Origin of the sequence: Vallitalea longa, from assembly GCF_027923465.1 — a bacterium.
GTDB lineage: Bacteria > Bacillota > Clostridia > Lachnospirales > Vallitaleaceae > Vallitalea > Vallitalea longa.
Map to the genome: position 1 here is coordinate 57672 of NZ_BRLB01000014.1, position 81067 is coordinate 138738.

At 30.1% G+C, this 81067-nt stretch carries 66 protein-coding genes and 1 pseudogene (1 of these 67 running past the window's edge); 62 read left to right on the forward strand and 5 right to left on the reverse strand.

Annotated elements, in window-relative coordinates; translation table 11 throughout:
- On the forward strand, window positions 1-11 hold the end of the coding sequence (locus QMG30_RS18255; RefSeq protein ID WP_309298655.1) for a DMT family transporter. 418 nt of this gene lie to the left of the window's left edge; the window shows 11 of its 429 coding nt (coding positions 419-429); its start codon lies beyond the left edge, outside the window; the stop codon is at window positions 9-11.
- Window positions 12-154: 143 nt separating this feature from the next.
- Window positions 155-580, forward strand: coding sequence for a hypothetical protein (locus QMG30_RS18260; protein WP_281817871.1), 426 nt, complete (start codon window positions 155-157; stop codon window positions 578-580).
- A 137-nt stretch (window positions 581-717) separates the two neighbouring features.
- Here the strand turns inward: QMG30_RS18260 and QMG30_RS18265 are convergent, their stop codons facing one another.
- Entirely contained in the window at window positions 718-2655 is a 1938-nt protein-coding gene (locus tag QMG30_RS18265; RefSeq protein ID WP_281818001.1) for an NAD(+) synthase, read from the reverse strand.
- A gap of 291 nt (window positions 2656-2946) precedes the next feature.
- On the opposite strand from QMG30_RS18265, the gene QMG30_RS18270 reads away from it, so the two are divergent.
- The 7 genes from QMG30_RS18270 (at window position 2947) to holA (ending at window position 10685) form a co-directional block, all read left to right on the forward strand.
- Entirely contained in the window at window positions 2947-3396 is a 450-nt protein-coding gene (locus QMG30_RS18270; protein ID WP_281817872.1) for a methylglyoxal synthase, read from the forward strand.
- 105 nt (window positions 3397-3501) lie between these two features.
- Window positions 3502-4113 (forward strand): helix-hairpin-helix domain-containing protein, encoded by a 612-nt coding sequence (locus QMG30_RS18275; RefSeq protein WP_281817873.1) that lies wholly within the window; start codon window positions 3502-3504, stop codon window positions 4111-4113.
- Window positions 4114-4123: 10 nt separating this feature from the next.
- Window positions 4124-4822, forward strand: coding sequence for a response regulator transcription factor (locus tag QMG30_RS18280; RefSeq protein ID WP_281817874.1), 699 nt, complete (start codon window positions 4124-4126; stop codon window positions 4820-4822).
- Window positions 4788-6224 (forward strand): sensor histidine kinase, encoded by a 1437-nt coding sequence (locus QMG30_RS18285; RefSeq protein ID WP_281817877.1) that lies wholly within the window; start codon window positions 4788-4790, stop codon window positions 6222-6224. The genes QMG30_RS18280 and QMG30_RS18285 overlap by 35 nt, the downstream gene beginning before the upstream one ends.
- 34 nt (window positions 6225-6258) lie before the next feature.
- Entirely contained in the window at window positions 6259-7209 is a 951-nt protein-coding gene (locus QMG30_RS18290) for a GerMN domain-containing protein (RefSeq protein WP_281817878.1), read from the forward strand.
- An 89-nt stretch (window positions 7210-7298) separates the two neighbouring features.
- Complete coding sequence (locus QMG30_RS18295; protein ID WP_281817880.1) at window positions 7299-9677, forward strand: DNA internalization-related competence protein ComEC/Rec2; 2379 nt, start codon at window positions 7299-7301, stop codon at window positions 9675-9677.
- Window positions 9678-9698: 21 nt separating this feature from the next.
- The gene (holA, locus tag QMG30_RS18300; RefSeq protein ID WP_281817882.1) at window positions 9699-10685 is read left to right on the forward strand and encodes a DNA polymerase III subunit delta; all 987 of its coding nucleotides are present in this window, start codon (window positions 9699-9701) and stop codon (window positions 10683-10685) included.
- An 88-nt stretch (window positions 10686-10773) separates the two neighbouring features.
- On the opposite strand, the gene rpsT is transcribed toward holA, so the two are convergent.
- On the reverse strand, window positions 10774-11034 hold the full coding sequence (rpsT, locus tag QMG30_RS18305) for a 30S ribosomal protein S20 (RefSeq protein ID WP_281817884.1): 261 nt from the start codon (window positions 11032-11034) through the stop codon (window positions 10774-10776).
- Between the two features lie 243 nt (window positions 11035-11277).
- On the opposite strand from rpsT, the gene gpr reads away from it, so the two are divergent.
- The 14 genes from gpr (at window position 11278) to thiI (ending at window position 28283) form a co-directional block, all read left to right on the forward strand.
- Window positions 11278-12300 (forward strand): GPR endopeptidase, encoded by a 1023-nt coding sequence (gene gpr / locus QMG30_RS18310; protein WP_281817885.1) that lies wholly within the window; start codon window positions 11278-11280, stop codon window positions 12298-12300.
- Between the two features lie 220 nt (window positions 12301-12520).
- The gene (locus QMG30_RS18315; RefSeq protein WP_281817888.1) at window positions 12521-13444 is read left to right on the forward strand and encodes an aminoglycoside phosphotransferase family protein; all 924 of its coding nucleotides are present in this window, start codon (window positions 12521-12523) and stop codon (window positions 13442-13444) included.
- 492 nt (window positions 13445-13936) lie between these two features.
- Complete coding sequence (spoIIP, locus tag QMG30_RS18320) at window positions 13937-15151, forward strand: stage II sporulation protein P (RefSeq protein WP_281817890.1); 1215 nt, start codon at window positions 13937-13939, stop codon at window positions 15149-15151.
- 85 nt (window positions 15152-15236) lie between these two features.
- Entirely contained in the window at window positions 15237-17048 is a 1812-nt protein-coding gene (lepA, locus tag QMG30_RS18325) for a translation elongation factor 4 (protein ID WP_281817892.1), read from the forward strand.
- A gap of 8 nt (window positions 17049-17056) precedes the next feature.
- Entirely contained in the window at window positions 17057-18199 is a 1143-nt protein-coding gene (gene hemW / locus QMG30_RS18330; protein ID WP_281817895.1) for a radical SAM family heme chaperone HemW, read from the forward strand.
- A 372-nt stretch (window positions 18200-18571) separates the two neighbouring features.
- Window positions 18572-19606 carry a heat-inducible transcriptional repressor HrcA gene (hrcA, locus tag QMG30_RS18335; RefSeq protein ID WP_281817897.1) on the forward strand — a complete coding sequence of 345 codons (1035 nt, stop codon included), beginning with the start codon at window positions 18572-18574 and terminating at the stop codon, window positions 19604-19606.
- A gap of 15 nt (window positions 19607-19621) precedes the next feature.
- Complete coding sequence (gene grpE / locus QMG30_RS18340; RefSeq protein WP_281817899.1) at window positions 19622-20257, forward strand: nucleotide exchange factor GrpE; 636 nt, start codon at window positions 19622-19624, stop codon at window positions 20255-20257.
- Window positions 20258-20396: 139 nt separating this feature from the next.
- Entirely contained in the window at window positions 20397-22262 is a 1866-nt protein-coding gene (gene dnaK / locus QMG30_RS18345; protein ID WP_281817901.1) for a molecular chaperone DnaK, read from the forward strand.
- 213 nt (window positions 22263-22475) lie between these two features.
- A complete protein-coding gene (gene dnaJ / locus QMG30_RS18350) occupies window positions 22476-23627 on the forward strand; it encodes a molecular chaperone DnaJ (protein ID WP_281817903.1) in 1152 nt (383 codons plus the stop codon).
- A gap of 41 nt (window positions 23628-23668) precedes the next feature.
- Window positions 23669-24598, forward strand: coding sequence for a 50S ribosomal protein L11 methyltransferase (gene prmA, locus QMG30_RS18355; protein WP_281817905.1), 930 nt, complete (start codon window positions 23669-23671; stop codon window positions 24596-24598).
- Window positions 24599-24633: 35 nt separating this feature from the next.
- Complete coding sequence (locus tag QMG30_RS18360; RefSeq protein WP_281817907.1) at window positions 24634-25371, forward strand: 16S rRNA (uracil(1498)-N(3))-methyltransferase; 738 nt, start codon at window positions 24634-24636, stop codon at window positions 25369-25371.
- A gap of 1 nt (window position 25372) precedes the next feature.
- Window positions 25373-25738 (forward strand): response regulator, encoded by a 366-nt coding sequence (locus QMG30_RS18365; protein WP_281817911.1) that lies wholly within the window; start codon window positions 25373-25375, stop codon window positions 25736-25738.
- 144 nt (window positions 25739-25882) lie between these two features.
- On the forward strand, window positions 25883-27040 hold the full coding sequence (locus QMG30_RS18370; protein WP_330680783.1) for a cysteine desulfurase family protein: 1158 nt from the start codon (window positions 25883-25885) through the stop codon (window positions 27038-27040).
- Between the two features lie 46 nt (window positions 27041-27086).
- Window positions 27087-28283 carry a tRNA uracil 4-sulfurtransferase ThiI gene (gene thiI / locus QMG30_RS18375; RefSeq protein ID WP_281817917.1) on the forward strand — a complete coding sequence of 399 codons (1197 nt, stop codon included), beginning with the start codon at window positions 27087-27089 and terminating at the stop codon, window positions 28281-28283.
- 91 nt (window positions 28284-28374) lie between these two features.
- Here thiI and QMG30_RS18380 read toward each other — a convergent pair whose 3' ends face one another.
- Entirely contained in the window at window positions 28375-28608 is a 234-nt protein-coding gene (locus QMG30_RS18380; RefSeq protein ID WP_281817919.1) for an HPr family phosphocarrier protein, read from the reverse strand.
- Between the two features lie 432 nt (window positions 28609-29040).
- On the opposite strand from QMG30_RS18380, the gene mtaB reads away from it, so the two are divergent.
- The 11 genes and pseudogenes from mtaB to QMG30_RS25170 form a co-directional block, all read left to right on the forward strand.
- Window positions 29041-30414, forward strand: a complete 1374-nt coding sequence (gene mtaB, locus QMG30_RS18385) for a tRNA (N(6)-L-threonylcarbamoyladenosine(37)-C(2))-methylthiotransferase MtaB (RefSeq protein WP_281817920.1) — start codon at window positions 29041-29043, stop codon at window positions 30412-30414.
- 220 nt (window positions 30415-30634) lie between these two features.
- Entirely contained in the window at window positions 30635-30895 is a 261-nt protein-coding gene (locus QMG30_RS18390) for an IreB family regulatory phosphoprotein (protein ID WP_281817921.1), read from the forward strand.
- Window positions 30896-31008: 113 nt separating this feature from the next.
- Window positions 31009-31434, forward strand: a complete 426-nt coding sequence (ruvX, locus tag QMG30_RS18395) for a Holliday junction resolvase RuvX (RefSeq protein ID WP_281817923.1) — start codon at window positions 31009-31011, stop codon at window positions 31432-31434.
- 110 nt (window positions 31435-31544) lie between these two features.
- A complete protein-coding gene (locus QMG30_RS18400) occupies window positions 31545-31811 on the forward strand; it encodes a DUF1292 domain-containing protein (protein ID WP_281817925.1) in 267 nt (88 codons plus the stop codon).
- Window positions 31812-31981: 170 nt separating this feature from the next.
- Complete coding sequence (locus tag QMG30_RS18405; protein WP_281817927.1) at window positions 31982-32425, forward strand: Fur family transcriptional regulator; 444 nt, start codon at window positions 31982-31984, stop codon at window positions 32423-32425.
- Window positions 32426-32689: 264 nt separating this feature from the next.
- Window positions 32690-34351: a ribonuclease J gene (locus QMG30_RS18410; RefSeq protein WP_281817930.1), complete on the forward strand. Its 1662-nt coding sequence runs from the start codon at window positions 32690-32692 to the stop codon at window positions 34349-34351.
- Window positions 34352-34413: 62 nt separating this feature from the next.
- Complete coding sequence (locus QMG30_RS18415) at window positions 34414-34758, forward strand: YlbF/YmcA family competence regulator (protein WP_281817933.1); 345 nt, start codon at window positions 34414-34416, stop codon at window positions 34756-34758.
- A gap of 73 nt (window positions 34759-34831) precedes the next feature.
- On the forward strand, window positions 34832-35902 hold the full coding sequence (gene mltG / locus QMG30_RS18420; RefSeq protein WP_281817935.1) for an endolytic transglycosylase MltG: 1071 nt from the start codon (window positions 34832-34834) through the stop codon (window positions 35900-35902).
- 134 nt (window positions 35903-36036) lie between these two features.
- A complete protein-coding gene (locus QMG30_RS18425; RefSeq protein WP_281817936.1) occupies window positions 36037-36684 on the forward strand; it encodes an O-methyltransferase in 648 nt (215 codons plus the stop codon).
- 42 nt (window positions 36685-36726) lie between these two features.
- Window positions 36727-37962 carry a peptidase U32 family protein gene (locus tag QMG30_RS18430; protein WP_281817938.1) on the forward strand — a complete coding sequence of 412 codons (1236 nt, stop codon included), beginning with the start codon at window positions 36727-36729 and terminating at the stop codon, window positions 37960-37962.
- A 93-nt stretch (window positions 37963-38055) separates the two neighbouring features.
- Window positions 38056-38355 (forward strand): annotated as a pseudogene (locus QMG30_RS25170) (sigma-70 family RNA polymerase sigma factor); the annotation flags it as partial.
- Here QMG30_RS25170 and QMG30_RS18440 read toward each other — a convergent pair.
- On the reverse strand, window positions 38317-40170 hold the full coding sequence (locus tag QMG30_RS18440) for a recombinase family protein (protein ID WP_334305041.1): 1854 nt from the start codon (window positions 40168-40170) through the stop codon (window positions 38317-38319). The pseudogene QMG30_RS25170 and the gene QMG30_RS18440 overlap by 39 nt on opposite strands.
- Before the next feature lie 173 nt (window positions 40171-40343).
- On the opposite strand from QMG30_RS18440, the gene QMG30_RS18445 reads away from it, so the two are divergent.
- The 10 genes from QMG30_RS18445 (at window position 40344) to QMG30_RS18490 (ending at window position 49020) form a co-directional block, all read left to right on the forward strand.
- Window positions 40344-41171: a hypothetical protein gene (locus QMG30_RS18445; RefSeq protein WP_281817941.1), complete on the forward strand. Its 828-nt coding sequence runs from the start codon at window positions 40344-40346 to the stop codon at window positions 41169-41171.
- 766 nt (window positions 41172-41937) lie between these two features.
- A complete protein-coding gene (locus tag QMG30_RS18450; RefSeq protein ID WP_281817943.1) occupies window positions 41938-42156 on the forward strand; it encodes a hypothetical protein in 219 nt (72 codons plus the stop codon).
- A gap of 510 nt (window positions 42157-42666) precedes the next feature.
- Window positions 42667-42816, forward strand: a complete 150-nt coding sequence (locus tag QMG30_RS18455) for an S-layer homology domain-containing protein (protein ID WP_281818002.1) — start codon at window positions 42667-42669, stop codon at window positions 42814-42816.
- Entirely contained in the window at window positions 42817-42999 is a 183-nt protein-coding gene (locus tag QMG30_RS18460) for a hypothetical protein (RefSeq protein WP_281817945.1), read from the forward strand.
- Window positions 43000-43203: 204 nt separating this feature from the next.
- A complete protein-coding gene (locus QMG30_RS18465; protein WP_281817948.1) occupies window positions 43204-43719 on the forward strand; it encodes a DNA adenine methylase in 516 nt (171 codons plus the stop codon).
- A gap of 371 nt (window positions 43720-44090) precedes the next feature.
- Window positions 44091-46085 carry an S-layer homology domain-containing protein gene (locus QMG30_RS18470; RefSeq protein ID WP_281817950.1) on the forward strand — a complete coding sequence of 665 codons (1995 nt, stop codon included), beginning with the start codon at window positions 44091-44093 and terminating at the stop codon, window positions 46083-46085.
- Window positions 46075-46650: a hypothetical protein gene (locus QMG30_RS18475; protein WP_281817953.1), complete on the forward strand. Its 576-nt coding sequence runs from the start codon at window positions 46075-46077 to the stop codon at window positions 46648-46650. Before QMG30_RS18470 ends, QMG30_RS18475 begins: the two co-directional genes overlap by 11 nt.
- A 290-nt stretch (window positions 46651-46940) precedes the next feature.
- Window positions 46941-47189, forward strand: coding sequence for a site-specific integrase (locus QMG30_RS18480; protein ID WP_281817955.1), 249 nt, complete (start codon window positions 46941-46943; stop codon window positions 47187-47189).
- Window positions 47190-47447: 258 nt separating this feature from the next.
- The gene (locus QMG30_RS18485) at window positions 47448-47666 is read left to right on the forward strand and encodes a hypothetical protein (protein WP_281817958.1); all 219 of its coding nucleotides are present in this window, start codon (window positions 47448-47450) and stop codon (window positions 47664-47666) included.
- A 238-nt stretch (window positions 47667-47904) separates the two neighbouring features.
- Window positions 47905-49020, forward strand: coding sequence for a hypothetical protein (locus QMG30_RS18490; RefSeq protein ID WP_281817961.1), 1116 nt, complete (start codon window positions 47905-47907; stop codon window positions 49018-49020).
- A gap of 123 nt (window positions 49021-49143) precedes the next feature.
- On the opposite strand, the gene QMG30_RS18495 is transcribed toward QMG30_RS18490, so the two are convergent.
- Window positions 49144-49560, reverse strand: a complete 417-nt coding sequence (locus QMG30_RS18495) for a helix-turn-helix domain-containing protein (protein WP_281817963.1) — start codon at window positions 49558-49560, stop codon at window positions 49144-49146.
- A gap of 30 nt (window positions 49561-49590) precedes the next feature.
- Here QMG30_RS18495 and QMG30_RS18500 point away from each other — a divergent pair, with 30 nt between their 5' ends.
- From QMG30_RS18500 to QMG30_RS18585, 18 genes are all read left to right on the forward strand, one after another.
- Entirely contained in the window at window positions 49591-49974 is a 384-nt protein-coding gene (locus QMG30_RS18500) for a sigma-70 family RNA polymerase sigma factor (protein ID WP_281817966.1), read from the forward strand.
- Window positions 49975-50144: 170 nt separating this feature from the next.
- The gene (locus tag QMG30_RS18505) at window positions 50145-50357 is read left to right on the forward strand and encodes a hypothetical protein (RefSeq protein WP_281817968.1); all 213 of its coding nucleotides are present in this window, start codon (window positions 50145-50147) and stop codon (window positions 50355-50357) included.
- Between the two features lie 177 nt (window positions 50358-50534).
- Entirely contained in the window at window positions 50535-50711 is a 177-nt protein-coding gene (locus QMG30_RS18510) for a hypothetical protein (protein ID WP_281817969.1), read from the forward strand.
- A gap of 580 nt (window positions 50712-51291) precedes the next feature.
- Window positions 51292-52074: a GNAT family N-acetyltransferase gene (locus QMG30_RS18515; protein ID WP_281817970.1), complete on the forward strand. Its 783-nt coding sequence runs from the start codon at window positions 51292-51294 to the stop codon at window positions 52072-52074.
- A gap of 1151 nt (window positions 52075-53225) precedes the next feature.
- Complete coding sequence (locus QMG30_RS18520; protein ID WP_281817972.1) at window positions 53226-54278, forward strand: copper amine oxidase N-terminal domain-containing protein; 1053 nt, start codon at window positions 53226-53228, stop codon at window positions 54276-54278.
- Between the two features lie 124 nt (window positions 54279-54402).
- Complete coding sequence (locus tag QMG30_RS18525) at window positions 54403-55416, forward strand: copper amine oxidase N-terminal domain-containing protein (RefSeq protein WP_281817974.1); 1014 nt, start codon at window positions 54403-54405, stop codon at window positions 55414-55416.
- Window positions 55417-55499: 83 nt separating this feature from the next.
- A complete protein-coding gene (locus tag QMG30_RS18530) occupies window positions 55500-56549 on the forward strand; it encodes a copper amine oxidase N-terminal domain-containing protein (RefSeq protein WP_281817976.1) in 1050 nt (349 codons plus the stop codon).
- Between the two features lie 89 nt (window positions 56550-56638).
- Window positions 56639-57691, forward strand: coding sequence for a copper amine oxidase N-terminal domain-containing protein (locus QMG30_RS18535; RefSeq protein ID WP_281817978.1), 1053 nt, complete (start codon window positions 56639-56641; stop codon window positions 57689-57691).
- 81 nt (window positions 57692-57772) lie between these two features.
- Complete coding sequence (locus QMG30_RS18540) at window positions 57773-58822, forward strand: copper amine oxidase N-terminal domain-containing protein (RefSeq protein WP_281817980.1); 1050 nt, start codon at window positions 57773-57775, stop codon at window positions 58820-58822.
- Window positions 58823-59194: 372 nt separating this feature from the next.
- On the forward strand, window positions 59195-60403 hold the full coding sequence (locus tag QMG30_RS18545) for an alpha/beta hydrolase (RefSeq protein ID WP_281817983.1): 1209 nt from the start codon (window positions 59195-59197) through the stop codon (window positions 60401-60403).
- Between the two features lie 651 nt (window positions 60404-61054).
- Window positions 61055-65533, forward strand: coding sequence for an amino acid adenylation domain-containing protein (locus QMG30_RS18550; RefSeq protein ID WP_281817985.1), 4479 nt, complete (start codon window positions 61055-61057; stop codon window positions 65531-65533).
- 35 nt (window positions 65534-65568) lie between these two features.
- A complete protein-coding gene (locus QMG30_RS18555) occupies window positions 65569-67092 on the forward strand; it encodes a serine hydrolase domain-containing protein (RefSeq protein ID WP_281817987.1) in 1524 nt (507 codons plus the stop codon).
- Between the two features lie 41 nt (window positions 67093-67133).
- Entirely contained in the window at window positions 67134-68393 is a 1260-nt protein-coding gene (locus tag QMG30_RS18560) for an ACP S-malonyltransferase (protein WP_281817989.1), read from the forward strand.
- Window positions 68394-68399: 6 nt separating this feature from the next.
- Entirely contained in the window at window positions 68400-69827 is a 1428-nt protein-coding gene (locus QMG30_RS18565) for a condensation domain-containing protein (RefSeq protein ID WP_281817991.1), read from the forward strand.
- Window positions 69814-70962, forward strand: a complete 1149-nt coding sequence (locus QMG30_RS18570; protein ID WP_281817993.1) for a U32 family peptidase — start codon at window positions 69814-69816, stop codon at window positions 70960-70962. Before QMG30_RS18565 ends, QMG30_RS18570 begins: the two co-directional genes overlap by 14 nt.
- A gap of 17 nt (window positions 70963-70979) precedes the next feature.
- Window positions 70980-72152 carry a U32 family peptidase gene (locus QMG30_RS18575; RefSeq protein WP_281817995.1) on the forward strand — a complete coding sequence of 391 codons (1173 nt, stop codon included), beginning with the start codon at window positions 70980-70982 and terminating at the stop codon, window positions 72150-72152.
- Window positions 72153-72186: 34 nt separating this feature from the next.
- On the forward strand, window positions 72187-75312 hold the full coding sequence (locus tag QMG30_RS18580) for a non-ribosomal peptide synthetase (RefSeq protein ID WP_281817996.1): 3126 nt from the start codon (window positions 72187-72189) through the stop codon (window positions 75310-75312).
- A 71-nt stretch (window positions 75313-75383) separates the two neighbouring features.
- Window positions 75384-81067, forward strand: a 5684-nt coding sequence (locus QMG30_RS18585) for a condensation domain-containing protein (protein ID WP_281817998.1), incomplete at its 3' end; no start/stop codon positions are given.

Sequence of the window (81067 nt, forward strand, 5' to 3'; positions counted from 1 at the left end):
AATGGGATTAACATTTAAAGGATATATTTTATTAATATACCTGAAGTGTTATATAACAACAAAATATAATATGTATAAAAATGTAATTATGTTTGACATTCATGATAGAAAGATTCATAATTAAATAAGGCCAAAAAATAAAAGGGGGATACATATGAAGAAGAGAAAAGGTTTTGGGAGATTTTTATTGATTATCGGGGTTTTAATTACTGGAGGAGCAATTTTTGTATTAAAGAAATTGAAGAACATAAGTAAATCATACGATAAGCTTACTCTATTTAATAACGAAGAAATCAAATTTGATACAGAAGATGATATTAAAGATACAGCAATTGCATTTAGTGATGCTAGTATAGATTTTACTGATTTGGATATTACTGAAGCATCAATCAAATTACTGATCCTATTCAGCAATGTAAAGATAAAAGTTCCTGAAGGTTGGAAAGTGATATTGAATGGAGATAAAAAATCTAGTAATTTGGATGAAAGTATCTCTGAAGATAGCATACCAGAAGATAATCCTATAATTCTTAACATTGATTATGATATAAGCTATTCTAATGTAAAAATAACCAATTAAATGAATAAGAGATATAAAAAGAAGCTAGGAGCATAATGCTAATAACTTCTTTTTATATTGGGGTAGATTATACTTCTATATAAAAATTAATCTTATATTTTAGATATGAATAAATAACTTCTTGTATATTCTAATGACTATAATTGTTCTATTTCTTCTAACCAAATCTTAGATACCGCGTCACTAGGCATTCTTAGATCTCCTCTTGGAGATAAGCAAATTGAACCTACTTTTGGTCCATCTGGTATACAAGAACGTTTGAATTGTTGCATGAAAAACCTTTTATAAAAAGTATTTATCCATTTTTTGATAGTATCACAAGAATATTTACCGTCAAAAGCTTGTAGAGCTAATCTGTATACTTTTGTAGGAGAAAAACCAAATCTTAACATATTATATAAGAAGAAATCATGTAATTCATATGGACCGACTACTTCTTCTGTTTTTTGCTTAATCTTTCCTGTGTTTTTATCGGGAGGTAGAAGTTCTGGACTGACAGGTGTGTCCAATATATCCATTAAAACTGCTTTAGCATTTTCACCAACCTTATAATCACTTATCCATTTGACAAGATATCTTACTAGCGTTTTAGGGATAGTAGTGTTAACAGAATACATAGACATATGATCTCCGTTATAGGTTGCCCAACCTAGAGCCATTTCTGATAGATCTCCTGTACCGATTACGATACCATTCAATTTATTAGATAGATCCATCAATATTTGTGTTCTTTCTCTAGCTTGTACATTCTCATAAGTAGTACTATGGTTAGTAGGGTCATGTCCTATATCTTTAAAGTGAACAAGGCAAGATTGCTTAATTGATATTTCCTTAATTGTTACACCAAGGTGATTCATTAAGGATATGGCATTATTATAAGTTCTATCGGTTGTTCCGAAACCTGGCATTGTGACACCTATTATATTTTTCCTGTCTTTACCCAATAAGTCATATGTCATAGTACATACCAGCAAAGCAAGAGTTGAATCCAAACCACCCGAAATACCTACAACTACTTTTTCACATCCAATATGTTTGATTCTTTTAGCTAGTCCCAATGTTTGGATAGAAAAAATTTCCTCGCATCTTTTACTTCTTTTTTTCTGGTTATTTGGAACAAAAGGCTGAGGGTCTATATATCTATCAATTTTATCTTGCATGATATTCAAGTCAAATGGTACAATTTGATATTGTAAATCAAAACGAGAGGTTAAGTGATTAGAATAGCTAGTCATTTTAATCCTATCAGCCATTAATTTTTCTATATCAATATCAGAATATATTAGATTTGATTCCAATTGGAATCTTTTGTTTTCTTTTAATTTCGTACCATTTTCATATATTAGGCAATGTCCACTGAAAACAACATCCGTAGTAGATTCACCAAAACCTGCAGAAGAATATACATAAGATGTGATAGTTTTTGCTGATTGAGATGATACTAAAGCTTTTCTATACGAACTTTTACCTACTAAGTCATTACTAGCAGATGGATTAAGTATAATAGTTGCTCCATTGATTGCATGTACTGTACTAGGTGGTAATGGAGACCAGAGATCTTCACATATGTCTATACCTATACATAGATCTTCATATCTAGTATGTTTAAATAGAATAGAAGACCCAAAAGGAACGTCTTCACCGTCAATAATTATTTTATCATTAGTTATGGTTTCTGAGGATGAAAACCATCTTTGCTCATAGAACTCATTATAATTGGGTATATAAGTCTTGGGTACGACACCTAAGATTTTACCATTGGAGATTGTTGCAGCACAGTTATATAATGCGTTTTTATATTTAATTGGGATACCAACCACAAAAAGAATTTCTTTACCAGTAGAATATTTTTTCAGTAAAATCAATTTTTCTATGCTCTTTCTTATTAAAGGTTCTTGGAAAAAAAGGTCGGCGCATGTATAACCTGTAATACACAATTCAGGTAAAACAAGAATTGATACATTTTTGTTAACTGCATCATCTATTAGTTTGATTATTTCATTAGTATTAAAATCCACGTCTGCAACTTTTATTGTAGGAGAAGCAGAAGCGACTCTAACAAATCCATTATTTATCATGTCTTTCACTCCATTTACTATTTAGATATTTATCTTTAGAATTATTAAAATTTATTTGATGTATTTATTATACCACACTAGATTGATGATATTACATAATTAATTGTTATATTTATATTAAATGCATTGTAAATTTATTGGATTTTATGTACAATGAATAGTAAGGTATATATTAATACTTAAGATTATATGTTGAATTATGTTAAGTTATAAATTATAATATTAATGTTAAATTCAGTGTATATAGGTAAAACTTTAAAAAATAAATCTTATTTAGGAGGAAAACATATGTTCCAAGTTAAAATGGGGAAACAAAAACATATAGCATTAGTAGCTCACGATAATAGAAAAAAAGATTTGATAGAATGGGTTACAAAAAACAAATCAGTATTATCAAAACATTTTTTGTATGCAACTGGAACAACAGGTGGTATAATAGCAAAAGAAACCAACTTACCCGTAAGAAGATATAAAAGTGGACCTTTGGGTGGTGACATGCAGATAGGGGCTAGAATTATTGAAAATGATATTGATTTTCTTGTTTTCTTCTGGGATCCATTAGAAGCACAGCCACATGATCCTGATGTAAAAGCATTACTTAGGATTGCTGTTCTATATGATATACCAGTAGCATCAAATGTAGCTACAGCAGATTTTTTATTTAGTTCATCTCTTATGGATAAGGAATATAATAGATATATTATCGATTATGGGACAAGAATAAAGAGAAAATACTAAATAAATTAGAGGGGATTCATAATTATATTTAGCTCTATACTTATTTACTTTAATTATTGAAATTTAACTAGAGTATAATATGATTTTGGATGGAGAGATATAATTATGAAGAACAAATGGTTTTACGGTTTATTTATATTGCTGGTAATGGTAGTTGGTATATATTATGTTCAATCTAATGATGTCACTATAGATGCAAGTGAAGATGTAGGTGATAATAGTAATATTGAGGCTGAAGATACTAGCGCTGAAGAAAATACTGGAAACAATACCGATGGCAGTGAGGAATTAGCAAATACCATTATTGTACATATTTGTGGTGAAGTAGTAAACGAAGGAGTCTATGAAACTGATGAGGACTCAAGGGTTTATGAAGTAGTTGAATTGGCAGGTGGTTTGACTGATGATGCTGCTACAGATTATGTTAATCTAGCTAGAATAGTAAAAGATGGTGAACAGATAATTTTTCCTAGCAAAGAAGAAATAGAAACTGGAGAATTTAGCACTGATGATGTAGAGGGAACATTAGTAAATATTAATACTGCATCAGTAGAAAGATTGACGACTCTTTCAGGTATTGGTGAATCACGTGCAAAACTTATTATTAAGTATAGAGAAGAACACGGTGATTTTGAAATAATTGAAGATATTATGAAAGTAAGTGGTATAAAAGAAGGGTCTTTTAATAAAATAAAGGATTCGATTATTGTAAAGTGAGGTGTCTGCTATGTCTAAAAGGATATTAGTGGTGGATGATGAAAAATTAATAGTAAAGGGTATAAAATTTAGTCTTGAACAGGAAGACATGATAGTGGATGTTGCTTATGACGGGCAGGAAGCTTTTGATTTAGCTAAAACAAATGTTTATGATCTTATTATATTAGATGTCATGTTACCTAAAATTGATGGGCTATCTGTATGTAGGCAGATTAGAGAGTTTTCCAATATGCCTATAATCATGTTAACGGCAAAAGGTGAAGATATGGACAAAATTCTTGGACTAGAATATGGTGCAGATGATTACATGACTAAGCCATTCAACATACTTGAGCTGAAAGCTAGAATGAAAGCAGTTCTTAGAAGAATTAAAACTGAATATAATGGTGACTCTGAAACTGTTATTAATTCTGGAGAACTAAAAATTGACTGTGAGAGCAGAAGAGTCTTTATTAACAATGAAGAAATTAATTTGACAGCGAAGGAATTTGATTTACTTGAACTTTTTAGTAAGCACCCGAATAAAGTATATAGTAGAGAGAATCTACTAAATATAGTTTGGGGATATGATTACCCTGGTGATGTAAGAACGGTGGACGTACACGTAAGAAGACTTAGAGAAAAAGTAGAGCCAAATCCAAGCGAGCCTAAGTTCATTCATACTAAGTGGGGTGTTGGTTATTATTATCAGAACAAGAAAAATATTTAATAGCATAAGGGCTAAGATATTTATATCATATGTAATCGTAAGTATCATACCACTGATCCTATTAACTAACATATTAATTAACTCTTTAGAAAAATATTATGTAAGTGAAAATTCAAGGTCTATGTTTAGACAAGCCAATATAATATCTACTAATTTGATGGTTAGAGGATTTATTAGTGATAGTTCAGGGATCAAAGACTATGTGAGTGTAATTGGGAGTCAAGATTATGAAAGAATAATAATACTTGACTCTAGAAGCACAGTGAAGTATGATTCTAATGGAATTGATACTGGTAAGGCATATGCAACGCAAGAAGTAATTGATGCATTAAAAGGTAAAAGCAGTTCGTCATTCAAAAAGAATATGAATATAGCGAAAGTAATAACACCTATAAAAGATGAAAAAAAGGATGAAGTATACGGAGCTATAATATTAACAAATTCATACGATGGTATCAATAATTCTATTAATAGCTTGAAAAGCATTTCGTACCTGATTATATTAGCAATGTTGATTCTAATACTAACATTGAGTTATAATTTCTCAGGACTCATAACGAAGCCCTTTAAGAAATTGTTAATAAGCATTAATAAAATTACTGATGGAAATGTGGATGAAAAAATTGACATTAAAGGGAATAACGAAATTGAGGAAATTGGAACTGCATTTAATCATATGACTGATAAGTTGGAACAGGTTGACGAAGGCAGGCAGCAATTTGTAGCTAACGTGTCACATGAATTGAAGACACCCCTAAGTTCAGTAAAAGTATTAGCGGAATCGTTATTAATGCAACCTGATGCTCCAAAAGAATTATATAAAGAATTCTTTGAGGATATTAGTAATGAGATTGAGCGAGAGACTACAATAATAAACGATTTACTTACTATGGTGACATTGGATAAAAATGATAATGAGTTAACTATCAGTGAAACTAATCTTAACTTGCTCATTGAATCAATATTGAAAAGATTGAAGCCTTTAGCTGATATTAAAGGTGTAGAGATGGTTTTTGAAAGTTATAGAGAAGTTATAGCTGAAGTTGATAAGACTAAAATCTCATTGGCATTGACTAATCTTATAGAAAATGGTATAAAGTATAATAAAGAATATGGGACTATAAAAGTTACACTTAATTCCGATTACAAAAACGCACAGGTATTAGTTAAAGATACTGGAATAGGTATACCAGAAGAAAGCATCAATAAAATTTTTCAAAGATTTTATAGAGTTGATAAAACACGTTCGAGGGAAACAGGGGGTACAGGGCTTGGATTGTCTATTACACACCAAGCTATACTTATGCATCAAGGATTTATAAGGTGTAGTAGTGAACTAGGAAGTGGAACAACTTTTGAAGTTAGTATACCACTAAAAAGACCAATACATGAAAATATATAAATCTAAGAGCTTATTTCGTTGGAGGTGTTACAAATTGGGGAAAATATTGAAATTCAGTATTTTGTATGTTTTTCTTATTATCGTTTTAACAGGTTGTGGAACTAAATCTGACAATGTTAATGTTGAATCTAGTGAGAAAAACACCAAAATAGTTTTAACAAACAAAAAGAATAATTCATGGATATCCAAAGAAGTTAGCATATCTAGTGTTAGTGTTGAGGATATGGTGAAAGAAATATTTGAACTTTTACAAAATGGTATTGAAGATGATGTAGAAACAGTAAGTACTGTACCTTCTAATATAAAGTTATTAGAAGTGATATTGGACGAACCTAATTTAATAATAAATCTATCAAAAGAATATTCGTTACTTGACACGGTTGAAGAAAACATTTGTCGTGTATCGTTGATTTCTTCACTTACAGAATTAGATTCTATCGATAAGGTAGAGATTTATGTTGAAGGAGTACCATTAAAAGGACCAGATGGTAAAGCTATCGGACCTATTGGAAAGGATCAATTAGTGTTTGATGATCCGGAAAATGAAAATATTACAACAAGAAAAGTGTTATTATATTTTTCTGATGCAGAAGGTACTGGATTAGTTCCTAAAGAAGTTGAAGTACAAGTTGATCCTAATGAACCTTTAGAGAAAATGGTTTTGAATTTATTAATAAATTTACCATTAACTGAGGAAGAAGTTAGAACTATACCTACCGAAACTAAAGTTATCAATACATCTGTAAGTGAAGGTGTATGCTATGTAGATTTCAGTAAAGAATTTAAATCCAAGCATGAAGGTGGGTCTACTGGTGAATTACTCACTATTTATTCAATAGTGAATACATTAACAGAACTTCCAGATATCAATAAAGTACAATTTTTGATTGAAGGGGAAAAAGAAGAACTCTTCAAAGGACATTTACAATTCAATATATTGTTTGAAAGAAATCTAGATCTAGTTATAGATAATAAAGAAAAATAGTGTTTTCCACTTCTCTACAATAAGGGAGGTGGAAAATTTTTATTATACTAAGGTTAGTAGTTGAGAGGGGCTTTTTGGGGAGAACTTTTATGAAAAGACCTGCATTATTTATTTGCTTCTTTTATTTAGTTGGATTGATTGTAGGATATTATGTCAGTAATTGGTTGCTTATTATAGCATTCTTTGTTCTTTCAATTGTAGTATCAGTACTCTTATATAAGACGTATTTATGGAGAACTATTCTATTTTTTCCATTCATATGCTTATTTGCATACACAAATATATGTAATCACATGGATTTTAGGAATAATGATATAGATGACCTTTTTGATGATAGCATTTCATGTAAAGCAGAAGGATATGTTGATTCATTATCTTGTATGGAGGATAAAATTGAGTTTGTTTTATCTGCTGATGAAATTACAATAAACAATGTGGTATATAATGAAAACACTATTCTGAAAGTATATGATAATAAGACAACAGATATAAATATCGGGGATCATATTGTTGTTATTGGTGATTTGAACAAATTGGCAGAACCAACTAACCAAGGGCAATTTAATGAAGAAAAATATTATAGAGTGAGAGAGATTAAATATAAATTATTTCTCTCTGATTATGAAATAATAACTAGTAAGAAAATGTTACCTGGTTTAAAATATTCTATTAAGAGAATGTTATTTGATTTCAAGAACGAAGCTATTGAAATATTTGATAGGATATTGCCTAATGAACAAGCCAATTTAATGAAAGCTATGATATTAGGAGATAAATCTTATTTATCAGTAGATACTAAAAAGATATATGCTGAGTCAGGTATATCTCATGTTCTTGCTATATCTGGTCTACATATAGCAATCTTAGGCTATGGATTCTATAGATTCATATGTTTGTTGTTATCAAGGAAAAAAGGGGTAATAATTACAATTATTTTTTTAGTATCGTATTGTATTTTAACTGGAGCAAGTGTTTCGACTGTTAGAGCTGTAATTATGCTTTCTATCATTCTCTTAGCTTATTATTTTGGAAGAACATATGATATATACTCATCAATTTCTACAGCTGCAATTATTTTATTAACGATTAATCCATATAATTTGTGGGATACAGGTTTCTTGTTGTCTTTTTCAGCTGTTATAGGTATAATTACAATCGCACCAGTACTTAATCAAATATATAATAAAACCAATAATGGTATTATATCGACTTTTAATGTGAGCCTAGCGGCAACACTGGGTACTATGCCTGTGATGCTTCTGAATTATTACGAGATACATATTTATTCTGTATTGGTCAATATATTAGTAGTACCACTTATGTCGATTGTTGTATTATTTGGCTTCATAGGACTTGTCGGTGGATTTTTTTCTGTTTTCATAGGCAAAATATGTTCTGGGATAGTTTTTTATATACTTAATTTCTATGACTTCTGCTGTAATTTAGTTAAGTATCTTCCGTTCAATACAATTACTATAGGTAAACCGAAGTCCATAAGCCTTATACTGTATATTGTAATATTGATTCTAATGGCATTACTTGCTAATGAAAGATTTAATAAGCAAGTAATCAAAAAGTATATTATTATAACAGTGTGTGGATTGCTTATCATAAATTTTGCTGATTACATTATCAAAAAACCTCTTAAAATAGTTCATTTAGATATAGGTCAAGGTGATAGTGCTGTGGTGATTTCACCTGATAGGAAAGTATATGTTATTGATGGTGGAGGTAATCAAAGAAAGAAGACCACGGATAGAGATACAGGATATTATATATTAAAGCCATATCTGAAATATAATGGTATCAGTAAAATAGATTGTCTCATAATGACACATAGTGATAGAGACCACGTTGGTGGACTGATAGAACTTATAGACTATTTTAAAATAAAAAATATTATTGTACCTTATGCTTATAAACATAAGAAGGAAGAAGATATATTATTAGAGGAACTCATAAATAAGGCATCCAAGAAAAAAATAAATGTTGTTTACCTAAAAGAAAATGATATCATAAGAGATAGATATATTAATTTTGAAGCTTTATATCCGATTGATGAAATAAAAGAATTTCCTAATAACAATGCTTATTCTTTGGTACTAAATCTAAAGTATAAGTCTTTTAATGAATTATTCACAGGTGATATAGAAAAGCAAGAAGAACAAAAAATTAACTATAAATATACAGATTATTTAAACAGTGATATAATGAAAGTGCCACATCATGGCTCTAATACTTCTTCAACGGAAGAGTTTATTAAAAATGTTATACCTAAGGTTGCTGTAATTAGTTCTGGAAGAAACAATAAATTTGGACATCCACATAAAGAGATACTAGATAGGTATGAAAAATATGATATACCCATTTTCAATACAGCTTGGGATGGTGCCATTACTATAAAAACTGATGGAAATAATATAGGTCTCAGTACATATTACAGTAATAGACATATGTTTATAAAGTAAAATGAATTTTAGGAGTAGAATATGAAAGGTTTAAAAAAACAACTACAAAACAATGAATATCATAATATATATCTGTTTTACGGTGAAGAAAAGTATCTGTTGGATATGTATCTGAACAAGTTAATAGATGGATTGTTGGCTGATACTGATAAAACCATGAATTATGATTATTTTGATAAAAGCAGTATGAACATAGATAAATTTTTCAATACAATCGAAACACTACCTTTTTTTGCAAGCAGGAGAGTAATTGTGGTAAGTTATGCAAAACTATGTAAAGGTAAGAGTAGTAATTCCACAACTATAGCAGAAAGAATTACTGATATTCCAGAATCAACTACGGTGATTTTTTTAGAAGAAGATATTGATAAGAGAAGTAAGTTGTATAAAGTAATCAATAAAAACGGATATGCGGTTAATTTCAGTAAATTATCAGAGAATGATTTGGTGAAATGGATAGCTCAGAAATTTCATACCTTTGGGAAAAAAATTGAAAGAAGTACAGCAATACATTTCCTAAAAGTAGTAGGAACAGATATGACAAATATAGATAATGAAATAGAAAAGCTCGCCATGTTCTGTATGGATGAAGATATTATAACTAAGGATTCAATTGATGAAATATGTACAAGAAGTATTGAGAACAAAATTTTCGAATTAGTTAGTGCTATGGGACAGAATAGAAGAGAAAGAGCAGTTCTATTGTATCATGATATGATTACAGCTAAAGAGCCGCCAGGAAGAATATTATTTATGTTAATACGTCAATTCAGATTGATATTACAGAGTAAATTACTGCAAAAAAAAGGTTTGAGTGAGCGAGAGATAGGAAGTAGAATAAAATTAGCACCATTTATCGTAAGGGAATGTCTACGTCAAGGTAAAAATATGTCAATAGATCATCTGAAACAAGCACTAAATGATTGTCTAGAAACAGATAGCGGTATTAAAATTGGGAAAATAGATGCTAAGATAGGTGTAGAAGTCATTATTATGAAATATAGTTGATATACTTGAACAAAAGAGGCTATGCATAGTAGATCTGTCCGTTAGTCTATAAAAAATAAAAGAGCCGTACAATTGTACGGCTTTTGATTTATGCGTTATTTACGGCTTTAGTTAAGCGAGAAACTTTTCTTGAAGCAGTTTTCTTGTGATAAACACCTTTTAATTTAGCTTTATCAATATAAGAAATTGCTACTAGTAATTGTTTTTCAGCAGCTGATTTATCTCCGGATTCAACAGCAGCTAAAACTTTTTTAGTTTCTGTCTTAACTCTTGATTTTATTGCTTTATTTCTATTAGTTTTTGTTTCTGTAACTTTAATTCTTTTTTTTGCTGATTTAATATTTGCCAATGAAATAACCTCCAAAATTTTTATAAATATTTTTGTTTCGCAGTGGGAATTAGGAAACTAAACATTTATTTGTAGATCAAATTTAATGATCTTAAGTCTTTTTGGACTTTAAAATAAATATCGCACATAAACATACCCTTGTATTTTAATATATAATAGGATATAAGTCAATGAATATATATAAAATAATTGGAAAAAATATTTTTTAAATAGTATTTAATAATTTAGAAGGGAAATATTTAGATGAATAATAGCAGTGAAGATAAATTGAATAAAGTAGAAGAGAAATATAATGTTAGAACAGACTTAGCTATTGAAGCAAGGGAAATGGTTAGTGAGGAAGAAACAGAGATAAAAGGTATTGAAGTTGTTGTGGATGAACTTGAAGATATTGATTTGTCCGTTACAAGAGTAAATATTCTTGATGATCATGGTGCTAAATCATTGAATAAACCAATAGGTAGTTATATTACGATGGAATGTGAATTGATGAAACAGAATGCACCAGAAGCTCATGAGGAAATAGTTAGAGAATTAGCTAAGCAATTAGGTGATTTAGCTAAAGTCGATAAAGATACCACAGTACTGATTGTAGGGCTTGGAAATAGAGACGTTACACCTGACTCCCTTGGTCCAAGAGCAGTATCTAATGTTTTGGTCACTAGACATTTATTTAAGGAATTCGGAGAGCCAGATGAAGATGATGGACTTAATAAAGTTAGTGCAATAATTCCAGGAGTTATGGGTCAGACAGGTATGGAAACATTTGAAATAATTCAGGGTATTGTCAATAAAATAAAACCCAATTTGATTATAGCTATAGATGCTCTAGCTTCAAGAAGAACAACGAGAGTCAATTCAACAATACAGATAGCGGATACAGGTGTTCATCCCGGATCAGGAGTAGGTAATAGAAGAAAAGGACTTACTGAAGAGTCTCTTGGTGTGCCAGTAATAGCTATTGGTGTTCCTACGGTGGTAGATGCAGCTACTATAGTTAATGATACTATGGAAGAACTGTTGATTGAAATGAAAAAACAGGCGAAGGAAAATACGGATATAGTTGATATGATCAATAGCTTTAATGAACAGGAGAAGTATCAGTTGATTAAAGAGGTTCTCTATCCTTATGTTGGGAATTTGTTTGTTACCCCTAAGGAAATTGACGCAGTTATTAAAAGGTTAAGTAATATTATAGCTTCAGCGTTGAATATAATGCTTCAGCCTAATTTGGAGTTTGATGAGATTACTAAGTTTTTATCATAGGTTGTAGGAACTAAAAAGTTAGTATAAAGTGTTACAATTACTTGTCTTACCCTATGAAGCGGTCGGTCAGCGTGAGAGTAACACTTTATAAGCTTTCCCTATATAGATGGATTATAGATATTAGATAATATCTATTAAGGACAGTCTGTTTTTTCTTGTATAATAATAAATAGTCTGATAACATTAAATCTATCAATACAATAAACAAGGGGGCTTAAGGATGAATATAGCATTTAGTGAAATACCTAATTCTTGTTCTTGGAATAAAATTGAATTAGTTAACAAAGGCTGGTCAAATGATAAAAAATATTACATAGAAACACAGAATGGTACACGTTTATTGTTACGAGTTTCAGATATTACACAATATGAACGTAGAAAAAAAGAATATGATATAATGAATCAGCTTGATGAACTAGATATTTTAATATCTAGACCAATAGATTTTGGTACATGCAATAAAGACCAAGATGTTTATACTCTTCTTACATGGATTAATGGGAAAGACGCTGAAACAGTTCTTCCTTCATTAACAGACATGGAAAAATACAATCTTGGTTTTGAAACAGGTAAAATATTAAGGAAGATACATCAAATTCCTGCACCTGAAGGTCAATTATCATGGTCAGAACGATTCAATAAGAAAATTGACCGAAATATTAGAAATTATGAATCCTGTGAAATTAAATTTCAAGGTTCAGATAATATAATAAAGTATATCAATCAAAACAGATACCTCTTAGAAGAACGAAAACAATCTTTACAACATGGCGATTATCATGTTGGGAATATGATAGTTACAGAACATTCAAAAATAGGAATAATTGACTTTAATAGAGTTGATTTCGGCGATCCTTGGGAAGAATTTAACCGTATTACTTGGTGTGCAGATATTAGTAACCTATTTGCTTCTGGACGTATAAATGGTTACTTTGATAATGATGTACCAGATACTTTTTTTAGGCTCATGGCATTATACATTGGAAGTAATCAACTTTCATCTATTCCTTGGGCTATTCCATTTGGACAAACTGAAATTAATGTGATGATTAATCAGGCTCAAAATGTTTTGAAATGGTATGATAACTTTCAAACGTATATACCAAAATGGTATGTTAAGAACTATGCTAAAAATCATAGTTAAATAGTAATATTTCTTGTTAAATAGGAAAGTCCTACTCTCTATTTTCCTTGAAATCTTTTATGAGGCGTAGCCTCTTTTGTTCTAAAGCTTATCCTTATAAGTAAAATTTAAATAATAATTTATTAGTAATTAATTTGTACATAGAGGTTCGGCAGTTGGGTGGGATAAATAGTTAGTTTTACGAAGACCGGTCCTTTAGGAGTAAGGCGAAGTAAAACTAACTATTTATCACTACGCATATTTCCGTTAGCCCAAAATAAAATTTCTCATCCTATCTTTTCTAAAAATTACTATGAGATATCACTATTACCCTATAGACTGCTAATTTTAATCGCTATTTTCTAATTATCCATTAATACAGTTTATAATATTCCTCACAGTTTTTAGTAATAAATTGCCCTGTCCAAAAATATATTTTTATAAGATATAAAATAATAAGGACATGTTTATGATCTTTTTATATAACTGTCCATCATAGATAAGGGTGATATAATGAACAAAGCATATTCAATTAGAAAAAATAAGAAGGCTTCACTTGTTTATATGGCAGTATTAATAGTGCTATCCATCATAATCATAATAAAATTGTTTGGCATGTATTTCACAAATGAAATCATAAGCTTTAAAAATCTGGTTTTTTCAGACATAGATTCTTCATTTTTCACTAGTTTAATTCATTCTGTTAACCCTTCAGTAGAATATTATTTGGATAGCGATACTAAAACGAACCTTGAGATAGAGAATTATAATAAAGTTGAAGCACTATATGGTTACAATATTCCTCTTATCTCTTTTGTAATGAAGAATGATGATTCCTCTTATGCAACAGCTTCAGAAAACTATCCTAAGCTTGACCAGAAAAAGGAAACATTTCAAAATGAGTTAGAACAATATGATAAAGATGAAAGCTTTTTTTCTTCACATACGTTAGAGCAACAAACTCCAGTGGTTAATCCTACTAACTATTCAATGGAACAACTTAATAATTTTTCATTTCTAAAAACTAACTTATATACTTTTGATCCAAGTATCAATCCTACAAAAGCTAATTTCCCGGTTGAGGAATTTTTAAGTAAAGATATGTCCATTAATATGAATGAGGATGGACCAAAGATATTAATATATCATACTCACTCTCAAGAGAGCTTTGTGGATAGTGTAAAAGGTAAAAAAGAGGATACTGTTGTAGGAGTAGGAGATGAATTGGTACGTATCCTAGAAGAAAAATATAATATAGAGGTTTTACATCATAGGAAAGAATATGATATCGTCAATGGAAAATTGGATAGAGATGAAGCATATCAGAGAATAGAAGCACCACTTAAAGAGTTAATTAAAGAAAATCCATCTATAGAAGTATTGATAGATATACATAGAGATGGAGTTAATGGAAATGTGAGATTAGTAAACAATATTGATGGCAAACAAACAGCCAAAATAATGTTTTTTAATGGGTTGGCATTGTATTCGGTAATGCCCAATAAGTATGTTACAGATAATATGGCATTTAGTTTTCAGATGCAACTAAAAGCTGGGGAGTTATATCCCAATTTTACTAGGAAAATATATCTTAGGGGTTATAGATATAATTTACATCTAAAACCAAAATCTTTGTTTGTTGAAGTAGGAGCACAGACTAATACAGTTTCTGAGGCAATGAATGCCATGGAACCTTTGGCAAAAATTTTATATGAAGTCATAAAATAGCGCGAGATATATTCTATTGTTGCTAAAGTGTGTATAGATATGCTATAATAACCAACAGAAAATGGACTAAGGAGGATGTTGGTCTATGGCAGAATTTAAACAGGATAATATAAGAAATTTTTGTATAATAGCGCATATTGATCATGGTAAATCTACACTAGCAGATAGAATTATTCAATTAACAGGATTACTTACTGCAAGAGAGATGCAGGCACAAGTTCTAGATAACATGGAACTGGAACGTGAAAGAGGTATTACGATAAAAGCCCAATCTGTTAGGTTAATATATAAAGCCCAAAATGGTGAAGAATATATTTTTAATCTTATAGATACACCAGGACATGTAGATTTCAATTATGAGGTATCTAGAAGTTTAGCAGCATGTGAAGGTGCGGTATTAGTTGTTGATGCAGCTCAAGGAATTGAAGCTCAGACATTGGCTAATGTTTATTTAGCATTAGAACATGATCTTGAAATTGTAACGGTTATTAATAAAATTGACCTTCCAAGTGCAGAGCCTGATAGGGTAAAAGCAGAAGTAGAAGATGTAATAGGGCTAGAGGCTGAAGATGCACCTCTTATTTCTGCAAAAGAAGGTATTAACATTGAAGATGTTCTAGAAAAGATTGTATCAGATGTACCTGCGCCTGTAGGAGATGTGAATGCACCCCTAAAAGCATTGATATTTGACTCTCTATACGATTCTTATAGAGGAGTTATAGTATTTTGTAGGGTGAAAGAAGGAACTGTTAAAAAAGGCATGAAAATACGTATGATGGCTACTGAAAAAGAGTTTGAAGTAGTTGAAGTAGGTTATTTCGGTCCAGGACAATTCATCCCTGCTGAATGTTTACAGGCAGGTACTGTAGGTTATATTACTGCAAGTATTAAAAATGTTCAAGATACCAAAGTTGGTGATACCATCACGGATGCTGATAATCCAATAGATGAACCGTTACCAGGGTATAAGAATGTTAATCCAATGGTATTTTGCGGATTATATCCAGCCGATGGTTCTAAATATCAAGATTTACGTGATGCTCTAGATAAATTAAAATTAAATGATGCAGCGCTTAATTTTGAACCAGAAACATCAGTGGCACTTGGATTCGGATTTAGATGTGGTTTCTTAGGACTCTTACATCTTGAAATAATTCAAGAGCGTTTAGAAAGAGAGTATAACCTTGATTTAGTTACGACTGCGCCAAGTGTTATATATAAAGTATACAGAACTAATGGTGAAGTGATGGAACTTGCTAATCCGACTGACTTACCAGATGTTTCTGAAATAAGAGCTATGGAAGAACCTATAGTAAAGGCAGAAATAATGGTTCCAACTGATTATATTGGAACCGTAATGGAATTGTGTCAAGAGAGACGTGGCGAATATTTTGGTATGGATTATATTGAAGAAACAAGAGCTATGCTGACTTATGAATTGCCTCTTAATGAAATAATATATGATTTCTTTGATGCTCTCAAATCTAGAACGAGAGGTTATGCATCATTTGATTACGAATTGGTGGGTTATAAAGAATCTGATTTAGTAAAACTTGATATATTAATCAACAAAGAAGTGGTAGATGCATTATCATTTATTGTTCATACAGATAAAGCATATGACAGAGGAAGAAAAATAGCTGAGAAATTAAAAACAGAAATACCAAGACATCTATTTGAGATACCGATTCAAGCTGCTGTAGGTAATAAAATTATTGCTAGAGAAACAATTAAAGCGATGAGAAAAGACGTTCTTGCAAAATGTTATGGTGGTGATATTTCAAGAAAAAGAAAACTTCTTGAAAAGCAGAAAAAAGGTAAGAAGAGAATGCGACAAGTGGGTAATGTAGAAGTACCACAACAAGCTTTTATGAGTGTTTTGAAATTAGATGAATAGGTGTTGTTATGAAAAAAAATATTAGTCTATATATTCATATTCCTTTTTGCAAAAGCAAGTGTAACTATTGTGATTTTTTATCATTTGATAATAAAGCAAGTGTCATGAAGGAATATGTACAAGCATTAATTAGTGAGATAAAAAGCTATAGCGAAGTGACAAAAGAATATATGGTTAAAAGCATATTTATAGGCGGTGGAACACCGTCTATTCTGTCTTGCGCTGATATTGAAAGTATATTTGAGGCATTAAAATTATACTATAATATTGATAATAATGCAGAGATTACAATTGAAGCTAATCCAGGTACTCTTAATGAAGATAAAATAGGAAGGGTTTTAGATTCGGGAGTTAACCGTATTAGCTTGGGTTTGCAATCATGTAATGATAATTTGCTGAAAAGATTAGGAAGAATTCATACATTTGATGAATTCTTATTAAATTATGATTTACTAAGAAAATATAAATTCAGTAATATAAATGTAGATATGATGTTTGCATTACCAAACCAGAAGATGACTGATTTAGAATATGATTTAAAATCTATAATTGACCTTAGACCTGAGCATATATCATATTATTCTTTGATAATCGAGGAAGGTACCAATTTCTCGAAAATGTATAAGGATAATAAGTTGAATCTACCAGACGAAGATGATGAACGCGCTATGTACTGGTTGATTGATAATCTATTGCAAAAAAGTGGGTACAAACATTATGAGATCTCTAATTTTGCTTTAGGGGGGAAAGAATGTTATCATAATAAGGTGTATTGGATAGAAAAAGAATATATAGGAATGGGATTAGGGGCTTCCTCATTCTTCGAAGGATTTCGGTATAAAAATATTTCTAATATGAATGAATATATTAAATCAAACGGAGAAAGAGAAAAAATAAAAGAAAGCATTCAAAAAATTGATAAGAAGACAGCTATTGAAGAATATATGTTTCTAGGATTAAGATTATTGGATGGTATTGATGAGTTGGATTTTTATAATAGATGGGGACATGAGATTGATTATTACTACAAAAGTGTTATAAAAGAACTCGTAAAAGACAATCTTATTACCAATAATGGATATAGGTTGAAATTAACTAGAAAAGGAATTGACGTTAGTAATTATGCATTAGCTATGTTTTTGTTTGATTGATACAAACTTAATCTATATTCCTTTGTTTGTTTGCATTATATTAAAAGCGGGAAATTTGAGTTAATGATAATTATAATTGAATAATTTAGAGTTGAAAGCCCTTAGATAAGCTTAAAATTATATGTTACAATTATATTACAATCAAAAAAAATAATTAAAATTTGATAAAATTACTTGACAAATCTATCTGCAAGTGATATTTTTATTTCAAGCATTAGCACTCATTGAAGTAGAGTGCTAACAGAAAAATAAATTAATTTGTTTATTCAAAGTATAATTTTTCTCTTGTATATTAACAATACTAAAAAGGTTAAGCCTATTTATAAGTGATTGTTGTTTTTGCTATGAAGCAAGTTGAAAGGTGGTGCAAATATGGAACTAAATGATAGAAAAGTAAAAATTCTTAGAGCGATAATTTTAAATTACCTTGATACAGCAGAACCCGTAGGTTCAAGAACAATATCCAAGAATTATAATCTAGGAATCAGTCCAGCGACTATTAGAAACGAGATGTCTGATCTAGAAGAATTAGGCCTTATTTTGCAACCTCATACATCTGCAGGAAGAATTCCATCTGATAAAGGGTATAGACTATATGTTGATAGACTTATGAATCTTCATCAAGATGAAGTCAACAATGGTTTGTATATAGAGCAGTTGTTTCAACGAGTAGATAGGATAGAATCTTTATTGAAGAGTATCGCTAGACTATTAGCTAATGAAACCAATTATGCTACTATTGTTTCATCACCTCAGATTAACAAGGCTAAGATAAAGAACATACAATTGATAGGTGTGCAAGATAAAAGAATATTAGCGGTTATAGTTACCGATGGAAATATTATAAAAAATTATATGATCAATATAAATGAACCAGTACATCAGACTATGCTGAATAGATTGACTTTTGTACTTAATGAGCAGTTATACGGACTTACACTAGAACAAATTAATTTACCATTAATTCAAGAACTTAAAAATTTTGCTGGTAATAACGCAGAAATTGTTAATAAAGTATTAGATGCAATTTTTGATACTATAAAGTCTGTAGATGACACAGAGATATATACATCTGGTGCAACAAACATATTAAGATTTCCAGAATTCAACGATATATCAAAAGCTACAAATCTAATACACAAGCTTGAAGAAAAACAAGCATTAAAAGATATGGTTTATACTGTATTAGAGGAAAATGGTGTAAACATAAAAGTGACTATTGGTAATGAAAATGCCATTGAAGAAATGAAAGACTGTAGTTTGATTACTACAGCTTATAAGCTTGGTGAAGAAAATATTGGATTTATTGGCATATTAGGACCTAAGCGGATGGATTACGAAAATACCATAGGCTCTCTTTCTTGTTTAATGACCAAAATGGAAGAAATTATTAATAACTTAAAATAGAAAGGCGGTTATATAGTGGCTAATGAAAAGGTTCCTGAGAACACTAAGTCAGAAGAAAAGATAAAAAAAAATAAAAAAGAAGAAGAACTAAAGCAAGAAGAATCAAGGCAAGAAGAAGTAGAAAATGAAAACAATTCAGAAGAAAATGCCGAAAAAGCTGATAATGAAAAATTAGAAGACTCTACTGGAGAAAATGATATGAAGAAAAAATTGAAGCAAAAGGAAAAGGAAGTAAATGAGTATGTAGACAAATTACAGAGAACAATGGCAGAATTTGATAATTTCAGAAAAAGAACAACTAGAGAAAAATCAATGATGTATGAGAATGGAGCAAAAGAAACATTAGAAAAATTACTACCGATTGTTGATAATTTTCAGCGTGCGCTTGAAAGTGTATCTGAAGAGCAAAAAGAAGTTCCTTTTGTTCAAGGAATAGAATTGATTTTTAAACAGCTAATGAGTACTCTTAATGATATTGGAGTAGAAGAAATAAAAGCGGAAGGTAAAGAATTCGATCCTAACTTTCACCATGCCGTAACTCATGCAGAGGACGATTCTTTAGGTGAAAATATAGTATCTGAAGTATTCCAAAAAGGATATATGTATAATGATTCAGTTCTACGACATAGTATGGTTAAGGTAGTTAATTAAATTAAAATATAGAATGTATGATTATATAATCGTGCATCTTATATATATATTATTAAAGAATAATAATCTCGTAATGAATTAAATTAAGTATATGTAATTTATATCTTGGCGAGTATATTGATATGAAGGAGGAAACAAAATGGGCAAAATAATTGGAATTGACTTAGGTACAACCAATTCATGTGTTGCAGTTATGGAAGGTGGAAAACCAGTTGTAATTGCTAATGCAGAAGGTGTAAGAACAACACCATCAGTTGTTGCTTTTACCAAAAATGGAGAAAGATTAGTAGGAGAACCTGCTAAAAGACAAGCGATCACTAACCCAGATAAAACAGTAGCTTCTATTAAAAGACATATGGGTACTGATTTTCGAGTAAATATTGATGATAAAAAATATTCACCTCAAGAAATTTCTGCTATGACATTACAAAAATTGAAAGCAGATGCAGAAAGCTATTTAGGTGAAAAAGTTTCAGAAGCTGTTATCACAGTTCCTGCATACTTTACAGATAGTCAAAGACAAGCGACTAAAGATTCAGGTAAAATTGCTGGTCTTGAGGTTAAGAGAATAATTAATGAACCTACAGCAGCAGCTTTAGCATATGGTCTTGATAATGAGAATGAACAAAAGATTATGGTTTATGATCTTGGTGGAGGTACATTTGATGTATCTATCATTGAAATCGGAGACGGTGTTATTGAAGTATTAGCAACAAGTGGTAATAATAAGCTTGGTGGAGATGACTTTGATGAGCGTGTAATGAATCACTTAATTAAAGAATTCAAAAAATCAGATGGTATAGATTTAACTAACGATAAAATGGCTGTTCAAAGATTGAAAGAAGCAGCAGAAAAAGCTAAAAAAGAATTATCATCAGCAACAACAACTAACATTAATTTACCATTCATCACTGCTACACAAGAAGGACCAAAACATTTAGATATCACTCTTACAAGAGCTAAGTTTGATGAATTAACAGCTGATCTTGTTCAACAAACAATGGGTCCTGTAAATAATGCTTTAAGAGATTCAGGACTTGCTGCAAGTGAACTTGATAAAGTATTATTAGTTGGTGGATCTACACGTATTCCAGCTGTACAAGATGCAGTAAATAAATTGACAGGAAAAGAACCATTCAAAGGAATCAATCCAGACGAATGTGTTGCAATAGGAGCATCTATCCAAGGTGGTAAATTATCAGGAGAAGCAGGAGCTGGAGATATCTTACTTCTTGATGTAACACCATTATCAATAGGTATAGAAACATTAGGTGGAGTAGCTACTAAATTGATTGAAAGAAATACTACAATACCTACTAAGAAAAGTCAAGTATTCTCAACTGCTGCTGATAACCAACCAGCCGTTGATATTCACGTAGTTCAAGGTGAAAGAGAATTCGCTAAAGACAACAAAACAATCGGAAGATTCCAATTAGATGGAATTCCACCAGCACGTAGAGGTGTTCCTCAAATAGAAGTTAGTTTTGATATTGATGCTAATGGTATCGTTAATGTTACAGCGAAGGATCTTGGAACTGGTAAATCACAACATATTACAATTACAGCTAGTACTAATCTATCAGATGATGAAATTAATAAAGCTGTAGACGAAGCTCAAAATTTTGAAGAAGAAGATAAGAAGAGAAAAGAAGCTATTGATGTAAGAAACGAAGCTGATTCACTTGTATTCCAAACTGAAAAGACTCTTAATGATTTAGGTGATAAGGTTGATGCTTCAGAAAAAGCAAAAGTAGAAGCTGAAGTTACTAAGTTAAAAGAAGTACTTGGTAAATCAACTATCGAAAACATGACAGATGCTAATGTGGAAGAGATTAAAGTTGCAAAAGAAGCATTAATGACTGTTTTCACAGAGTTATCAACTAAGTTATATCAACAAGCAGGAGCTGCAGGGGCAGCAGGACCTGGAGCACAAGGAGCTGCACCAGAACAAGAACAACAAAATAAAGATGATGATGTGGTTGACGCAGACTTCAAAGAAGTGTAAAATATAAAGTTGTAAAAAAGCCAAAGACATTGGTCTTTGGCTTTTATAAAGAATATATATATTAGTTGGGGAATCGTTAGAAGATTTTAATCTTGAATGTAATATTTTGACCAGAGTATACAGTGTTGTCCAACATTATATATTGTGGTGAATTTAAAACTATTAATTTATATATAATTCAAATATTAATCATAAAAGAGGTAGGTGTGTATAATGGCAGATAAGAGAGACTATTACGAGGTATTAGGTGTTGGGAGAAATGCTACTGACGCTGAAGTTAAAAAAGCGTATAGAAATTTAGCTAAAAAATATCATCCTGACATGAACCCAGGTGATAAATCTGCTGAGCAAAAATTTAAAGAGGCAACAGAAGCTTACGAAGTATTAAGTGATTCACAAAAACGATCACGCTATGACCAATTCGGTCATGCAGCATTCAGTAACGGAGCAGGTGGAGCTTCGGCTGGAGGTTTTGATTTCTCTGATGTGGGAGACATATTTGGAGATATTTTCGGTGATTTCTTTGGTGGTGGAGGAGGCAGAAGAAGAAGTGCTAATGCTCCTACTAAAGGTGCAAGTCTAAAAACTTCTGTTACACTAGAATTCAAAGAAGCCGTATTTGGTGTAGAGAAAGAAATAGATATGATAGTGTCTGAAACATGTGAAGAATGTTCAGGTACAGGTGCTAAAAAAGGAACTTCAGCAGAAACTTGTCCTCATTGTAAAGGAGCAGGTCAAGTCAGATACAATCAACAAACAATGTTTGGTAACATAACAAGTGTTAAAACATGTAATGCTTGTGGTGGAACTGGAAAAGTTATAAAAGAGAAATGTACATCTTGTAGAGGTACAGGATATGTCAGAAAGAAAAAGAAAATAGCTGTAGATATTCCAGCTGGTATAGACAATGGTCAAAGTATAAGATTAAGTGGTAAAGGTGAACCAGGTACCAATGGTGGACCTAGAGGAGATTTATTGGTTACTGTATATGTAAAACCTCATGAATTTTTCGAAAGACAGGGTGTTGATATATATTATACGCTTCCTATATCTTATGTACAGGCTGCACTTGGTGCAGAACTTAAAGTCCCTACACTTGATGGTGAAGTTAAATATGATATAAAAGAAGGAACTCAAACACATACCAGATTTAGATTAAAAGGTAAAGGAGTACCTCATATCAGAAATTCCAAGATAAGAGGAGACCAATATATAACTGTAGTAGTAGAAGTTCCAAAGAAATTAAATGAAAAGCAAAAAGAACTACTAAAAGAATTTTCTTCTACTTTTGGAGAAAATGTTAAGGATACTAAAGACGGAAAGAAAAAAAAGTGGTATGATAAAGTCATGGATGCCTTTGATTAATATAGGCTACATAATGATAAACTAAAGGATGTGTAAATGAATTGAAATGGACCATGTGCAAAGTCTATATCAATAATGAAGCTATTGAAGCAGTAAGCTATATGCTTACTCAACAAGGAATTCAAGGTGTAGAAGTGGTAGATAATACTCTTTCTAGTGAAGATAGAAAAGAAATTATTATCGATTATATTGAAGAAGGTGTCATTGATAATAATAATGATACCTATGTAAAATTTTACTTGTCAGATGAAGAAAACATAGAAGAAAAGTTAGAGATCATAAAAAACAAGTTAATTGATATAAATAAATATATAGATGTTGGTACAGGTAAGATAGAGTCATCTACCATAAATGATGAAGACTGGGCAAACAATTGGAAAAAATATTATAAGCCATTTAAAATAGATAATATAATAATTAAACCAACATGGGAAAAGTACACGAAAAGTACTCATGAAGATGTTATAATAGAAATTGACCCTGGTATGGCTTTTGGGTCAGGAACACATGAAACCACTTCAATGTGTATCAGTATGCTAAACAAATATTTGGATAATGATTATTCGGTGATAGATGTTGGTTGTGGTAGTGGAATATTAGGTATTACCGCTGCCAAATTAGGTTCTAGAGAAGTAACATGTATTGACCTTGACAAAAATGCTGTAAAAGCAACTAAAGAGAATGTAATAACTAATAAAGTGGAAGATAAAGTTCATGTGCTTAATGGTGATTTGCTAAAATTAGTTAATGTAAAAGCTAATATAGTAGTTGCTAATATTATGGCTGACATAATAATGATGTTAGCTAAAGGAGTTTCTGAATATTTATTGCCTAAGGGTATTTTTATATCTTCTGGTATTATTTTAGATAGAGTGGATGATGTTAAAGGTACGTTGACTGATAATGGTTTTGAGATATTGGAGATTATAAGAAAAGGTGAATGGGCGGCAATAGTTGCTAGACCTATTTAGCATTTATGTATTTTTGAAAGGAAAGCGTGTTTTGTATGCATAGATTTTTTGTGGAACCTAATCAAATTGTTGAAAATGAAATTCGTATTGTTGGTGAAGATGTAAAGCATATTAAAAATGTACTTAGAATGAACAAAAATGAAGAAATTATAATTTGTGATGGACATAGCAATGATTATTATTGTATAATTAATAGTATTGAAGATAATTCTATAAATACAAAAATTATTACAAAAACACAATCAGAGACGGAATTAAATACAAGAATTTACCTTTTTCAAGCTTTGCCAAAACAATCGAAAATGGAATTAATTGTGCAGAAAGCAGTAGAACTTGGAGTATATGAAGTTATTCCTGTTATTACTGATAGAAGTATCGTTAAGATAGACAACAAAAATTCAGCTAAGAAGTTAGCTAGATGGAATAAGGTTGCCGGGTCTGCTGCAAAACAATCTAATAGAGGTATTATTCCAAAGGTTAATAATATAATGAAATTTCAAGATGCGATAGAATATTCTAGGCAAATGGATACAACTATTTTCCCTTATGAAAATGCTAAAAATATAAAAGAATCAAGAGAATTTATTAACAAGTTGTGTTGTGAGAGGATTGGAGTATTTATAGGTCCTGAGGGAGGATTTAGCCTTGATGAGATAGAGAAGGCTAAAAGTAGTGAGGCTAATATCATAACGCTAGGAAAAAGAATATTAAGGACAGAAACAGCAGGATTAGCTATATTATCATTATTGATGTTTCAACTTGAGGAGGAATAGTATGGCATTAAGAGTATTAATCGTTGATGATGCAATTTTCATGAGAACCGTTTTAAAGAAAATGTTAGCAGAAGAAAATTATGATATTTGTGGAGAAGCCAATAATGGGAAAGAAGCAATAAGTAAGGCTAAAGAATTGCAACCAGATGTAATTACACTTGATATTACGATGCCTGAAATGGATGGTGTAACAGCACTTCCAGAAATACTTAAGGCAAGTCCTAATTCAAAAGTAATTATGTGTTCTGCTATGGGTCAGCAACCTATGGTAATAGAAGCAATAAAAAATGGAGCAAAAGATTTTATTGTGAAACCATTCCAAAAATCAAGAGTTGTCCAAGCTATAGAAAATGTTGCAAAAAAATAACCCAATAGTTAGGTACTCCAAACATTTTTTTAAAGGTAACGGTTTTCGGAAGATATATTATATTAAACTTTAGTGAGTTTAATATAATATATCTTTCTTAAGTTTTTATTCGGAACGAATTTTATGACTGAAAGGATGTCTAAAATGGAAATTTATTTAGATAATGGGGCTACTACAAGACCTTTTGAAGAAGCTATAAATTTAATGTGTAAAGTTTTTGGGCAAGATTACGGTAATCCCTCCTCATTACACAAAAAAGGATTTCAAGCTGAAAAATATATACTTAAATCAAAAGATATATTTTCAAAAATATTGAAAGTGAATAAAAAAGAAATATATTTTACATCTGGAGGTACAGAATCTAATAACCTTGCAATACTAGGTATAGCCAATGCTTATAAGAGAACAGGTAAACATATTATTACTACCGCTATTGAACATTCTTCAGTTAAGAATACAATTAATTATCTAGGGGATAATGATTATGAGATAACAGTTCTACCAGTAGATAGTGATGGGCTTATTGATTTAGAACAATTGAGGAGAAATATACGTAAAGATACTATTCTGGTATCAATAATGCATGTTAATAATGAAATCGGAACAATTATGCCAATAGAAGAGATAGGCAAAATTATAAAAGAAAAAAATAGTGAAACGGTTTTTCATGTAGACGCTATACAATCATTTGGTAAATTAAAGATATATCCTAAGAAATATAATATTGATATATTAAGTATAAGCGGTCATAAATTTCATGCACCTAAAGGTATAGGTGTGATCTATATTAATGATAATATAAAGATCAATCCCATCATATATGGAGGATTTCAACAGAATGGTATCAGATCAGGAACAGAAAATGTTCCAGGAATAGCTGCTGTAGGGTATGCAGCAGAAAGAATGTATGATAATATAGATTGTAATGTCAAAAATTTATATAAATTAAAAGAACATTTAGCTAATAGAATTATTAATGAAATACCTGATACGTATGTAAACGGTATACAAGTAGATAAAGGTGCTCCTCATATATTAAGTATAAGATTTGATAAACTTAGAGGAGAAGTATTACTTCATAGTCTTGAAGAAAAAGATATATTCGTATCTACAGGTTCAGCATGTTCATCTAATAAACCTTCTAAAACAGGACCTCTACAAGGTATTGGGCTTAGCAATGAAGAAGCTTTATCAACTATTAGATTTAGCTTTTGTATTAATAATACAATAGAAGAACTTGATACATGTGTAGAAGAATTAAAAAAGATAGTACCAGTATTAAGAAAGTTTGTTAGGCATTAATAATCAATTATATAGACAAATGATTTTGGAAGGATTGGATTAACTTATGAGTAAACTTAAAAAAGCTTTTTTAATCAAATATGGAGAAATAGCGCTTAAAGGTAAGAATAGATATATATTCGAGAATATTCTTGTTGAACATATAAGAAGAACGGTTAAGCATTGTGGAGATTTCAAAGTAAGCAAAGAACAGGGCAGAATATTTATTGAGCCATTTTCAGATTATGATTATGAAGAAGTTATTGAAAGATTATCAAAAATATTTGGAATTGTAGGAATTTGTCCTGTCATTGTTCTTGATGATATGGATTTTGAATTAGTCAAGCAATCAGCGCTTGAGTATATGAAAGATGAATACGAAGATTTCAACTTTACATTTAAAGTTGATGCAAGAAGGGCAGATAAGAGGTATCCTCTTAATTCTATGGAAATTGCTTGTGAAGTAGGTGCTTATCTACTTGATAATATTCCACAGTTGAAAGTTGATGTAAAAAAACCACAAGTTAAAGTATGGGTGGAAATAAGAAGCAGAGCCTATATTTATTCTAAAGTAATCAAAGGATTAGGCGGAATGCCTGTAGGTTCAAATGGTAAAGCTATGCTTATGTTATCAGGAGGAATTGACTCACCTGTCGCAGGTTATTTGGTAGCTAAACGTGGTGTCAAGTTAGATGCTGTCTATTATCATAGTCATCCTTATACCAGTGATAGAGCTAAGCAAAAAGTTATTGATTTAGCTAAAATCGTTTCTAAGTATTCAGGTAGAATTAATCTTAATGTAGTGCCTTTTACAGATATACAGTTATATATATACGAACAATGTCCTCACGAACAATTAACTATCATAATGCGTAGGATAATGATGATTATAGCTGAAAAAATAGCAGAGAAAAATGGTGCACTTGCATTAGTTACCGGTGAGAGTATTGGTCAAGTGGCATCACAAACAATACAGAGTCTAACAACTACGAATGCAGTTTGTAATATGCCTGTTTTTAGACCTCTTATAGGATTTGATAAGCAAGAAATTGTAGAAATCAGTGAGAAAATAGAAACTTATGAAACTTCTATTTTACCTTATGAAGACTGTTGTACAATTTTCGTTGCTAAACATCCAGTTACTAAGCCTTCATTAAAGTCAATAATCAGATCTGAAAAACGTCTAGAGAAAATAGATGAAATGATAGAAGAAGCAATTAATAATATAGAATTAGTTAAAATTAAACCAGATGAAGAAGAATAAAATAAAATTTGACTATAACAAAAATCCACTTATAAGTGGATTTTTATATGGTTAAACCATATTGGTATTTCACAAACGTGAAATTCAATGATTATTCAACGATAAAATCTTTTAAAGTGCCAGCAACGTGATCGAATGCTTTATCATCATGGATAGTTAATTCAATTGGTTTACTTAAATCTAAACTGAATATTCCCATAATTGATTTAGCATCAATAACATAGCGACCTGAAACTAAATCAAAATCAGAATCAAATTTACTGATTGCATTAACGAAATTTTTAACTTTATCGATTGAATTCAATGTTACTTTAATTGTTTTCATGTAATTGACCCCCTTAAAAGTGTTTTTTAATATTTTAATACATGAATATACTAACCTTTATAGAGAAATAAGTCAATGATTAAAATTACCAAAAAAAGTAAACTATATTAGGTGGTTTTAGTTAAACTACTGAAATAATATACAAAAAAATAAATAAATATTGTAAGGTATTGATATGTATTTAAGGATTAGCACATTCTTATGTCTATTTGGAGTTTTTTACTAGATTAATACATATTCTCCAAATAGTATATTTAGTAAATAAGTATAACCATTTTGGACTAACTAAGCCATCTATAGAGGCTATAATCAACAAATATTCAATAGAGAATACAATTAGTTTAGCAATTTGGATTTTGGTATGAAATGAGTTGATTACCTATCTACTGTATGGTAGCATATATTTATGTGAAATTAGGAGGAATTAATCTTATGAAAGATATTAATATAGATAAAGCTGATTTGAAGCTTGGTAATAAAGAGTTTTATGAAAAATATGGACGTAATAAAACTGTATCTACACATACTTTGGGTTGTAAAGTAAATCAATACGAAACAGAAGCTATGGAAGAACTGTTTGAAAAAGCTGGATATGAAATAGTTGATTTCAAAGATAAAGCAGATATTTATGTTGTTAATACATGTACTGTTACTAATGTAGCAGATAAGAAATCAAGACAAATGTTATCAAAAGCAGAACATACTAATGAGAATGCTATTATTGTAGCTGTAGGATGTTATGCTCAGATAGCAAAAGATAAATTGGAGAATGACAAAAATATAGATCTCGTAATAGGTAGTAATAATAAAAATAGAATAGTTGAATTAGTGGAAGAATACATTAATGAAGGAAATAAAATCAACGTTGTAGAAGATATTGGGAAAACAACTAGATATGAAAATATTTTCATTTCCAAAGTAAACGAAAAAACAAGAGCGTATATTAAAATACAGGATGGTTGTAATCAATTTTGCTCATATTGTATTATTCCATATACTAGGGGTAGAATAAGAAGTAGAGAAATGAGCAGTGTTGTAGATGAAGTTAATACTCTCGCAAGGAAAGGATATCATGAAATCGTATTAACAGGGATACACATCGCCTCATATGGTAAAGATATGGCTAATACTTCACTCATTGACTTGCTGATTAAATTAAACACAATAAAGGGAATTTTAAGAATTAGGCTCGGTTCTCTAGAACCTAATTTGATTACTGATGAATTCGTAAAACAGATATCAGCATTGAAAAAAATATGTCCACATTTTCATTTATCTTTGCAAAGTGGTTGCGATGAAACTCTAAAAAGAATGAATAGGAAATATACTACAGACCAATTTTTTGAAAAAGTCAATATCATAAGAAAAGCTTATGATAATCCATCAATTACCACAGACATAATAGTAGGATTTCCAGGTGAAACGGATAAAGAATTTAACGATACAATGGATTTTGTTAAGAAAATTGGATTTAGTGGTATTCATGTTTTTAAGTATTCTATGAGAAAAGGTACACCTGCTGCTGCAAGAAAAGATCAAATCAATCCAAAAATAAAAACAGAACGAAGTCACATTCTATCTAGCGAGGAAAAGAGAATACGCAATGACTTCTTACAAAAATTCATCAACAAAGATGTAGTAGTATTGTTTGAAGAAGAAACAATAATTGATGGGAAAAAATGTTATTTTGGTTTTACAGAAAATTATATAAAAGTCAAGGTTATAAATGATAATAATATACAGAATCAACAACTTAAGGCTACAATTGTTAAAATAGAAAATGATTATTTAGTAGGAAGTATATAATTGGATAAGATTAAAATAATATTACAAAGCAAATTTTAATTGTATTTTGTTTATATATATATTAATATATAGTAAAAGGATATATAATATTTTATATGTTGGTATAAAAGCTTGTCATTTATAATATTATTTATATATAAGTTGCTAATTTAATAAAATTTCTTATTTGTTATTTAAACAAGGCAAATATGGAATAGTGTAAGTGAGGATGGTGATATGGGTGAAAAACATAAATAATACGCAATTTTTTAAAAAATTCAATAAAGAACCTGAACAAGCGAACGAAATATTGGTAAGTGTATATGAAGCCCTTACAGAGAAAGGATATAACCCTATATCTCAGATTGTAGGGTACATTTTATCTGGTGATCCTACTTATATTACTAGCCATAAAAATGCTAGAAGTTTGATAAGTAAAGTTGAAAGAGATGAATTATTAGAAGAGTTGGTAAAAAATTATATAGACAATAACTGTAAGTAGTCGTATAATATACAAGATGTATTAATGATTAGTATACTATTCTTGTTTGAAAAGTGTGCAAAGAGCACACTTTTATTATGATATGAAAAGAAAATGTTGAGGAATGTGGTAGAATGCGTATTTTAGGTTTGGACTATGGAAGCAAGACTTTGGGAGTTGCAGTTAGTGACCCGTTTGGATGGACTGCCCAAGGTATTGAGACTATTAATAGAAAAGAAGAAAATAATCTTAAATCAACAATTTCAAGATTAGGTGATATAGTAAATGAGTATAATATAGAAAAGATTGTATTAGGTCTTCCTAAAAACATGAATAATACATCTGGAGACAGAGTGGATAGGACCTTATATTTTAAAGATAGATTAATTAGAGAGTTTGGCATTCCAGTAGAAACTTGGGATGAAAGACTTAGTACAATAGGTGCCAAAAGGTCTTTACTAGAAGCTGATCTTAGCAGAAAAAAGCAAAATAAGGTTATAGACAAGATGGCAGCGGTTTTTATTTTACAAGGGTATCTTGACAACTTGCAGCAAAATTAATAGAATATATCTAATATTAATAATAAGATTATAAAAAGAATAATTATTTTGAAATATATATAGTTATAAAATTAATTAAAATGGTTAATAATTTGAAAGGTGGATAATTGGTGGAAACTATTGTATTTACGTTTGAAGAAACGGGAGAAGATGTAGAATTTGCAATTTTAAGCTCTTTAGAATATAATGAAGAGACATATTTATTAGCAGTCGAAAAAGATGAATTGGAATTGGATGATATAACTGCATATGTTCTTAAAGCAGTAGGTCTTGATGACGATGATGTAATATATGAAATTGTAGATGATGATGACGAACTGTTACCTGTCAGTGAAAAATTAATGGATAAAGTAGAAGATATTGATTTGGATATTTAGTACCAAATTTGACAAAATCATATTAGGGATTTATAATTATATTATCTATATTTAACATTTGTATTGGTAATATATTAATTAAGAACCTACAAATTATACGATTGATAGATATAAACTTGAATAAAGTTATATAAATATATGGTATATAAAAAAAGTATGGGGGAATATAAGTGTCTGTTAGCAGTGAAGATTTTAAGAAAATGTTGAAAGAAAAAGGATTTAAGCTTACTACTCAAAGAAGAACTGTATTAGATGCGCTTCAAAATAATGAGGGAAATCATTTAACGGCAGAAGAGATATATGAGATAGTAAGGAAGAAATGCCCCGAAATCGGACTAGCTACTGTATATAGGACTATACAACTCTTGCATGAGTTAAAATTAATAGATAAATTAAACTTAGACGATGGATTTATAAGATATGAAATTGGTAAGTTTAGTAATGATAATCACCATCACCATCACCATCATTTAATCTGTGAAAATTGTGGTAAAGTTATTGAAGTTGAAGATGACTTAATGGAATCCATAGAAGAAGGATTCGAAGAAAAATACGGTTTCACGGTTACTGATCACAAAGTAAAATTTTATGGTATTTGTAAAAACTGTAAATAGTAATCAAAGTGCGGAGAGAAATTTATTGTTGAATATATTTATGATAAATATATTCATGTAGTACTGATGTTTGACTTAAGATTATATTGTTTACTAATATGTACATAGTGATATCTTCAAATTATTTTTATGATTATGTAAGAAAACAAGAAGTTTTAGACTATGCAAAATTATTAATTTTAAGTTGAACACGAAAAGGTAATTTCAAAATAACTGTTTGGGTGTAAATATAGAAATTATCTTATAATTATAGGAGGTGTCAGTTTGACAAAAAAGCAAGCAAAACTTAAAGTTATACCTTTAGGCGGACTCGAGCAAATAGGTATGAATATTACTGCTTTTGAATATAACAATGAAATTATTGTTGTTGATTGCGGTATAGCATTTCCAGAAGACGAAATGTTAGGGATAGATTTGGTTATCCCAGATGTAACATATCTAAAAGACAATATAGAGAAGGTAAAGGGTATTGTACTAACTCATGGGCATGAAGATCATATTGGAGCTTTGCCTTATGTTCTTCGTGATGTCAATGTACCTGTATATGGAACTAGATTGACTATTGGGTTAGTTGAAAATAAATTAAAGGAACATAACATGTTAAAGAGTGTTAAAAGAAAATGTGTTATGCCTGGTCAATTTATTACATTAGGTTCTTTCAGAATTGAATTCATAAGAACCAATCACAGTATAGCAGATGCTGTAGCTCTAGCTATAACTACGCCTGTTGGTGTGGTAATTCATTCAGGGGATTTCAAAATTGATTATACACCAATTAGAGGTGAAGCGATCAATTTACAGAGATTTGCTGAACTAGGTAGAAAAGGTGTCCTTTTATTTATGGCAGACAGTACGAATGTTGAGAGAAAAGGGTACACTATGTCAGAAAGAACAGTAGGAGAATCACTAGATGACATATTCTTGGATTCTGATTTCAAGAGAATAATAGTGGCTACTTTTGCTTCTAATGTTGATAGAGTACAACAGATTATATGGGCAGCACAGAAGTTCAATAGAAAAGTTGTTGTTGAAGGCAGAAGCATGATAAATGTAGTCAAAACAGCAATGGAATTGGGCTATTTGAAAGTTCCTGACAAAATGATGATTGATGTAGAAGATATAAATAAATATAAAGACGGTCAGTTGGTTATTATTACTACAGGAAGTCAAGGCGAACCTATGGCAGCTTTATCTAGAATGGCTGCATCTGTTCATAAGAAAATAGTAATAAAACATGGAGATAGAATTATATTCAGTTCTAAGCCAATTCCTGGAAATGAGAAAACAGTTTCAAAAGTTATTAATGATCTATATAGAAAAGGTGCAGAAGTTATATGTGAAGATACTCATGTTTCAGGACATGCTTTACAAGAAGAATTGAAGTTACTTCATACTTTAGTTAAACCAAAATATTTTGTTCCTGTACATGGTGAATATAGACATTTAGTAAAACATGTTCAATTAGCAGAGAGTATTGGTATGAAGAGAGATAATATATTTATTCTTTCCAGTGGAGACGTCTTGGAAATTAATAAAGAAGGCGGTAAAGTAACTGGAAAAGTACCAGCAGAACAAATCTTAGTTGATGGTCTAGGAGTTGGAGATGTTGGAAATATAGTATTAAGAGATAGACAAAAACTTTCGCAAGATGGATTATTGATAGTTGTTGTCACTTTACAAAAACAGAGTGGACAAATACTATGTGGTCCTGATATAATATCAAGAGGATTTGTTTATGTTAGAGAATCAGAAGATTTGATGCTAGAAGCTAGACATGTAGTTAAAGAAGCTTTAGATCAGTGTAATAAGAAAAGAATAACTGATTGGTCTAAGATAAAAGGAGTAGTTAGGGACGCTTTAAGAGATTTTTTATGGACACAAACAAAAAGAAGCCCTATGATTCTACCTATTATTATGGAAGTTTAAATACAGATATAATTAGTTATAACGTTTTTTAGTTTATTAAGATATTGAAAGGATGCTTGTTGGTGGATTATATAGAAGAGACAAAATTATTTGTTGATAAAATAAAACATTTAAAAGAATATAATGATTATCTAAATTGCAAGAATGTAATAGAATCTAATCCACAGTTACAACAAGAAATTGTTGAATACAAAAAGAAGTCTTTCAATATCCATTCAGAATATGGTGATGGTTCTTTTGAATGTTATGAAAATATGTTAAGACTTAATGAAGAATATAATGAAACTATTGAAAAAACAGAAGTAAAAGAATTCCTTAATGCAGAAAACAAATTATCAAGGATAATAGAAGCAATATATAATTGTATAGCAGAATGCCTTAATTTCAATATTTCATTTATTGAATAGATTCGTAATTAGACATAAGATTAATTACTAAAATAATAATACGGATTGAGTTAAACCAGAAAGGTGACTAAATATGAATAATAAAAAAAATTCAATTATAATGTTGCATGCAGTATCAAAAATTGTAATAGTTTGTGCCGCCATATTTATTATATATTTTGTGGGCACGAAAGTATATGACTACTCTTATAAATTTATGGCTAAAACACCTGCAGAAGATGTAGTTGTTAAAACAGTGGATATAAAGATACCAAAAGGTACTTCATCCAAAGAGATTGCAAAAATATTGCATGATAATGAATTAATCAACAATACTTATTATTTTTTAGTTTATACCAAGCTTTCTGGTAAGGATAACTTCCAATATGGTAACTATACATTAAATACTGGTATGACAGATGAAGAAATAGCTCGTATACTAACAACTCAAGGAGCTAAGAAAGAAACAATTAAATTTACTATACCAGAAGGGTATACAGTGGCTCAAATAGCCAAAAAATTATCTAAAGAAAATATATGCAAAGAATCTGAGTTTCTAGATGCTGTTAATAATATTGCATATGATTATAAGTTTACTGATAAAATACCTGATAGAAATTTAAAATTGCAAGGATATCTATTTCCATCTACTTATGAAATATATACCGATGCAACAGCTAAAGATATTGTTAGTATTATGCTAAAACAGTTTGATAAAGTATTTAAAGATGAGTATTATGATAGGGCAGAGGAGTTAGGATATAGTATTGATGATATAATTACTATTGCATCAATTATTGAAAGAGAAGTCAGAGTAGACGAAGAAAGAGAAATGGTTGCTTCAGTTATATATAATAGACTAGATAAACCTATGAAATTACAGATGTGTTCTACTGTTATGTATGCTCTTGGTAAACCAAGAGAAAGATTACTACTCTCTGATTTAGATATAAAATCGCCTTATAATACTTATCTAAATAGTGGTCTTCCTGCTGGACCTATAGCTAATCCAGGTGAGCGTTCTATAGAAGCAGCTCTATACCCAGCAGAGAGTGATTATTTATATTTCTCTCTTAGAAATGCTGAAACAGGAGAACATGAGTTCAATGAAAATTTAGAAGCTCATAACAAAGTTAAGGGTAAATTACAAAAGGAATTCTATTAGTTAAAACATAATAAAATATAAATAGTATGAAATAAAGGGGCTGTCTCATAATACATTTTAGTTAGTATTTGCTATAAATAATTAAAAATGTATTATGAATCAGTCCCTATAGTTAAGTTATAAGGAGTTTTGTAATGAGTGAAATCACTTATCAATATATTAGGGACTATCTAATGGCTATAGAGCCTGATGATAATATGATTATACGAAAAATTAGAAATGAAGCACTTAATAATAATGTTCCAATAATTAAGTCAGAAGTTAAAAATCTGTTAAGATTTTTATTAGCAACTAAAAGACCAAGTAGAATATTAGAAATTGGTACTGCTGTTGGCTATTCTTCAATTATTATGAGTGATTTTATTACTACAAATGGTAAGATAATTACCATTGAGAGATCAGAAGACATGATAAAAAATGCAAAAGAAAATATTAAAAAGGCTCAAAAAGAGCATATCATAACATTATTGGAAGGTGATGCAGGTAATATACTCTCAACACTTGAAGATGAATTTGATGTTATATTCATGGATGCTGCTAAAGGGCAGTATTTGACTTTTTTACCTGAGTGCCTTAGATTGTTAAAAACAGGTGGATTACTTATTTGCGATAATGTTCTTCAGAATGGAACAGTAGCAAAATCAAGATTCAGTGTACCTAGAAGACAAAGGACAATACACAATCGTATGCGAGAATACTTATGGCAACTGAATCATAATAAAAACCTACAAACATCTATATTGCCTATTGCTGATGGGGTTACACTTAGTTACAAAAAATAGTAAAATTATAAATATAGATAGTTAATTAAAGGAGTGGAAACGTTGAATAAACCTGAATTACTTATACCGGCTGGAAGCTTAGAAAATTTGGAAGTAGCTGTGCTATATGGTGCTGATGCTGTATATATAGGAGGACAACATTTTGGATTGAGAGCAAAGGCTAAAAATTTTTCAACTGAACAAATGAAACAAGGTATCGAATTTGCTCATAGGCATAATGTAAAAGTATATGTTACTGCCAATATTATTGCACATAATGATGATATTGATCAAGTTTATGATTATTTTGAAGAGATAAAGGATATTAACCCAGATGGATTAATTATAGCTGATCCTGGAATTCTAACTATTGCCCAGGAAATTTTACCTGATATGGAGATTCATCTCAGTACACAAGCAAATAATACCAATTATAAAAGTGTTGATTTCTGGCATCGTCTAGGAGTTAAGAGAGTAGTTGTTGCACGAGAACTATCATTTGAAGAAATAAAAAAGATAAAAGAGAAAACTCCTGATACGCTTGATATTGAAGCTTTTGTACATGGCGCTATGTGTATTTCATATTCAGGAAGATGTTTATTGAGTAATTATATGGCTGGAAGAGATGCTAACAAAGGAGCATGTACTCATCCTTGCAGATGGCAATATCATCTTGTAGAAGAGACTCGTCCTAATGAATATATGCCTATATTTGAAAATGATAGAGGTACTTACGTATATAACTCCAAAGATCTATGTATGCTAGAATTTGTTCCTAATCTTATAGATGCAGGAGTAAATAGTTTTAAGATTGAAGGCAGAATGAAAACTCAATTATACGTAGCTACTGTTACTAGAACTTATAGAAAAGCTATAGATGATTATTTTGAGGATGAAACCAAATATAGAAATAATATTCCTTATTATTTAGAGGAAATCAGAAAATGTACTCATAGAAAATTTACAACAGGTTTTTATTTTAAACGTCCAGACCATAATGAACAAATATATGACAGTAATACTTATATAAGAAGTTATACTTTTATTGGAAAAGTCATAGAATATGATGTTGATAAAGAGTTGATCACCATTCAACAGAGAAATAAATTCTGTGTTGGAGATGAAATAGAATTTATGGCTGTGGATGGACAAAATTATAAGACAACCATAAAAGAAATGTGGGATGAAGAAGGTAACTTGGTTGAAAGTGCACCTCATCCTAAACAAGTTATAAGATTTCATGTAGACAAAGAATTTCCGAAAAACACAATTATTAGATTAAAAAGTAAAGAAATTTAGGTGGAAAGGCACTTTCTGAGTATTTTTTTCATAAACTATTATGAATACATATTTAGAGGTGCTTTTGATTTGCTATTTAACTTTTTGACATTCATTTTACCAGGATTCTATTTTACAACATCTCAATCATTTCCTAAACCTTTATCGAGTGATGAAGAAAGGAAATATTTAATTAAGTGTAAAGAAGGCGATATGCAAGCCCGAAATATATTGATTGAGAGAAATTTACGCTTGGTTGCTCATATTGTTAAAAAATATAATACAACAGATAGAGATATGGATGATCTAATATCTATTGGTACTATTGGTCTCATAAAAGCAATTACTACCTTTGATATAGATAAAGGTACTAGGTTAGCTACATATGCGGCTAGGTGTATAGAAAATGCTATCCATACCAAACGACGCACCCATGTTACCATATGGATACCCCTTATTATTCAGTTTTTTTTTACCAAAGAAGTTGACTTCTATCTTATCTCCATCCCAATATATACTTGATACTACGTTATGTAACAGTTTCTTTTTTTCTTCAGTATCAGCAGAATCTATTGACTTGACAAAATTGATTGCTGATTCATTAAGTAGAGATATATTAATTAATTCATTATCTAATTTAGCAAGTGATAATTCTGTGTTAAGTTCATTTTGAAGCTTTATATTTTCTTTATCAAGATCTTCAATCTCTTTTATTATATATTTTGAAGCTGAACTGTTTTGGTTATCAGCTAGTTGTTTAACCAAATGATCTATAGACTTCTGATTATTGTTAATCTGTACTTTTACATTTTCACGTTCTTTTTCTAATTCTTTCTTGAGCGAATTAATATTATTCTTATTATCTTCAACATCACTTAATAGTCCATCAGGAGCATTAAAGAACTCTTTAATACGTTCAACAACAAATCTATCTCCATAAGGACCATTGAGATTGATATTATCACAACGTTTACTTCTGGAAGTATCTTTTAATGTACATACATAGTAATAATTCTTCGTACCATCTTTTCTGACATGCCCATGTTTAACACGCATAGGTTGACCGCACTTACTACAGCGAATTAAGCCAGATAACAACCCAACAGATGATGTACCCTGCCTTGGTGCTTTATCTCTGTTTTTCAACAGCATATTCTGTGTTAGAACCCATTTCTCACCTTTAATTATACTCTTGTGCTTACCAAGAGCTACAATCCATTCATTTGGATCACGAAGCTTATTACTTTTATTCTTTTTCTCTATAGTCTTATTATATACCATAATGCCATGCTTACCATCAAACTTTTCTTTATCAGAGAATATCTGACAACCTATACTATATAGATAATTATATGTATCTTCATCACCTATAGCATAGACAGGGTTAATAAGTATAGTCCTTATTGTATTCTTATTGAAATCTCTGTTCTTTTTACTTTTGATATGGTTCTGTAAGCAATAAGTTTCCACTTGTGCTAGACTACCTAATTCTAGATATTTATCATATAATAATCTGACAAGGTCCAACTCTTCTTGAATAGGGGATAGCTTATACATTGTACGTTCTTTCATATCACTATGAATATATTTAATTGGTTCAGAATAAAAACCAGTAGGGGTTGTACCTCCAAGCCATCTTCCAGTCTCAGCCAGTGAAAGCATATTGTCTTTGATTCTCTCAGCTGCTGTTTCTCTTTCTAGTTGAGCAAATACACTTGATATGTAAATCATGGCTCGACCCATAGGAGTAGTAGTATCAAACTGTTCTTTTATTGATACAAATGATACATCATATCTATTAAGCATTTCAAGAGTTTCTGAGAAATCAGCAACAGAACGACTTATTCTGTCCAAGCGGTAGCATATCAAGACATGAAATCTCTTAGCCTTAACATCTTTTATCATATCTTGAAAAGCAGGTCTATTGATATTTCCACCTGAGAAACCTTCATCATGATATATTAAGCCATCATCAATAGTATATCCTTTTGAGACAGCATATTCTTTACATAGTTGAATTTGATTCTGTATAGATTCACCTTTACCAGTGAATTTGGATTTTCTTACATATATTCCAGCTATCATATTATTCACCCCGATAATATTTGGATAATTATAATATAACATAACTAAGGTTATTTTTTCTATAGTTTGATATAAATTAATTATAATATCAGTTTCTAATCCTATATATACTTGGAGTAGAAGTATTGATTCTTGTACATTCATATAAGTTTAATTTTATCATGTTGACAAATAAAATTATAAGTAATAATATGTATAGATGTTGCTACTACAATAATGTAGTGACAGAAGCGACATTAAATTTTGTTAGGGTATAGACAAACATAATAAAAAGAAATTTCTAGTAAAGATTATAACAACGAGATAAGGGGATATTTATGAAGGACAATAAGAATAAAAAAGCACCGTTAATAATAGGAATAGTATTAACTTTAATAGTCATGGTTATATTATTGGTATTGGTGAAAAAGAAGACAGATAATAATGATACTTCATCATCAAATACTACGACTGATAAGCAACAGACGGTTGAACAACAACAGGCAGTAGCAGAGGATAATAATATAACAGAAGCTGAGAAAGAAGAAATAAGCAAGTATGTTGGTCTAATATATGATTCTGGTGAGGGCGAAAAAATACCAGAATTTGAAGATATAAATAATGCGAATGAAGATTGGGCATGGTTAATCGTATGTGATTACCTTCAAACAACAACAGAAGAATATAAGATGTTTACAGCTGATGAAGTTCAAGAAGCAGCTAAAGTTTTATATGGTAATGATTTTAATAAAAAGTTTACTAAAGATAGTTCCAGACATGTTAAATACTATGAAGATGAAGATAAATATGTATCAGCTGGAATGGGTGCTCTTTATATAGATAAGTACGAAGTAAAAGATATGATAAAGAAAAATAATCAATACATTATTAATATTATTGAATATACTTATACTTGGTCAGATGATCAACATCAAAGGATTGTATTAGATTCTAAGTCTGAAGAAATAACATCATTTAATCAAGAACGTATTTCTGCATCTACTGATGAGGAAGTAAAACTTATGGAAGAAGAATCTGCAAGTATTGATGCAAAGATGAAAGATTATGTATTAGAAAATGTTGATAAATTCCAAGTAAAAGAATTAGTGTTAGAAAAAGACAAGGAAACAGAAGCATTACATATAATATCAGCTAAGAATAAGTAATATTAAAGAGTCTATAGTCTTATCAAATTTATTTTAAGAGTTATTAGTTTCTGTTGCTACATTATTGTAGTGTAACAAGAATTAAAAATGTAGTTCATAATAAAAGAAATATTACCCAAAGTATAAGTATCTAATATAGAAATATGCATTAGTTATTTGTACAGAAAAATTTAGTTTTCACGATATTTTCACTTATTACTAAAGTGCAATTTGGGTTTATTTTAGATACTATCAAAAATATAATTTATATAATAACTTTTATTCAATTAATAATTTTAGCTAGATTAAAATCACAAAATATTTGAAATTGAGTTAATAATAAATTATGGAGAGATTCTATGAATAGTAAAGATAAAGCACTACAAGTTTATCATTTGATTAAGAATGGTGATACAACATTGAAAAATGTTGGAGCATACGAATACGCAGTTCAGTGTGGTCAAACATAAATTGCTAATTATTTAAAAGAAAAGCTTGCGGAATAGAGTATTTTCATCTAACTTAATAATATATTGAAAGAAGAAGTATCAACCTCTTTGGTTACTGTTTGATTGTAACCAAAGAGTATTTTTATATTAAAAAATAATAAGAGATAAGAAAAAGCTCTTCTGTGCTATTGGATATTTTACAGGTTGTTGTTTAACCTTAGTTTCATATCCAGATATTAATAAAGGAACAATCTTGAGAAATTAATTAGTCATACTTACCAATATTAGACAACTAGTAATACATATAAATTAGAGAGATTACTTAGGAGGGTTTGTATATGAAACTACCCCAAATTGAAGTAGTATGTAAGTTTCCTGAAGGAGAAGAAAAAGAGGGTATACAGCGTATTAACGATGCTTTATGTAAATTTTATGCTGATGAATTATTTAAAGTAGTGAAAAAAAATTATCCACAGGATCAGTGGTGTGATGCATTAGATTATATTCATGATAGGCTAGAAAAACAGTTTATTGATGAAGGATTAATTACTAAATAAAATATTTATAAAAAGCTTAATTAATAATGAATATATATTTTACCTAGGAAATCTAAAAGTACAAAGGATAACTATTCGTAGAACTTCAAAAGTAAGGAATGAGATAATTGGTAAATAATGTACATATTTTGGACAAGTATGCAAAGAAAAAAGAATAAACAAATTAGAGTATTAAATTATAATAAATAAATTAAACAATTAAAAGGAGTCTTTGTTAATGAAAGGTACAACAATAATTAATTTAGGAGAGTTTTTAGAATTAAATACGTGCCGACAAAGACAACACTGGACAAATAAGAATCATGGGTAATACTCGTAGTTTTGGTAAGGGAAAAGGTGGCTAACTAGTTGGATTCTTAGAAAGTGATTAACTACGAAATATGATTTAATAAAAAAACAAAGGATATATTGTAAGAAAGGATAGAAGTATTAGATTACTATTAAAGAACTTTATGGAGATTAACTAAAAAATTGATTTAGTGAAATAGACAGTGATTATTCTACTAACAAATTCATTGGGCTGAAAAAAACATAATAGAAGCGATTGATAATGAATTGATGAACGGATACGATGATGGTACATTTAAGCCAGATAAACCAGTTAATAGAGCAGAGCTAGCAACTGTAGAAGTTAGATTATTAAGAAAGGCAGGTAAATGATTGATGAAAGAAAAATTAACAGCATTAATAGAGGTTAGAAAGATAATAGCTATATTAGTTGTTATCTTATTTATTGTTTTAAATATTACAGGTAGTATTGATGCGGATAAGTCATATAGTGTAATACTTATGGTAGTAGCTTTTTATTTTGGAAAGTCTACTGCGTTAGATAAGCCAGAGTAAATAACATTAAGTAGCTAGTTTCAACTGAAGGTTTACAGAAAGGATTGGTTATAATAAGAAGTTTTATAAGTTGGATGGGTGCTATTCCACTCAGAAAGACATGCAGAAACAGAGATATATAATGATTATAACAGTGATCTTGTAAATTTATTTAAGTGTGTAAAATATCATTGTCCAGAAGTTGAAAGGTAACTTAAATTCTTTTTGAATTCTAGGGAACTATTTAATCAATTCAAACAGAGTTACAATACTGTAGGTATGACAGATATACAAAGAGCTGCAAGATTCTTTATGATCATTAAGACAAGTTATGGATCTAGATTACATAGTTATGGATGTGTTAAGAAAGATGTTTCTACAATGGTTAAATACCTTGAAATAGTACAGGAGAGATTGTCTAAGGTAGTAATAGAAAATAGGGATTTTGAAGATTTAATACGGACATATAATAAGCCTAAATCATTTTTTTATCTAGATCCACCTTATTATGGTACAGAAAAATATTACCAGGTGCAATTTACAGAAGAGGACCATTTAAGACTTAAAAGAGCTTTAAATCAAGTTAAAGGTAAGTTTTTATTATCTTATAACGATTGTGATTTCATTAGAGATTTATATCAAGATTATAATATTAAAGCAGTTGCTAGACCTCATAATTTACATACTAAGTATGAAGATAAAGAGCAGGAATATAAAGAATTAATGGTGAGAAATTATTAAAAGTAAATAAATACTGTAAAAGTAAGATGGAAAGTAGATAATTCTACTATAGCAACTGTATCTACAAAGGGTAAAGACTGCAATTATGAAATTGACATATATAACTGCAATTGATGAAACAGACAAATAGCTAGGATGTATATATAAGAATAACATAATATACTATTAATTAATACAACTTTAGTAAAAAAATGTTAATATATGAATATATTTCAATATTGCAATTTTTCAAACAGTAATATTATACCAGTTGAATTTATCAATTTTATATTTTAATATATATATATGAACTAACAATACATAAACAAAACTGATCAGTTTTTTTCATGTTACTTCATAACCCCAAATATAAAGAAAGAGGTATATGATAAATGAAAAAAACAATTTCGCTTATCCTTGTTGTTACTATTCTAGTAACTATGTTACAATCAATTAATAATAAAGTTTTAGCTGCTTATGTGCTTGATGGAGGAGGAGGGGGTTCTTATCAAGAATTTTCTGATTTACCTTCATCACATTATGCTACAAAAAGTGTTAATGCCCTAGTTTCTGAGAATATCTTAAATGGCTATCCAGATGGGACATTTAGACCTGATAACCCAGTTGAGATACAAGCCTTTGTAAAAATGACTCTAGGTGCGTTAGGATATACTAATTTACCTGAAATTGGTGGCCATTGGGCAAATGCATATATGCAAAAAGCAAAAGAACTAGGTTTATTTAGAGATAGCGAGGCATCTTATCAAGACAATCAATTTTTTGAAAATCATTTTATTGGAAACAGAACTAGATACATAAAAAGACAAGAAGTATGCTTTATCTTGAATCAGGCAGAGAAGATAAAAGAAAATGGAAACATAGACTATGAAGAGGGAGAAAGATTTATTAAATCACTGATAGGTGATTTTGATAACATAGATGATGTATACAAAAAGTATGTTATAGATGCCTATGGATTAGGTTTAATGAATGGAGTTGGAGACAATCAGTTTGACCCAAAAGGACTTGTAACAAGAGCTCAAGCAGCAGTTCTTATCTATAGGTTATTGCATGAAGGAGAAAGAGTACGTACACCATTGGAACGTGCAAGTTTATCAGGGCCAACTAATGGTCATGTAGGATCACAATTAACTTTAAATGGTTACTGTAAAAATGCTCATCATATATCACTACAGATTGAAAAACCTGATGGAACAATAGAATATATTACAAAAGATAATTACACTAATATTTTTAATTATACACCTGAAGAAAAAGGATTTTATAAATTTACTCTTCTAGCAAGAAATACTGTAAGTAGCTCTACTACTGGTACAGACGTAGAAATTAGTAATACTGTTTATGTACGAGTAGAACCACCACTAGAGTGGCTTAATTGGGAACCTAGTAACGAAGAAATTAGAATGCTATATCGCGTATTTGAATATATGTATAATATTAATAGAATAATCCCATGGATTAAGAATTATCCAGGAGCCGTTGAAACAAAAAAAAGATTCCAAGCAGAATTGATAGGTATTCAAACCATGTTATTACGAAGTAATAACATAATTCTTCATGATCCAGAAGCACATAATTTATTATATAACGACACTAAAAGTGGTAAAGCATATGGAAATAAAGATATTGATGCGTTAAAGGAAATATTAAGAAACAATAGTAATAAAATAAGAAGTATATTTGATGAGATGTATCGAGATAAAGTATTGGATAGAATAACAATTATTGGTTCAGTGGCATCACTGACACTAATATTGTATTACACAGCATCAGCTTTGCCAGCAATTATACAAGGCTTATCTATTACTATTGAACCATACGTATCCACATTAAAAGAACAGGTTAATGCTGCAGGAATAGGAACTATAACAGGACAAGCAAGTATTGTAGGAAGTATAAGTGCAAGTTTAGATGCGGTTGGAGTATCAGAAGCACAAATAGCTAATTTATTGGTAGCTAACGAGAATAATATTATAGCAGCTATTGATGGAATTGCAAATGGCGGAAGTGGTTTTGGGGGGGCGAGTCATCTTAGTAATAGTAAGGCTGAACATGTCCTTAAAAATCATACAGCAGGAAGGATGCAAAACACAGTTGATGCAATGATGGAAAAAGGATTAGTTGAAAATGCAGAGAACCTTGTCAAGTCAAAAGGTTTCTTCAATACGAGTTGGACGGAACAACAGGTAATAAATGCAACTAACCAAGCTTATAATCAAGCACTCAAAAACGGTGTTCCCAATACTGGAAATTTTGACTTTACAACGAGTGTGTTTGGAGAAAATGTAACCTTGAACTTCCAAGACGGAATATTCAAGTCAGCGTGGGGTGACTACATACTAAACCTTTCAGACTTTGGTTACTAAGGGAAGGAGAATAAAAATGTTTAATATTAAATATGAATTGCTAGATAGTGAGTTGAATAGATTAAGAGAAACCACTGATTTGAAAGAATTTGAGCTGGACGTGAATGAAGTTGTAGGTCAATTTCAACTTTCCGTTAATGACAGAGTAGAAGGATTCGTAGACAAAGACATCCCTTATGAAGGTGAATTTGTATCCGAGTGGATTTATCTTTTGAATGAGTCAATTCAGTGCTTGGATGAAGAAGGTTTTGTCTCAATTTCTGCACCTGATTCAAACAACATTCGTTACGAGTTAGAGCTGAACAGTGAAGGACTAATTGTCAAAAAAATTAGAGCATTACCAAAGCAAATACTAGAACACATTTGTATAGAGCCAGTTGAACAAGCAGAGTTTTTCTGGAAAGAAATAGTCTCAGCAAAGGCTTTTTCACATGCAGTGCTTGAGGTGACAGAACAGTTTTTGACACAGGTAGAGAAAGCAAATCCGTTTCTCTTAGAATTAGAAATACTGTTGAGACTGAAACAATCTTTTTTGAAGTCAAAAGACATAGTTTTGACTGCATAAAACATCAAAATCTAGCAACATAAATCTAAACATTACCCTTGGTTTTGACAATACCAGTCAGACCAAGGGTTTCTGTTGTTTTAAAGAGAAAAATCTCTCTGCAGAATCTAAATACTGCAGTCACTTCAAGCTGACACCAACCAAATCAGGGCGGAAAGTAGGTAAAATCAGCTTTGAATCACAAATCTGAATCAACCACAGGGAGAAATAAAAAACTGCATAAAACGTAAAACACGAGTGTTACTTGTGTCTACAGGTAGTTTTCTTGTTGTGCAATGAAAGGAGCAAAAATGGATTACATTAAAAGCTTTGGAGAGTACCTTTTTGAAAATGGAAAAGCCAACAACACCGTCAAGAGCTACACTGGTGACGTCAAGGGGTTCATCAGATTTCTAGCTGAAAGAGACATTGTCTTTGAAGGTACTTTCAACAGATTCACCATCATCAGCTACAAAAACCACCTGTTGGAAAAAGCCTATGAACCTGTTACCGTAAACAAGAAACTAAACAGCTTGAGAAAAAAGTGTAGAGTGATATAATTGTGTTAATATTAGGGTTATTATGTAATAGGGATTGAACTTGGGTTGTATAGTACCTAAGGGGATGACTAAGCAAAAACAGAATTTCGTCCCCATGGTCAGGTTGTTAGACCTCATAATTTACATAGTAAGTTTAGGTTAAAGAGCAGGAATATAAAGAGTTAATAATAACTAATTATTGAGTTTAAATCTTGGGTAGTATATTTAATTGCTTTAAATTAATATTTCTGATATTATTATCTAAGTGGAGGAATACATATGAATACATTTGTTGTTATTATGATATGCTTAATAAATATACCTATACTATATTTATTAATAAATAAGTATTTCGGTAGTTTTACGGATTTAAATTATTACATTAAAAAAATCAGATATAACCCTGAAATTAAAGCTAGAGTAATAGGATTTATAGGAATAATATTTCTAATTGTATTTTTTGAAGTTTTAATTACTGTTAGGTTACTACCTACATAACTAAAACAAGCTTTAGGACAGTTAAAGAACCTATTTTGCTAATTAAGAAATAGGTTCTTATAATTTCTTTTATTGAATTATAAGGATATCAGATAATGTGTTATAATATCAATTAATGTTTATTTTGACAATATGATAATATATACATAATACTTTTTGCTATTGTAACATAATATTTTTTTGAAGTATTAATAAATAGTGTAAATATAAGCAATTATTACTAGTTTGAGGAGGATATATGAATTCATTTGGAGAGCTATTCAATATAATTTTAAAAGATAGAAGAAAATGGGATTATTATAATAATACACATTGTAAATGTGACAGATATCAAAATGTTTTGAATAATAGTAGAGATTTTATTGAATCGATACTATCAAATGGAAAGAAATTAAGTGCTTTTTCTAGAGAACAGTATAAATTATTAGAATATGGGTGTAGACTTAAACACACAGTCTCTTTGTATTTTATGGGTATTATTTTTTATGAGAATGTAAGCTTAATTAAAAAAGAAATTGATTATTATATAAAACAAAAAGATAAATATATTAACAAGAATGGACCATTTGCTGATTTTGGTAGAAATTCATATGAGTGTGATACATCCTTTTCATATTTTTGGTTTTTAACTTGTTTTTATCATGATTTTGGCTATAGTTTTGAAATGGAAGATAAAAAAAGTGCTCTAGTAAGATTGTTTGAAGTTTTAGATGGACACTTGAATTTTGCTCTACCTAGAGGATCTCATAGAACTGGTGTACCCAAAGTAATTTCTGACAACATCCAAAATTATATTAACTATAGGTATAAGGTAAATAATAAATTAGACCATGGAATTGTTGCAAGTATACTATTCTGGGAAGAACGCAAGAAAGATTATTATAATAGACGTGGGGAGTGTAAAGAAAATACTTTTATATCTGATGATCGATTATGGTCTAAAGATATACTTTATAATATTCATTTACCTGTTGCGTGGACAATCTGTGCACATAATGTTTGGTTTATTAAAGAACATAGCGAATATGTTGATGATTATAGGAATTATGGATTAGAAAAATTAATAATTGATAGACCTAAAATTAATATACATAATCACCCAATACTATTTTTACTATCAATTGTGGACACCATCGACCCTGTAAAGCTGTTATTGGATAGTAAAGTACATAATTTCAATTTAAACGATTTAAATTTAATTAATTTTGAATTCAGTCATAATAAAATATTTTACCAAATTAACTTCAATGATATTATTGTAAATAGTAGATACAAAGAAAATATTAAAAACATGGATACATGGTTAGTTTCCAATTTAGAGTACAAAGATAAAATTTTTGAGATTACTATATAAATCTTTTCGTAATAACACTAATTCCATAACAAGTAATTTTGATTGGTTACTAGTCCTAGTACCGGTATCTTTAATAATAAATGAAGAGAGTAATTAACTAATCAGGTAATTGAGTATGTCTACCTAGTAGGTAGGCTCTTTATCTATTAGCGATATAAGCTTATTAAAATTATTCCTATTAATAGTAGAAATATTAATCTCCCATTTTTTAATTGTACCAGAATGGACATTCAATATCTTACCTAGTTCTTTACGAGTTAAATTCAATCCCTTCCTTATTGACAATATTTTCTCAGAAGGATTATTATTAATAAACCTCAAATAACTATCGCATAAATAATCTTCATCTACCTGTAATACTCCAGCAATTCTTCTTATATTATATAATGAAGGAAAATATTGATCATTCTCAAAACCTATTAGATATTTCCTGCCAATTTTAGCTCTCTTAGCAAGAGCTTCTTGTGACAACCCCTTTTTCAATCTGCTTTTTCTAATCCTATCCCCTATAGTAACTTCTGGTAACTCATCTATCGCCAACTCATTATATCCTATTCTAAGTGTAGTCTTTTGGTTAGCATAGATAATGAACTATTAATGATGCTTAGAAACGAGAAAAAACATTCCAAAGAGATATCCCTTCAAGAACCCATTGGTATTGACAAAGAAGGTAATGAAATAAGTCTGATTGATGTTATTGAAACAAAATCTGATTCTATAGTAGATCAAGTGGACCTCAAGATGAAAATACGCCATTTATATAATAAAATGAAATATGTACTAGGTAAGAGAGAAAAAACAGTAATAGAACTTAGATATGGATTAAATAATGGTGTTGAAAAGACACAGAGAGAAATAGCAAATATGCTTGGTATTTCTAGGTCATATGTTTCAAGAATTGAGAAGAAAGCGTTAAGTAAATTATATAGGGAGTTTAGTGGAAATAATCGCTAAAATAATATAAAAGGGGCTGTAGTAGCCCTTTTTACTTGTTATTATTAATATTACTGAATAGGGTATCGTTTCGGTAATACATATGGCAGAAACATCAATTGGTTGTATGGCTGCTGCTCATGTTAGTGCAAGTGTGGGTGATAATTTTATGGCAATGGAGTTTCATTCTAATGATGTACCTTGGTGGGCAAGATATGGTTAAAGATGTTGGAAAACCAGATATTAAAGACGATTTCTTAACGCTGAGTGATCGTTCAGGACTTGGTATTGAAGAATTAAATGATGAAGTTTTAAGAGAACATATAAATCCAAAACGACCTGGTTTATGGGAATCAACTCACGAGTGGGATAATCAATGGGCACATGATCGAATTTGGAGTTAGGGAGTGTTGAATATGTGGAAGACTGATAAAGAATTATTCTAATTAATTGAAAAAGAATTATATACACCTGTTGTTGGTGATATATTAGATGAACTTGGTAGAAATCATCAATTTTTACCATAGGAAATTAAGCCAATAAATATAACGGATAAATTAGTTGTGTAGGCTATGCCGTCTTTGATGATTGAAGTATATGGTCAGCAGAAAAAATCATTTGGTTTATTGACAGAGGCATTAGATCAATTGCAAGAAAATGTAATTTATTTAGCAAGTGGTGGAAATATGCGCTGTGCTTATTGGGGAGAACTTCTAACTGCTACTGCAAAAAAACGAGAAGACAATATTCAATATTAAACCGTAGTGTATCAAATGGTACGTACAGTGGTGTGAGAGGGAGGAATTTCTCATTTAGTAAATTTCCTCCTACTCAATCATACGTTAACTTGGATTGAGATTATAAAATGATTTACTTGTGTAATAGTTAAGAGTATGATACATTTTAACTATCAAAAATATGTGTTATAAATATTACTAATAGGTGATGATAAAAATTAATTAGAATAATATATATATTTTAGATTATTATTAAAACAATAGATGTAGCTATTATTAAAATTTAGTAAATGTAGTATATAGACTTCATAAAAATGGTAACTTAAGAAGTAGATAACAGTCTTGATTTATATTTAAAGTTAATGATAAGTAATGATTTATATGATTATAAGATTAATGTGCAATATAAAATACTCCTTTTGCTTTTTGCAAAGGGGATTTATATATATAACGTAATAATTATGGAGAAGATGTACTAAAATTAGGTTGACAATAAAAGTATCAACATAATATATACCCTTAGTAGGGCTAAAAGGTAGCTATAAAATTGTAGAATAAGAAAGTTAAGTTGTTAATATAGACAATTAAGGAGATTTACCATATGAAAGTAGAATTGTATGAGCGGATATTGGAAACTGAATTAAAATATGTGAGTTGTTTTTCTAATTGTATAAAAGAACAAAGAAGTATAACATTCAAAGACAGCAAATTAGTTGATATGTATATGCACAATTTTATTCTCTTAAAAGAATCAATAAAGAAGGATGAATTAAGGAGTTTTATTCATAATAAATTAAAAGAAGTTCAGAGAGAAAATAAAGAGTATCTGCATATCATGATGAATTATAGTATCCAGTTACATGAGTTGAAAAATTTTATTCCAGAACCACAAATTACAGAGTATTGTTACATGGTTATTACACCAAAAGAATTTAATAAATTAAAAATAAAGAATGACTGTTATGTACGAAAGGCAGATACTTTTGAAGTACTTAGGGATGGAATTTCAGCAGATGTACAAGCAAATAAAGCAACTATGGGAAAAGAGTTTGCGACAAAAAGAATCAAAAGAAAATCGGAAGAATACAAAAACAATCCCAATTTAAATCTTTATGTATGTTATAAAGAAGATGTGCCTATAGGTAAATGTGAACTTTTAATAGAGGATGGCATCGCCAAAATTGAAGATTTTGATATAATTGAAGAATATCAAAAACAAGGCTATGGTACTTCTGTAGTACGTAAATTACTAGAACAAGCTTATATAGAAAACGTTGATATAGCTTACTTAATAACAGATCATTTTGATACCGCTAAGGACATGTACAAAAAATGTGGCTTCTACATATTTGGTTTTAAGACATCAATCTTATTTAATCTTTAGAAACAGATGAAGAATATAATTCTCAAAGCTGTTTGATTAGCTTTGTATGGTTGTTGAGAATTTATTCATACATATCTTCGATAATTTGATCCTATTTTAATTTCTGTTCATTAGCAATAGATTATATGATAACCAAGAATAATTATTTATTGGTATGAATCAGATAATTTATAGTATATGTTGAAAAAACATTAATTTAGTTTAAGTGATAAATAGTATAAAGATATAAGATAATAAGTTCCCTGTTATTACAGAGGGGGACTTTCTTCATATTAACATTCCTTATTATGTCTACTTGACAGGGGGAAGGAGATTTATTGTGTAGTACAATAAATCCCCCTTTAAGTAGTAGTTAATATCTATGTAAAGATCTTAATTCTATATTAGTTAGAATATCTTCTTCTATAGGCGTAAAGCTAACAGTCATATTTAGATTTAAATGCTTATTATTACCTGAGACCTGATAATTAAAATCAGAGTTTATTATTTTTCTAATAATTTGATTTTGTTTATTGACATATAAATCCATATCCAAATTAATAGCTTCCAATTCCTGCCCTAATGAACCATTAGGTAGTAATGTTTTAACAGCGTTATTGTTAAAGGATATTGAGTATTTTGAAGCATTAACACCATCGATGTCAGCTAGACCACCAAATAATATGGGAAAATGATTAGAGATATTTAACAGCTGTTCATTGGATTATAAAAAAGAATTTTCAAACAACATAAGTATTTTATGATGATGTATTTGATTCTAATAATGTTGTAGAACGCAGGAGAATGAGTGATTTATTTTAGTGGACAAAATTAAATTTAAACTGTATAATCGTTTTATTGAAGTAAAGAGACTAACTATATAAAGTCAATTATAAAATAAGTTAATAAAAAATCACAGGGCAAAAAACAAAAAAGTTGTTTTCAGAACAAAAATAGGTTAAAGATTACTTTTGAAATGTTAAAGGAAGTATTATTGATTATTAAATAATATATAAATCTAATAAGCTTTTTACTAACATGACTAATAGCAACACAATAATGTTTATCTTTAAAGTGCTTTTTAAGTAAGAATAATTTAAGGTTGCTTGGACAAATTGAATTAAAACTAAACTAAGTAACTCAGTAAAAACAATATCAGAAGGAGAATTATAATGAGAAAAGTAGTGAATTTAATTGTAGTAGTAATCATGTTAACAACAATGATGGTAATAAGCGTAACGGCAGAAACTCCTGTAACGGTGACAGTACAAGGAGAAACTGTAGATTTTCCAGATGCTAGACCATTTATAGATGCCAATAACAGAACTCTTGTTCCAATAAGATTCATCACCGAAGCATTAGGTGGTCAAGTTAGTTGGGATCTGGACCTTCAACATGCAACTATAAAATATGAGAGTAAAGTTATTGAATTGGTTATTAATAAAAAAGAAATAACCGTTGATGGTCAAGTACAAGTCATGGATACACAAGCTATATTAAAAGATTCCAGAACTTATGTTCCAGTAAGATTTGTTACTGAAGCAATGGGTGCTAATGTGGAGTGGGATAGCACTAATTCTATAGTTAATATAACCCTAGAGCGTGATATCGTAGACTTGGAAGGAATGACTAATGAAAAAATCATACAACAATTACTAGAGTATCCATATTTAGAAAACAATTATGGTATAGATTTTATGGAAGACGATGAATGGTTACTTGATCGTTATGGACATGATAAAATCAATGAGTTTGTGGGGATAGGGAAAAGTTATATGGAGACATTCTATAATGTGGACTATAGAACTTATGATAAAGCAGATTACATTGAAAAACTAAAATGGTTCTTTTTAGAAAGTTCTTCATGGATAGCTGATGATCGCATCCTAAGAGATAGTGAAGATCATATAAATTACTGGGCTGATATGATAACAGAAAAACAAATATCCATGCATACAGAATTTATAACTGATGAAACGTGTATATATACAAATGGTCCTATATTAATTAGAGGAAGAATGAATTATATAATTGAAAGTTGTAATGACATGGAGTGGTTAAAGAAATATACTAGATATGGAAATATTGAACTTGGTAAAAAATATACTTGTGTAGTTGATGTTGAAATAACGAATTCGGCAAGGAAGGAACAGGAGAAATGGGAGACATCTGAAAGACTTCTTTCTGATGAACACTTTGTTACACCTATCGCAGAAGTAAAGTAAATAATAAATAGTGATTAGCTAATATACATAATAATGTAAAATAAATTTAAGTCATGATACCATAATAATAGTGAGGTGGAAAATTATTATTAAAAAATTAGTAAATTTAATGGCAGTAATAATCATGTTAACAACAATGATGGTAACAAACGTAACGGCAGAAACTTATGTAAAAGTGACAGTACAAGGAGAAACTGTAGATTTTCCAGATGCTAAGCCATTTATTGATGCCAATAACAGAACTCTTGTCCCAATAAGATTCATCAGCGAAGCATTAGGTGCTCAAGTTAGTTGGAATGGGGACCTTCAACAAGCAACTATAGCATATGATAACAAAGTTATTGAATTAGTTATTAATAAAAAAGAGATATCTATTGATGGTCAAACACAAGTTATGGATACACAAGCTATATTAAAGGATTCTAGGACTTATGTTCCAGTAAGATTCGTTAGCGAAGCGATGGGTGCTAACGTTGAGTGGGATAGCGATAATTATATAGTCAGTATAACTCTTGAGCCTGAACCTGCAGACTTGAAAGGAATGACTAATGAGGAAATCATACAACAATTAAAAGAATATCCATATGTAGAAAATAGTTTTACAAACCGTATTGAAAATAATGAATGGATGGTCAATCGCTACGGAAAGGATAAACTAAAAGAGTTTGTACAAATTGGAAAAAGTTATATGGAAACATTTTATAATGTGGACTATAGAATTTATAATAAGGCAGATTATATTGAAAAACTAAAATGGTTCTTTTTAGAAAGTTCTTCATGGGTAGCTGATGATCGTATCCTAAGAGATAATGAAGATCATATAAATTACTGGGCTGATATGATAACAGAAAAACAGATATCCATACATACAGAATTTATAACTGATGAAACTTGTATATATACCAATGGTTATACAATGATAAGAGGAAGAATGAATTATATAATTGAGAGTTGTAATGACATGCAGTGGTTAAAAAAATATACAAGATATGGTGATGTTGAACTTGGTAAAAATTATACTTGTGTGGTAGATGTTCAGATAATTACTAAGGCAAAAAAGCCCGATGAAAAATGGGAGACGGCAGAGAGGCTTCTATCTGATGAACACTTAATAACACCATTAAAAGAAGTAAAGTAAATTGAAAAAATAATTATTAATTAACATACCAAGTAATATACATATAATCTTAATACCAAAACAATAATGATGAGGAGAATATAATGAAAAAAACAGTAATCTTAATGGTAGCAGTAATTATGTTAACATCAATTATGGTATCAACAGTGACGGCAGAAACTAATGTAACGGTGACAGTACAAGGAGAAATTGTAGATTTCCCAGATGCTAGGCCATTCATTGATACCAATAACAGAACTCTTGTCCCAATAAGATTCATAAGCGAAGCATTAGGTGCTCGAGTTATTTGGGATGGTGACCATCAACAAGTAACGATAACATATGAAAATAAAGTTGTTAAATTAGTTATTAATAAAAAAGAGATATCCATTAATAATCAAACACAAGACATGGATACACAAGCTATATTAAAAGATTCTAGAACTTATGTTCCAGTAAGATTCGTTAGTGAAGCAATGGGGGCTAGCGTGGAGTGGGATAACACTAATTCTATAGTTAGCATAACTCTAGAGCGTGATATCGTAGACTTGGAAGGAATGACTAATGAGGAAATCATACAACAATTACAGGAGTATCCATGCATAGAAAATTATTTTACAAACCGTATTGAAAATAATGAATGGATGGTCGATCGTTATGGAGAGGATAAGGTAAAAGAGTTTGTAGAAACAGGGAAAAATTATATGGAAACATTCTATAATGTAGATTATAGAACCTATAATAAAGCAGAATATGCCCAAGAATTAAAATGGTTCTTTTTAGAAAGTTCTTATTGGATAGGTGATGACGGTATAGAAAGGGATAATGAAGATCATATAAATTACTGGGCTGATATGATAACTAAAAAACAGATAGCTATACATACAGAATTCATAACAGATGAAACTTGCATATATACTAATGGAGATACCATGATAAGAGGAAGAATGAATTATATTATTGAGAGTTGTAATGATATGGAGTGGTTAAAAAATTATACTAGATATGGAAATGTAGAACTTGGGAAGAAATATACTTGTGTTGTGGATGTGGAAATAGCAAATTTGGCAAGAAAACCTAAGGAGAAGTGGGAAACAGCAGAGAGACTTATTTGTGATGAACATTTTATAACACCAATCAAAGAAGTAAAGTAGACTGAAGAAATTAATCATTAACTAATATACCTAGTAATAATAATACACATAATTCTAATACCGAAACAATAATGATGAGGAGAATTATAATGAAAAAAACAGTAATCTGTATGGTAGCAGTAATCTTGTTAACAGCAATGATGGTATCAACAGTAACGGCAAAAACTTATGTAACGGTGACAGTAGAAGGAGAGATTGTAGATTTTCCAGATGCTAGGCCATTTATTGATGCAAATAACAGAACTCTTGTCCCAATAAGATTCATCAGTGAAGCATTAGATGGTCAAGTTAGCTGGGATGGTGACCTTCAACAAGCAACTATCAAATATAATAACAAAGTTATTAAGCTGGTTATTAATAAAAAAGAAATAACAGTTAATAATCAAGCAAAAGTCATGGATACACAAGCTATACTAAAGGATTCGAGAACTTATGTTCCAGTAAGGTTCGTTAGTGAAGCGATGGGTGCTAATGTGAAGTGGGACAGCACTAATTCAATAGTTATCATAACTCTAGAAAGTGATACCGCAGACTTGGAAGAAATGACTAATGAGGAAATCATACAACAATTACAGGAGTATCCATATTTAGAAAATGATTATGGTATAGATTTTATGGAAGATGATGAGTGGTTGATTGATCGTTATGGACATGATAAAATCAAGGAGTTTGTGGAAATAGGAAAAAGTTATATGGAAACATTCTATAATGTAGACTATATAACTTATAGTAAAGTAGATTATATTGAAAAACTAAAATGGTTCTTTCCAGAAAATTCTATTTGGATAGCTGATGATGGTATTGAAAGAGATACTGAAGAAAATATAAATTACTGGGCTGATATGATAACAGATAAACAAATATCCATACATACAGAATTTATTACTGATGAAACATGTATATATACTAATGGTCCTATATTAATTAGGGGAAGAATGAATTATATAATTGAAAGCTGTAATGACATGGAGTGGTTAAAGAAATATACTAGATATGGAAATGTTGAACTTGGTAAAAAATATACTTGTATAGTTGATGTTGAAATAGCGAATTTTGCAGGTCACTCTGAGGAGAAATGGAAAACAGCAGAGAGACTTATCTCTGATGAACATTTTATAACACCAATCAAAGAGGTAAAGTAGATTGAAGTAAATGATTATTAGTCAAGTAATAATAACACGCATAATTCTAATACCAAAACAATAATGATGAGGAGAATTATAATGAAAAAAACAGTAATCTGTATGGTAGCAGTAATCATGTTAACAGCAATGATGGTATCAACAGTAACGGCAAAAACTTATTTAACGGTGACAGTAGAAGGAGAGACTGTAGATTTTCCAGATGCTAGGCCATTTATTGATGCAAATAACAGAACTCTTGTCCCAATAAGATTCATAAGTGAAGCATTAGGTGCTCGAGTTATTTGGCATGGTGACCTTCAACAAGTAACGATAATATATGAAAGCAAAGTTGTTGAATTAGTTATTAATAAAAAAGAGATATCCATTAATAATCAAACACAAGACATGGATACACAAGCTATATTAAAAGATTCTAGAACCTATGTTCCGGTAAGATTCGTTAGTGAAGCAATGGGTGCTAACGTGGAGTGGGATAGCAATAATTATATAGTTGCTATAACTCTAGAGCGTGATTCAGTAGACTTGGAAGGAATGACTAATGAGGAAATCATACAACAATTGAAAGAATATCCATATTTAGAGAGTGATTATACTAATCGTATTGAAAATAATGAATGGTTGGTTAATCGCTACGGAAAAGATAAACTAAAAGAGTTTATGCAGATCGGAAAAAGTTATATGGAAACATTCTATAATGTGGACTATAAAACTTATAATAAAGCAGATTATATTAAAAAACTAAAATGGTTTTTTATAGAAGATTCTAAATGGATAGCTGATGATCGCATCAAAAGAGATAATGAAGAACATATAAATTACTGGGCGGATATGATAACAGAAAAACAAATATCTATACATACAGAATTTGTAACGGATGAAACCTGTTTATATACCAATGGTTCTATATTAATTAGAGGAAGAATGAATTATATAATCCAAAGTTGTAATGACATGGAGTGGTTAAAGAAATATACTAGATATGGGAATGTTGAACTTGGTAAAAAATATACTTGTATAGTTGATGTTGAAATAGCGAATTTTGCAGGTCACTCTGAGGAGAAATGGAAAACAGCAGAGAGACTTATCTCTGATGAACATTTTATAACACAGATTAAGGAAGCAAAATAAACTTTACTAAGGGAAATAAATCTAGCAACAATATTAAAGCTAGGGACGGATAAAAATCGATAAGAATTTTTATTATTCTAGAGAAAGTAGATAGTAAAATTATTTGATGTGTAAACTAATAATGAAATATATATTGAAGAAAATAATAAGTTTCCTGTTAATAAAAAGAGGGGGCTTTTTATTTTGTCTTATGATAAATATAACCTTTAAATGTCAGATTTAGGTATATATAATCAAATGGAAATGAGACATAGGTATATATTTAATGGTAAGTTAAGAGATAACATATATTGATATTATGTTTTCCATGATGTACAATTATTTTGGGAGGATTAGGATATAATAATTACTTATTAATAGAGGAGGGCATTTATGGAAAAGTCGGGAATAAGAAGTGCTGCGATACTAAAACTAGAAGAACATTTAAAACTAGGAAGAACTAATGCTTTGAATAAGTTTTGGGATTATTTTGAACAAAAAGGGTTACCAATAATAGAAAATATTCCAAATGATTTAGAACATAACCTAGTAACGTTTATTTATAAAGAGGACGAAAAAACAGAAAATGTTTTAGTTATACCAGAAATGAAGGATTGTAAATTTTTAAATTATAGAATGGAAAAATTATTAAACACTAATTTATGGTACATAAGTTGTAAGATTAGAAATGATATACGTTTTCAATATTGTTTTTCTGTAAATGATCCACTGGATGATGATTGGGATAACAGATTTGAGAAAGTTATACATGATAAATTTAATAAGAAATTTTTGCTTGTTGAAGATGAAGAGGAAAATGAGATATTATCGTATGTTGTAATGCCAAATGCAGAAGAACATTTTTGGGTTAAAGAAAAATCAAATATAACTAAAGGTGATCTAAAGGAATATAAATTTATAAGTGAAAAATTAGAGGCTGAGCGTAAGGTGAGGATTTATACACCATATGGATATGAAAAAAATAACAAACCCTATAAGTTTTTAATTCTAAATGATGGTGATGAGTATCTTAATTTACTTTCATCTAAAGTTGTTTTAGATAATTTAATAGCAGATAATAAGATACCACCTATTGTTGTCTTATTTATTGATTCCACTGATTCAAGAGAGGAAGAATTAAGTTGTAGTGATAATTTTACAGATATTATTGTTAATGATTTTATACCTTGGTTTAGGAAGAATTATAACATATCGTCTGAAGCTAAAGATGGAATCATTGGTGGTCTAAGTTTAGGCGGACTTGCTGCTACATATATAGGGTTAAGATATTCAAATGTTTTTGGAAATGTACTTTCTCAATCAGGATCATATTGGTATAAGCCCGAGGAGTTTGAAGAACATGAAAGTGCTTGTTGGATTAGTACGGAATTTAAAAAGGTAGATAAGCTACCACTTAAATTCTATTTAAATGTAGGTATACTAGAGGAAAAAGAGAATATGATTGGTGTGAATAAGATATTAAGAGATGTATTGCAGGCAAAGGGGTATGATGTTGAATATGAAGTATTTAAGGGAGGACATGACTATTTATGTTGGGGTGAAAATCTAGCAAATGGTTTGATTTCATTGATTGGTTATTAATATGTGAATCATTTATAACGAAAGGAGGAAAAAATGAAAAAAGTTATAATGTGTATGGTTTTAGTAAGTGTATAACCAAAAATATTATTTAGGCTAGGGTAGTTACCCTAGTCATTATTATTTTAAGCTTAAGTAATTTATAATAAATGATTAAAATTATTTGTAAAATAATTATTTTAAATATTGAAATAATAAAGCAAGAAGTCTCCTTTTGTTGAAAGGAGACTTCTTTGTATGATTTTGGTGGTGTTAGACTATTACTATCTGTAAATTAATTGAGAAAAATAATAATTAAACTTTTATATAGACAAGTTTTGATAATTGCTGCAATACATACTTTTGGAAATACTCTAGTTGATATGGTAATTTTATAAAAGAATTTGTAGTTTGTGTACTATTCAAGTGAGTATGAAATATTATAAAAGTACAATATCAAGTGTATTCCTTAGGGTTTTGCATATATAATAATAAATATTAATATACGAATTATTTATATTTATTCAATAAATTTTATATTACTCATTAAAGTGAAAAAAACTAATACTTGATTTAATTAGATATGTAATGTATAATATGTATTGATTATTGTAAAAACAATGTCTAATTTCCACATTATTATATGAAAAATGGAATTCTGAGGGGGATAAAATTTTGTATGATATTGGTAAGTGGTACGATTTAACACATGCACAAAGGCGAATATGGTATATAGATAAAGTATATTCTAATTATCAATTGCATAACCTAGGGGGATGTCTGCGCATATTTGGGCAGATAAATGTCGAAAAATTGGAAAAATCTATAAATATGGTTATTCAACATAACGATGCATTAAGATTAAGGTTTATTGAGAGGGATGAAGGGCATCCGATTCAATATGTCTCTAATTTTGAAAGTGATAAAATTGATTTCATAGATTTTAGTAAATGTCATCAACCTAGAATGGAACAAAAAAAATGGTCAGAGATATTATTTCAGGCTCGTTTCAATTTGTTAGATAATAAATTATACCATTTTTCTATTTTTAAAATAAATAACTATGAGTACGGAATATTTTTAAAAATACATCATATTATTGCTGATGGATGGTCAATAAGCTTGATTCAAAAACAGATAATAGAGTATTACAATGATTTAATTAATGAATTAGGTAATCAGTTTCCTATCAGACCGTCTTATCTGGATTACATCATGTATGAAAATGACTATATCAATTCAACAAGGTATGAAAAAAATAAGTCATTTTGGACTGAGAGATTCAGCAATATATCAAATGAGTTTTTATATAATACTGCTGAAAGTTCTGTAGGGAAAAGAAAAATATTCAATATTGATAAAGAGTTTTCAAATAAAATCAAACAGTTAATTACTAAAAAAAACTATTCATTAAACACATTCTTCATAGGGATTTTGTTAATATATATTTATAAAATTACAAATGGAATGGATTTGATTGTAGGTATGCCTGCTCATAATAGAGTCGGGAAACAACAAAAACAGATGATAGGCATGTTCACAAATACATTACCTTTTAGATACATTATCGATCCTAATTTTAATATAGTAGAATTACTAAAGGATATAAATAAACAGTTAAGACTATCTTACATTAATCAAAAATATCCGTATGACGTTTTGATTAAAGATTTGGGAATAAGTAAAAAAGGTTATAATAGCTTGTTCAAAATGGCTGTAAATTATTATAATTTCGATTTCCATCAAGATGTCAATAATATGAGATTTGAAGTCGAGGAATATTATCCAGGTAGTCAAAGCTATTCATTACAGTTGACAATAAATGAATGGAAAAATAATAAGATTGCATTAGGTATTGATTATAAAATAGATGAGTACTCTAACCAAGATATTGATAATCTATATTATGGCATGATAGAGATTATAAAGCAGGTTCTGTCGAATGAGAATAAACGAGTAAAAGAAATTTCCATAATAAGCGAAGAAGAACTTAATTATAAAGCATATACATTCAATGAAACCAATAGTTTATATCCTAAGAAAACGGTAATTGATTTATTTGAAGAACAGGTGAAAAGAGTACCTAACAACATAGCACTAGAATACAATAGCGAGTTTATATCATATGATAATTTGAACAAGAAAGCAAATAAGTTGGCTAATTACTTAAGGATTAAGGGAGTCGGTACTGGGTCAGTTGTTGGAATTCTGGCAAACCATTCTTTTGAGATGGTAATAGGTATTTTAGCAATATTAAAATCAGGAGGGGCTTATTTACCTATTGATCCAAGTTATCCAGCTGAAAGAATAAAATATATGTTAAATGATTCTGAAAGTAAATTATTGCTGACAAATATGGACGTTCCAGAAGAACTTCATTATCATGTAGGGATTGTTGACATAAGGGATATTGATTTTAGTGTATATGGTCATGAGAATTCTATATATAAGGGTGGATTTAAAGACTTAGCCTATATAATCTATACTTCTGGGTCAACAGGAAATCCCAAAGGTGTAATGATAGAACATAGTGGTTTGACTAATTATATTTATTGGGCAAAAAAGATGTATATAAAAGATGAAAAAGATGTCATGCCATTATATTCTTCAATATCATTTGATTTAACAGTTACTTCCATTTTTACACCGCTAATATCTGGTAGTAAGATTGTTATATATGGTAATGATGATGATGAATTCGTATTATATAAAATTATAAGAGAAAACAAAGTAACAGTGATGAAACTTACACCTTCTCATTTAATGTTATTAAAAGCGTTAGATAATCAAACTTCTAAAGTGAAGAGACTTATAGTTGGTGGTGAAGATTTAAAAGTTTCATTAGCATCTGAAGTTAGTAAAAGTTATGGTAATAACATAGAAATATATAATGAATATGGACCAACTGAAACAGTGGTTGGGTGTATGATATATAAATTTGATGAACTGAAAGATAAAGGTGATTCAGTACCCATTGGTTATCCTATAGACAATGTCCAAATTTATATATTGGATGAGAATCAAAATATTGTGCCAACTGGTGTAATGGGAGAACTTCATATATCGGGTGATGGCGTTGCAAGAGGTTATTTACATAGAGAACAATTAAATAAAGAAAAATTTATCGTGAACCCTTATAATTCTGACTATAGAATGTATAAAACAGGGGATTTGGCAAGGTATTTAAATGATAATACCATTGAATATTGTGGCAGAATAGACAATCAAATAAAAGTGAGAGGGCATAGAATTGAACTCGCAGAAATAGAGAAAACCATATTGAAGCTTGGTGAGATAAAAGATACTGTTGTAGCAATAAAAGAGGATGAGAACGGTAACAAAGTATTAAATGCATATATAGTCAGTAGTCGAATAGATGGAACGTCGGGAATAATTGCTGGACTAAATAAGCTTTTACCAAGATATATGATACCAAATAATGTTATCCAGATTGATAAAATACCATTAACCAAGAACGGTAAAATTGATTATGATTCTCTTCCCATAGGTAAGAAAGTAATTAAAGATATTGTAAAGTATCAAGGCTATGAAGAAGAAGCGCTTGTAAAGACTATGGAAGAGATTCTAGGCGTTAACAATATAAGCATGACAGATAATTTCTATCAACTTGGTGGCGATTCTATAAAAGCAATACAGATATCGTCAAGGATAAAAGAAAAAGGGCTAAGTCTCAAGGTTAAAGAAATATTGTCAAATGAGACCATTCATGAAATAGCTCAATATGTTGAAAATAACAAAATTACAATAGACCAAGGAACAGTTGAGGGAGAAATTAATCATACACCAATAATAGAGTGGTTTTTTGACCAGAGGCTATATAATTCCAATCACTATAATCAATATGTAGTCCTTGATATGGAAAGGATAATAGATATTTATAAGATTGAGGAGGCTACCAATAGATTAGTTCACCATCATGATATGTTGAGAACTAATTTTGATGAAAAGATGGATACGTTGTATTATAACAACGAGCATCTTAACAATCATATTACAGTTGATGTATATCAGGTTCCTCAAAAGAAGTTTGAAAACATGGATGAACCAGAACAATATTTACTTAAAACGGCTAAAACCAATTTTGATTTGAGTAGAGATATATTGTTTAATGTTTCAGTTTTCAACATTGGACACCAAAGGCAAATTATTTTATTTCAGGCACATCATTTAGTTGTTGATGGGGTATCATGGAGAATTATTTTAAGTGACTTCTTATCCATTTTAGACCAGCTGAATAAAAATGAATCTTCTAATTTGCCAATGAAAACCCATTCATTTAAAGAGTGGGCTATACATTTACATGAATATAGTAAGGGCGATTTTAAAGATGAATTAAACTATTGGAAGAAAATTTTTAACGAAGATTTTTGTTTCACTCTAGATTATGATATTCAGGAGGATTACTTACAAAAAACTTCCCGATTGTATAGTGAACTAAATAAGAACGAAGTTAAAGAATTAATTACAAAAGCAAAAGAAATCTACAATTTAGAATTTAAAGAAGTATTAATTATTGCATTGGTATTAGCCATTAGAACAATGACAAATAAGGATAATATTGTTATAGAGATGGAAAGTCACGGAAGAGAAGATATAATGGAAAGTCTTGATGTATCAAGAACCGTAGGATGGTTTACTACGATGTTTCCATCATATTTTAGAACGGATAAAAATGATTTGGATAGTAACATCAAATCACTTAAAGAGCAAATAAGAAGTATCCCGAATAAAGGATTTAATTATGGAATTCTAAAGTATATTAGACATGAATTAACAGATTTAAATCATAAACTTATAAGGTTCAATTATCTAGGGGATTTTGACAATATATTTATTCATGATGGTAGAAATATACGAAACATTTCTTTTGGATTAGATAGTGATGATGAAAATAGATTGACAACTTTAATGGATGTATCAGCAGCGATTCTTAATGGAAAACTGGAAATTACTTTTGTTTACAGTGAAAATAGTTTCAATGAATCATATGTTAAAGGGTTAATGAATGCTTATTTAGATTCATTGAGATCCATACTGGGAGAGTGTAATAGTAAGGTATCTAATGAATTTACACCTTCGGATTTTGACATTCTAGATATTACACAGGAAGAATTAGATAGTTTATTTGAGTAATAAAATCAGCATCTAAAAAGGAGGGAGTGAATACAGTGAAGAGAAATCATTACTTTGCTGTCATTATGAGCATTTTGGTTATAGTGATAGTGATTTTACCATCATTTAATGTATTTGCTGAAGAAGTTGCAATAGGTAAATATGGGGTTGAAGTGGCTGAAATAAGTACATTTATTCAGGACCAAATGGAGATTGGAAAAATACCTGGAATATCAGTAGTCGTTGTTGAAGGTGAAAATATAGTGTACCAAAAATCATTTGGGTATGCTGATTTGAAATCCGAAAATAAAGTAGACCAAGAAACATTATTTGAGTTAGCATCAAATTCAAAAGCATTCACTGGACTGGGAATTTTAAAGATGATTGATGATGGTCTAATAAACATGAATAGCAATGTAAAAGAATATTTACCTTGGCTCACATTATACTATGATGATAGTGAAGTGGATGTAACAGTTGAACAGTTATTACACCATACCAGTGGCATATCATCAAAGACTATCAGTATGATACAGATTTCTAATAACGATAATGCCCTTGAAAACACAGTAAAGACCCTTGTAGACACCAATTTAGATACCTATCCAGGTGATGATTTTCAATATGCAACAATAAATTATGATGTGCTTGGGTTAATAATACAAGAGGTTAGTGGAGTGTCCTATGAAGAATACATTTTAAAAGAGATTTTAGTTCCTTTAGGGTTAAGCAACACTTATTTATTCAATAACGATGACACAGAGAATAAACTTGCTACAGGTTATAAAATAGGATTCTTGCGACCTATACCATATAAAGCACCAATCTATAGAGGAAATAAACCGGCTGGTTATATAATGTCTAACATCAGTGATATCGGTAAATGGCTTAAACTTCAGATTGGTACAGGTGATGTGAAAGTCTTCGATAATCTAATTGCTCAATCCCATATACCAGACCAGAATGTGACTTCACCTTATGACGATTCTTCTTATGCAATAGGCTGGACAGTCAAAGATCGTGAAGGCCTTGAAATTATTCATGGTGGGAACAATCCTAATTATTCATCATATATGGTTATTAGGCCAGAGGAAGAATTTGCAGTAGCAGTATTATCCAATATCAATTCTTCATATACTTCTGTTATTGGACATGGGATTAAGGAAAAACTTCTTAATAATGATTATATATATATGGGAAGAGATAATTATGAGTTTATAGATAAGATTGGTGTAGTAGTCATATTGATTGGTTCAATCATTAGTCTATTGATGCTTATACTTATTGTTAGGAGGATTCTAAGAATTGTACATAAGAAATCTAGTATTAAGAAGCTTACTAAAAGATGTGCAATAAAAATGATTATATTATTTGTATTTGTTTGTGGAATCTCTTATTTCTTGAATACTATACCATCAATATTCTTTGGTGCCAGTTGGGGATTTGTATTTGTATGGTACCCATTCAGTATTAGGATTGCATTATATCTAGTGTACATGGCAATATGGAGTATATATTTGTTTATTACCATTGGTTGTTTATCAGAAAAAAATTTACAAGTAGTGAAGAATGATGAGTGAAATAAGATTATGTCAAAGTATATTTGATGAGAGGTGGTCATGTGGAAAAAACAGCATTAATTTTTCCAGGACAAGGGTGTCAGTATATTGGAATGGGGAAATCAATATTTGACGAGTATAATGTGGCGAGAGAGGTATTTGAAGAAGCAAATGAAGTTTTAGGATTTAATTTATCCAAATTATGTTTTGAAGGTGGGTTTTCAGAATTAAATAGGCTAAGAAATATGTTATTGTCAATATTTACAGTGAGTGTTGCTTTATACAAAGTGTTCGAAAAAGAAGTAGGCATTAATCCAGAATTTGTTGCTGGTCATAGTCTTGGTGAGTATACGGCACTTACTTGTTCAGGTGTTTTTACATTTTCTGATGCATTAAAAATAGTAGACAAACGGTCTATGATAGCAAAAAAATATAATAAACAAGGTCATATGACTATTGTGAATGATATCGGTTTGAAGGATTTAACGAATATATGTAAAGAATTTTCTAATCATCAAGAGTATGTTTCAATTGCGTGTTCAAATACTGCAAAACAGTATGTTATTTCGGGTCATGATAATAAATTGGATGAAGTTGGAGAGAAACTTATTAATATGGGGGCACAGATAACTCCGTTTATGATGAGTCCACCTTTTCATAGTAAAATAATGGCTTCTGCTAAGGCTGAATTATTGGAGGAAATTGAAAAGTATAGTATTCAAGATGCTAAATGGCCAATTATATCAAATGTTACAGCAACAGCCACATTGAACTCACAGCAGCTTATTCAAAATTTAGCAGACCAAATGTGTAGTGAAGTAAGATGGAATGAGTCAATGAGGTTCATTATCAACAGTGATATTCATAATATTATTGAGATTGGTCCACAAAAGATTCTTGGAAATTTAATTCATAATCCGAAAATCAATGTATTAGCCTATGGTAAAAAGAACGATAGAGATAATCTCAGTATAAGTGTAATAGCTAAAAGAAAAGAAAATTATAGGAAATTTATAAAAAAATGTGTAAAGTCTGTTGTATGTACACCTAATTACAACGTAAATTATGATGAATATAAATCAGGTGTGATTATACCATATGAAAGATTAGAGAAATTATTGCAATCAAATACAGACATTTATGAAGATGATGAAAAGACAGTTGCCGAGATAATGAATTTAGTAAAATTAATATTTATAACTAAAAAAGTGCCAATATTAGAACAAAAAACTAGATATAAAGAGATAATTAAAGATATGGAAAATTATGATAATGATTGGCTTGATGAAGTATTCCTTGCAGAAAATCCAGTGAGAGGTTGAGAAGTTATGATGAATCCGCCTAAAATTAATAAAACTAACGTAGAGGATATTTTGCCAATAACCCCAATGCAAAGAGGTATGTTATTTCACTTAATGATTAATCCAAGTAGTTTTCTGTACTTCGAGCAAATGTGTTATAGGTTAAGGGGTAAAATTCAAGTTGAAGTTTTTAGAGAAGCATGGAACCATGTTGCAAAATCGAATGAATTACTTAGGAGCCTTATAAGATATAAGGGGCTAAGCAAACCAATACTTATTGTACTAAAAAAATATGACATTCCTGTTGTTTTCCATAATCTTGCTGATATGGATGAAAAAGAAAGAGAACGTGAATTATCTAAGATAAAAAGTAATGATTATCTAAGTAGAGTAGATATTAATGTTCAACCCTTTAGAGTAACATTGTGTAAAATGTCAGAAGATGAATATGAGATGATTATTACAACACATCATATTATCTTTGATGGTTGGAGCAATATAATACTGCTTAAAGAATTTAAGGATTATTACAACACATTCTATTATAACAAAAAGGTGATTATACATCAGAAAACAAGATTCAAGGAGTATATAAAATACTTATGGAAGGCAGACAAAGATAAAGAAAAGAAATTTTGGAAACATTATTTAAGAGGTTACAGTATTAGAAACCTGAATATAAAAAATAATAATTATGGTTTGACTGATGAACGAGGGCATTTTGATTATGAAGTAGACGCAGAGTTAGCTACAAACATCAGAAAATTTGCTAGGATAAATAATATAAGTATAGCTGTATTACTATATAGTGTCTGGGCAATTGCTCAATGGGAGATAAACAAGAAAAGTGATATCATAATTGGAATTTCAGTTTCTGGACGTAATGTAAAACTAAAAGGAATTGAAAATATGGTAGGTCTGTTCATCAATACTATACCATTTAGACTTAAATTTGAACTTGATGAAGAACTGAAAGGATACTTAAAAAGAATGAATAAGGCCATTATTGAGATTGATGAATTTCAAACGACCGATCTGGCAGATATCAAAAAATATGGGGGATACAAACCTAATACATCTTTATTCAATACAATTTTTGTTATTCAAAACTACCCTTTTAAAAATCTTAATTACGAGACTGGAAATGATATTGTTGACATAAGCCTTACAACAAAAGAATATGAGACCAATATAGATTTAAGTATTGGAGTCAGGGTGTTTAGTGAGGATATAAAATTTGAGTTGAATTATAACAAAAAAGTGTTTGAAGAACAATTAATCAATAATTTATTTGATGATTATATAAGTAAGCTAGAAGATATTGTATCTCAAGATGGTTATGAAAATACAAAGATTAAAAATATAACTTGTAATTGTGTTAATGCAGATAAAAAGTCAAATAAAATAGATAGCATAGAGAGCGCTAGGAAGGTTGATTTTGATGAAATATTTTAGTATTCCAGCGGATTTTAAAAAAAGTACAATTGATAGACTTTATGAATTGAATAATACATATGAAGATATAAAGATAATTGAAACATATGGACAGGTGACAGTTGGCAAGATATTAAATTCAGGAAGGATCATGGATGTTCTGCCACAAATCAATATGGCAGAACTGAAAAAGTATATTGAGTATTGCAGAAAAAAGAATATAGAGTTTAGTTATACACTTAATCCAGCATGTTTTGGGAATTATGAATTTAGTGAAGAAGGTATTAAATCCATTTTGGATTTACTGAATCAGTTAGCCACTATTGGAATAACTAATATTACGGTTTCTTCGCCTTCATTAGTAGAAATAGTTAGAGAATCTGGATTTGATTTTGAAATTAAAGCTTCTGCCATATGTGAAATAGTATCACCTAATAAAGCGAATTTCTATAAAAAAATTGGAGCAGAGAGGATTGTAGTTGATCCTGATATAACTAGAGATTTTGAAAAATTAAAGCATATATGCGAAGTTTATGGAGATAAGGTTGAGATAATTATTAATAATGTATGCATGCATAATTGCCCATATAAAATGTTTCATTATAATCATGAAGCTCATTGTACTAATGATCAAGATATAAAAGACTTTTTCTTCAATAGATGTTCAATGCAAAAAGCTAGTGATACAGCGAATCTATTAAAACTTAATTGGATCAGGCCAGAAGATATAAAATTGTATGAAGAGGTAGGTATCAGATATTTTAAAATACAAGGAAGACAAAATGTGTTAACTGGGGATATAGTAAAAACGTTAGAATATTATTTCAACGAGTCATATGATGGTAATTTATTTGATCTCATTACAATATTCTCTCCATATAATTCTTATCAGACATATATAGATAACAAAAAACTTGATGGATTTGTGGAGAGATTTTTTAGAGAACCCGGATTTTGTAAAGAAGTTTGCTCTAAATGTGGATACTGTAATAGGTATGCAAAAATGGCAATTGATGTTGAAGAAAGTCGTGAATTGAATAGAAAGTGCTTGGAATTCTATTCTGAATATGACAAGTTTTCAAAGGTATTAAAGCAGAATACTTTCAAACATGAACAGCAAACTCTAAGTAATGAGTTAGAATTTGATTTCGATTAGTTAGAAGGAGGGATAATATGAAATATTATGTTGTACCAGCGGATTTTAAAACAGAAACTATAGATAAGTATTACAAATTAAACAATACATATAGTGATAGCAAAGTAATTGAAACCTATGGACAATTAACGATTGGAAATAGTTTGGGATCTGGAAGAGCTGGAGATCTTATTCCTAAAATTGATATTCATGGTTTAAAGAATTACATAAGTTATTCTAGGGATAAAGGAATCGGTTTTAGTTATACTCTTAATGCTACTTGTTTAGGTAATCGTGAATTTGAAGAGGAGGGTATAGAAGAAATATTAGGGTTTCTCAAGAAATTATATGAGATTGGAGTAAGAAGTCTGATAATAGCAATGCCTACGTTATTTGAGATTGTGAAAATGTCAGGATATGACTTTGAAATAAAAGCTTCAACTCTATGTCAGATTACAAACGTTAATAAAGCTGTCAGCTTCAAGAAGCTTGGTGTTTCAAAAATTGTACTTGAAGAGTCAATTAATAGAGACTTTAAGACAATAAAAGACATTGTTGGAGCTTTTGGTGATGGTGTTGAAATTATTGTTAATGTAATCTGTCATAAGAATTGTACTTATAGAATGTTTCACCAGAATCAAGTATCTCATGATAAAGAGGTAAATACCAAAAGTTCAACATACTATTCCCATCGATGTATGATGAAAAGAGCTGAAGAACCAAGTAACTTACTTAAGATGAATTGGGTTAGACCAGAAGATATTAAGTATTATCATGAAATGGGTATTCAATATTATAAATTACAGGGAAGACAAGCGGTATTACATGGGGATATGGTTAAAACAGTAGAAAGCTACTTTAAAGAATCTTTTGATGGTAACTTAATGGACCTTTTGGATGGATTCCATTCTACAAACGCATTTAAAGTGTATATAGATAATAAAAAACTGGATTCATTTCTTAAGCCATTCAGAACTAATGATAATTTCTGTAAAAATAATTGTGATGCATGTAATTATTGCAATAAGTTTGTTGGAAAAGTTGTTGATCTGGAGCAAACAAAGGAAGTGTTCGATGCAGCCACTAAGTTCTACCAGCAATGTGATCATTTCAACAACAGTGTTAAGAAGATAGTTAATGATGGATTGCATGGAAAGACAGATGAAAGAAGTACTGGTATTGCAGGTTCCGTAGAATTTGATTTTGAGTAAAAAAATATTATAGATTATTGTAAGGGGGATAACTATGAACACAGATATAAAAAACTATTGGTTTAATAAATTACCCATGGAAATGGAAGAGCTAAATATATATACTGACCACTACAGAACTAATGAAATTGATTCTGAGGTTCTAGAGTATGAATTTGATGATTTTGTTAGTAATAAATTGAAAAAGATCAGTAAAAATAATGATTTGTTGTTATACATAATCACGTTGGCATCTTTTAAGGTAATGATTTATAAATTATATGGATCAAGATATATTCCAGTAATATCACCATTATATCAATTTATGGAAGAAGAGAGACTAACAGATTTTGTTGTCCTTTATGATGAAATTAGTGAAGATATGACATTCAAACAGGTACTAAACCTAGTAAGGGACACTGTTTTAGATGGATATAAAAATCAGAATTGTGATGTTATTGAGTTATTTAGAGATAGCGGTATACACGTTGATGTGAATAATATTCATAAGATTATTTTTTCATTAGCAAATATTCATGAGCTATCAGGTCTTAATGAGATTATGGATTCACCTCATAATGACATGAGTGTTCAGGTTAGTGATGATGCCAGTTCTATAGTATGTAAAATCAGATATAATCGTAAATTGTTTAATGAAACAACCATTCAAGGAATATTATCTTGTTATGGCTATATACTCTATCAGGTATTGACAGATGTAAATGTTACTATTTCTAATCTGGAATTAACTAATCTAGATGATACTGATACTAATGTCTCAATAGCATATGGAGTGGAGAAATTAGAAGTTTATACTGAACAAAGTATAATTAAGCAATTTGAGGAACGTGTCGAAAAGACACCTAACAAAGTTGCAATATCAGATATTAGAGATATTCATGGTACAAGCAATAGTACGTTTACTTATACCCAACTAAATAACTATTCTAATAGGATTGGGAAAATATTGATTGAAAATGGGATTAAAAAAAATGATCCAGTTGCAATATTATTAGATAATACTGGTGAAATGGCAATTAGTATCCTTGGTGTATTGAAAGCCGGAGGATGTTATGTACCTATTGATATTGAGACTAGTGAAGAAAGAATTAAGTATATTCTATCTGATTGCCAATGCAAAGTGCTTATAACAGGAAATGAAAAAAGCATTGATCAATACAGTGTTCAAAAAGTGATTAATATTAATCAATTGTTTGAACAAGAAATTGAGAGTTCAAATATTGAAGTTTACCCTAGTGGAGATGATATTGCTTATATCATTTATACATCAGGCACAACAGGCAATCCAAAAGGCGTGAAAATACGTCATGATGGGCTTACTAATTTTATAGATTGGAGATTAAATAACTATAATTATGTGGAAAATGATATCACTCTACAGATGATATCTGTAGCTTTTGATGGTTTCGGTGCTAATTTCTATCCAAGTCTATTATGTGGTGGACAACTTGTTATGATAGGGCAATATGTTTGGAGAAAATATGATCATATAGCTAGGGTAATAGAAAAATACAAAGTCACTAATATGTCTATAACTCCTTTAATGTATACTAAGATGTTGCAAACAGAGAATATCGAGTTGGGTTCTTTGAGATTTGTAGTTTTGGCAGGAGAAAGAGCGGAGGCGTTATTGCTAAAAACAAGTAAAGACCAATATCCAAATCTAGTATTGGTAAACGAATATGGACCTACTGAGAATACAATAACGACAAGTCGCTTTAACAATATGAGTGAGGATGAGCTGACTAATATAGGTAGTCCAATACAGAATAATATAGTATATATTGTTAACAAAGAAAACAAATTATTACCAAAAGAGGTTTTAGGTGAATTATGTATATCAGGTGTTGGAATTACTGACGGATATGTAAATGACCAAGATCTTACGAACAAGAAAGTAGTGAGAAATCCTTGGTTAGAAGGAAAGAAAATTTATAAAACAGGGGATCTCGCCAAAATCACTATTGATGGACATATTGAATTATCAGGAAGAATAGATAATCAGGTGAAAATCAGAGGATTCAGAGTCGAGGTTGAAGAAATTGAAACACAAATAAATAATTTCTTAGGTGGTCATTATGCAATAGTAGTTGCAAGAGACTCTGGACGTGGTGAAAAAAAATTGTATGCGTATATCTTGGCACAAGTAGAAGGGGAAATCAATAGAATAAGGATGCATTTAGCTAAAGTGGTACCCTATTATATGATTCCAACAAGATTTGTTATTATTGATGAATTACCTCAATCAATCAACGGCAAGATTGACAGGAAGCATCTGGCTACCATGAATGTAATTGAAGAAGTGGATATTGAGTTTGTTGGACCAAATACTGATACGGAGAAGAGATTATCGGAGATTTGGTGTTCAGTTCTTGATATTGATAAAGTAGGGATTAACGAAAGTTTTTTCGATGTTGGTGGAACTTCATTATTGCTAATGGATGTTTTTTCACGTGTAGAAATAATATTCGGACATATAGTGACTATGCCAGATTTATTTACATATCCTACTATATATGAATTGGCAAATTATATTGATAGTAAAATGAGCCAATCTTCTGAACAGATAAAATTGAGATACAATAAGTTGGAAAACAGTTTACAGGGTTCTGGAAATGCAGATAAAGTATCCTTAAGCTTCGATATATCAGGAGAAGTGTTTAATGATACTCATGTCCTATGCCAAAGATATAATCTTAACATTGAAGAACTGATGTTACAATTATTCACTTATACGATTGCTTTGACCTTTGATATGAATGAAATAGGGATTTATTCTAAATTCTCATCAGATGCCAGACTAGATGCGCATCTTGTTGATATAGGAGTAATTGATGATATTACAGAACTTGTAGACCATTTAACACATAGGTTTATCAATAATAATAAACATGATGTATACGACATTGTTGATATCAATAATATAAGAGCAACAAGTGATGAAGGGATTTTGATTCTTGCATATCTGAAAGACCAAATAGATGAATATGACGAATTATTGGACAAATTTGACTTGAGATTAGGGTTACAAGTGTTTGATAATGCTTTAAGCTTTACATGTTATTTTGATACATGGAAAATTGGTGATACAGTTGCTGAAGAACTCGCTAACCGATTTGCGAAACTAATAAACATAGTTGTAACAAGATCATGCGCATGAAATTATAACTGATAATGCTACATACTTGAAATAATTTATTACAATAATGAGATCGTGTAGGGAGATTACAAATGAATGATATTAACAAAAAATTGAAAAGCATTATTGATCTTAGTGATGATAAATTAAATATCCAAGTGAATAGAAATAATGAGAATGATATTGCAATTATTGGAATGGCAGCTAAACTGCCAAAAGCTGAGAATATAGATGAATTCTGGAATGTTTTGAAATCTGGTAAATCTTGTGTTGGACCACTTCCAACAGAAAGAGAAGAGGATATTAGAAAATATCTTAGATTTAAGGGTAATTCATTAGATTTAAGTAAGGGTAGAGCAGCATTCCTTAAGGAAATTGATAAATTCGATAACACTTTTTTTGGAATTTCTCCAAAAGAAGCAGAAGTAATGAGTCCAAATCAAAGGTTATTACTAGAAACAGCTTGGCAAGCCATTGAAGATTCTGGGTATGGAGAATATGGTATAAGAGGTACTAAAACAGGTGTATATGTTGGATATGCTGATACATTGGATTACAAGCAAATGGTTTCAGAATTACAGCCTGAAGATATGGCAATTGCCCTAAATGGAAATTTAGCACCGGTTATTGCAAGTAGAATTTCTTACTTGCTAGATCTTAAAGGACCAAGTATGATTCTTAATTCCTTATGCTCTTCTTCACTGGTATCGGTGCATTTAGCATGTCAGGCAATAAATAATAATGATTGCAAAATGGCTTTAGTAGGTGGAGTAAAAACGTATATTTTACCTAACAAAGATGCAAATGTCGGTATAGAAGCTGAAGATGGTATTACACGTTCTTTTGACAATAATTCCACTGGAATAGGCGGTGGAGAAGGTACAATAGTCATATTGTTAAAAAAACTTAGTGAAGCTATAAGAGATAATGATAATATACACGCAATTATTAAAGGGAGTGCGATCAATCAAGATGGTAGATCAATTAGTATGTCTTCACCAAATCCAGAAGCGCAGAAAGATGTAATAGTTGAAGCATGGAAGAGAGCTAAAATCAATCCTAATACAATTTCATATATAGAAGCTCATGGTACAGGAACCAAGTTAGGGGATCCTATTGAAATTGATGGCATTAATAAGAGTTTTTCTAAATTTACAGATAGAAAACAGTTCTGTGCTGTGGGTTCTGTGAAGAGTAATATTGGACATTTAGATAGTGCTGCTGGTTTGGCCGGTTTGTTAAAAGCGGTCTTAGCAATAAAACATTCCCAGATACCACCTACTATTAATTTTGAGGAACCCAACATTAATATTCGTTTTCATGAATCAGCAGTATATGTGAATGATATATTGAGAGAATGGAACGATAATAGTATTAAAAGGTGTGGTGTAAGTTCCTTCGGATTTAGTGGTACCAACTGTCATTTGGTTTTGGAACAGCCACCTGTGACAGTTGATGCTAAGGGGAATATTGATGTCTGTAAAGATAAGATACTGAAAATATCTGCCAAGAATATAGAATCATTAAGTAAGCTTGCTCATGATTATTTAAAGTATCTAATAGCTATTGAAGACAGTGAATTAGATAATTTCTGCTATGTTGCTAACACAGGTAGAGGTGACTATGAATATAGAGTAATTATAATTGGAAAGCGACCAACAGATTTTGTTGCCAAGATTTGCAAATTGATAGACAATGATTTTAATGCTTTAGATATTGATGATGTATATACTACAGAAAATCTATGCAATTCATATGAAAAGTGCTATCAAACTAAAGAATTCAATAAGAAGAGAGTATATAAGCCAAATGAAGTCAACCAAGAAATGGAAAGATTCATTAAGAGTGAAGTATCATTAAGTGAAATAATCAACCGTGTACAGGAAGCTTATATTTTGAATAATGATATCCAATGGGAGTTATTATATGATCGGACACGATATAGAAAAATAAGTATACCCACATATCCTTTTCAGAAGAAAAGATGTTGGCTAACTATACCTGAAACACCTATTGCAGATACAAATACCGAACATAACTATTATAACATTATATGGAAAAAGAGTGAGAAGCCAGAGAAAAATGATATAAGTCAGATTAATTGTGTAGTCATTTTCAGTGATAGTACTGGCAAGTCTCAATCGGTAGCAAACAAATTAAGAAATAATGATATAGATGTCATTGAAGTCAGTATAGGTGATGCGTATCATGAAGATAATGATACATATATCATAAGGAATATACAAGAAGATTATAATCTTCTATTTGCAAATTTAATAGAGAAAAAGATTTCTCATATAATACATATGTGTTCAATAGAGAATATGGTAGTCTCTGATATGGATAGCTTTAATCATAAGCAAGAAATAGGTATGTATAGTCTTTATCATATTGCTAAAGCTACAATAAAATATGAGTACAACAACTTGAAGTTTTTAATTGTTTCTCAAAATGTCAATAAAGTTGATAATCAGGAGATAGTTAATCCTCATGATTCAACTTTGTTTGGCTTGGGTAAATCTCTCATTTGGGAGGAATTGAATAACTCATATAAATTATTGGATATCGATGATAAAAGTGATATTGGTAATATTGTTTTTATAGAATTATGTAGTATGAATAAGACAGATAATATTACGTACAGGAGTAATTATAGATTCGTATGTGAACTACAAGAGAGTAATATAAACAATAGTGAAATAACAGATATAAAAATAGTAAAAGATGGATTATATATTATTACAGGTGGATTAGGAGGATTGGGACTAGAGGTAGGGAAGTATTTGGCTTCTCAAAATTCTGTACACATAGTTTTAATTAGTCGTACCCAGTTACCACCTAGAACTGAGTGGAGTAGCATAATCAGCAAAGGTGAAGATACAAAAATATGCAATATTATGGAGACAATTCTAAAGATTGAGGAAAAGGGTAGCGTTGTATCATGTATTAGTGCAGATGTATCGGATAATATAACTATTAAAAAGGTATTTGCAGATTTACGAAAGACTAACAGGAAAATTTCAGGAGTTATTCATGCAGCAGGTGTAGGAGTCGGTATGAGTGGTATACCCATAGCTCAAGACAGTAAAAGAATCTTTGAAGAGGTGTGTAAGCCAAAAGTTCAAGGGACATGGATATTGCATAATATTACTCTTGAAGATGATTTGGATTTCTTTATAGTATTTTCATCTCCAATAACAATTATTGGTGGAAAAGGGTCTGGGAGTTATACTGCATCAAATGCATTTTTAGATTCTTTTGTAGAATATAGAAACATGCTCAATTTAAGAACGATAGGTATGAGCTGGGCGCCTTGGGAGCAAACATTGATTGATAATGGAAATGATGATGGTTCTACAGACTTTATATTTAAACCATTAAGTACAAATAAGCTAATTGAGGGATTTGATTTGCTATTAAAGAAAACAAGCTCTGTTACTATTGTAGGTCAAATCAATTATGATAGCCAAATATATGCTCTTGAGGATTTTTTGCCAATAAAATTCTCGGATAGTATCTTAAAAAATATTAAGGACGATAGAAAACATTTTCATACTGATTCAGAATCATTGAGCAATGAAGAAAGTATTAAGGTAGTTGGAAGAGATTCTAATGACTTTTCTGAGATGGAAATAACGGTTGCAAGAATAATAGCCAGTGCTCTAGGGTATGAGGAGATAAATATTCATGATAATTTCTTCGAGTTAGGTGGAGACTCAATTATTGCAATAAAAGTGATAAACAAAATTAATAATGTAACGGAGTATAATATTTCAATTGCTGATTTATTGAAAAATCCAAGTGTTGAAATGCTAGTGGATAATTTTATTGAAAATGATAATCCAATTCATGAGAAAAATATCCATGAAATGGTAGGGGAAAGAGATAAAATCAATACAGTTTCCTCTGTACAAAAACGAGTATATCTTGCCAATAAGTTTGATGAGAATATCACCAATTATAATATGTCTGGTGCGTTGGAGATAATTGGGAGTGTAGATAAGGATAAGATTAATAGAGTATTCAAAAAACTTATCAATAGACATGATATCCTTAGAACGTCATTTAAAGAAAAGGGTAGTGATATTTTACAAGTTGTACATTCACAAGTTGATTTTGAAATAGAATCAATTGGGGATATTTCATATGCTGAATTAGATTCAACTATTAACGGCTTCATTAAATCCTTTGATTTAAAGGAAGCACCATTATTAAGAGTTGGAATTGTAGAATGTGACATGGAGCGTAATTTTTTATTGATTGATATGCATCACATTATTTCTGATGGTGTATCAAGTTCTATATTGGTTAATGAGTTTTTGAATTTATATAATGACGAAAAATTACAGCCTCTTCACTATCAATATATGGATTATATCGAGTTTCAAAAAGAATTTAAGAAGTCCTCTTTATATGAAGAACAAAATAAATATTGGATAAATAAATTTTCTGGAAAAATACCTGTATTAAACATTCCAACTGATTATCCAATACCTAATATATTAAGCTATGAGGGGAATGTATTCTCTTTTAATATTGACCAAGCATTCGTAGACAAAATAAGAAAATATGCAATAAAAAACAATACAACTACGTATGTCATATTGTTGTCAGTGTATAAGATTATGTTACATAAGTATACAGGACAAACGGATATAGTAGTGGGTTCTCCATTTCATGGCAGACCTAATGATAATTTTAGCAATGTTCTTGGTATGTTCGCTAATACATTAATAATGCGAAGTAATCCAAAGGGGTCAAAAAAAGTACAACAATTCATTTCTGAAGTAAGAGATGATGTGTTGAAAGCATTCCAATACTGGAATTGGAATTTTGAAGAACTGCTAGAAGACTTGAATATTCAGAGAGATTTAAGTAGAAATCCTATATTTGACACCATATTCACTTTACATAATTCTCCTTATAATCATTTGAATTCAAGTACTATTAAAATAAGAAATTATGATTTTCAAAGATATGACACCATGTTTTTTATTTCATTAATAGGTACACATGACCAGAACAGCATAGACTTCAACTTCGAGTACAGTACCCGTTTGTTCAAAGAGACAACCATAGAAAGAATGGCAGAACACTATAAAAACATACTGTATAGAGTAGTGGAAGATAAAAACATATCTATTGATGAAATAGACATGTCAACTAAAAAAGAGCGACAGATAATTACAAATAGCAATAAGACAGACCTTAAGTATAATAGGAATACAACCATACAAGAGATGTTCTCTAATATTGTATTGAAGTATAGAGATAACAGCGCCTTAAGTTTCAAGGATAGCAGGATGAGCTACCAGCAATTGGAAGAGAGTTCCAATGCTCTAGCAAGAACCATAAGAAAGCAGGGTATAGGTACAGATGATATAGTAGCCATTATGGTGGAGCCTTCAATGGATATGATAATAGGCATGTTGGGGATATTAAAAGCCGGTGGGGCATACCTGCCAATTGATCCAGCATATCCCATTGAGAGAATAAAATATGTGTTGGAAGATAGTAAAGCCAAATGTCTCTTGACGAAAAGAAAATATGCTGATAAGGCAAAAGAAAACATACGAATACTGTTTCTGGAAGAAGAGAAGGCCTATGATGAAGATATAAGTGGAATAAGAAATGTAAACAGTCCAAGTAATCTAGCTTATGTGATATATACATCAGGCTCAACAGGAAAACCAAAAGGAGTAATGATTGAGCATAGAAATGTAATCAACCTGACGAAAGGAATGCAAGAAGAGATAGATTTTTCAGAAGGCAAGAA

Bases quoted from the DNA above. Each gene is read 5' to 3' on its own strand.
- QMG30_RS18525 (WP_281817974.1), top strand. From the start codon at position 54,403: ATGTTAACAACAATGATGGTAACAAACGTAACGGCAGAAACTTATGTA.
- QMG30_RS18440 (WP_334305041.1), bottom strand. From the start codon at position 40,170: ATGAATGTACAAGAATCAATACTTCTACTCCAAGTATATATAGGATTA.
- QMG30_RS18520 (WP_281817972.1), top strand. From the start codon at position 53,226: ATGAGAAAAGTAGTGAATTTAATTGTAGTAGTAATCATGTTAACAACA.
- QMG30_RS18530 (WP_281817976.1), top strand. From the start codon at position 55,500: ATGAAAAAAACAGTAATCTTAATGGTAGCAGTAATTATGTTAACATCA.
- hemW (WP_281817895.1), top strand. From the start codon at position 17,057: ATGAAAAAAAATATTAGTCTATATATTCATATTCCTTTTTGCAAAAGC.
- QMG30_RS18580 (WP_281817996.1), top strand. From the start codon at position 72,187: ATGAACACAGATATAAAAAACTATTGGTTTAATAAATTACCCATGGAA.
- QMG30_RS18315 (WP_281817888.1), top strand. From the start codon at position 12,521: ATGAATATAGCATTTAGTGAAATACCTAATTCTTGTTCTTGGAATAAA.
- QMG30_RS18450 (WP_281817943.1), top strand. From the start codon at position 41,938: ATGAAACTACCCCAAATTGAAGTAGTATGTAAGTTTCCTGAAGGAGAA.
- QMG30_RS18485 (WP_281817958.1), top strand. From the start codon at position 47,448: ATGAATACATTTGTTGTTATTATGATATGCTTAATAAATATACCTATA.
- QMG30_RS18365 (WP_281817911.1), top strand. From the start codon at position 25,373: ATGGCATTAAGAGTATTAATCGTTGATGATGCAATTTTCATGAGAACC.
- spoIIP (WP_281817890.1), top strand. From the start codon at position 13,937: ATGAACAAAGCATATTCAATTAGAAAAAATAAGAAGGCTTCACTTGTT.
- QMG30_RS18575 (WP_281817995.1), top strand. From the start codon at position 70,980: ATGAAATATTATGTTGTACCAGCGGATTTTAAAACAGAAACTATAGAT.
- gpr (WP_281817885.1), top strand. From the start codon at position 11,278: ATGAATAATAGCAGTGAAGATAAATTGAATAAAGTAGAAGAGAAATAT.
- QMG30_RS18490 (WP_281817961.1), top strand. From the start codon at position 47,905: ATGAATTCATTTGGAGAGCTATTCAATATAATTTTAAAAGATAGAAGA.
- hrcA (WP_281817897.1), top strand. From the start codon at position 18,572: ATGGAACTAAATGATAGAAAAGTAAAAATTCTTAGAGCGATAATTTTA.
- QMG30_RS18275 (WP_281817873.1), top strand. From the start codon at position 3,502: ATGAAGAACAAATGGTTTTACGGTTTATTTATATTGCTGGTAATGGTA.
- QMG30_RS18295 (WP_281817880.1), top strand. From the start codon at position 7,299: ATGAAAAGACCTGCATTATTTATTTGCTTCTTTTATTTAGTTGGATTG.
- ruvX (WP_281817923.1), top strand. From the start codon at position 31,009: ATGCGTATTTTAGGTTTGGACTATGGAAGCAAGACTTTGGGAGTTGCA.
- QMG30_RS18515 (WP_281817970.1), top strand. From the start codon at position 51,292: ATGAAAGTAGAATTGTATGAGCGGATATTGGAAACTGAATTAAAATAT.
- QMG30_RS18470 (WP_281817950.1), top strand. From the start codon at position 44,091: ATGAAAAAAACAATTTCGCTTATCCTTGTTGTTACTATTCTAGTAACT.
- QMG30_RS18270 (WP_281817872.1), top strand. From the start codon at position 2,947: ATGTTCCAAGTTAAAATGGGGAAACAAAAACATATAGCATTAGTAGCT.
- thiI (WP_281817917.1), top strand. From the start codon at position 27,087: ATGAGTAAACTTAAAAAAGCTTTTTTAATCAAATATGGAGAAATAGCG.
- mtaB (WP_281817920.1), top strand. From the start codon at position 29,041: ATGAAAGATATTAATATAGATAAAGCTGATTTGAAGCTTGGTAATAAA.
- QMG30_RS18380 (WP_281817919.1), bottom strand. From the start codon at position 28,608: ATGAAAACAATTAAAGTAACATTGAATTCAATCGATAAAGTTAAAAAT.
- QMG30_RS18540 (WP_281817980.1), top strand. From the start codon at position 57,773: ATGAAAAAAACAGTAATCTGTATGGTAGCAGTAATCATGTTAACAGCA.
- QMG30_RS18535 (WP_281817978.1), top strand. From the start codon at position 56,639: ATGAAAAAAACAGTAATCTGTATGGTAGCAGTAATCTTGTTAACAGCA.
- lepA (WP_281817892.1), top strand. From the start codon at position 15,237: ATGGCAGAATTTAAACAGGATAATATAAGAAATTTTTGTATAATAGCG.
- QMG30_RS18565 (WP_281817991.1), top strand. From the start codon at position 68,400: ATGATGAATCCGCCTAAAATTAATAAAACTAACGTAGAGGATATTTTG.
- QMG30_RS18280 (WP_281817874.1), top strand. From the start codon at position 4,124: ATGTCTAAAAGGATATTAGTGGTGGATGATGAAAAATTAATAGTAAAG.
- QMG30_RS18505 (WP_281817968.1), top strand. From the start codon at position 50,145: ATGATGTACCTTGGTGGGCAAGATATGGTTAAAGATGTTGGAAAACCA.
- QMG30_RS18445 (WP_281817941.1), top strand. From the start codon at position 40,344: ATGAAGGACAATAAGAATAAAAAAGCACCGTTAATAATAGGAATAGTA.
- mltG (WP_281817935.1), top strand. From the start codon at position 34,832: ATGAATAATAAAAAAAATTCAATTATAATGTTGCATGCAGTATCAAAA.
- holA (WP_281817882.1), top strand. From the start codon at position 9,699: ATGAAAGGTTTAAAAAAACAACTACAAAACAATGAATATCATAATATA.
- QMG30_RS18480 (WP_281817955.1), top strand. From the start codon at position 46,941: ATGGATTACATTAAAAGCTTTGGAGAGTACCTTTTTGAAAATGGAAAA.
- dnaK (WP_281817901.1), top strand. From the start codon at position 20,397: ATGGGCAAAATAATTGGAATTGACTTAGGTACAACCAATTCATGTGTT.
- QMG30_RS18360 (WP_281817907.1), top strand. From the start codon at position 24,634: ATGCATAGATTTTTTGTGGAACCTAATCAAATTGTTGAAAATGAAATT.
- QMG30_RS18570 (WP_281817993.1), top strand. From the start codon at position 69,814: ATGAAATATTTTAGTATTCCAGCGGATTTTAAAAAAAGTACAATTGAT.
- QMG30_RS18260 (WP_281817871.1), top strand. From the start codon at position 155: ATGAAGAAGAGAAAAGGTTTTGGGAGATTTTTATTGATTATCGGGGTT.
- QMG30_RS18425 (WP_281817936.1), top strand. From the start codon at position 36,037: ATGAGTGAAATCACTTATCAATATATTAGGGACTATCTAATGGCTATA.
- QMG30_RS18545 (WP_281817983.1), top strand. From the start codon at position 59,195: ATGGAAAAGTCGGGAATAAGAAGTGCTGCGATACTAAAACTAGAAGAA.
- dnaJ (WP_281817903.1), top strand. From the start codon at position 22,476: ATGGCAGATAAGAGAGACTATTACGAGGTATTAGGTGTTGGGAGAAAT.
- QMG30_RS18370 (WP_330680783.1), top strand. From the start codon at position 25,883: ATGGAAATTTATTTAGATAATGGGGCTACTACAAGACCTTTTGAAGAA.